Here is a 112,422-nt window from a genome sequence, read left to right as displayed (position 1 = left end):
GCAGGACCCGGCCCGTGCGCTGCTCCAGCGCCTTGACGCGCTGGCTGACGGCGGAGGGGGTCACGTGCAGGGCGGCGGCCGCGGCGTCGAAGGTGCCCTCGTCGACCACCGCGAGCAGGGTCCGGACCTGGTCCAGGGGAAGCTCATCCATAAGTACGGCTAAGGGTACGTAAGAATCTTTAGCTGTACTCATCCGTACGGCGTCCCTACGGTCGAGGTCATGACCAGCAGCCTCCTCGCCGCCGTACTCGCCGGTTTCGGAACCGGACTCTCCCTCATCGTCGCCATCGGCGCCCAGAACGCGTTCGTCCTGCGCCAGGGCGCGCGGCGGCACGCCGTCCTCGCGGTCGTCGCGATCTGCGCCGTGTCGGACGCGGTGCTCATCGGGCTCGGCGTGGCGGGGGTCGGCGCGGTGGTCACGGCGTGGCCGGCGGCGCTCACCGCGGTGGGCCTGCTGGGCGGGGCCTTCCTGCTCGGGTACGGATTCCTCGCGGCCCGCCGCGTCCTGCGCCCCGACCCGGCCGCGGCCCTGACGGCCGACGGCCCCCAGGCCGCCTCGGCCCGGCGGGCGGTCCTGACCTGCCTGGCGATGACCTGGCTGAACCCGCACGTCTACCTGGACACCGTGCTGCTGCTCGGCTCCCTCGCCTCCGACCGCGGTGACCTGCGCTGGGCCTTCGGTGCGGGCGCCGCCCTGGCCAGCCTGACCTGGTTCTTCGCGCTGGGCTTCGGCGCCCGACTGCTGAGCGGCCTGCTCTCCCGGCCGAAGGCCTGGCGCGTCCTGGACGGACTGGTCGCGGCGACGATGCTGGCGATGGGTGGGATGCTGGTCGCCGGGGCGTAGGCGTCACCGCCACGCGCGAGGGCCCGCACGGCCGAGGCCGTGCGGGCCCTTTCCCGGTACCCCTGGTGGCTCGGTCAGCCGGCCGACTCGCCCGCGTGGGGGCTGAGGACGTCCGTGCCGACCAGGACGAAGAGGAGGATGCCGAGGGCGATCCGGTAGATCACGAAGGGCATGAAGGACTTCGTCGTGATGAACTTCATGAACCAGGCGATCACCGCGTAGCCGACGCCGAAGGCGATCACGGTGGCGAAGATCGTCGGGCCCCAGGAGACGTGCCCCTCGCCCGCGTCCTTCAGCTCGAAGACGCCGGAGGCGAGCACCGCGGGGATGGCGAGCAGGAACGAGTAGCGGGCCGCCGCCTCGCGGGTGTAGCCCATGAACAGGCCGCCGGAGATGGTGGCGCCGGAGCGCGAGACGCCCGGGATCAGGGCCATCGCCTGGCAGAAGCCGTAGATCAGGCCGTCGCGTACGCCGAGCTCCTTGAGCGACTTGCGCTCGCGGATCGCCCGGTGCCGGCCGCCGATCTCGTCGCGGGCCGCGAGCCGGTCGGCGACGCCGAGCACGATGCCCATCACGATGAGCGTGGTGGCGATCAGGCGCAGATCGCGGAAGGGGCCCTCGATCTGGTCCTTGAACGTGACGCCGAGGACGCCGATCGGCAGCGAGCCGACGATGACGAGCCAGCCCATCTGGGCGTCGTGGTCCGAGCGCATCGCCTTGTCGAAGAGCGAGCGGAACCAGGCGGTGACGATCCGCGCGATGTCCTTGCGGAAGTAGATGAGGACGGCGGTCTCGGTGCCGATCTGGGTGATGGCCGTGAACGCGGCACCCGGGTCCTCCCAGCCCGCGAACGCGGCGGTGAGCCGCAGATGCGCGCTGGAGGAGATGGGAAGGAACTCCGTCAGCCCCTGGACGAGTCCGAGGATGAATGATTCGAACCAACTCATGGGGCCAGGGCCGTCCCGTATGTACGTGTGCGGTCAGAAGGTCGGTGCGCAGCGTACCGTCCCAAGATGACGGGCCCGTCCGCAGGGCGTCGTGGGGCCGGGCTCCGTCCTCGGCCCGCCGGACTCCGGCGGTCGTGGCGCCGGGCTCAGCCGTCCGTGGGGCCCGTGGTGGTCCAGCCGGGCGCCTGGACATGGGCCTTCAGGCTCGCCGTGTCCGCCTCGTCGCCGCAGCTCGCGCAGATCACGCGCGGGCTGAGCGCCTCCCCGCAGCTGTGCTCCAGGACCGTCGGGTGCAGCTGCGTGTTGAGGTGGCGGTCCCCCCAGGCCATCAGGGTCACCAGGACCGGCTGCAGTTCCTCGCCGGCGGGGGTCGCCCGGTACTCGTAGCGCTTGGGGCGCTCGCTGTACGGGACCTTCTCCAGGATCCCCGCCTCGACGAGCCGCTTGAGGCGGGCGGTGAGGATGTCGCGCGGTGCGCCCGTGTTGCGGGCGATCCGGTCGAAGCGGCGGACGCCGAGGGAGACCTCGCGCAGCACGAGGAGGGCGTACTTCTCGCCGACGAGCGCGAGGGTGTCGGCGATGGAGCAGGGGCGGGGGGCGGCCTTCATGCGCCCAAGACTAAGGCAGACGGGCGGGTGAGGGTTTGGAAATCCAACCGACTGGGCTATGTTACTGACGCGTGTTGGTCCAGTTTTCCAACTCACAGTCCTGGAGCCGTGTCATGCGTGACGCCGTCATCGTCGAAGCCGTCCGTACGCCGATAGGGAAGGGCAAGCCCGGCGGAGCCCTCGCCGGCGTCCACCCCGTCGCCCTGCTCTCCCACACCCTGCGGGCCCTCGTCGACCGCGCCGGGATCGACCCCGCCCTCGTCGACGACGTCATCGGCGGCACCGTCGACCAGGTCGGCGAGCAGGCCATGAACACCACCCGCTACGCCTGGCTCGGCGCCGGACTGCCCGAGAGCGTGCCCGCCACCACCGTCGACCGGCAGTGCGGCTCCTCGCAGCAGGCCGTCCACTTCGCCGCCCAGGGCGTGCAGTCCGGTGCCTACGACATCGTCGTGGCCTGCGGGGTCGAGTCCATGAGCCGGGTCCCCATGTGGTCCAACGTGCCGCCCGGCGCCGACCCCTTCGGGCCCGGCGTGGCCGAGCGCTACCCGGAGGGCCTGGTCCCGCAGGGCATCAGCGCCGAGCTCATCGCCGCGAAGTGGTCCATCGGCCGCGCGGCCATGGACGAGTTCGCCGCCGCCTCGCACGCCAAGGCCGCGCGCAGCTGGGCGGCCGGCCTCTTCGACGCCGAGGTCGTCCCGTACGGGGACGTGCGCCGCGACGAGTCCGTGCGGCCCACGACCAATCCCGAGATCCTCGCCGGGCTGCGCCCCTCCTTCCAGGACCCCGGCTTCGCCGAGCGCTTCCCCCAGATCGACTGGTCGGTCACCGCGGGCAACAGCAGCCCCGTCAACGACGGCGCCTCCGCCGTCCTCGTGATGGCCGCGGACACCGCCCACCGCCTCGGCCTGCGCCCGCTCGCCCGGCTCCACTCCTTCGCCGTGACCGGCTCCGACCCGCTCCTGATGCTCACCGGGGTCATCCCCGCCACCGAGAAGGTGCTGCGCCGCGCGGGCCTCGACCTCGCCGACATCGACCTCTTCGAGATCAACGAGGCCTTCGCCAGCGTCGTCCTCGCCTGGCAGCAGGAGACCGGTGCCGACCCGGCCAAGGTCAACGTCCACGGCGGCGCCATCGCCCTCGGCCACCCCCTCGGAGCGAGCGGCACCCGCCTCACCACCACGCTGGTCCACGCGCTGCGCGCGCGGGGCGGGCGCTATGGGCTCCAGGCGATGTGCGAGGCGGGCGGGCTGGCGAACGCGATGATCGTCGAGGCGGTGTGACGGATGGGGGATATCGGATCCCGGTATCGGATCCGGGTATCGGATACCGATGTCGGCCGTCGGCTATTGGATAGTGGCTATCGGATCCAGGATTCTGGATCAGATAGCCACACTCCCTATGCGAACGGCGGAAGCCGGTCCAGCCACGGTGACGGCTCGACGCCGTTCTCGGTCAGCGCCGTGACGCCGCCCGCCAGGCCCACCCCGCCCGGTCCGAAGGCGGAAGGGGCGAAGCCGCGGGTGGTCAGGACGGAGTCGACGGCCGCGGGGCCGGACGCCGGGACGGTGACGCCCAGTTCGAAGAGGACCGAGCCGGTGGTGGAGATGCGGGCCACCGGGGCGGTGGCGTCCTCCCAGGGGGCGCTCACCAGGAGCTCCGCGCGGCCGTCGCCGGTGTGGTCCTGGAGGGAGACGGCGTAGCCGAAGCCCTCGCCCGGCTTGGCGGTGGCCGCGAGGGGGGTGGTGTCCTCGGTGAAGGTGGCGCTCGGCCGTGCGGTGAGGCCGGCCGGGTCGCCGACGAAGAGGGAGACGCTGCCCCTGCCTCCCGCGCCGCGCAGGGCACCGACGGCGAGTTCGTCGCGGCCGTCGCCGTTCACGTCGCCGGCGGCGAGCGAGCCGCCGAAGTAGGTGCCCGCGGCGGACGAGGGGCTGGGGAGGGCGACGACCGGGGCGGCGCCGACGCCGGTGGAGCCACCGGGCGCCACGACGACGGCGCCGGAGCCGGGCGCCGCGCCACGCCGCTGGTCGGCGAAGAGAGCGAGGTCCGCGTAGGCGGAGCCGTGGAAGCGGCCGGCGACCAGCGCGCGGATGTGGCCGGAGGTTCCGGTGTCCCCGACGTTCACCACCGCCGGGGAGCCGGCGTCGAGCCCGCCCGCCGCGCCGGTCAGGACGACGGCGGCGCCCCAGGCCGCGTCGACCCCGCCGATGTACTCGCCGGAGGCCAGCACGGCCAGGTCGTCCTGGCCGTCGCCCCTGAGGTCGGCCGCGGCGAGCGAGGCGCCGAAGTGGTCGAAGGGCTCCGCCGCCCCGGCCACCGAGCCGTCGAAGGACTGGGCCCCGGTGGCCGTGAGGCCCGTGGGGCCGCCGTACAGGACGGTCACCCGGCCCGCCTCGAAGGCCGTGCCGACGGCCTCGCCGGGGGCGCCGATCGCCAGGTCCGCGTAGGCGTCGGCGTTGAAGTAGCCGGTGATCAGGCTGCTGCCGAAACGGTCCTCAGGCTCGTTGTCGCCGGGCACGCCCGCGGCGTTCTGGTCGATCCATGTGAGCCCGCCCGCACCGGCGCCCAGGTAGGGGGCCGCGCTCTGCCCGTACTGGACGGTCACGGCCCCGGCGTCGGCGACGGTGCCGATCGCCTCGTGCGGGTTGCCGAAGGCCACGTCGGCCTTGCCGTCGTTGTCGAAGTCGCCCGTCGCGACCGTCTGGCCGAAGGTGTCGCCGAGCTCGGAGGCACCGGGCACGCTCGCCGGACTGTCCTGGTTGACCAGGGACCCCGCGGGCCGCGCGCCGCTCGTGCCGCCGGGCAGGACGTAGACCGAGCCGCCCAGGTCGGACGCGCCCACGGCGGTGTCCTGCCAGCGGGTGAGGCGGGCCGAGGAGGCCACGACGACGTCGGCGGTGCCGTCGCCGTTCAGGTCCGCGGCACGGGTCCGCTGGGTGACCGCGGCGCCGGCGGATCCGGGCATCACCGCCGCGGTCACCGCCACCGTCAGCAGCAGCGCCATCGTCCACCGGTCCCGGCGGCCGGCTCCCGACTGTCCCGCCATGCTTCCCCCTTCGATCGCCCGTTCGCGGGCACTCTATACTCCGGGTGATCATCGGGGGACGGAGGGGAATCGTGATACGTCGGGGACTCGGCTCCGCGCTGGCCGTGGTGGCCGTCGCGGGACTCGTGTACGCGGGAGCCGCCGTGCGGGACTCCGCCGGACAGGACGGCCCCCGCGAGCAGGGCACGGGCGCCACCACCAGCAGCGTGAAGGTGCTCACCTGGAACGTCTGCGGAGAGAGCGGGAGCTGCCGGGCGCAGAACCAGCCGGACCTGCAGGCGACCAACATCGCGAACCTCGCGGTCGGCAAGAACGCCGACGCCGTCTTCCTCCAGGAGGTCTGCGGCGACGACGTCAAGAACGACAAGAACCACGACGGCGGCAAGACGGCCGAGAAGAGCCTGGTGACCCTGCTGGGCGAGAAGCTGCCCGGCTGGACCATCGCGTTCCTGCCGTACACCCGCCCCGCCGAGAGCCGATTCGGCAGCACGGTCCAGGCCGCCCCGAGCGCCACCGCCGCGTACCCGCCCCGCTACCCGGCTCCGCAGGCCACCTCCGACTTCCGCTGCCGCGGGCCGCAGCTGATCGGCGTGCAGGGCATCGCCGTCGCGGTGAAGGGCACCTTCGGCCAGCGGGAGGAGTTCGAACTCCACTCGCCGAAGGCCGGCCTCTTCCTCAAGGCGCTCTGCGTGCGCCGCACCAGCGGGACCCCGGTGCGGCTCTGCACCAGTCACCTCACCCCCAAGGGCGAGGACCACGACGCCCGCGCGGGCTTCTCGTACCGCGCCGAGCAGGTGCAGCGGCTCGGCGAGATCGTCGGCGACGGACACGACACCGTCTTCGGCGGCGACTTCAACTCGCGGCCCCCGGACGACCCGAAGAGCTCCGAGGACAGCGGCGTCCTGGCCCCGCTGTACGCCAGGTACCGCGAGTGCGAGCAGGGCACCGGCGGCACCGCGCGCAAGGGCTCGGGCACCATGTGGGACGACACCGACACGGACCTGCGCACCGACCGCAAGTACGACTACCTCTTCACCCAGAGCTCCTTCGGCTCCTGCGAGGTCCTCGCCGACCCGGCGCTCTCGACCGTGTCGGACCACCTGCCCGTGGTCGGCACGGCGACCGTCACCACCGGCTGATCAGACCGACATCAGACCGACGCCGGCTCGCGCTCCGCCTCCGCCACGCCCTCCGCGGGCCCGCGGAGGCGGTGTCGTTTGCGCCAGCCGACCACCGCGGCCGCGGCCAGCGACAGCACGATGAAGCCCATGGACATCAGGAAGGCGGGCGAGGTCGGCGAGGTGGCCTCGCTGCCCGCGACCACATAGGCCGCCGTGTTGGGCACGGAGCCGAGCGCGGTCGCCAGCAGGAAGGGCACGTACTTCATGCGGGAGACCGCGGCGCCGTAGTTGGCCACCACGAACGGCATCCCCGGGAAGAGCCGGATCGCCAGCATCGAACGGAAGCCGTGCCGGCTCAACTGCCCGTCCGCCGCCCGCAGCCAGCGGCCCCGCAGATAGGGGCGCAGCGCCTCCTGCCCCAGCGTCCGGCCCAGCGCGAAGGAGATGCCGGCACCCAGGACCGTGCCGCCGAGGGCCGCGGCGAAGCCGAACTGGGTGCCGAACATGGCACCGGCCGCGAGGTTCAGCAGGGGCCGCGGGACGAGGGCCGCCGTGCACACCCCGTACGCCAGGCCGAAGACCAGCACCGCGCCCGCGCCGCTCAGCTGGGCCGGCCAGCCCGCCGACAGCAGCCGCTGCGGCTCGAAGAGCAGCACCGAGGACCCCGCGGCCAGCAGGATCACGGCGAGATACGTCAGCCGGGCCTTGGGCGAGAGCAGCGCCCTGGAGCGGCGGACGGACACGGGCTCGAACATCCGGGGAGACTAACCGAAACCGGGATGTGATCGCCGTAACGAGCGTCATGCCCGGTCGCCCCGCGCCGTGGCCCCGGCAGCTGTCAGAGGCCGCCCTTACAGTGAGGCGATGACCCCCGCCGCGGCTCCCGCCGTCCCCGAGAGCGCCCTCGCCGACACCCTGCTGGCCCGGCTCACGGAGGTCTATCCCGCGGCCGGCGACCCCTTCCGGGCCCAGGAGATGATCGCGTACATGAAGGGCGTCGCTCCCTTCCTCGGGCTGCGCACCCCCGAGCGCCGCGCCCTGTCCCGTACGGTCCTGGCCGGCACGCCCGCCCCCGCCGAGGCCGACTGCGCCGCCGTCGCGCTGCGCTGCTTCGCGCTGCCCGAGCGCGAGTACCACTACTTCGCCGTCGACTATCTGCGCCGCCACGCGGAGCGCTGCTCCTCCGCCTTCCTGCCGGTCGCCCGCACCCTCGTCACCACCGTCTCCTGGTGGGACACCGTCGACCACCTCGCCGCCCATGTCGTCGGCCCGCTCGTCGCCGCCGATCCCGCGCTCGCCGCCCGCATGGACGAGTGGATCGCCGACGAGGACCTGTGGGTCGCGCGCACCGCGCTCCTGCACCAGCTGCGCTTCAAGGAGGCCACCGACACCGAGCGCCTCTTCTCCTACTGCCTGCTCCGCTCCGGCCACCCCGACTTCTTCATCCGCAAGGCGATCGGCTGGAGCCTGCGCGAATACGCCAAGACCGACCCCGCCGAGGTGCGCGCCTTCGTGGCGCGGCACGCCTCCCGGCTCTCCCCGCTCTCCGTGCGCGAGGCCCTCAAGAACCTCTGAGCGCGCGGAAATCCGGTCGACTCGGACGCCCCGGGCGGCCATGATCGTGGGCATGTCCCGGTACGCCTTCCTCGCAGCGCCGTCCGCAGTCGCGGACGCGCCGAAGGCTGCCGTCCTCGTCTCCGCAGGCGTCCCGGCCTGCGCGCTCGGCGGCGACCGAAGCTGACCCTCCCCGGACCGACCGGCGGACCCCAGAGGGGGAGGGTCGGTCCGGCCCCGGGGTCCCCACCCACGCTTCGAGCACCGAAACGAGCGATTCAGCCATGCCCAAGCAGGCGTACGCGCGCACCAAGCCCCACCTCAACATCGGCACCATGGGCCACGTCGACCACGGCAAGACCACCCTGACCGCCGCCCTCACCAAGGTCCTCAGCGAGCGCGGCACCGGCGGTGCCACCGCCTACGTCCCGCTCGACCGGATCGACCGCGCCCCCGAAGAGGCGCGCCGCGGCATCACCATCAACGTCGCGCACGTGGAGTACGAGACCGAGACCCGCCACTACGCCCACGTCGACATGCCCGGGCACGCCGACTACATCAAGAACATGGTCACGGGCGCGGCCCAGCTCGACGGGGCGATCCTCGTCGTCTCCGCGCGCGACGGGATCATGCCGCAGACCGCCGAGCACGTGCTGCTCGCCCGGCAGGTCGGCGTCGACCACATCGTCGTCGCGCTCAACAAGGCCGACGGCGCGGACGACGAGCTCACCGACCTGGTCGAGCTCGAGGTGCGGGAGCTGCTGACCGCGCACGGCTACGGCGGCGACACCGTGCCCGTCGTCCGCGTCTCCGGACTGCGGGCCCTGGAGGGGGACCCGCGCTGGACGGCGTCGATCGAGGCGTTGCTGGACGCCGTGGACACCTATGTGCCGGTGCCGGTGCGCTACGTGGAGGCGCCGTTTCTGATGCCCGTCGAGAACGTGCTCACCATCACCGGCCGCGGCACCGTCGTCACCGGGGCCGTCGAGCGCGGCACCGTGCGGGTCGGCGACCGCGTCGAGGTCCCCGGCACGGGCACCGAGACCGTGGTGACCGGGGTCGAGACCTTCGGAAAGCCGATGGAGTCGGCCCAGGCCGGCGACAACGTGGCGCTGCTGCTGCGCGGTGTGCCGCGGGGCGAGGTGCGACGCGGGCACGTGGTGGCGGCGCCCGGGAGTCTGGTGCCCCGCCGCCGCTTCACGGCGCGCGTGTACGTGCTCTCCGCCCGCGAGGGCGGCCGCACCACGCCCGTCGCGACCGGCTACCGGCCGCAGTTCCACCTCCGCACGGCCGATGTCGTCGGCGCGGTCGACCTCGGCGAGCAGGGCGTGGCCCGACCGGGCGAGACGGTCACGATGAGCGTCGAGCTCGGCCGCGAGGTGCCCCTGGAGCCGGGCCTCGGCTTCGCGATCCGCGAGGGCGGGCGGACGGTCGGCGCCGGGACGGTGACGGAGGTCCTCTGAGCGTCCCCGCCAGAAGCGGCCCCCCGCCGGCCGGCTCGGGCCGCCCCCGCCGGCCGGCTCAGCCGCCCCCCCCGCCGGCCGGCCCCCGGGGGGCCCGTGGCGTCCGTGCCGCGGGCCCACGCCGCCCACGCCGCCCGAGCCGCCCGCGCTCCCCGAGCCGCCCACGCTGCCCAACCGCCCACACCGCCCGAGCCGCCCGCCCGCCGCGCCCCCCGGCCGTCCGGGCACAATGAGGGCGTGAACGAGCAGATTCCCGTCATCCGGGACGTCGACTGGGGTACCGCGCGGCTCATGCCCGACGTGGACACCGAGCGGGGGTGGCTGCTCACCGTCGACGGGGCGCCGCAGTCGTATGTGGACCTCGACGACCCGGCGCACCTGGAGTTCGAGTACGCCCAGCGGCTCGCCCATGTCCTCGACCACGCCGCCGAGGAGGGTGCGCCGCTCGACGTGCTGCACCTGGGCGGCGGGGCCCTGACGCTGCCGCGGTACGTCGCCGCCACCCGGCCCGGGTCCCGGCAGGACGTCGTCGAGGCGGACCGGGGGCTGCTGGCGCTGGTCGGCGAGCATCTGCCGCTGCCCGAGGGCTCGGGGATCGCCGTGCACGGGGCGGACGCCCGGGAGTGGCTGGAGGCGGCGCCGGACGACTCGGCGGATGTGCTGGTCGCCGACGTGTTCGGCGGTTCGCGGGTGCCGGCCCACCTGACCTCGGTCGAGTACGCCCGGCAGGCCCGCCGGGTGCTGCGGCCCGGCGGGACCTACGCGGCCAACCTGGCGGACGGGGCCCCGTTCGCCTTCCTCCGCTCCCAACTGGCCACCTTCGCCGCCGTCTTCCCCGAGCTCGCGCTGATCGCCGAGCCCGCGGTGCTGCGCGGGCGCCGGTTCGGCAACGCGGTGCTCGTCGCCTCCGACCGGCCGGTGGACACCGCGCGCCTCGCGCGGCGGACGGCCGCCGACGCCTTCCCGGCGCGCGTGGAGTGGGGCGAGCCGCTGGCGCGCCTCACCGGTGACGCGCGGCCGGTCCGCGACGCGGAGGCCGTGCCGTCACCCGTGCCCCCGGAGGGAGCCTTCGGCATCGGCTGAGGGCGCTCCCGCCGCGGGCGCCGAGCCCGAGACCTGCTTCGTACGGCGGGTCAGCCGGCGCACGTCGGGCACGAGCAGGACGAGGGCCGTCACCACCACGATCAGCGTCGCGGAGCCCCACAGCGCGTTGCTCCGCCCGAAGGCGCTCTCCGCCGGTCCGGCCAGTGCGGTGGAGAGCGGCAGCATGGCCGTCGAGCCGAACCAGTCGTAGGCGGAGACCCGGGAGAGCTTCTCCTCCGGGATCTCCTGGTGCAGCGCCGTCATCCAGGAGACGCCGAACACCTCGATCGCCACACCGCTGACGAACATCGCGGCCGAGAGCCCGACCACGTCCAGCGGGACGGCGAGCGCCGCCGAGGGCAGCGCGATGGGGAAGACGCACAGGGTGCCCACGAGCAGCATCCGGCGCGGCTTCCAGCGGACCATCAGCAGGGCGCCGGCCAGCGTGCCCACGCCGAACAGGGCGAGCGCGAGTCCCCAGGGCCGGGCGCCGCCGAGCTGGTCCCGGGCGACCAGCGGGCCGTACACGGACTCGGCGGCGCCCACCAGCGCCACCACGACGGAGAACTGGGCGACGATCGCCCAGAGCCAGGGGCGGCTCGCGAACTCGTCCCAGCCCTCGCGCAGATCGGCGAGCAGTCCGCCGCCCGCCGTCCGCTCAGGGATGTGCCGGACGTCGAGGAAGGCGCGCAGCGCGCCCGCGAGGGCGAAGGCGGCCGCGTCGACGGCGAGCACCCATCCCGGGCCCACGGCGGCGATCAGCGCGCCGCCGAGCGCCGCCCCGCCGATGCCGGCGCCGTGCATCGCCATCCGGAAGAGGGCGAAGGCGCGGCTGACCTGCTCGCCGCTGACGCTGGACATCAGCATGCCCTCGGCGGCCGGGTTGAAGAAGGCCTGTCCGGTGCCGCACAGGGCGGTCAGCAGCATCATGTGCCACAGCCGGGCCTCGCCGGTGAGGACGAGCACGGCGAAGACCGCCTGCGAGACGCAGTTGAGGGCGTTGGCGGCGACCATCACCCGGTGGCGGGGGACCCGGTCGGCGACGGCGCCGCCGATGAGCAGGAAGAGGACCAGGGGGAGGGTGCGGGCCATCGCCACCAGGCCGACGTCGCCGCCGTCGCCGCCGGACTGGATGACGGCGAACGCCGCCGCGATCAGGGCGCCGTGGGTGCCCAGGTTGGTGATGATCGCGGCGGCGGTCAGCAGCAGGTAGTTCCGCCCGGCCCAGCCGGGTATCCGTACGTGGTTCAGGACGACTCCGGGGGCTCAGGGGCGAGCCGTACGGTGGAGAGGATCTGCTGCACGGTGGCGTTCGGCAGCTCCTGCTTCACGCCGGCGGCGGCGTACAGCACGAACGAGGAGAAGTCGCCCTTGGCGTTCTTGAAGGAGAACGCGAGGGACTTGCCGTCCGACTCGCACTTGTTGCGCTTCTTGATGCCCGGCGCGGTGGCGGTGGCCATGCTGCCCTTGAGGCCGGACTTGGTGGTGTAGGGCACGGCCTTGGTGATCTTGATGGTGCCCTTGGGCATGTGCTGGGCGTATCCGGCCCACACCCAGTTGCCGGCCTCGTTGTAGGCGGCCTCGTCGGTGTTCTTCGCGCCCTGGCCGCCCTTGGTGCCGGCGGTGCTCAGGCCCCAGGTCTCCTGGCTGCCGTTCTTGTCGGTGTCGTAGGCGCACCAGTTGCTCTTGAAGTGCGCGGGCGAGGACATGGTGACGACGGGGGAGCCGTCGCCCTTCTTCTCGTCCTCGAAGAACGTGATCATGCCGACCTTCGACACCTCCCACTCGGGCGGTACGTCGAACAGCGTGCCGTACTTGGGGTTGTAGACGACCTTCCAGCCGGGGATCACGGGCTGGTGGTCGGCGCCGCCCCTGGGGTTGTCGAGCGGCGGGGCCGAGGTGGGCGCCGGCGCCGAGCTCGCCGACTGGCTCGGCTTCGGGTCGTCGGCCTGGTCGTTCTTGTCGTCGTCCTTGCCGAGCACGAGGTAGCCGGCCACTCCGGCCGCGGCGAGCACGGCGACGGCGGCGACGATCGCCACGAGGGTGGTCTGCTTCTTCTTGCCGCCGTCCCCGCCGCCCGGCTGCACCGGTCCCGGCACCTGGTACTGCGGCACGGTCGGCTGCTGGTACGGGTTGGCGCCCGGCTGCCCGTACGGCTGCTGCTGTCCGTAGCCGGGCTGGCCGGGCTGCTGCTGGTACGGGTTGGGCTGCTGCTGGTACCCCGGCTGCGCATAGGGGTTCGGCTGTCCGTAGCCGGGCTGGCCCGGCTGCGCGTACGGGTTCTGACTCTGGTCCTGCGGGTTCTGCTCGCCCCCGGGCGGCTGCTGTCCTGGCCACATGGCGAGTAACGATAGAGGGGAGGTGCCCGACCGGCTACGCCCGCCCCCGTGCGGGGATGGCGAAGACTGCTACTCGTGGGTAACATCACGGGTCATGAGCGCAGACCAGATGACCGTCGGCGAGATGCTCGCCGCCACGGTGCCCATGGCCAGGACCCTCAACCTGGAGTTCCTGGAGACCACCGCCGAGCGCGCCGTCGTGCGCCTGCCGGACCAGGCCGACTACCACAACCACGTGGGCGGCCCGCACGCCGGCGCCATGTTCACCCTGGCCGAGTCCGCCAGCGGTGCCATCGTCCTCGCCGCCTTCGGCGACCAGCTCGGCCGCGCCGTGCCGCTCGCCGTCAAGGCCGAGATCGGCTACAAGAAGCTCGCCATGGGCGTCGTCACCGCCACCGCCACCCTCGGCCGCCCCGCCGCCGAGGTCGTCGCCGAACTCGACGCCGGAGAGCGCCCCGAGTTCCCCGTGCGCATCGACATCACCCGCGAGGACGGCGCCGTCACCGGCGAGATGACCGTGGTCTGGACGCTCCGCCCCAACTCCTGACCGACGCCGGGGGCTGCCCGTACGGGCGGTCCCCGGCACGGCGGCACCGAAACGGACGAACCGTCACGCATAGTGCGGTAAGCGCATGATCGCAGGAATCGTGCCGGTCCGAAGGAGCGCCGCCGTGCCCCACGCCGCCAGCCAGGAACAGGACGAGTCCGCCACGGCCCCGGCGCCCCGCCCCACCCGGCGGCGGCTCCTCCTCACCCTCGCCGGAGCCGCGACGCTCTCCGCCGTCACCGCCGTCACCGCCGGCGGCGGCCGCGCCGTCGCCGCACCGGCCCCGCCGGGCGGCCGCACCGCACGCCCGGCCGCCGCGCGGCTGAGCGAGCGCGTCAGCGCGCTCCTGGCCCAGCTCACCCTCGACGAGAAGACCGCGCTGCTGCACGGCGCCACCGACCCCGCCGGACTCGGCCAGGCCGGATACGTGCCCGGCATCCCCCGGCTCGGCATCCCCGCGCTGCGGCTCGCCGACGGACCCGCGGGCGTCCGGGTCGTCCGCCGGGCCACCGCGCTGCCCGCCCCCGTGATGCTCGCCGCCGCCTTCGACCCCGCGCTCGCCCGCGCCTACGGACGGGTCATCGGCCACGAGGGCCGCGCACTCGGCCAGGACGTGCTGCTCTCGCCGATGGTCAACCTCATCCGCACCCCCTACGCGGGCCGCAACTTCGAGACCTTCTCCGAGGACCCCCTGCTCTCCGCCGACCTCGTCGCCGAGGAGATCCGCGGCATCCAGGGCGAGGGACTCGTCGCCACCGTCAAGCACCTCGCCCTCAACAACCAGGAACACGACCGGATGTCCGTCGACGTCCGGGCCGGCGAACAGACCCTCCACGAGACCGAACTCCGCGGCTTCGAGGCCGCCGTCGCCGCCGGAGCCGGCGCCGTCATGGCCGCGTACAACAAGGTCGACGGCGTGCACGCCACCGAGAACAGCGCCCTGCTCACCGACGTCCTGCGCGGACTCTGGGGCTTCGACGGCTGGGTCATGAGCGACTGGGGGGCCGTCCACTCGACCGACGCCGCCCTGACCGCGGGCTGCGACATGGAGATGCCCGGCGGCACCTACTTCGGGGCCGCCCTGCGCCGGGCCGTGACCGAGGGACGGGTTCCGCGGGACGCCGTCGACACCGCCGTCGGCCGCCTGCTGTCCGTACGCGAACGGTTCGGCCTGCTCGACGAGGCCACCACCCGCCCCGCGCGCGACGCGGCGGCCGGGGCCCGCCTCGCGCTCCGCGTCGCGACCGCCGGGGCCACCCTGCTCCGCAACACCGCGCGGACCCTGCCCCTCACCGGCAGGGCCGCCCGCTCGATCGCCGTCATCGGCCCCTCCGGAGCCGTCCCCTTCGTCAGCGGCGGCGGCAGCGCCCATGTCGTCCCCGACACCGCCACCAGCCCGCTCGACGCCCTGCGCACCCGCGCCGGAGCCCGCGCCACCGTCACGTACGCCCTCGGCGAGGACCCCTACGGCAAGCCGCTTCCCGCCACCCGGCCCGCGCGGGACCTCGACGCCGTCGGCGTCGCCGCCCACGAGACCTGGAGCCACCGGGGCACCCTCACCACCACCGCGGACGACGACTGGAGCTTCTTCGTCCACTACAGCGGCACGCGCCCCCACATCACCCTCGACGGCGACGACCTCTTCCCGGTGAGGCCCGGCGTCGCCGGGTACTTCACCGGCGGACTCGGCGGACGCGCCGCCGACGGCCTGAGCGTGCGCCGCGCCGACCGCCGGCTCGCCGCGGGCACCCACACCCTCACCGTCACCGCCCGCGGCGGCGCCCAGGGCCAGCTCTTCCGGCTGCGCGCGGCGAACGGCGCCACCCGGGCCGCCGACCTCGCCGAGGCGGTCACGGCCGCCCGGGCCGCGCACAGCGCCGTGCTCTTCGCCTACGAGGACGCCACCGAGGGCCGCGACCGCACGAGCCTCGCCCTGCCCGGCCGCCAGGAAGCCCTCATCGAGGCGGTGACGGCGGCCAACCCGCGCACCACCGTGGTCCTCAACACCTCCTCCGCCGTCACCATGCCCTGGCTGGCGAAGACGGCGGCCGTGCTGCAGATGTACTACCCGGGCCAGGAGGGCGCCGCCGCCACCGCGGCCGTGCTCTTCGGCGACGCCGACCCCGGCGGCCGGCTCACCCAGACCTTCCCCGCCACCGAGGACCGCCACCCCACCGCCGGCGACCCCCGCCGCTACCCGGGGAAGGACGGCGTCGAGGAGTACGGCGAGGGCATCCACGTCGGCCACCGCTGGTACGACGCCCACGACGAGACCCCGCTCTTCCCCTTCGGCCACGGACTCTCGTACACCACCTTCGTCTACGCCGCCCCGTGGATCACGCGCGCCGACGACGGCCTCGACATCGCCTTCACCGTGGTCAACACCGGCACCCGCACCGGCATCGAGGTCGCCCAGGTCTACGCCGGCCCCTCACCCGACCTCGCCGCCCTCGGCATCGACCAGCCGCGCCGCATCCTCGCCGGCTACCGGCGGCTCCGGCTCGCGCCCGGCGAACAGCGCCGGGTCACCGTCCGGGTCACCGCCCGCACCCTCTCCTCCTGGGACCCCGCCCGGCACCGCTGGGTCCTCGGCACCGGCCGCCGCAGACTGTGGGTCGGCTCCTCCTCCCGGGCGCTCCACCTGACGGCCGAGACCCGGGTCGGTGCGCCGTGACCGGGTAGGCTGCCGGGGTTCGGTCGCCGATACGGGAGAGGAACCCGCGTGCACGTCCAGGAGTGGCTGGAGACGATCCCCGCGGTCGCCGTCTACGCGCTGGTCGCGGTGGTGATCGGAGTCGAGAGCCTCGGCATCCCGCTGCCCGGCGAGATCGTCCTCGTCAGCTCGGCGCTGCTCGCCTCGCAGCACGGCGAGATCAACCCGTACGTCCTCGGCGCCTGTGCCAGCGCCGGCGCCGTCATCGGCGACTCGATCGGCTACGCGATCGGCCGCAAGGGCGGCCGGCCGCTGCTCACCAAGCTCGGCACCAAGTTCCCCAAGCACTTCAGCGAGGCCAACATCGCCCTAGCGGAGCGCTCCTTCGAGAAGTGGGGCATGTGGGCGGTCTTCTTCGGCCGCTTCGTCGCCCTGCTGCGCATCTTCGCCGGACCGCTCGCGGGCGTGCTGCGCATGCCGTACTGGAAGTTCCTCCTCGCCAACGTCTTCGGCGGCATCCTCTGGGCCGGCGGCACCACCGCCGTCATCTACTCCGTGGGCATCGTCGCCGAGGCCTGGCTCAAGCGCTTCTCCTGGCTCGGCCTGGTCCTCGCGGTCCTCATCGGCATCGCCTCGATGCTGATCATCAAGAACCGGGCCAAGAAGGCCGCCGCCGAGGCCACGGCCCGGGCCGAGGCGGCCACCGCCGCCGCGGAGTAGCAGGCACCACCAGCGGGGCTGAAAGGAGACGTCGTGCTCGACGGACTCGGCCGGTACGACGGCGCGCACGGCGACCACTGCCGGTCGCACCTGTGCTGCCGCTGCCAGCAGCGCTCCTGGTCGACGCGGATCGGCGAGGAGCGCCTGTGCGGACTGTGCGCCGCCTGCTGCGTGGAGTGCGGGCGGGCGCCCGCGCCGCACCTCGACGGCCTCGACAACGGGGTCTGCGCGGACTGCCGGGGCCTGTGCGGCCGGTGCGGCAGCCCCGTCCCGGCGGGCGGCAGCTGCCGCTGCCGGACCTGGAAGCGGGGCCCCGGAAACGACCCCATCGGCTTCGTCATGCAGGGCTTCCCCCAGCCGCTGCTCCAGGCCCTCGGCCACCGGCTGCCGCGCAACCTGCCCGACATCCTCGCGGACGAACTCGCCCACCGGACCCCCGCCCAGCTCCTCGACCGGATCGAGCGCCGCTGGCACACCCGCTGGTCGAACTCCATCCACGAGCGCGACGAGGACAACCGGCGCCGCTGGGCCCCGCAGGAGATCGCCGAGTTCCTCGTCGGCCGCGGCCCCTGCCGGAACCCGTCCTGCGAGGACGGGCGCCTGATCCAGGACGGCGGGCCCTGCCCGTACTGCCGGCAGCCCGAGCACCGCTTCGTGCCCGGCACCGCGGAGACCGTCGCCACCAGCGAGCACGCGCGCAGGACCGCCGCCGAGATCCGCCAGGCGCTCGTCGCGGGCCGCGGCGAGCGGAAGAAGAAGCCGGGGCGCGGGGGCCCTCGGGCCTGACCGCGTCGCTCAGTCCCCGAAGGCCTCGGCGTGGCCCTTGGCCAGGTGCAGGTACATCTCGGCGTTGAGCCGGATGCCCGCCTGCTCCTCCTCGGTCAGCGGACGCCGCACCTTGGCCGGGACGCCCGCGACCAGCGAGCCCGGCGGCACCTCCATCCCCTGCGGGACGAGCGCCTGCGCCGCGACGAGCGAACCGGCCCCGATCCTGGCGCCGTTGAGGATCGTGGCGCCCATGCCGACCAGCACGTCGTCCTCGATGACACAGCCGTGCACGGTCGCGTTGTGCCCGACCGTCACCCGCGCGCCGATCGACACCGGATAGCCCGGGTCGACATGGACCGTGCAGTTGTCCTGCACGTTCGCGTCCTCGCCGATCTCGATGGGCCCGCAGTCCGCCCGCAGCACCGCGTGGTACCAGATGCTGGCGCGCGGCCCGAGGGTGACCTCGCCGAGCACCACCGAGGTGGGCGCCGTGAACGCCGTCGGGTCCACCTTCGGTTCCTTGCCGCCGACGGCCCTGATCAACGCCTCTGTCATCGCTGCTCCCTGTGACTGGATGGGTGGTCGCGCCCAGGGCCGAAGCGTAGCCGCGGCCCATGACGGACATCACAGCGCACCGCACTGATCAGGTACGACGCCGCCGACTACGGTGTCCGGGTGCCCCGGAACCGAAACACGTTCTCCTCGTTCGGCGCCTGGCGGCGCCGCGTCGTCGCCCGCGCCCTGCAGGGCGGCTGGCGGCGGATCCAGCAGGCGGGCGCCGTCACCGCCGAGCACCCGGGACGGCTGCGCTTCCGCCGGATCGGCGAGGGCACCCGGCTCGCGTTCCCGCAGGGCACCGTCTTCGGCGAGCGCTGGATCGAGATCGGCGCCTGCTGCATCATCGCCGAGCAGGTCACGCTGACCGCCGGCATGCTGCCCGACCTGGACCTCGGCGAGGACACCGTGCTGACCCTCGGCGACGGCGTCGTCCTCGGCCGCGGCAGCCATGTGATCGCCGACGCGCCGATCACCATCGGCTCCGACACCTACTGCGGGCCGTACGTCTACATCACCTCGACCAACCACAGTTACGACGACCCGGACGTGCCGATCGGGCGCCAGTGGCCCCGTTCCGAGCCGGTCGTCATAGGCCCCGGCTGCTGGCTGGGCACGGGCGCGGTGATCCTGCCCGGCGCCCGGATCGGCCGCAACGTCGTGGTGGCCGCCGGGGCGGTCGTACGGGGCGAGGTGCCGGACCACGCGGTGGTGGCGGGCGCGCCGGCGAAGGTCGTCCGCTCCTACGACCCGGAGAAGGGCTGGCAGCCGCCGCTGCGCACGCCGGCCCCGCGGGCGATCCCGGCGGGCATGACGGCGGATCAGCTGGCGGCCCTGGCGGCGCTGGACCCGGACGAGCTCGACGACCTGGCGAACCTGGACAGCTGAGGGCGGGCCGGCTTCCCGGGAGGAGGCCTGGAACGCCAGGGCAGGCAGGCGGGCGGGCGCCAGGCCGTGTCGGACAGGGCCTAGCCGGTTGCCAGCAGCACCGTGCCGACCAGCGCGAGTCCCGCGCCCGCGGCCTGCACCGCCCGCAGGCGCTCCTTGAGCACCCCGCGGGCCGCGAGCGCCGTCACCACCGGGTAGAGGCTCGCGAGGACCGCGGCGACCGTCACCGGACCGCGCTGCGCGGCCAGCGCGTAGGTGCCGTTGGCGGCGACGTCGGCGAGGCCCACGAAGGCCAGTGCCGGGAGCGCCGCGGCGATCGCGCGGAGGCCGCCGCCGCCCTCGGGCAGGGCGCGCCCGCCGCGCCGGACCGAGAGCCACAGGGCGCCGCCGCCGACGGCCACGTTGGTGACGCGCTGGACCAACAGGGCGAGGAACAGGCCGGTCAGGGTGGTGGACGCCTCGGAGATCAGGGCCATCACCGCGCCGAAGCCGAAGGCCGCGACGAGGGTGAGGAGGACCGCCTGTCGCTGCACCGGGGCCCCGCGCAGTTCGGGGCCGCCCGCGAGGACCACGCCGAGGATCGCCACCGCGATGCCGGCGAACTGCAGCAGCCCGGGCCGGTCTCCGACGAGCAGGCCGACGGAGACGGGGACGACGACGCCGAGGGAGCCCAGCGGGGAGACCACGCCCATCGGGCCGAGGGCGAGCGCCTTGTAGAAGGCGAGCATGGCCGCGGGTCCGACCGCGCCGGCCGCGACCGCGTACCAGAGCCGGGGTCCGGCCTCGTGCCACGCGCCGGTCGCGAGGACGACGGCGCCGAGGACCCCGACGGCGAGGGTCTGCGAGACCACCACGACGGTCAGCGCGGGGAAGCGCCGGGTGAGCAGCCCGCCGCCGAAGTCGGCGAAGCCCCAGAGCAGGCTGGTGGCCAGGGCGAACAGGGCCGTCAGGGCGGTCATGGAGGCGTCCTCGCAGTACAGTGCAGTGAACAAACGGGTGCACCACACGGTAGTGCAGCGCATTGAACTCTGTCATACAAAATATTGGACGGAATGTGTCGGACCTCGACCAGCTCACGCAGTCGCTCGCCCGGAACCTGAAGCGCTGGCGCAACGAGCGCGGCTTCACCCTGGACGCGCTCGCCGCACGGGCGGGGGTCAGCCGGGGCATGATCATCCAGATCGAACAGGCCCGCACCAACCCCAGCGTCGGCACCACCGTGAAGCTGGCCGACGCCCTCGGGGTCTCCATCACGACCCTCCTCGACCACGAGCAGGGCCCCCACGTGCGCCTGGTCCCGCCCGAGCAGGCCGTCCGCATGTGGTCCACCTCCACCGGCAGCCACACCACGCTCCTGGTCGGCACCGAGGCCCGCGGCCCGCTGGAGCTGTGGTCCTGGACCCTGATGCCGGGCGACGGCACCGCCTCCGACCCGCACCCCGACGGCACCACGGAGCTCCTCCACGTCACGGCGGGCACGCTCACCCTCGTCGTCGGCAACGAGGAGCACACCGTGCCCGCCGGCACCTCCGTCGTCTTCGAGAGCAACGTGCCGCACGCCTACCGCAACGAGGGCGAGGAGCAGCTGGAGATGACGATGGCGGTGTCCATCCCGCCCGTACGGTGAGACGAACAGCCGCTCACCGGGACCGACTTGTTAGCGTGACGGGATGCGCGCACCCCTCGGAGACTTCGACGACGCCCGGCCCGCCCCCGACTGCCTCGACCTGCTGACCGCACCGGTCGCCGCCGCCGTGCGCGCCTGGCAGGGCGCCGTGCCCGCGGCCGAGATCCTCTACGTCGACACCGACCCGGCCATCGCCGACACCGCCGTCTTCGTGGAGCACCACGGAGCCGAGCTGCTCGACGCGTCCGCCAACTGCGTGATCGTCGCCGGCAAGCGCGGCGACACGACGACCACGGCCGCGTGCGTGGTGCGCTCCGCGACCCGGGTCGACGTCAACGGCACCGTCCGCAAGCAGCTCGGCTCCCGCAAGGTGCGCTTCGCGCCGATGGACAGCGCGACCGGCGAGACGGGCATGGAGTACGGCGGGATCACCCCCATCGGCCTGCCCGCCGACTGGCCGGTCCTGGTCGACGCCACCGTCGTGGACCTTCCCTGGGTGCTCGTCGGCAGCGGACGGCGCCGCGGCAAGCTGATCGTCCCGGGCAAGGCCTTCGCCGAGCTCCCCGGCGCGGTCGTCCTGGAGGGGCTCGGCGTCGAAGCCGGCTGAGGCTCAGCCGAGCCGCGGGATCTCGATGGCGGGGCACCGGTCCATGACCATCTCCAGGCCCGCCTCACGGGTCCGGGCGTACGCCTCCACATCGGTCACACCGAGCTGGAACCACACCGCCTTGGCGCCGATCGCCACCGCCTGGTCGGCGACGGCGCCCGCGAGCTCGCTGTTCACGAAGACGTCGACCACGTCCACCGGGAAGGGGATGTCCGCCAGCGACGCGTAGCCCTGCTCGCCGTGGACCGTCTCCGCCTTCGGGTGGACCGGCACGATCCGCTTGCCGAAGCGCTGGAGCACGGCCGCCACCCCGTAGGCGGCCCGCCGCTCGTTGTCGGACAGGCCGACGACCGCCCAGGTGTCGCCGCTCTCGGTGAGGATCCTGCGGATGGTCTCCGGGCTGCCGTACATGCTGCGCCTCCTCGTGCTCCGGGTCTTCCGGAGCTTCCTGGTCTTCCCACAGCCTGCAACCCGAGCGCGCGCGACGGTGTTCCCGCGCGGCGCTTAGGCTGGCGGGATGCAGGAGCAGTACCGCACGCTCGCCGGCGAGGGCGTCCACGAGTCCGAGATCAACCGATCGCGCTTCATCTGTGCGCTCGCGCCCGTCGCCACCGAGGAGGAGGCGCAGGAGTTCGTCGCGCGCGTCCGCCGCGAGCACCCCACCGCCACCCACAACTGCTTCGCGTACGTCGTCGGCGCCGACGCCTCCGTGCAGAAGGCCTCCGACGACGGCGAACCCGGCGGCACCGCGGGCGTGCCCATGCTCCAGATGCTGCTGCGGCGTGAGATGCGTTACGTCGCCGCCGTCGTCACCCGCTACTACGGCGGCGTGAAGCTCGGCGCGGGCGGCCTCATCCGCGCGTACGGCGGGGTGGTCGGCGAGGCGCTCGACGCCCTCGGCACCGTCACCCGGCACCGCTACCGGCTCGCCACCGTCACCGTCGACCACCAGCGCGCGGGCAAGCTCCAGAACGACCTGCGGGCCACCGGGCGGTCCGTCCGCGAGGTCCGCTACGGGGCCGCCGTCACGATCGAGATCGGACTGCCCGACGCCGATGTGAGCCGGTTCACGGCCTGGCTCGCCGATGTGACCGCGGGCACCGCCGCCTTCGAACTCGGCGGAGAGGCGTACGGAGATGCGTGACGCCGTCCGCGACCCGGGCTCCGTTGTCGTACCCCACCGATACGCTCAGGGATCATGAGGCTTCTGCACACGTCGGACTGGCACCTGGGGCGGTCGTTCCACCGGGTCGCCCTGCTCGACGCCCAGGCCGCGTTCCTCGACCACCTGGTGGCGACGGTGCGCGAGCGCGCCGTGGACGCCGTCCTGGTCGCGGGTGACGTCTACGACCGGGCCGTGCCCCCGCTCGCGGCGGTCGAGCTCTTCGACACCGCCCTGCACCGGCTCGCCGACGCCGGCGTGCCAACGGTCATGATCTCCGGCAACCACGACTCGGCCCGCCGCCTCGGCGTCGGCGCCGGACTCATCGAGCGCGCCGGGATCCACCTGCGCACCGACCCGGCCGGTGCCGGCACCCCCGTCGTCCTCGCCGACGCCCACGGCGACGTCGCCCTCTACGGCCTGCCCTACCTCGAACCCGCCCTCGTCCGCGAGCGGTTCGGCGCCGAGAAGGCCGGCCACGAGGCCGTGCTCAGCGCCGCCATGGACCGGGTCCGCGCCGACCTCGCGGCCCGCCCCGACGGCACCCGCTCCGTCGTCCTCGCCCACGCCTTCGTCGCCGGCGGCGAAGCCAGCGACAGCGAGCGCGACATCACCGTCGGCGGAGTCAGCGCCGTCCCCGCCGCGGTCTTCGACGGCGTCGACTACGTGGCCCTCGGGCACCTCCACGGCAGCCAGACCCTCACCCCCCGGATCCGCTACTCGGGCTCCCCGCTCGCCTACTCCTTCTCCGAGGCCGGCCACCGCAAGACCATGTGGCTGATCGACCTCGGTGCCGACGGCGCCGTCGAGAGCGCCGAGCGCGTCGACTGCCCCGTGCCGCGGCCGCTCGCCCGGATCCGGGGCCGCCTCGACGACCTGCTCGCCGACCCCGCCCTCGCCCGCCACGAGGACGCCTGGGTCGAGGCCACCCTCACCGACCCGGTGCGCCCCGCCGAGCCCATGGCCAGGCTCTCCGAGCGCTTCCCGGGCATCCTCAACCTGGTCTTCGACCCCGAGCGCACCGAGGACGACCCGGCCGTCTCCTACGCCCTGCGGCTGCGCGGCCGCGACGACCGGCAGATCGCGGAGGACTTCGTGGCCCACGTACGCGGCGGCGCCGGCCCCGACGGCGCCGAACGGGCCGTGCTGTACGGGGCCTTCGACGACGTCCGGGTGGACGCGGCCGAGCGCGAGGTGACCGGCCGGTGAGACTGCACCGCCTGACGATCAGCGCCTTCGGGCCCTTCGGCACCACCCAGGACATCGACTTCGACGCCCTGTCGTCGGCCGGGCTCTTCCTGCTCCACGGCCCCACCGGCGCCGGCAAGACCTCCGTCCTCGACGCCGTCTGCTTCGCCCTGTACGGCTCCGTCCCCGGCGCCCGCCAGGCCCCCGGCACCAGCCTGCGCAGCGACCACGCCCCCGTCGGCACCTCCACCGAGGTCACCCTCGAACTCACCGTGGGGGAACGGCGCCTGGAGATCACGCGCAGGCCGGCCCAGCAGCGCCCCAAGAAGCGCGGCGGCGGCTTCACCACCGAGAAGGCCCAGAGCCTGCTGCGCCAGTACGACCCGGAGACCGGCGCCTGGCAGGGCCTCAGCCGCTCCCACCAGGAGATCGGCGAGGAGATCACCCAGCTCCTCGGCATGAGCCGCGAACAGTTCTGCCAGGTCGTGCTGCTGCCCCAGGGGGATTTCGCGCGCTTCCTGCGCTCCGACGCCGAGGCCCGCGGCCGGCTCCTCGGCCGCCTCTTCGACACCCGTCGCTTCGCGGCCGTCGAGGACCGGCTCGCCGAGCTCCGCAGGACCGCCGAGCACCAGGTCCGCGACGGCGACGAACGCCTGCTCGCCCTCGCCCACCGGATGGCACAGGCCGCCGGGGGCGGAGCCGGGGCCGTCGCCGTCGAGGAGCGCCCCGGCGAGCCCGGCCTCGCCGAGGCCGTTCGGACCCGTGCCGCCCTCGCCCGCAGCGAGGCCCGCGAAAGCCTCGACATCGCGCGGCTGCGCCTCGACACCGCCGAGCAGCGGCAGGCCGCCGCCCGCGCGGCGCTCGACGCCGCCCGCGAGCTCGCCGAGCGCCAGGCCCGGCACGCCGAGGCCGTGCGCCGCCGCGAGGAGCTGGCCGCCCGCCGCCCGCAGCGCGACCAGTGGCAGGACGCCCTGGCCCGCTCCCTCAAGGCCGACCGGGTCGCCCCCGCGCTCGACCTGCGCGCGGACGCCGAGCGCGCCCACCGCACCGCGAGCGCCGCCCGCGACCGCGCCCGGTCCGTCCTGCCGCCCGAGCTCGCCGACGCCGGTGCCGAGCAGCTCTCCGCTCTGGAGGGACGGCTCCGCGAGGAGCTCGGCGGCCTGGAGTCCGCCCGCCGGGCCGAGCTCCGCAGCGCCGAGATCGCCGCCGAGCGTGCCGCGCTCGACCGGCAGGCCCGTGCCGACGAGGAGTTCCTCCAGGACGCCGCCGCCTGGCTGGCCGCCTGGGAGCCGCACCGCGCGGCGCTCCAGCGGCGGGTGGAGGAGGCCCAGGAGGCCACCGCCCGCGCCGAGCACCTCGCGGGCCGCCTTGAGCCCGCCCGCCGCCGGCTGGCCGCCGCCCGGCGCCGCGACGAGCTGAGCCGCGAGCTCGACGCCGCCCGTGACCGGCTCGCCGCGGCCCGGGAGCTGCGCAACGAGGCCCACGAGAGCTGGCTCGACCTCAAGTCCCGCCGTCTGCGCGGCATCGCGGCCGAACTCGCCGCCGCCCTCGAACCGGGCGAGCCGTGCCAGGTGTGCGGCTCGGCCGCCCACCCGGCCCCCGCGCGGACCACCGCCGACCACGTGGACCGTGCCGCCGAGGACGCCGCCTACGCCGCGTACACCCGCGCCGACGAGGCCCGCACCACCGCCGAGACCACCGTCGCGGCCACCGCCGAGGCCCGGGAGGCCGCGGCCCGCGAGGCGCTCGGCGGCGGCACGGCCGAAGACGGTCCGCGCGCCCCCACCCCCGAGTCGTCGGCCGGGACCCCGCTCGACCCCGGGGCCGGGCCCTCCGTCGCCGAACTCGCCCAGCAGGTCGAGGCCTTGACCCGCGACCACGCGGAGGCGCACGCGCTCGCCGCGCAGACGCACGCCGCACGGGAGGCGCTGGCCCGGGCCGAGCGGGAGTACGAGGAGCGGACCGCCGCCCAGCGGGAGGCCGAGCGGCGGGTCGCCGGACGTACCTCGCGACGGGAGGCGCTCGAACAGCAGCAGGCCGACCTCGAGGCCGAACTCGACCGCGGCAGGGGCGAGTCCGGCAGCGTCGCCGCGTATGCCACGCTGCTGGAACGCCGTATCGCCCTGCTGACCGAGGCCACCGCGGCGGTCCGGGCCGCCGAGCAGAGCGCGCGCGGGCTGAAGGAGGCCGACGACCGGCTGGCCGACGCCGCCTTCCGGGCCGGCTTCGCCACCCCCACCGAGGCCGCCGCCGCGCTGCTCGACGAGACCGCCCGCCGCGGCCTCCAGCAGCGCGTGGACGCCTGGAACGACGAGGCGGCCGCCGTCGCCGACCGGCTCGCCGAGCCCGCCACCGCGGCCGCGGCCGCATGCCCGCCCGCCGACCTGGGGGCCGCCGAGGCCGCCCACACGGCCGCCGAACGCGCCCTGCGCGAGGCCACCGCGGCCCTCGCCGCCGTACGCGAACGCGGCACCGAGCTGGCCCTGCTCTCGCGGCAGGCCGACGCCGAGTCCCGCCGGCTCGGCCCGCTGCGCGAGGAGTACGAGCGGGTGGCCGGGCTCGCGGCCCTCACCGCGGGCACCTCCGCCGACAACGAGCGCAAGATGCGCCTGGAGTCGTACGTGCTGGCCGCCCGTCTCGAACAGGTCGCCGCGGCCGCCACCGCCCGGCTCCAGCGGATGTCCTCCGGCCGCTACACCCTCGTCCACTCCGACGCCCGCAGCGGCGCCCGGCGGGCCGGTCTCGGCCTGCACGTCGTCGACGCCTGGACGGGCAACGAGCGCGACACGGCGACCCTCTCCGGCGGCGAGACCTTCTTCGCCTCCCTCGCCCTCGCGCTCGGCCTCGCCGACGTCGTCACCGACGAGTCCGGCGGGATGCGGCTCGACACCCTCTTCATCGACGAGGGCTTCGGCAGCCTCGACGACCAGACCCTCGACGAGGTCCTGGACGTCCTGGACTCGCTGCGCGAGCGGGACCGCAGCGTCGGCATCGTCAGCCACGTCGGGGACCTGCGCCGCCGGATCCCGGCCCAGCTGGAGGTCGTCAAGGACCGGAACGGCTCCGCGGTGCGGCTCCGCGCCGGCGGGGACGCGCTCAGCGGCTGATCGAGCGCCGGGGGAGCGGCGAGGAGTAGACCACGCTGGTGGTGACCGAGCCCAGCGAGCCGATCTTCCCGGAGATCTCCTCCAGGTGCTTCATGGACCGGGCGGCGACCTTCAGGAAGAAGCAGTCGTCGCCGGTGACGTGGTGGGCCTCCAGCACCTCCGGGGTGGCGGCGACGAGGTCGTGGAACGGCTTGTAGTTGCCGTTGGGGTAGCGCAGCCGTACGAAGGCGAGGATCGGGAGACCGAGCCGCTCCTGGTCGACGACCGCGGTGTACCCCGCGATCACCCCGGCCTCCTCCAGGCGCCGGACGCGCTCGGTCACCGCCGAGGCGGACATGGACACGGCCCGGGCGAGCTCGGCGAAGCTGGCCCGGCCCTGTTCCTGCAGGGCCTCGAGAATCCGCCAGTCCGTGGCGTCCGGGGTGTATCCGCTGGTCATGGGCGTGACCTTGCAGGGAAATCCCCGGGAGCGCAAGCGCGTCCCGGGGACTTCTCATGCTGCGGACCGCCGGACCGGCGCGGCATCGGAGTCAGAGCCGCGAGAGCTCGTCCACCAGGTCGTCCAGACCGAGCGGTCCCTGCGAGAGGGCGGCCATGTGCCAGGCCTTGGCGTCGAAGGCGTCGCCGTGCGCCGCCTGCGCGTTGGCCCGGCCGAGGAGCCAGGCACGCTCGCCCAGCTTGTAGCCGATGGCCTGCCCCGGCATCGACAGATAGCGGGTCATCTCGCTCTCCACGAAGGCCGGCGGGCGGCTGCTGTGCTGCTGGAAGAACTCCTGAGCCAGCGCGGGCGTCCAGCGCTCGCCCGGGTGGAACGGCGAGTCCGCCGGGATCTCGAGACCCAGGTGCATGCCGATGTCGACGATCACCCGACAGGCCCGCATCATCTGGCCGTCGAGATAGCCGAGCCGGCGCTCCGCGTCGCCGAGGAAGCCGAGCTCGTCCATCAGACGCTCGGCGTACAGCGCCCAGCCCTCGGTGTTGGCGCTGACCTTGCCGATGGTGGCCTGGTAGCGGGAGAGCCGGTCGGCCACGTGCGCCCACTGCGCGATCTGCAGGTGGTGGCCGGGAACGCCCTCGTGGTACCAGGTCGACACCAGGTCGTACACGGGGAACCGGGTCTGCCCGTCGACCGGCAGCCAGGTGCGGCCGGGGCGCGTGAAGTCCTCGGACGGACCGGTGTAGTACGGCGCGGCGGCGCCACCGGGCGGGGCGATCCGGGACTCCACCCGGCGTACCCGCTCGGCGAGTTCGAAGTGGGTGCCGTCCAGGGACTTGATCGCCTCGTCCATCAGCTGCTGCAGCCAGGCCTGCACCTCGTCGACGCCCTCGATGTGGGTGCCGTGCTCGTCGAGGTGGGCGAGTGCCTCCCAGGGGCCCGCGCCCGGCAGGATGCGCTCGGCCTCGACGCGCATCTCGCCGAGCAGCCGGTGGTACTCGGACCAGCCGTACGCGTAGGCCTGGTCCAGGTCCAGGTCGGTGCCGTTGAAGTAGCGCGACCAGCGGCGGTAGCGCTCGCGGCCCACCGTGTCGGGCGCGTCGGCGACGGCCGGGGCGTACACGTCGCGCATCCAGTCCCGCAGCTCGGCCACGGCCAGGTCCGCTCCCGCGCCCGCCGCCGTCAGCTCCGTGCGCAGCTCCTCGGTGACCGACTCGCCGGCGGCCGAGGCGAACTCCTCGAACCAGCCGCGGCCGCCGTCCCGGCCGCTGCCGCCCGCCCACTCGGTGAGCTGGCCGACGAAGGTGGCGGTGGCGCGTGGACCGCCGAGCATCCCCCGTTCCAGGCCGAGGGCGAGCGAGGCGCGGTAGCCCGCCAGGGCCTCGGGGACCGCGCGCAGCCGCTGCGCGACCGCGGCCCAGTCCTCCTCGGTCTCGGTGGGCAGCATGGTGAAGGAGATGCGCACGCTGTGCGCGGGCGAGCGCAGGTTGCTCACGGCGCACAGGCCCTCGTCCGCCTCGTGCACGATCAGCTGCGCGTTCAGCCGCTCCCGCAGCAGCCGGGCGCAGCGGCGCTCGGCCTCGTCCTCGGCGCCCGGCTGCCGCTCGGCCTCGTCGAGCAGGGCGAGCGTGCGACGGGCGAGGTCGGCCGTGGCCTCCTGGCCGGCGGGGGAGAAGTCGGGGAGGCGCCCCGAACTCTCCTTGACTCCCAGGTAGGTACCGGTGATCGGGTCGAGTTCGATGAGTGCGTCGACGTATTCGTCGGCGACCTGGCGGGGAAGCACGATGCTGGAAGTCTCTGGCATGAGGCTCATCCTCGCCCGTGCACGCTCTCCGCGTCACCCTCAACCGATCTCAGTCGGCTGACAAATGAGCGCCCGGCACATGCGGCAGGAGTGGGCCGCACTCCCACTGCTGGAAGATCAGCCGGGTCTCCACCCGGGCCACCTCGCGCCGCGAGGTGAACTCGTCCAGGACGAGTCGCTGCAGGTCGGCGGGGTCGGCGACGGCCACGTGCACCAAGTAGTCGTCGGGGCCGGTGAGATGGAACAGGGCTCGTGACTCCGGAAGTTCCCGGATGCGTTCGACGAACGGACCGATGAGTTCACGCCGGTGCGGGCGGACCTGGACGAGGAGCAGGGCTTCGAGCCCCCGGCCGAGTTTGGCCGGATTCAGCTGTAGGCGGTGTCCGAGGATCACGCCGGTGCGGCGGAGCCGGGCCACCCGGTCGAGACACGTGGAGGGCGCGACACCGACCTCGGCGGCGAGCTCGCGATAGGTGGTCCGGGCGTCGTTCTGCAGCAGGCGAAGTATGTGCAGATCGACCGCGTCCAGTACGACGGAATCGGCCATTGGCCGAACGTAGCACGGCGATTTCCCGCTACTTGCCGGTATCCGTTCACAGTGCCGGCCATGGACACCCCCATGGAACCCCTGGGAACGGCCGACTCCGCCGTTCCGGCCCACCCCACGCGGGCGCTGGCCACCGAAGCCGTACACGCCGGCCGCGACGACCTCGCCGGGCTCGGTCTGCACGCCGCGCCGATCGACCTGTCCACCACCTATCCCTCCTGGGACACCCGGGGGGAGGCGGCCCGCATCGACGCGTTCGCCGCCACCGGCGCCCAGCCGGACGGCCCGCCGGTGTACGCCCGCCTCGACAACCCGACGACCGCGCGCTTCGAGACCGCGCTGGCCCGCCTGGAGGGCACCGACTCCGCGGTCGCCTTCGCCAGCGGCATGGCCGCGCTCAGCGCCGTCCTGCTGAGCCGGGCCGGCCAGGGTCTGCGGCACGTCGTGGCCGTCCGGCCGCTCTACGGCTGCAGCGACCACCTGCTGAACGCCGGACTGCTCGGCACCGAGGTGACCTGGACCGACCCGGCCGGCGTCGCCGACGCCATCCGGCCCGACACCGGTCTGGTGATGGTCGAGTCGCCGGCCAACCCGACCCTGGCCGAGGCGGACATCCGGGCGCTCGCCCACTCCTGCGGGTCGGTGCCGCTGCTCGTCGACAACACCTTCGCCACCCCGGTGCTGCAGCGGCCCGCCGAGCTGGGCGCGCGGATCGTGCTGCACAGCGCCACCAAGTACCTCGGCGGCCACGGTGACGTGATGGGCGGGGTCGTCGCCTGCGACGAGGAGTTCGCCCGCGGGCTCCGGCAGGTGCGGTTCGCGACCGGTGGGGTGCTCCACCCGCTCGCCGGCTATCTGCTGCTGCGCGGTCTGTCCACGCTGCCGGTGCGGGTGAGGGCCGCGTCCTCGACGGCGGCGGAGCTGGTCCGCCGGCTCGCCACCGACCCGCGGATCGCGCGGGTGCACTATCCGCGGATCGGCGGGGCGATGGTCGCCTTCGAGGTGTACGGGGATCCGCACGACGTGATCGCCTCGGTGCGGCTGATCACGCCGGCGGTGAGCCTCGGCAGCGTCGACACCCTGATCCAGCACCCGGCCTCGATCAGCCACCGCATCGTGGACGCGTCCGACCGGCGCTCCGGAGGGATCGGCGACCGGCTGCTGCGGATGTCCGTCGGCCTGGAGGACGTCGAGGACCTGTGGCGGGATCTGACCCAGGCGCTCAGCGCTCGGTCTGCCACTGGGCGGGACGCTGTGCCGCTTCCCGCCGGTCCGCGGGCCGTCCGCTGAGCCGCGCGGTGATGACGAGGGTGCCCTCCTCGATCTGGTAGTCCAGCGGCAGGTTCAGCCCGCGCATCGCGGCGACCATCCCGGTGTTGGAGGACTGGGTCACCGCGTAGACGCTGTCGCAGCCGGCCTCCTCGGCCATGGCCACCAGGCGCCCGAGGAGTTCGGCGCCGATGCCGCGGCGCTGCCAGTCGTCCTCGACCATGAGGGCGACCTCGGTCTCGTCGCCGTCCCAGAGCAGATGGCCGAGGGCGACGACCCGCCCGGAGGCCGTCTGCACCGCGAGGGTGCGGCCGAAGCGCGGGCTGAGCAGGTGGTCGAGGTAGCGCTCGGCGTCGCCGACGGGGCCGTGGTAGCGCAGGCCCAGCGTCCGGGCGGAGCAGCGGTCGTGCATGGCGCGCGCGGCGGCGAGGTCGCGCTGGTCGGCGCGGCGGACGGTGATCTCGTTGCCCTCGGGCAGGGTGAGCACGTCCTGGCTGCGCGGGATGCGCGGGCCGAGCCGGGCGTCGAGCTCGACGAGCGCCCGGGCGCGGGCGAACTCGGTCGGGGTGAAGGGCAGATAGGGCCGCTCGATGACGAGGGAGCCGCCGTTCGGGTCGCGCAGCCGCATGGTCGTCTCCTCCAGCACGCCCTCCACGGGGGCGGGTTCGCCGTTGGGGCGGCCGGTGAGGGAGACGGCGGGCACGGAGTGGATGGTGCACCGGCCGAGCAGCTGGCGCAGGGCGAGCGGGAGTTCGGCCGCGTCGAGCGCGGTGCGGGTGGCCAGGCCGAGCACCCGGGTCGGGGTGTCGACCAGGTCGTGGGCGTCGGCCCGCTCGGTCCAGGTGTCGCTGCCGCCGGCCGCGGCGACGGCCCGGGTGAGCACGCTCGTCTGGAGGCCGGAGGGCGCCCGGAGCAGGAACTCGTCGACGGTCCCGTCGGCGAGCGGATGGGTCTGCAGGGTCAGGATGTCGACCCCGTGGCGAGCCAGCACCGTGCACAGCGCGGCGAGGCTGCCCGGGGTGTCCCGGACCGTGGTGCGCATCCGCCACAGCACCGTACCGGCGGCGTCCCCCACGGGGGTGGGGCCGCCCTCGGCGGTGACGGCCGGCGGCAGCGGGTGCTCCCCGCTGCCGCCGGGATCGTCGGCGGGCGGCGCATGGCTGTGCCGGCGTGCCCACCAGGTGTGGAAGGCGGCGGTGGCGACCAGCGCGATCGCCGAGAACACCAGCAGGTAGGGTCCGTCGGGACCCTTGGCGATGGTCTTGGCGATCGAGTCGGCCACCACCACGGCGGTGAACATCGCGGCCAGCTCGATCACGTCGTGCCGCCAGCGGTGGGTGTGGCGGCCGTTCTTCCCGGGAGTCATAGCACTCATGACTTCACTGTGACCCAGCGGTGTTGCGTGATCACGAACGATTTGTGACCGACGGGTTAAGCGCCGGTCTGGCCTCCTTATGGCCTATTTAGACCGATTGTGACTGGGCTTGATCGGTGCCCTGTCGCAGGGCGCTCGCCAGCCGCCTGGCCTGCACCACCGCCTGCGAGGACCCCGGCCGCGCCGCCGCCTCCGCGAGCCCCGGCACGGCACGGCCGGCCCCGCACCGCTCGACGCACTCCGCGGCCACCGCGAGCAGTTCGCCGACCCCGCGCGGCGGCTTCGGCGCGGCCAGCAGGCCGGGCAGCAGCTCCGCGAGCACCGCCCACACCGTCCCGTACGCCCCGGTCGCCGCCGCCGTACGGGTCGCGTCCGCGAGCCGGTTCGGCTTCACCGTCCCCTCGGCCAGCAGGGTCCCGAGCTGCGTGCCCAGCAGCGCGGGGTCGAGCTCGCCGCGGGCCGCGAGCACCAGAAGCGCGTCGACCGCGGTCAGCCGGTCCTCGGCGTGGCGGCTGCCCAGGCCCACCGCGAGCGCGGCGTGGACGCCGGGACCGACCGGCCCGTCGCCCTCGGCCAGCGCGGTCAGCCCCCAGGCCGTGCCCCGCCCGTTCCAGTCCGCCCCGCCGGCCACGACGGGCAGCAGCCAGACCGCCAGCACCTCCCGGTCGTCGGGGAGCACCGCCGGCCAATGCCGCTGCTGGTCGCTCCAGTGCCGGCACCGGCGCACGGACTCGGTCAGCTCGCCGCCCAGCCACCGGAACGCGGGCGGGAACTCCTCCCGTATCGCCCGCCGCTCCTTGACCGCCGCCACCAGCCGGTCGGCCATCCACCATCGGCCGGACCGGATGTCGGGCCCCCTGGTCAGGAAGCGCACCCCGGGCGTGAGCGAGACGTCCGCCGTCAGCCACTCCGCGAGCCGCTCGCCCGCCCGGGTGCCGAGCGCCGAGGCCCGCGCGGCGGCCCGCGCCGCCGCCGGGTCGGCCTTCCGCACCCGCAGCAGTGCCTGCGCGAGGTCGACCGGCGCGGGAGCGACTCCCGCGTCCCGGTACTCCCGCAGCCGCTCGGCGAGGACCACCGGATCGATCGCACCCGTGTGCTCGGTCGGCGTCGCGAGCAGGAACGGCACCGGCGCCTCCGTGACGATCAGCCAGGCCGCCTCCCACAACCGGGCGTCCACGACCCCGCTCGGCCCCTGGTGGCCGCACGAGGTCACCCCGCGCCGGCGCCCGTCGTCGATCCGCGCGACCGGCACGGCTCCGATCAGGGCGGCGAGCGCCACCACGAGCCCGCGCGGACCGTACGAGAAGTAGTCGGCGCCGTTGGCCCAGTACGCGGCGGCGAAGGCCTCCCGCACCGCCGCCGTCAGCGCCGCCCGGTCCCGGTGCGCATGCCGTACGAGCCCGTCCAGGGCCCGCTCGAACTCCTCCGGCTCCCCGGGGCGCCGCATATGGGCGACCAGCTCCTCGACCAGCTCGGCCACCGTGCCGGCCGCGGGCGCCACCGGCCGCGGCCCGGGCACCGGCGGCAGCACCTCCTCGTACGGCGCCGCTTCGGCGACCGCCTCCGTGCCGAACAGCTCGGCCGCCGCCGCCCGGTGCACCGGGCTGAGCAGCGCGGCCGCGCCGGCCAGCTCCTCGCGCACCCGCTCGTCCACGGCGGCCAGATGGCGGCCCACCAGCTTCAGAGCGCGCTCCTGGATCGCCGTGTCCTCGTGCCCGAAGGCGTCCGTCAGCACCGGAAGCAGCTCGGCCGCCGCCCCCGGCTCCCGGCGCAGCACCTTGGTCAGCAGCGTCAACTGGGCCCGCACCAGCTTCTTCTCGCTGCGGAACAGCGCCGAACCCGACATCTCCGCCAACTCCCGTACCGGTAGCGACCCGTCCAGGGCGAGATCCGTGAGGACCTCCTGGGCGAGGGACGCCACCGGCGAAGGGGCGTCGGCCACCATGCCCAGCCAGTCCGGGATCCGGGACCGCCGCTCCTCGGCCGTGGTGCCGAGCAGCTGGAGCAGGCCGAGCGGCAGCCGCAGATCGCGCGGCCGGCCGCCCCGCAGCAGCCGGGCCACACAGGCGTCGACCAGCGCGGCCCGGTCGAGCAGCCCCTCCTCGGTGAGGGCCGCGAGCGCGGTGGGCCACTGACCAGGGCCGGCGGCGGAATTCCAGGTCAGCGCCTCCGGGGCCTCGGCCAGGTCGAGGAGCCGGGGCGCCAGGACCGGTGTCTGCGGGTCGCTCCGCAGATTGCCGGCGAGGTTCCGTCCGCTCATCTGTCTGGTCCAGCCCCGGACATAGGCGTCCGTGGCGGGTGCCGGGCAGTCGGCGAGCCGCACGAGCCCGTGCACCAGGGCGTACTCGTCCTCCGCGACGACGGGGCGCTCGGCGAGCCGCCGCGCCACCTCCGTGAGCCACGCCTGATCGCGGTCCGCGAGCACCCCGAGCACGGGACTGGCCGCGTCACCCCACTCCTGGAGGTCGCGCCCGCCGATCCACTCCGCCGCGGCGGCCGCGCCCGCGATGCAGCCGGCGCCCGCGAGCCGCAGCGCACACTGCACCTTCCGCTGCTCCCTGCCCCGCTGCCAGTCCCAGCCGCGGACCTCCTTGCGCAGCCGCTTGAGCTCCGGCACCGCCGCCTTGCGCCCGGCCGGACCGAGCGGCCTCAGCAGACCGGGCACATCGAGGTGCCGTCCCTGGCGCACCGCGCACAGCAACTGCTCGACCTCCGCGGCGAACTCCACGGCGACCTCCGCGGCGGAGCCCCCACCGACCTCCGCACCGGTGTCCGCAGCGGTCCCGGCGCCGGTCCCGGCGCCGGTCCCCGTGCCGGTCCTTGCGCTGGTCCCTGTGCCGGTGCCCGTGCCAGTGCCCGTGCCGGTGCCCGTGCCGGTCCTTGCGCTGGTCCCCGTGCCGGTGCCCGTGCTGGTCCCCGCACCGGTCCCCGTCCCCGCATCCGTAGCGGTCCCCGTGCCCGTCACCGCGACGGTCCCGTTGCCGACCGCCCTGCCGATCCCCACGACGATCTCCGTCATCGTGCACCTCCCATGGCGGAAACCGCCGCGTCGTCCCCCGTGCCGGTCGTCCCGGCAACCGCGCCCCGCCGCGCCATCCGCACCGCCAGCGCGTGCTTGCACGGTCCCCGCCGCCCGCGGTACTCCGCCCACCACGCGCACGTGCAGCTCAGCCGCCCGCCGGCCGACTCCCGTACCTGGTAACGCCGGTCCGCCGAGGCCACCGAGGCCAGCTCGCCCGCCAGGGCGACCGCGCCCTCCGCGAGCAGGGCGCGGGCCGCGACCAGCCGCGGGTTGTGCCGTTCGGCGCGGTCCGCGTCGTACGGCAGCTCCCGGTGGAAGTAGGCCGCGTCGGCCACGTCGTACCCCACCCGCCCCGCCGTGCCCAGCCGGGTCAGCGCGGCCCGCACCCGGTCCACGGAGAGCCCCGACTGCTCGGCCAGGTCCGCCGGGTCGATCCGCGGCTCCCAGGCGAGCAGCACCGAGACCAGCTCCGCGTCCCCGGCCGCCTCCTCGGTGGCCAGTGCCTCCAGGACACCGCCCTCGCCGGAGAAGCCGCGCGCCGGGTCCGGGGAGAGCGTCAGGGTGAGCCGCATCCCGGGCAGCTCCACCTCCCAGGCGCTCGGCGCGGGCCGGCCGTCCGGCACCGGCCCGTACACCCGCAGCGCCGTCGCGTGCCGCAGCATCCGCTCCAGGGCGACGAGCCGCTCGGGCCCCGCCAGGCAGACCGCGCCGGGCACCGGCCGGGTCGTCGGCCGCAGCGTCCGTCCGGACTGCACGACCCACAGCGGGCCGCGGCCCCGGCCCTGGGAGCGCGGCAGCGAGCGCAGGAAGCGCACCGCCTCCGCCCCCGACAGCTCCGCACGCAGGTCGAAGCCGGCCGAGGCGACCTGCGCCTCGGCGAAGCCCCGCAACCAGCGGTCCGGCAGCGGCACCCGCTTCTCCACCACGGGGCCGTCGAGCGTGGTCACCGCCAACTCCTCCGGTCCGACCCGCAGATGCAGCGGATCGTCGCCGGTCAACCGGGAAAGGGCCTCGCGCAGCGGGTTGTTCACGTCCACGTTCGTCGTGCCGTGTCCGGTCTCGGCCCCGTCCAGGCCGGCGCTCAGCACGTCGAGGCGCGCGTACACCCCTCCGCAGCCCGAGAAGGACTCGAAGCGCAGCCGGTCCCCGTTGCCCGTCACCACCGGGTCGAGCGAACCCGGCCTCATCCGCTGGTGGTAGCGGGCCGCGGCCACGTCGGCCACCGCGAGCAGGCCGCGCGCGGCGATCTGCGGCGAGCTGAGGAAGCCCGCGAAGAACCGGGGGCGGGCCTCCGCGCCGCGCGGCGTGAGGCCCCCGGCCGTCTCCAGACCGAGCAGCCGGCCGGAGTCCCCGGACTCCAGTGCGGAAGGGCGTGCGTAGGCGAGCGCCTGTACGGATCGCGTCATGGAAACGACGGTAGGACCCGCCACTGACAATCGGCCGAGACCGCCCCTGACCAGCGAATTCGCAGGCGGCGTAGGTGAGCTGGACGTCGCGTGCGTCGCCGGCGCCGGTCTCGTCTACTGACCGACGCGGCCCGGCTGGAGCACCTGGGTGAACAGCACCGTGCCGCCCTCGGCGCGCAGCCGGACCGTCAGTTCCCCGCTGTCGCCGTCGATGTCCACCTCGCCGAAGTACTGCGGGCTCTCCATCGGGGAGACATTGGCCCGCTCCGGTGCCCGCACGAACACCCGCTCGGGGCCGAAGGTGGCGTCCAGCCGGTTGGCCGGGAAACCGCCCGCGGCCAGCGGCCCGGACACGAACTCCCAGAAGGGCGCGAAGTCCTGGAAGGCGGCGCGCTCCGGCGCGTAGTGCTGCGCGGAGGTGTAGTGCACGTCCGCCGTGAGCCACAGCGTGCCGGTGATCCGCCGGTGCTTGACGAACCGCAGCAGCTCGGCGATCTGCAGCTCCCGACCGAGCGGCGCGCCCGGGTCGCCCTGCGCGACCGCCTCGAAGTCGGTGGCGCCGTCGGTGACGACGAGCCCCAGCGGCATGTCGGCGGCCAGCACCTTCCACACCGCGCGCGAGCGGCTCAGCTCCCGCTTCAGCCACTCCAGCTGCTCCGCGCCCAGGATGCCGGTGGTGTCGTCGGCCTGCCGGCCCGGGGAGTTGGCGTTGCGGTACGAGCGCATGTCGAGGACGAACACGTCGAGCAGCGGGCCGTAGCGCACCACCCGGTGCATCCGGCGACCGGTGCCGCGTGCGTGCGGCGTGGAGACGGGGAAGTACTCGCCGAAGGCGCGCGAGGCGCGGGCCGCGAGCACGTCGACGTCCTTCTCCGTGTAGCGCGGGTCGTCCAGGATCTGGCCCGGGTACCAGTTGTTGCGGACCTCGTGGTCGTCCCACTGGACGATCGACGGCACCTGGGCGTTGAACGCGCGCACGTTGTGGTCGAGGAGGTTGTAGCGGAAGTTGCCGCGGTACTCGTCCAGCGTCTCGGCGACCTTGGACTTCTCGGGCGTGGTGACGTTCCGCCAGATCCGCCCGTCGGGGAGCGTGACGCTGGGCTGGATGACCCCGTCCGCGTAGATGGTGTCGCCGCTGCAGAGGAAGAAGTCCGGGTCGAGCCGGCGCATCTCCTCGTACGCGCGGAAGCCGCCGATGTCCGGGTTGATGCCCCAGCCCTGCCCGGCGATGTCTCCCGACCACAGGAACCGCACCCCGTCCCGGCGCCGTTCGGGCGCCGTGCGGAAGGTGCCGGTGACCGGCTCGCCCGTGCGGCGCGGGTCGTCCGGGTCCGCGAGGGTGACCCGGTAGTGGATCTGCTCGCCCGCCGGCAGGCCGCGCAGCGCGGTGGTGCCGGTGAAGTCCGTCTCGGGTCCCAGGAGCGGCCCGTAGTGGTGCCGGACGCGGCGGAACGATTCGCCCGCCGAGGTCTCGACGATCATGCGGGCCGGCCGGTCCGACCTCACCCACACCAGGCCGGTGTGCGCGGTCACATCGCCGACCTGCACCCCCCACGCCGCCGACGGGCGCCCGGCGAGCGCGAGCGCCGGACTCGCGAACGCGCCGCCCCCGGCGGCGAGCGCGGCGGCCGATGCGGCGAGCGAGCCGCGCAGGACCGTACGGCGAGCGGGGTCGGGCGCGGGTGCGGGCGTGCGGTGGGACATCGGAGCGCCTCCGGGGCTGGGCGGGATGGGCCGCCCCCATGCCTAGCGCCCGGGGGAGTCGGGGAACCGAACCCCGCGTGAACAGTGTCGAGGGGAAGCGGCTTGGTCACTCACCCCCGGCCCCCTCCGCCAACAGCCGGATGCCCAAAGCGATTTCGCCCGGCGTCAGATGGGCGTATCCGAGGACCAGCCGCACCGTCCCGTCCTCCGGGCGGGCCGTGCCGTACTCCTCCAGGGGACGCACCGACACGCCCGCCGCGCGGGCCCGGGCCAGGAACGAGGGTGTCGGGCCGTGGGTCCGTGGCACGTGGGCGATGGCGTGGAGGCCCGCCGCGATCCCCGTCACCCGGGTGCCCGGGAAGTGCCGGTCGAGGGCCGCCACCAGGGCGTCCCTGCGCTCCCGGTAGGCGCGCTGGCAGCGGCGCAGCTGGCGGTCGTAGCCGCCGTCGGTCACGAAGCGGGTCAGGACCGCCTGGTCGAGGGCCGGGTTGCCGAGGTCCATGGTGCGCTTGCGTTCCACCAGCTCGTCGAGCAGTGCCTCGGGCACCAGCATCCAGCCGAGGCGCAGCCCGGGCGCGAGCGACTTGCTGACCGAGCCCGCGTACGCGACCCGCTCCGGATCGAGCCCCTGGAGCGCCCCCACCGGGGCCCGGTCGTAACGGAAGTCGCCGTCGTAGTCGTCCTCCAGGACGAAGCCGTCCACCGAGCGTGCCCAGTCGAGGAGTCCGGCCCGCCGCCGCGCGGAGTAGGAGATCCCGGACGGGAACTGGTGCGAGGGCGTCACCACCACCGCCCGCACCCCGGTCGCGGCCAGCCGCTCCGGCTCCAGGCCCTCCCCGTCGACCGGCAGCCATCTCGTCTCCACGCCCGTCGCGGCGAACAGACGGGCGTGCTCCGGGCTCCCCGGGTCCTCCACCCCCACCGCGCGGATTCCGCGGGCCCGCAGCACGAAGCCCATCAGCGTGGCCGCCTGGGCCACCCCCGAGCAGACCACCAGCCGCTCGGGGTCGGCCACCACCCCGCGCCTGCGCGCGAGGAGCGAGGCCAGCGCCTCGCGCAGCTCCGGCAGCCCGCGCGGATCGGGGTAGCCGAGCCGCCGGTGGGCGAGCTCGGACAGCACCGACCGCTGGGCGGCGCCCCACGCGGACCGCGGGAAGAGCGACAGGTCGGGCGTGCCCGGGCGGAAGTCCACCCGTACCCCCGGCGCGCGCGGCGCCAGGTCCCGTACGCCCGGCGCGGCCGCGCGCGCAGCTCCGCCCACCCAGGTGCCCGAGCCGCGGTCGCTGCGCAGATAGCCCTCGGCCGTGAGCTGCTCGTACACCTCGGTCACCAGGCCCCGCGAGACGCCGAGGTCGGCGGCGAGCGCGCGGCTCGACGGCAGCCGGGTCCCGGCGGCGAGCCGGCCCGTGCGCACGGCTTCCCGCAGCGCTTCCTGGAGCGCCCGACCGCGTCCCCGCGCGGGGACGCCCGCCGCGGGGAGGAGCACCTCCCAGGCGGGCTGCGGGCCGTCCCCGCCCACAGCCTCCACCGCGACCCCGCCCACAGCCTCCGCCGCGACCCCGCCCGCAGCCTCTGCCGCGACTCCTGCCGCAGCCTCTGCGGCAGCCCCTGCAGAAGCCGCTGGCGAATCCGCCGCCGCGGCCCCGACGGCTCCCGAAGTGGTCCCCGATGACGTCATGGAAGTGGACCTTAATGTGGAGAGCGCGGCTTCCTAGCGTCGGGACCATGAACGCGAACTCCCTGCGCGGCGTGCTCCTGGTGACCGTCGCCTACGCCCTCGTCGGCGCCTCCTTCACCGCCAACAGCCTGCTCGGTGCCTACCCGTACGCGGGCGGGCAGGCGTTGCGCTACGGCGCCGCCTGTCTGCTCCTGCTGCCCCTCGTCGGCCGCGGCGCGCCCGCCAGGCTGCGCGCCCTGACCGGCCGCCACTGGCTGCGCCTGGCCCTGGTCTCCGCCGTCGGCATGGTCGGCTTCAACCTCGCGGTCCTGGCGGCCGAGCGCACCGCGGAGCCCGCCGTCCCCGGCGTCCTGGTGGGCTGCGCGCCGGTCGTGGTCGCCGTCCTGGTGCCGTTGACGGAGGGCCGCAGGCCCTCGCGTGCGGTGCTGTACGGCGCCCTGCTCGTCGCCGCCGGCGCGTTCACCGTCCAGGGCTGGGGCCGCACCGACCTCGCGGGCCTCGGCTGGTCCGTGGCGGCCCTCGCGGGCGAGGTCGGCTTCACGGTCCTCGCCGTGCCGGTGCTGCGCCCGCTCGGCCCGAAGCTCCTGACGGCGGTGGTGTGCGGGGTGGCCGCGGTGGAGTCCGCGCTGATCGGGCTCCTCGTCGACGGGACCGCCGCCCTGCGGGTGCCCACCGCGGTGGAGACGGGTGCCCTGGTGTGGCAGGCGGCCCTGGCGACCGTCATCGGCTTCGTCCTCTTCTACATGGGCGTCCAGCGCATCGGCATGGAGAGGGCCACTCTCTACACGGGGGCCATCCCGGTCGCCGCCGCCCTGACCGCCGCCGCGGTCGCGCACGGCTCCTTCGGTCCCCCGCAGGCCGCCGGAAGCCTCCTCGTGGGGGCCGGGGCGGCCCTGGGCACGGGCCTGTTCTCCCGAGCGGCGTCAGCGGCGTCGGCGACGTCAGGCGGTGGCGCGGCTGCCGTCCAGGATGACCCGGGAGACCAGGGCCGGGTCGTCGTTCATGGGGACATGACCGCAGCCCGGCAGCCGCACCAGGCGGGCGCCGGGGAGGGCCCGCTTGGCGCGGACGCCCTGGCGGCGCAGGAGGAGCCGGTCGCGGGTGCCCCAGGCGACGGTGACGGGCACGGCGGGCACGTCGTCGGTGAAGAGCACGTTCCGGCCGGCCGCAAGGGTCTGGTGGAAGCCGGTGGCCGTCCGCAGGGCGAGCGTCTCGGCGACGGCGGCCTCGGGTGAACGGCGTCCGGGGCGGGCGTAGATGGTGCTGGTGAGCGCGGTCCGGCCGGCCGCGCTGCGGGAGAGGCGCTCGATCAGCGGGACGGGCATCGCGAGCGCGGCGCCCCGCATCGCCCTCAGCGTCGTGAACGCGTAACGGCGTTCGGCCTCGGACCAGAACCCGGCGGGGGAGAGCGCCGTGACCGAGCGCACCAGCTTCTCGCGGCCGAGCTCCAGGGCGAGCAGCCCGCCCAGCGAGTTGCCCGCCACGTGCGGCCGCTCGACGCCGAGCGCCGCGCAGAACGCGCCGAGCACCGGCACCACGGTGCCGAGCTCGTATCCGTACCCCTCGGGCAGGGCGGGGGAGGTGCCGAAGCCCGGCAGGTCGACGGCGATGACGTCCCGCTCCGTCGCGAGCACGTCGAGCACCGGCTCCCAGGCCTGCCAGTGGTGACCGATGCCGTGGAGCAGCAGCAGGGGTTCGCCCCGCCCCCTGCGCTCGTACGCGATCGTCACCGTGCGCCGTCCGCCCGGGGACTCCACGGGGAACGAGATCTCTGCGGGCATGGCTGCTCCTGACGTGGGGTCGGAGGACGGGACCGGCCGGTGGGCACGCCCCCAGGGCGTCCTAGACATCCTGTCAGCAACAATTACCCGTGAGTAGAGGCGAGTTCAACCCCGGGATCCGAAACTGGACAGCGGCCGGGGCGTGAGCTGGGATGGGGGCGTGCCGACAGAGACCCTCACCGACCCGACCGATCTGTTCGAGGAGCACCGCTCCCTGCTCACCGGCGTCGCCTACCGCATGCTCGGTCGCGCCGCCGACGCCGAGGACGTGGTGCAGGAAGCCTGGCTGCGCTGGTCCGCCGAGGACCGCTCCGAGGTCCGCGAACCCCGCGCCTACCTGGTGCGGATCACCACCAACCTCGCCATCGACCGGCTCCGCCAGGTCCAGTCCCGGCGGGAGTCCTACGTCGGTCCCTGGCTGCCCGAGCCGATCGTCACCGACTTCGGTCCCGCCGTGCCCGACACCGCCGAACGCGCGCTGCTCGCCGACTCCGTCTCGCTGGCGCTGCTCGTCGTCCTGGAGTCCCTCTCCCCGCTCGAACGCGCCGTGTTCGTGCTGCGCGAGGCCTTCGGCTTCCCCTTCGCCGAGATCGCCACCACCCTCGGCCGCAGCGAGGCCGCCGTCCGCCAGCTCGCCGGCCGCGCCCGGCGGCACGTCGACGAGGGCAGGCCGCGCTACGACGTCGATCCGGCCCAACGGCGCGATCTCACCCAGCGGTTCCTCACCGCCGCCGCCGAAGGCGACCTCGAAGGCCTGCTCGCCCTGCTCGCCCCCGACGTCCGGCTCGTCGGCGACAGCGGCGGGAAGTCCAAGGCCCCGCTGCGGATCATGGAGACCGCCGACAAGATCGGACGCTTCCTCGTCGCCATCTCCCAGGGGGCGCAGGACGCCTTCGGCTTCCGGCTCGCGGAGGTCAACGGCGGCCCGGCGCTGGTCGTCCTCGTCGAGGACAAGGTCGACGCCGTCTTCCAGGTCGACATCCGCGACGGACGGATCGCCTGCGTCTACATCCTGCGCAACCCCGACAAGCTCGGCGGCCTCGTCCTCGACTGACCCGCCGCCGAGCGCCGCCCGCGACGCACGCCCCGCCCCGGACCCGGACACCCGGGCCGCGGCGGGGCGTTTTGCTGCGCGGGGCTCTCCAGGACGCGAACGTCCTGTGAACGATCTAGGTCAGAGGGTCACATTCGGGGGCACCCGACGGAGGATTGGTCTTGACCAAGGGTGTGGAGCGCCTTATGGTCGCAGAGTTAGTGCAGGAACCTTTAATAAACAAGGGCGCGGAAAACCGCCGCGGGACACGGCGAATGTGCGGAGGATCAGGGTGGGGACCACGCAGCTGGAATCAGTGCCGGAGCCGAAGTACTGGCACCTCAAGACCGTGATCGGCGAAGCGCTCGACTCGGACTTCGCGGTCGGGGAGATCCTGCCCAACGAGCGTGAACTGGCCGCCCGTTTCGGCGTCGCGCGCGCCACGCTCCGCCAGGCCCTGGAGCAGCTGGAGCTGGAGGGCCGGCTGCAGCGCCGCCGCGGCGTCGGCACCACCGTCGCCCCGCCGCGCGTCGGCGTGGACGTCTCCACCACCCAGCACACCTGGCCCGGCGTCGGCGAGGACACCTGGCAGTCCGTGGACTCCGCGGCCGGCACGGCCCCCGCCGCCGTCGCCCGCCTCCTGGAGATCGCCCCCGACGAGAGCGTGCACATCGTGCGCCGCCTGCGCGTCACCGAGGGCCAGCCCGTCGCGGCCGAGCTGCTCTACGTGCCCTCCGGCTCGGTCCCCGGCCTCGGATCCGTCGACGCCCCCGGCGGCGTCGACCGTGCCCGCTCCGTCCTGCGCGAGCTCCAGCACCTGGCCCTCGACGGCCAGGACCGCTCCGTCGAGCTCGGCTCCGCCCGCGCCGACGACGCCCGGGAACTGGACCGCCTGCCCGGCGCGCCCGTCCTCGTCGTCACCACCCGCTATCTGTCGGACGGCGGCACCGCCGCCGTCTCCGTCGCCACCTACCGCGCCGACACCTGCAAGCTCACCTTCGGCGACTCGGGCGACCTGGTCATGGCCTCCTGACCACACCCACCGCACCGCACCGCACACGACACGCATCGGGCCCGTCTCCGGCCGCCGTGGCAACGGCTCCCGGACACGGGCCTCCATGCGTCAGGGCCCCTCCGACCATGCGCGTCTGAGACCACGCGCGTCTGAGCAGGATGAATCGGACCGAATCAGGCCTGAACAGGTCGAAGCGGGCAGGGTCGCGCAGGGCCAGGGCGGATCGGGCCGGATCAGGCCGGATCAGGCCGGATCGGGCTGGATCAGGCCGGACCAGGCCTGATCAGTTCGAACGGAGAGTCAGGAACGGCGCGCCGACACCGTGCCGTCCACCGCGAACAGCTGCTCCTCGACGTGGTCGAGCGCGAGCCGCAGCGCCCCCGTGCCCACCGCGGCCTCGCCCAGCATCGACAGCTCCACCCGCGGCGGCCGCAGACAGAAGCGCGCCAGCTCGTCGCGCAGGGGCTGCAGCACCCCGTCGAGACCGGCCGCCCAGCCGCCGATCACCACCAGCTCCGGGTCGAGCGCGAGCACCAGCGCCGCCACGTCGTGCACCAGGCGCTGGATGAACCGCTCCACGGCCGCCTGGGCCCGCCCGTCGCCCTGCTTGGCCAGCGCGAAAACCTCCGCCACCGCCTGCTCGTCCAGCGGGTGCAGCGGCTCGTCCGTGGTCGACAGCAGGTGCTCCGGAGTGACCCCGCGGCCCAGCAGGTGCAGCGCCCCGATCTCGCCGGCCGCCCCGCCGTAGCCCCGGTGCAGCCGGCCGCCGATCAGCGAGCCGGCACCCGGGCTCAGCCCGGCGAGCACGAAGACGATGTCGTCCGAGTCGGTCGCGGCGCCCTTCCAGTGCTCGGCGACCGCCGCGGCGTTCGCGTCGTTCTCCACGATGACCGGGCAGCGGAACGAGCGCCGCAGCCGCTCGCCGAGGGCCAGGCCGGTCCAGCCGGGCAGCGCCGTGCCGAGCCGTACGGTGCCGTCGGCCTCCACGATCCCCGGCGTACCCACGCCGACCGCCCGCAGGTTGGCACGGGGCACCCCGGTCCTGCGCAGCACGTCGGCCACCACGGTCCGCACCCGGTCGAGGCGTTCGTCCTCGGGGGCCGTCTCCGCCACCTCGCGGGAACCGGCGCCGATGATCCGTCCGTCCAGGCCGGAGATCAGCGCGGCCACGCGGTGCGGGCCGATCTCGACGCCGAGCAGATGGCCCGCCTCCGCCCGGAAGCGGAACCTCCGGGCCGGTCGTCCCTGCCGTCGGGCCTCGCCCTCCTCGGGCGCCGCCTCGACCACCAGACCGCCCTCGATGAGCCCTTCGGTCACTCCCTCGACCGTGGGCCTGGACAGGCCCGTGACCCGGGTCAGATCCGTGAGCGTGAGCGCGTCGGAGCCCCGCAGCGCATGGAGTACCACCGCGGAGTTGATCCGCCGCAGCAGCGACGGATCCCCGCCGGTCAGCCGCCCCACCGTGTGTCCTCCCAGCTCGTGCGCATCTTTGCCCGGATGTTACTCAATGCGCGCAGGCGCGGCGAGCGCCGCCCGGGGCCGCTGCCGCCTGACGGATCACCAGCTGTCGGTGCCGGCCGCTTTACTGGACCCATGAGCCTGGACCGGCACCTCGCCGCCCTCGACCTGCTGCGCGCCCGCCCCTTCGGCGACCGCGCCCACCACCTGGCCGAGTTAGCCGTCGAAACGGCCCCCGGGAGCCCCGCGGACGCGGAGCAGGCGGAGGCGGAGCGGACGGCGCTCGCCGGGCTGCTCGCCGCCCGCTGGGGACCGCCCGACCACGTCGGCCTCGGCTCGCTGCTCCTGCGCGCGGAGCGCGGCGAGCGGATACCGCAGCCGTGGGACCTGCTGAGCGAGACCGTGCCCGAGGTCGAGCTCTGGCGGGTCGAGGGGCGCTGGCTCGCCCTCGGCCTGCCGGCCGGCGACGAGACGTACCGCCTGCTCGTCTGCGTCACCACGATCGACCCGCCCTGACCCCGCCGTGACCGCGGACGTGGCACCCGCCCGTGGCAGCAGACGTGGCGCTGCGCGCCGACACCCGCCGTGGCACCCGGCCGTGACCGCCTACCCGGTGCTGCGCGCCGACACCCGCCGTGGCACCCGCCCGTGGCAGCAGACCCGGTGCTCCGCGTCGCCACCCGCCGTGGCACCCGGCCGTGACCGTGGACCCGGCGCTGCGCGCCGACACCTGCCGTGATGCCCGTCAGTGGACGCCGACCCGGTGCTCCGCGTCGCCACCCGCCGTGGCACCCGGCCGTGACCGCCGACCCGGCGCTGCGCGCCGACACCCGCCGTGGCGCCCGGCCGTGACCGTGGACCCGGCGCTGCGCGCCGACACCTGCCGTGATGCCCGGCCGTGACCGCCGACCCGGCGCTGCGCGCGACACCCGCCGTGGCGCCCCCCATGACCCCCAACCTGGCGCTCCCCCCGACATCCGCCCGCCCCCCCCGTGACCGCCGACCCGGCGCCCCTCCGTACCCCCGCAGTGCGCTTGCGCCGCCTCCCCTAGACCGTGCTCCGCCGGTCCGGTAGTCCCGCCGCCTCGCGTAGCCGGGCGAACTCCTCCGCCATCGACTGTGCCGTCCAGTGCGCGTTCAGGCCGCTCGGATTGGGCAGCGCCCAGATCCGGGTCGTGCCGATGGTCCGCTCCTGCGGGCCGATCGCCGCCTTCTTCTCGCCGAAGGCCGTGCGGTACGCGGTGACCCCGACGACCGCGAGCCAGCGCGGCGCTAGTTGCTCCACCTTCTCGGTGAGGATCCGGCCGCCCTCCCGGTACTCCTCCGCGCTCAGCTCGTCCGCCCGCGCGGTCGGCCGGGCCACCACGTTGGTGATGCCGAGACCGTAGGCGAGGAGCTCGTCCTGCTCGGACGGCGCGAGCTGCCGCGGGGTGAAGCCGGACAGGTGCAGCACCGGCCAGAAGCGGTTGCCCGGGCGGGCGAAGTGATGGCCCGTCGCCGCCGTCATCAGACCCGGATTGATCCCGCACAGGAGGACCGAAAGGCCGCCCGCGGCCACGTCGGGGACGACGCGGTCGCGGGCGGCCTGAAGCTCCTCGGCGGAGAACCGGGCGGTACGGGTCAGAGGATCGACCCGGGGGTGTAGCCGGCGGCCTCCGGGTACTGCTTGGCGATCTCCTCGATCCGGGAGACCACGGCGGCGACCTGGTCGGCGGCGGCACCGGTGAAGGACAGCTTGTCTGCCATCAGGGCGTCGAGCTGAGCCCGGTCCAGCGGGATCCGCTCGTCGGCGGCCAGCTTGTCGAGCAGCTCGTTGCGCTCGGCGCCCTGCTCGCGCATGGCGAGGGCGGACGCGACGGCGTGCTCCTTGATGGCCTCGTGGGCGACCTCGCGGCCCACGCCGGCGCGGACGGCGCCCATGAGGACCTTGGTGGTCGCCAGGAACGGCAGGTAGCGGTCCAGCTCACGGGCGACGACGGCCGGGAAGGCGCCGAACTCGTCGAGCACGGTGAGGAAGGTCTCCAGGAGCCCGTCGAAGGCGAAGAACGCGTCCGGCAGGGCCACCCGGCGCACCACCGAGCACGAGACGTCGCCCTCGTTCCACTGGTCGCCCGCCAGCTCGCCGGTCATCGACGCGTAGCCGCGCAGGATGACCATCAGGCCGTTGACGCGCTCGCAGGAGCGGGTGTTCATCTTGTGCGGCATGGCCGAGGAGCCGACCTGGCCGGGCTTGAAGCCCTCGGTGACCAGCTCGTGGCCCGCCATCAGACGGATCGTCTTGGCGACGGAGGAGGGGGCGGCGGCCAGCTGCACCAGGGCGCTGACCACGTCGTAGTCGAGCGAGCGCGGGTAGACCTGGCCGACCGAGGTGAAGGCGTGGGCGAAGCCGAGGTGGCCGGCGATCCGCTGCTCGAGCTCGGCCAGCTTCGAGGCGTCGCCGCCGAGCAGGTCGAGCATGTCCTGGGCGGTGCCGACCGGGCCCTTGATGCCGCGCAGCGGGTAGCGGCCGAGGAGGTCCTCCAGGCGCGCGTAGGCGACGAGCAGCTCGTCGGCGGCGGTGGCGAAGCGCTTGCCGAGGGTGGTTGCCTGGGCGGCGACGTTGTGCGAGCGGCCCGCCATGACCAGCTCCGCGTACTCGGCGGAGAGCTTGCCGAGCCGGGCCAGGACGGCGACGGTGCGGTCCCGCATCAGCTCCAGGGAGAGCCGGATCTGCAGCTGCTCCACGTTCTCGGTGAGGTCGCGCGAGGTCATGCCCTTGTGCACGTGCTCGTGGCCGGCGAGGGCGTTGAACTCCTCGATCCGGGCCTTCACGTCATGCCGGGTGACCTTCTCGCGCTCGGCGATCGAGCCGAGGTCGACCTCGTCGAGCACACGCTCGTAGTCGGCGAGGGCGGCGTCCGGAACCTCGATCCCGAGGTCCTTCTGCGCACGCAGCACGGCGAGCCACAGCTGGCGCTCCAGCTTCACCTTCTGCTCGGGGGACCAGAGGACGGCGAGCTCCGCGGAGGCGTAGCGGCCGGCCAGGACGTTGGGGATGCGGGGCTTCGCAGTCACAGCTGTCACGTGTCCTGATTCTACTGGCGGTTTGTGCAGGCCAGCGCCATGGGCCGGGCTGGAGCTTGCTACGAGACGGACGTCACGTCAGCCGTCGGCGGAGCCTCGTACGGCAGCAGCTCGGGCCGCTTGGGGTCGAGGCCGTCGCCCGAGGAGCGGCCGGTGAGCCGGCGGCCGATCCAGGGCACCAGGTGCTCCCTGGCGAAGCGGGCGTCGGCGATCCGGCGGGCGGCCCAGCCCGGCGCGACGGTGGGCGGCAGAGGGGCGCGCCAGTCGTCCTCGGGCGCGAGGCCCAGCGACTGCCAGACCGCCTCGGCCACCCGTCGGTGGCCCTCGGCGGTGAGGTGGAGCCGGTCCACGTCCCACAGGCGGGGATCGCCCAGCGCCGGAGCGCCGTAGAGGTCGACCACCAGGGCGCCGTGCCGGGCGGCGAGCTCGTCCACGTACGCGAAGAGCTCCTCCATGCGCGGCCGGAAACGCTCCATGACAGGCCCGTTGCGGCCCGGGCTGCGCATCAGGACCAGCTGCCCGCAGGACGGGGCGAGCCGCTCCACGGCCTCGCCGAGCAGCCCGCGCACCCGGCCCATGTCGCACTTGGGCCGCAGGGTGTCGTTGAGCCCGCCGACCAGGGTGACGACGTCCGCCTTCATCGCGGCCGCCGCGTCGACCTGCTCCTCGACGATCTGGCCGATCAGCTTGCCGCGCACGGCCAGGTTGGCGTAGCGGAAGCCGGGCGTCCGGGCGGCGAGCCGGCCGGCGAGGACGTCGGCCCAGCCCCGGTAGGAACCGTCCGGGTTCCGGTCCGACATACCCTCGGTGAAGCTGTCGCCCACGGCGACAAGACTGGTGTACGTGGCATTGATCTCCATGGCCCAGCGATCGTACCGCGCGGTATGGCCGCGGAGGCCCGGAGGAGCTGGAGGGGAAACCCATGAGTGAGGCGCTGCTGAGCGCGCTGGCCGAGGCCGTGGCGGAACTGGCCGTGGCGAACGGGCCCGGCCCGGACGGGAAGGGGCTGCAGAGCGCCGCGCACCTCCTGGACGGACTGCCGGCCGCCGACCGGCGGACCCTGCACCGGCTGTTCCGCGACACCGCCCTGCGCCAGACGTCCGAGGCCCGCCGCGAGGAGCTGCTGAAGGTCCCGGCGGCCCTCGGCCTGACGGGGGACGTCCACGCCGCCCGCTGCGATCTGATCGCCTCGTACGTGGAGAGCTTCGTCACGCTGGTGCGCGGCGCCGACCCCGCCACGCCCGTGCCGAGCTGCCCCGGCTGGACCCTCGCCGACCTCGTGCGGCACCACGGCACCACCCACCGGTGGGCCGAGCACCTGGTGCGCACCCGGGCGACCGCCCGCGTGTGGTCGAGGGACGTGCCGCTCGACCTTCCCCAGGACGCCGACGCCTGGCCCGACTGGCTCGCCGCCGGTGCGCGGGCGAGCCTGCGGGCGCTGCGCGAGGCCGATCCGGACACCCCCGTGTGGTCCCACGGCGGCGACCCCCATGTGCGGTTCTTCCCGCGCCGGCTGCTCTTCGAGGCGGTCGTCCACCTCGCCGACGCCGAGCTGGCGCTCGGCCGGGAGCCCGCGCCCGTCGACCCGGGGACGGCGGCCGACGGGATCGAGGAGTTCCTGGAGAACCTGCCGTACTTCTCCTGGGTCGCCGAGCCCGTCGCCCAGCTCGGCCGGGACGGCGCGCGGCTGCGGCTGACCGCGACCGACACCGGCGCCGCCTGGACGGTCACCCTCGGCGGCGGTGGCTTCGGCTGGCAGCGCAGGGCCGAGGGCGAGGCCACGGCGAGCGTCGAGGGCACCGCCGCCGATCTGCTGCTGCTCGTCTACGGGCGGTACGAGGCCGCCGACGCCCGCTTCACCCGCTCCGGCGACCTCGCGGTCCTCGACGCCTGGCGCACGGCCACCGCGCTGTAGGCGGCCCGGGACGGGCGAGGCCCGGGACAGGCGAAGGGCCCGGGACGGGCGAAGGGCCCGGGACGGCACTCGTCCCGGGCCCTTCGCCTACGGCGTCGCTACGGGGCCGAGGGGCGTCCCACCAGCTCGCGCAGCACGTCCTCCATCGTCACCAGACCGGCCGGCTTGCCGGCCTCGTCGACGACCGCCGCCAGATGGGTCCGGCTGCGGCGCATCGCCGTCAGGACGTCGTCCAGCGGCGTCTCGGCCCGCACCCGGGCGATCGGCCGCAGCGCCGAGACCGGGAACGGCAGGTCGCGCGGGGTGATGTCCAGGGCGTCCTTCACGTGCAGATAGCCCAGGATCCGGCGGGTGGAGTCGACCACCGGGAAGCGGGAGAAACCGGAGCGCGCCGAGAGCGCCTCCAGCTCCTCGGGGGTCGTGCCGATCTGCGCGTACACGACCTTGTCCACCGGCATCACCACGTCCCGCACCGGGCGGCGGCCCAGTTCGAGCGCGTCGTGCAGCCGCTCGGCGGCGCGGTCGTCGAGCAGACCGGCGTCACCGGCGTCGGTGACCATCCGGGCCAGCTCGTCGTCCGAGAAGGTGGCCGCGACCTCGTCCTTCGCCTCCACCCGCAGCAGCTTCAGGATGCCGTTGGCGAAGGCGTTGATCGCGAAGATCACCGGGCGCAGCGCCCGGGCCAGCGCCACCAGCGGCGGGCCGAGGAGCAGCGCGGTGCGGGTCGGCTCGGCGAGGGCGATGTTCTTGGGGACCATCTCGCCGAGCAGCATGTGCAGATACGTGGCGACGGTGAGCGCGATCACGAAGGAGATCGGGTGCACCAGGCCGTGCGGCACGCCGACGGCGTCGAAGACGGGCTCCAGGAGGTGCGCGATGGCCGGCTCGGCCACGATGCCCAGCACCAGGGTGCACAGCGTGATGCCGAGCTGGGCCGCCGCGAGCATCGCCGAGACGTGCTCGAGACCCCAGACGACGCTGCGGGCCCGGCGGTCGCCGGACTCCGCGAGCGGCTCGATCTGACTGCGGCGCACGGAGATCAGGGCGAACTCCGCGCCGACGAAGAAGGCGTTGACGACCAGGGTCGCGAAGCCGATCAGCAGCTGGACCGCGGTCATCGGCCGGCCTCCTCGTGCGTGTCCTCACCGGCGGCGGGGAGCGGGGCATGCATCAGCACGCGTGCCGCGCGCCGTCCGGAGGCGTCCACCACGTCGAGCCGCCAGCCGGCGAGCTCGACGGTGTCGCCGACGGCCGGGATCCGGCCGAGCTCGGTGGCCAGGACACCGGCGAGGGTCTCGTACGGCCCCTCCGGCGCCTTCAGGCCGATGGCCTCCAACTGGTCGGTGCGGGCCGCGCCGTCCGCGGACCACAGCGCACGGCCGTCCGCGTCCTCGCCCGCCCGGGCCAGGTCCGGCGTCTCGTGCGGGTCGTGCTCGTCCCGCACCTCGCCGACGACCTCCTCGACGATGTCCTCCAGGGTCGCGACGCCGGCCGTGCCGCCGTACTCGTCGATGACGACGGCCATGGTCTGCTTGCCGGAGAGCCGGTCGAGCAGCCGGTCCACGGTCAGGCTCTCGGGGACCAGCAGCGGCTCGCGCAGCATGTCGCCGATGCGGCGGCGCGGGCGCTCCTCGGCCGGTATCGCGAGCACGTCCTTGATGTGGGCGATGCCGACGACCGAGTCGAGGTTGCCCCGGTAGACGGGGAAGCGGCTGAGGCCGGTGGCGCGGGTCGCGTTGGCCACGTCCTCGGCCGTCGCCTGCACCTCGAGGGCGGTGACCTGGACGCGCGGGGTCATCACGTTCTCCGCGGTCAGCTCGGCCAGGTTGAGGGTGCGGACGAAGAGCTCGGCGGTGTCCGCCTCCAGGGCACCCTCCTTGGCGGAGTGGCGCGCCAGGGCCACCAGCTCCTGCGGGGAGCGGGCCGAGGCCAGCTCCTCGGTGGGCTCCATGCCGAGCCGGCGCAGGATGCGGTTGGCGGTGTTGTTGAGGTGGCTGATCAGCGGCTTGAACGCGGCGGTGAAGATCCGCTGCGGCGTGGCGACCGCCTTGGCGACCGCGAGCGGCGAGGAGATCGCCCAGTTCTTGGGGACCAGCTCGCCGACGACCATCAGGACGACGGTCGACAGCGCGGTGCCGACGACCAGGGCCACCGAGGAGGCGACCGCGGGGGAGAGGCCGAGCGCTTCCGCCGGGCCGGTGAGCAGCGCGGCGATGGACGGCTCGGCGAGCATGCCGACGATCAGGTTGGTCACGGTGATGCCGAGCTGGGCGCCGGAGAGCTGGAAGGTCAGCGACTTGACGGCCTTGAGGGCGCCGACGGCGCCGCGCTCGCCGCGCTCGACGGCGGCTTCCAGCTCGCCGCGCTCGACGGTGGTCAGCGAGAACTCGGCCGCGACGAAGGCGCCACAGGCCAGCGAGAGCAGCAGCGCCACGAAGAGCAGCAGTACCTCGGTCATCGGTTCACCTCCGTCCCTCGACGAGTCCCATGATCAGTCAGGGGAGGGAGGACCGCGCGGTGTCGGCGGGGGGAACGGGTACTGGGAGGCTCGCCCATGGGCGGACGCTCACACCTTTCGAGTCGATGATCTGTACGGACACCCATAGTAAAGGATGAGCAAAGCCGTTGATGATCAGCGGGCGTCCGCGACCGGAAGCGGCTTCACCCAACGGGTCCACTGCTCCTCCGGGCCGTACGCGGCCGCCCGCCACGCGGCCTGCCCCAGCTCGTTGCGGTCGAGCACCATCGCGTCCGCGCGCCGCCCGCCGAGCCGTACGAAACGTTCCTCCGCGGCGGCGAGCAGGGCGCCGCCGATGCCCTGGCGCCGATGGGCCGGATGCACGGCGAGCCGGTAGAGATGACACCGCCAGCCGTCGAAGCCGGCGATCACCGTTCCCGCGAGCTCCCCGTCCCGCTCCGCGAGCAGCAGCGCCCCGGGGTCGCGCTCGACGAGCCGCGCCACCCCGGCGCGGTCGTCGCTGATGCTGGTGCCCTCCGCGGCGAGCTTCCAGAAGGCGAGCACGGCGTCGAGGTCGGCCGCCACCGCGGCCCGTATCCGAAGATCGTCCATGCCCGCATCCCACCACCGCCCCTACCCGTCCGTCGAACGTGTTTCACGGGTCAGGACGGGGTGGACCCCCGCAGCTCCGCGATCACCGGCCCGAAGGCCTCCATCGCGTGCTCGAGCACCGTCAGATACGAGAAGCCGAAGCGCTCCCGCAGGCCGATCAGACGGTCGGCGATCTCGCGGACCGTGCCGATCGCGAGGATCGGCAGGTCGAGGACCTGCGCCTCGGTGAGGTACGGCGCCACCGGAAGGAACTCGGCGGCCGCGGCCGGGCGGTCCTCGGTGACGATCACCCGCTGGATCAACAGGTTGAGCTCCGCGGGCGTCTCCCGGCCCGCCTCCCGCTCGAACCCCCGGTACGCCGCCACCCGCTCGGCCAGCTGCTCGGCGGTCAGCACCGTCACCGCCTCGCCGGTGAACCGGCCGCCGCTGAAGGCCGTGACGTCGGCGTGCCGGGCGGCGAGCCGCAGCACCCGCTTGCCGTTCCCGCCGATGAGCAGCGGGGTCCGCGGGGTGTTCTCGTCGCCCTTCAGCGCCCCGGTCAACTCCTCGACGGTCCGGGCGAGATGGTCGACCCGGCCGCCCGGCGGCAGGAACGGGATGCCGGCCTGCTCGTGCTCGGCCCGCACATAGCCCGTGCCCAGGCCGAGTTCGAGCCGCCCGCCGGTCAGCGCCGCCGTCGTCGCCACCTCGCGGGCCAGCAACGCCGGGTTCCAGAAACCCGCGTTGAGGACGAAGGTGCCGAGCCGGGGCCGGGTCGTGGCCTCGGCCGCCGCCACCAGGGAGGGGAACGGGGCGGGCATCCCGAGGTGGTCCGCGACGAGGATCAGGTCGTACCCCAGCTCCTCGGCACGGCGGCAGCGCGCCCGCCACTCGGGACCCGTTCCCGCGGTGAGCATGTTGACGGCGAAGCGGAACGGGAACACCACGGTGGCACCTCCGGGTCGACGTGCCATCAGCCTGCCACGTCCCCGCGCTCCCGCGCGGGGGCGCACCGGTGCACCGGCGCGCCGCGACGGCCTCCGGCGAGGCCGTTCAAGGCGTCACGAAGCAGAACTCGTTGCCCTCCGGGTCGTGCATCACCTGGAACGTGCCCTGCTCGTCCGTCACCGGACCGCCCGAACGGCGCGCGCCCAGCGCCCGCACCTCCTCGGCCGCCGCCACCGGGTCGGCCACCTCCACGTCCAGATGGACCCGGTTCTTCACCACCTTGCCCTCCGGGACCTTCTGGAAGGCGATCCGGACGAAACGAGGTGGTTCGACGTACGACCAGTCGGGGCTGCGGTGGACCGGGACGCCGCCGAGCAGCGCCGCCCAGAAGCGGGCGAGGGCGGCGGGGTCGGCGCAGTCGAAGACGATCTCCTGAACTCGGGCACGCATGTGCTCAGCGTACGGAGAACTCCGCCGCGTCCCACGTACCGCCCAGCGCGGGAGCCAGCCAGCCGGCCGCCGCGGCGCGGAACTCCTCGCCGTCGAGCGCACCCGCGCCCGCCGGTACGGCGCCGAGGAGCGGTGCGCCGGCGGCCTCCGGGAGGTCCTCCAGATTGCACCGGGCCGCCAGGTCCGGCTCCTCGGGCCAGCTGCCGACCACCACGCCCAACTGCTCGATCCCGCGGGCGCGGAGGGCCTCCGCCGTCAGCGTGACGGAGTTGAGGGTGCCGAGCCCCGCGGGGGCGACGACGAGTACGGGGGCGTCGAGGAGGCGGGCCGCGTCGGCGAGGGTTCCGCCGTCGTCGTCGAAGCGTACGAGGAGGCCGCCGGCGCCCTCCACCAGGACCAGGTCGTGCTCCTCCGCCAGCTTGCGGGCCGCCTCGGCGACCGCTGCGGGGCCGACCGGGGCCATGCCGGCGCGGCGGGCCGCGGTCGCCGGCGCCAACGGCTCCGGGAACCGGGCGAGCTCCGCCGTCGCGGCGACGCCGGCGAGGCGCGCCACCTCGTCCACGTCGCCGGGCTCGCCCGGCGCGACGCCCGTCTGGGCGGGCTTCAGGACGGCCACGGAGCGGCCGGCGGCCGTTGCCGTGGCGGCGAGGGCGGCGGTGACGATGGTCTTGCCGATCTCGGTGCCGGTGCCGGAGACGACGATGACGGTCATAGGGGGTTTCCTTTCCAACTGCTGCTCATGGACACGACGCGCCGCCTCCGCCCACCCCCGTGTGGGCAATCGTCCCGCAGGGCGGGACGGGTGGGCACACGGGACGGCGCCCTTAGCGGCGCCTCCGCTCCCAGTGCCTTGGCCCGCACCACGACCGCACCGCACCTAGGGGTGCGGGTCAGGGCGCGGAAGCCTAGGCCCGGCAAAGGGCGCCGCCCGTTGTGCCCACCCGTTCCGCCCCAGCGGAACGAATGCCCACAACGGGGGGCGGCCCACAACTCGCGGACGCGAGGCCTGCGGCGGGCCGGGGGCCGATGCAGGGCCCGGGTGGCCGGGCCCCGCCCCGGAGGGTCAGCCCTCGTGGGCTGCTGCTCTTACCGCTTCCGTGATGCGGGTCACGTCCTCGTCCCCCGTCACGAACGGCGGCATCGTATAGATCAGGTCCCGGAACGGCCGCAGCCACACCCCCGCCCGGACCGCCGCCCGAGTCGCCGCCGTCATGTCGACCTCGTGGTCGAGCTGGACGACTCCGATCGCGCCGAGGACCCGGACGTCGCGGACGCCCGGCAGGCCGGCGGCGGGCGCGAGGCCCTCGCGGAGGCCGGCCTCGATGCGCTTGACCTCGGTCCGCCAGTCCTGTGAGAGGAGCAGGTCGATCGAGGCGAGGGCGACCGCCGAGGCCAGCGGGTTGCCCATGAAGGTGGGGCCGTGGGCCAGCACGGGGACCTCGCCGCGCGAGATGCCCTCGGCGACGCGGCCCGTGCACAGCGTCGCGGCCATCGACAGATAGCCGCCGGTCAGCGCCTTGCCCACGCACATCACGTCCGGCGAGACCCCGGCGTGGTCGGCGGCGAACAGCGCACCCGTCCGCCCGAACCCGGTCGCGATCTCGTCGAAGACCAGCAGGACGTCGTGCTCGTCGCACGCCTCCCGCAGGACGCGCAGGTAGTCGGAGGAGTGGAAGCGCATGCCGCCCGCCCCCTGCACCACCGGCTCCACGATCACGGCGGCCAGTTCGTCCGCGTGCCGCCCGATCGCCTCGCGCAGCAGATCCGCGTACGACTCCTCGTACACGACGGGAGGCGCGTCGACGAAGACCTGCCGCTGCAGGACGCCGGACCACAGCTCGTGCATCCCGCCCTCGGGGTCGCACACCGACATCGGCTGCCAGGTGTCGCCGTGGTAGCCGCCCCGCCAGGTGAGCAGCCGCCGCTTGCCGGGGCGGCCGACCGAACGCCAGTACTGGAGGCACATCTTGGCGGCGACCTCGACCGCAACCGAACCGGAGTCGCTGAGGAAGACGTGCCGCAGCGGCTCGGGCGTGATCTCGACCAGGCGGGCGGCGAGCCGCACGGCCGGCTCGTGGGTGAGCCCGCCGAACATCACATGGCTCATCCGGTCGAGCTGACCGCGCACCGCCTCGTTGAGAACGGGGTGGTTGTAGCCGTGGATCGCCGACCACCACGAGGACATGCCGTCGATCAACTCGGCCTGTCCCTCGGCCGGTTCGGCGAGCCGGAGCCGTACCCCGGACGCGGACGCGACGACCAGCGGCTCCGCACGGCCCGGCATGGGGCCGTACGGGTGCCAGACGTGCGCCCGGTCCAGGGCCAGCAGTTCCTCGTTACGCATTCGGGGCGAGGTCCGTGCCGGCGCCCCGGCGGCGCACCGCCACCAGGTCCGTGCGGGCGGCGTCGGCGGCCGGAGCGGGAGCGGGAGCCGTGGCCCCGCACGGACCGCAGCCGCCGCCCGCCTCGCCCGCCTCGGCGTGCGAGCCGCAGCCCGCGGCGGCGGATCCGCAGCCGCCGCCCGCCGCCGCGGCAGCGTCCGCGCGGTGGGCCGGCAGCGTCGTCGTGCCCGCGCCCTCCACCTCGAAGCCGGCGTCCGCGATCATGTCCAGGTCGGCCTGGCCGGCCTGGCCCTCGCTGGTCAGGTAGTCGCCGAGGAAGATGGAGTTGGCGATGTTGAGCGCCAGCGGCTGCATCGACCGCAGGTGGACCTCGCGGCCGCCGGCGATCCGCACCTCGACGTCCGGGCAGACGAACCGGACCATCGCGAGGATCCGCAGGCAGCGCTGCGGGGTGAGGTTCCACTCCTTGGCGAGCGGGGTGCCCTCGAAGGGGATCAGGAAGTTGACCGGCACCGAGTCGGAGTCCAGCTCGCGCAGCGCGAAGACGACGTCGACCAGGTCCTCGTCGGTCTCGCCCATGCCCGCGATCAGGCCCGAGCAGGCGGACAGGCCCGCCGCGTGCGCCTTCTGCACGGTGTCCACGCGGTCCGCGTAGGTGTGGGTCTTGGTGATGTCCGCGTACGTGGCCTCGGACGTGTTCAGGTTGTGGTTGTACGCGTCGGCGCCGGCCTCCCGCAGCCGCTCCGCCTGGCCGTCCGAGAGCAGACCGAGGCAGGCGCAGACCTCCACGCCCTCGTTCGCCTCCTTGATGGCCTCGATCGTCTTGCCGACCCGCTCCACGTCACGGTCCGTCGGACCGCGGCCGCTCGCCACCAGGCAGACCCGCTTCGCACCGCCGGCGACCCCGGCCGCCGCCGCGGCGGAGGCCTCGTCCGGCTTCAGCCACGAGTACTTGAGGATCCCCGCCGTGGAGCCGAGGCGCTGGGAACAGTACGAGCAGTCCTCCGGACACAGGCCGGACTTCAGGTTGACCAGGTAGTTGAGCTTCACCCGGCGCCCGAACCACTGCCGGCGCACCTTGCCGGCCGCAGCCACCACATCGAGCAGGTCGTCGTCGGAGGTCGCCAGTACGGCGAGCGCTTCTTCACGGGTCGGCGACTCGCGCCGCAGCCCCTTCTCCACCAGCGTGTTCAGCAGGTCCATAAGCGCTGATCCTGGCCTACCGCACACCCCGCGGCCAAGGAGGATCTGAACAAACGGCGCCGTTTGAGGTGTGTGTATGGCCACACCCTGACCTCGGCCCGCGCCGGTTAGGGTCTGTGCGCTGCCTACAAAAGGATCCGCCATGCCCTCGTACCCCGATGCCCCGCAGGACCCGAGGGAGGGGCGGGACCCGCGTGCGGCCGCCTTCGACTGGACCGACGCCGCGGCACGGCAGCGCGCGGAGGCGGGACTGGTGCGGACCCTGCGCCCCCGGGCGGCCGAGTCCGAGCTGCTCGACCTGGCCGGCAACGACTACCTGGGCCTGACCCGCCGGCCGGAGATCACCGAGGCGGCGGCCGAGGCGGCCCGCCGCTGGGGCGCCGGCTCGACCGGCTCGCGGCTCGTGACCGGCTCCACCCGGCTGCACGCCCGCCTGGAACGCGAACTCGCCGAGTTCACCGGCTTCGAGGCGGCTCTCGTCTTCTCCTCCGGCTACACCGCCAACCTGGCCGCGCTCACCGCGCTGAGCGCCCGTGACGGGCTGATCGTGTCGGACGCCGGCAACCACGCCTCGATCGTGGACGGCTGCCGCCTCGCGCGCGCCGAGACGGCCGTGGTCCCGCACGCCGACCCCGAGGCCGTCGCCAAGACCCTCGGTGCCCACCCGGGGCGCCGGGCCCTCGTGGTCAGCGACTCGGTCTTCTCCGTGGACGGCGACCGGGCGCCGCTCGCCGGGCTCGCCGCCGCGTGCCGGGCGCACGGTGCGGGCCTGGTCGTCGACGACGCGCACGGCTTCGGCGTGCTGGGGGAGGGCGGGCGCGGCGCGCTGAAGGAGGCGGGCCTCGCGGGCGACCCGGACGTGGTCGCCACCCTCACCCTCTCCAAGTCCCTCGGCAGCCAGGGCGGCGCCGTCCTCGGCCCGGCCCGGGTCATCGAGCACCTGGTCAACGCGGCCCGCACCTTCATCTTCGACACGGGGCTCGCTCCGGCGGCCGCGGCCGGCGCCCTCGCCAGCCTGCGGCTGATCGCGGCCGAGCCGGGTCTCGCCGCCCGGGCCCGGGAGGTGGCGGCGAGCCTGCACCGGCGGCTGACGGAGGCGGGTCTGACCGCCGCGCATCCCGACGCGGCCGTGGTCTCGGTCCGCGCGCCGGGCCCGCAGGAGGCGCTGCAGTGGGCGGCGGACTGCCGCGAGCGGGGTCTGGGCGTCGGCTGCTTCCGGCCGCCGTCGGTCCCGGACGGCATCTCCCGGCTGCGTCTGACGGCCCGCGCGGACCTCGACGACGCGGAGATCGAGCAGGCCGTCGAGACGATCGTACGGACGGCGCCCGCCGGGGCCTGACCGCCGGGGCACGCACGCTTGTCCGGTCGCCCGTCGGGGCGTTCACTGCTTCGGGCGACAGATATGCGCATATCTTGGTGGATCGCCGCCCAGGGCGGCACGATCGGTGGCACCCTGACGCGAAGCGCAATCCGGGGCCGGGCCCCGGTGGGAAAGGACAGCGTCGCCATGGCAGATCACCAGGAAGCAACGGTCACGCTGCCGAGCGACCCGGCCTCGGTGGCCGCCGCCCGCAGATACGTCGCGGACGTCCTCGAATCCTGGGGGCTCGACGACGCGGGGGACACCGCGGACACGGTGCGGCTCATCGTCTCGGAACTGGCGACCAACGCCGTCCAGCACACGTTCGGCCAGTCGCCGACCTTCACGGTCGACCTCCGGCTGGAACGCGACGAGCAGTTGCGCATCGGGGTGACCGACAGCCATCCGCGCTGGCCGCGACGGCTTCCCGCCGCGGTGCAGCAGGACAACGGGCGCGGCATGGTGATCATCCGCTATCTGGCGGCGGAGGCGGGCGGGCGGCTCTCGGTGACGCCCACCGACGAGGGCGGCAAGACGGTGTGGATCAGGCTGCCCTGGCCGGCGGCGCACGCGGCGTAGGGGTCGGGCGGGAGGAGGGGCCGGCGGCGCCACCGGGCGCTCCTCCCGCGCCGTCGTTCGGGGCCGGCGCGTCAGCGCACCCGGCCGTAGTAGACCTTCGAGCTCCAGATCCGGTCGAGCTTCACCCACGATCCGGTCTTCGGCGAGTGCCAGATCTTGTTGTTACCCGCGTAGATCCCGACGTGGTAGATCCTTCCGCCGGAGTGGAAGAACACCAGGTCCCCCTTCTGCCGGCTGGCCCCCGAGATGTGCCGGGTCTTGTTGTACTGCTGCTGCGCGGTGCGGGGCAGCGTCTTGCCCGCCTTCTTGTACGAGTAGAGCGTCAGGCCCGAGCAGTCGAAACGGTTCGGTCCTGAGGCGCCGTACCGGTAAGGCGATCCCTGCTTCGAGGCGGCGACGTTCAAGGCCTTGTTGGCGTATGAGGTCGCGGCCTGGGCCTCCGGCGCCACTCCTGGGGCGAGCAGCGTGCCGCCGACGGCGGCGAGGGTGAGAGCCGAGACGGCTCCGGCCCGGGACAGCAGGGACGGGACATGAATCTGCGCAGTCATGCGCAACCCTTCGTCAGCCCGCCTGTGAAGGATGACCTGTCGGGTTCGGGCGAGACGAAGTTGCCCGGCCGCTGACGCGGCTTCACCCCAAGGAACGTCCCCACTGCGAGAACGTCCCGTACTGCTCGGGTCCTCCACTCCTGCCGATCCACTCCTGTCGACCAGTCGTCCGGGACGGCGGCAGGACTCGGCGTCCGCCCGGACCGCCCCGCCGTGGGTGGCGGGGGCTTGTCGTCGTCGAGGATCTTGACCCACGTCCGGGCCGAAAACCGAGCTGAAACGGCGATATGTGAGGCTCCTCACGACTGATCCATACGGGTGGACAGTCAGGTTTATCGATCTTCCGAGGTTTGGGCTACGAGCCCCGCACCTGGGATGGAACGCCCGATTCCGCCAGATGCGTACTCCTGTTGCGCAACTCGTCTGAGCTCTATGTCGATTCGTCGACTACGCCGAACGGGGGAGTGAATCTGCGGTCCGGGTGCCCCGGGTGGACCTGGACACGACACGCCTCGGTGTCAACTCGCGGACTTCCGAGGGATGGTGACGCGGCCTGATCGTCGCTCTCCGTCCAACACCCGTAACGCGTGCGCCAATGTGTCCGCGTGGACCTCGCTCTCGCCGCGCATATGCATGAGTGTCAGCGCGTCACGGAGGGCCGTCGCCCGTCCCACCAGCGCCTGAGCGGCCCGGAGTGCCCCATAGGTATGCGAGGTCCTGGATGGATTGATTCGCCCCAGGAGGTCGACGACTTCGAGGTAGGTGTCGATGAACTCGCCCTCGGCGCGGGTCAGCGCGGGCAGCGGCGGAAGCTCCGGGACCACGGGGGATCACCTCTCCCCGGCGCCGAGGGAGTGGCCGCGGCTCTGAACCACGTGGTCCACCAGGCCGTACGCCAGCGCGGCCGGCGCGTCGAGCACGGTGGTCCGGTCGATGTCGGACTCCGTCCGTCCCCGGCTCTGGCCGGTGTGCTCGGCGAGCAGTCCGACGATCAGCTCGCGCTGGCGCAGCAATTCCCGCGCGTGGATGTCCAGATCGCTGGGCTGGCCTCGCAACGGTTCGTCCATGGCGGGCTGCTGGAGGACGATCCGGGCCCCCGGCAGCGCCAGGCGCCGCCCGGGCGCGCCGGCCGCGAGCAGAACGGCCGCGGGGCCGACGGCCTGGCCGAGGCAGGTGGTCTCCACCTCGCAGGAGAGCGTGCGCATCGTGTCGTATACGGCGGTCATCGCGCTGACCGAGCCGCCGGGGGAGTTGATGTAGAGGGAGACCGGCTGCTCGGGGGCGTCGTACTCGAGGTGCAGGAACTGGGCGATGGCGTCGTTGGCCGCGGTCTCGTCCACCGGGGTGCCGAGGAAGACGATCCGGCCTTCCAGCAGCTTGGAGTAGGGGTCGAGCGTGCGGCTGCCGTAGCCGGTGCGCTCGGTGAACTCGGGAAGGACGTGGCGGGCCTCGGGCATGGCGTACTCCTCTGTCTGTAAAAAATGTACAGGACGTACAGGTCGTAAGATGAGGAGCATGGCCTACGAGATTCCGGTGACGCAAGCGCGCGCAGAGCTCGCCGATCTGATCAACCGTGTCGTCTACGGCAATGAGCGCGTGGTCGTCACCCGCCACGGCAAACCGCTCGTCGCCCTGGTCTCCGCCGCTGACCTGGAGCTTCTCGAGTCGGCCGAGCATCCGGTCGAGGAGCAGGCGGTCAGCTCGGTGGCCGTCGTGCATCCGATGGCGTCCGCTCCGGGTGAACAGCACCGCTTCGGCATCGCGGCGCACCACCGCGACCCGGGTACGCCGTCGGGCTGATCTCCACGTGGACGCAAAGTCGGAGTTAACGAGCAGGAAAAACTTCCGCCCTAACGTGCAATGTCTGGCGCAGCGGTGCATCCCAGCAGGTCAACAGAGTGTTGAAGGCCGCTAGGGTCCGCTGCGTCCGGGAGCCATACCCGGTGGACGACAGCGAGGTGGAAGCGTGCAACTCAGCCCTCACGAGCAGGAAAGACTGCTCATCCATGTAGCGGCGGACGTGGCGGAGAAGCGCCGGGCGCGAGGCGTGCTGCTCAACCACCCCGAGGCCGTCGCACTGATCACCTCCCACGTCCTGGAGGGCGCCCGCGACGGGCGCACCGTCGCCGAGCTCATGGCCTCCGGGCGCAAGGTGCTCACCCGGGACGAGGTGATGGACGGCATCCCCGAGATGATCCACGACGTCCAGGTCGAGGCCACCTTCCCCGACGGCACCAAGCTCGTCACCGTCCACGAACCGATCATCTGAGGGGGCGGCGACCGATGATCCCCGGAGAGATCCTGTACGCGGACGCTCCCGTGGCCCTCAACGAGGGCCGCCCCGTCCGCCGGCTCACCGTCCTCAACGCCGCCGACCGGCCCGTCCAGGTCGGCTCCCACTACCACTTCGCCGAGGCCAATCCCGGGCTCGACTTCGACCGCGCCGAGGCCCGCGGGCTGCGCCTGAACATCGCCGCGGGCACCGCCGTGCGCTTCGAGCCCGGCATAGCCGTCGAGGTCGAGCTCGTGCCGATCGCCGGCCGCCGGATCGTGCCGGGGCTGCGCGGCGAGACCGCGGGCCCCCTCGACCGCACCGAGCCGACCGGAGAAGACCGTGCCTGAGCTGCAACGCGACGTCTACGCCGACCTGTTCGGCCCCACCACCGGCGACCGCATCCGGCTCGCCGACACCGACCTGCTCGTCGAGATCGAGGAGGACCGCTGCGGCGGTCCCGGCCGCGCCGGCGAGGAGGCCGTGTTCGGTGGCGGCAAGGTCATCCGGGAGTCCATGGGCCAGTCCCGCACCACCCGCGCCGAAGGCGCCCCCGACACCGTGATCACCGGTGCCGTGGTCATCGACCACTGGGGGATCGTCAAGGCCGACATCGGCATCCGGGACGGCCGGATCACCGCCCTCGGCAAGGCCGGCAACCCCGACACCATGGACGGGGTCCATCCCGACCTCGTCATCGGCCCCGAGACCGAGGTGATCGTCGGCAACGGGCGGATCGTCACCGCGGGAGCCGTCGACACCCATGTCCACTTCATCTCGCCGACCGTCGTCGAACAGGCCCTCGCCACCGGGGTGACCACCCTCGTCGGCGGAGGGACGGGACCGGCCGAGGGCACCAAGGCCACCACGATCACCCCCGGCCCCTGGCACATGGCCCGGATGTTCGAGGCCCTGGACACCTTCCCCGTCAACATCGGTCTGCTCGGCAAGGGCAACACCACGTCCCGGGAGGCCATGCACTCCCAACTGCGCGGCGGTGCGCTCGGATTCAAGATCCACGAGGACTGGGGGGCGACCCCGGCCGTCATCGACGCCTGTCTGAGCGTCTGCGAGGAGACCGGCGCCCAGCTGGCCATCCACACCGACACCCTCAACGAGGCCGGCTTCGTCGGCGACACCCTCGCCGCCATCGGTGGCCGCACCATCCACGCGTACCACACCGAGGGCGCGGGCGGCGGGCACGCGCCCGACATCATCACCGTGGTCTCCGAGCCGCACGTACTGCCCAGCTCGACCAACCCGACCCGGCCGCACACCGTCAACACCATCGAGGAACACCTCGACATGCTGATGGTCTGCCACCACCTCAACCCGGCCGTCCCCGAGGACCTCGCCTTCGCCGAGTCCCGCATCCGGCCCTCGACCATCGCCGCCGAGGACGTCCTGCACGACCTCGGGGCCATCTCGATCATCTCCTCCGACTCCCAGGCCATGGGGCGCATCGGCGAGGTGATCATGCGGACCTGGCAGACCGCCCATGTGATGAAGAAGCGGCGCGGCGCGCTCCCCGGCGACGGCGCCGCCGACAACCACCGGGCCCGGCGCTATGTCGCCAAGTACACGATCAACCCGGCCGTCGCCCAGGGCATGGGCCACCTCGTCGGCTCGGTCGAACCCGGCAAGCTGGCCGACCTGGTGCTGTGGGAGCCCGCCTTCTTCGGGGTCAAGCCGCTCGTCGTCGTCAAGGGCGGCCAGATCGCCTACGCGCAGATGGGCGACGCCAACGCCTCCATCCCCACGCCCCAACCGGTGCTGCCCCGGCCGATGTTCGGCGCGCTGGGGCGGGCGGCCGCGGCCGGCTCGGTCAACTTCGTCGCCGAGGCGGCGATCGAGGACGACCTGCCGCGGAGGCTGGGCCTGCACAAGGAGTTCACCGCGATCGGCTCCACCCGCCGGGTGACCAAGGCCGACATGCGGGAGAACGACGCCCTGCCCCGGGTCGAGGTCGACGCCGACACCTTCTCGGTGACCATCGACGGCGAACCGGTCGAACCGGCACCCGCCGCCGAACTGCCCATGGCCCAGCGCTACTTCCTCTTCTGACGGACCCCGGACCACCATGAGATCCGCACTCCTCGTGCTCGCCGACGGGCGCTTCCCCGCCGGCGGGCACGCCCACTCGGGCGGCGCCGAGGCGGCCGTCAAGGCCGGCCGCCTCAAGGACGCCGCCGACCTGGAGGCGTTCTGCCGCGGCAGGCTGCACACCACCGGGCTCACCTCGGCGGCGCTCGCCGCCTCGGCGGCGCTCGGTGCCGACCCCTACGAGCTCGACGCCGCCGCCGACGCCCGCACCCCCTCGCCCGCCCTGCGCGCCACCGCACGCAGACTCGGCCGGCAGATGATGCGGGCGGCCCGCGCCGCCTGGCCGAGCCCCGAACTCGACCGGCTGGCCGCCGCGTTCCCGCGCGGCGCCCACCAGCCGGTCGTGCTCGGGACCGCGGCCCGGGTGGCCGGGCTCGACCCCGAGGACGCCGCGCACTGCGTGGGGTACGAGACGGTGAGCGGCCCGGCCACCGCCGCCGTGCGCCTGCTCGGCCTCGACCCCTTCCAGGCCACCGCGGTCCTCGCCCGGCTCGCGCCCGACCTGGACCGGATCGCCGCGCGCGCCGCCTCGGCGGCCCGCGAGAGCGACGTCCACGCGCTGCCCGCCGCCTCGGCCCCGCTGCTCGACCTCACCGCCGAACACCACGCGAGCTGGCCGGTCCGCCTGTTCGCCTCCTGACCCGCCCCACCGGGCCGCCGCCCCGACGCGCCGAGCGACCGTCGACCCGGCCCGACGACCCCCATCCGAGACCTGGAGCTGGAGCCCACCCATGCACCTCGACCACGGCAACGACCACATCCACGCCGTCTCCGCCGACGCCCACCGTCCCGACGGCGCCCGCCGCGCCCTGCGCATCGGTCTCGGCGGGCCCGTCGGGTCCGGGAAGACCGCCACCGTCGCCGCCCTCTGCCGCGAGCTGCGCGACCGCTTCTCCCTCGCCGTCGTCACCAACGACATCTACACCCGCGAGGACGCCGAGTTCCTGCTCCGCGAGGCCGTGCTGCCGCCCGAGCGCATCCAGGCCGTCGAGACCGGCGCCTGTCCGCACACGGCGATCCGCGACGACATCTCCGCCAACCTCGAAGCCGTCGAGGAGCTCGAGGACTCCGTGGGCCCGCTCGACCTCGTCCTCGTCGAGTCCGGCGGCGACAACCTCACCGCCACCTTCTCCAAGGGCCTGGTCGACGCCCAGATCTTCGTCATCGACGTCGCCGGCGGCGACGACATCCCGCGCAAGGGCGGCCCCGGCGTCACCACCGCCGACCTCCTCGTCGTCAACAAGACCGACCTCGCCCCGTACGTCGGCTCCGACCTGGAGCGGATGGCCCGCGACGCCGCCGCGCAACGCGGCGAGCTGCCGGTCGCCTTCACCTCGCTGCGCTCCGAGGCGGGCGTCGGCCCGGTCGCCGACTGGGTCCGGGCCCGTCTCGCCGCGTGGGCCGCATGAGCCTGCGCGCCACCGCCCGGATCGTCGCCGCGCCCGACGGCTCGCTGCCCGTCCTGCGGAGCGACGGGCCGCTCGCCCTGCGCCGCACCCGCGCCCCCGGCCCGTACACCCGGGTCACCGTCGTCGGCGCCATGAGCGCCCCGCTCGGCGGTGACCGGCTCGCCCTGACGGCCGAGGTACGGGACGGGGCGCGGCTCCTGGTGGACTCCGCCGCCGCGACCGTCGCCCTGCCGGGCCCCGTCGGCGGCCCCGCCACCTACGACATCGCGCTCACCGTCGGCGCGGGCGCGGAGCTGCGCTGGCTGCCCGAGCAGCTGGTCTCGGCGGCGGGCTCGGAGCTGGCCATGCGGACCACGGTCGACCTCGCCGCCGACGCACGGCTCGTGCTCCGGGAGGAACAGATCCTCGGCCGGCACGGCGAGCGGCCCGGCACCCTCGCCACCCGGCTGACCGTGCGGATCGCCGGCCGTCCGCTGTTCGACCAGGAGCTGGGATACGGTCCCGGAGCGTCCGACGGTTGGGACGGACCCGCCGTCCTGGGCGGTCACCGGGCCACCGGGCAACTCCTCGTGGTGGACCCGCACTTCACGACAGAAGGGGGCGAAGCGGGCAAACCGCCGGAGCCGCGACTGCTCGGCGACCACGCCGTGCTCGTCCCCCTCGCCGGCCCCGCCGCCCTGGTCAGCGCGGTCGCGCCGGACGCCCTCGCCCTCCGACGGGCCCTGGACGAGGGGCTGGAGCTGCTCGCCCCGAAGTGAGTTCCGCTCAGCGGTACACCGCTCTCCGGTTATTGGTTCGGCAAAGAAACACGTGTACGCCCTTTTACCGGAGGCCCCAAGGACGAAAGGATCCCCCGGACAGCCCACTGCGGCGCTGCCACGGGGGTGGCGCCCAATGAGGGGGAGGAACCACTTGAGACGTACAGCAGTGCTCGGCTCCGCCGGCACTCTGATAGCGGGCACGCTCATGGCGACCGCGCTCGCCGCGCCGACGGCCGGTGCCGTCACCGGCCACGACCGCGACGACGAGGCGCGCGGTGCGACCATCGCCGCCGCCGAGGCCGCCAAGGCCGGCATCGACTGGCAGGACTGCCCCGCCGACTGGGGCTTCGCCAAGCCCATCCAGTGCGGCTGGGTGACCGTTCCGGTCGACTACGCCAAGCCCCACGGCAAGAAGATCAAGCTCGCCGTCGACCGTGCCGTGTCCACCGGCACCGCCGCCGAGCGCCAGGGCGCCCTGCTCTACAACCCCGGCGGCCCCGGCGGCTCCGGCCTGCGCTTCCCGCGCCGGGTCACCACCAAGAACCCGCTCTGGGTGAACACCTCGAAGGCGTACGACTTCGTGGGCTTCGACCCGCGCGGTGTCGGCCACTCGGCGCCCATCTCCTGCGTCGACCCGACCGAGTTCGTCAAGGGCCCCAAGCTCGACCCGGTCCCGGACACCGAGGCGGACAAGCTCGCCCAGCGCAAGCTGGCCGCGGAGTACGCCAAGGGCTGCGCCGAGAAGAGCGGCGACATGCTGCCCTACATGACGACGCGCAACACCGCCCGTGACCTCGACGTCATCCGGGCCGCGCTCGGCGAGAAGAAGCTCAACTTCATCGGCGTCTCGTACGGCACCTACCTGGGCGCCGTCTACGGCACGCTGTACCCGGACCACGTGCGTCGCATGATCGTCGACTCCGTGGTCAACCCGGCGAAGAGCAACATCTGGTACCAGGCCAACCTGGAGCAGGACATCGCCTTCGAGGGCCGTCTGAAGGACTGGATGACCTGGGTCGCCCAGCACGACGACGCCTACCACCTCGGCAAGACGCTCGAGGAGGTGCAGCAGCAGTGGGTGAAGCTGCGCGCCGCCGCCAAGCAGAACCCCCTCGGCGGCAAGGTCGGTCCGGCGGAGCTCATCAGCTTCTTCCAGAGCGCGCCGTACTACGACTCCTCGTGGGTCCCGGTCGCCGAGGCCTGGAGCGCCTACGCCGCGGGTGACCCGCAGCCGCTGATCGACGGCGCTGCGGCGGACCTCACGGACACCGCCGGCAACATCGCGTCGGAGAACGGCAACGCCGTCTACACCGCCGTCGAGTGCGCCGACTCCGCGTGGCCGACGAACTGGAACAAGTGGGACCGGGACAACTCCCGCCTCCACGAGAAGTACCCGTTCATGACCTGGGCGAACGCCTGGATGAACCTGCCGTGCGCCACCTGGTCCGCGCCGCAGCAGAAGCCGACCCAGGTCAAGACCGGCAAGGGCCTGCCGCCCGTGCTCATCGTCCAGTCCGAGCGTGACGCGGCCACGCCGTACGCCGGCGCGGTCGAGCTGCACAAGCGCTTCAAGAACTCGCGTCTCATCACCGAGAAGAACGCGGGCTCGCACGGCGTCACCGGTCTGGTGAACCCCTGCATCAACCCCCGGGTCGAGACGTACCTGCTCACCGGCAAGGTGGACAGCCAGGACGTGACGTGCGAGCCGCACGCCACGCCCCAGCCGTAACACCCGCAGCACAGGAGAGGGGCGGTCGCCGTACGGCGGCCGCCCCTCCGCGTGTCAGCGCCCGGCCAGCCAGGCGTCCTCCGCCGCGTAGTCGAAGAAGTCCACGCCGTACTTCGCCAGACCCGGGAAGGCCTCGCGCCAGTCCCGCCCCGCCACCGCCGCGGTCAGGAAGTCGATCGTCCCCGGCAGCGACTCCGCGTAGCCCACCACCGGCCGGTAGCCCAGCTCCCGCTCCGCCGCCGCCATGTCGCAGACCACCGGATGGGGCGCCGTCCACGGGGTGAGGCCGACCCCGTCCTTCCCCGGGGCCCCCTCGAACACGACCGTCTCGCTGCGCACGCCCATCGCCGCGTCGACCGCCGCACCGATCTCGGCGACCGTCGGCGCCTCGGGGTCGGCGGCGTTGAGCACCCGGGTCCCCGGCCGCGCGGCGGCGAGCCGGACCAGCTCCGCCAGGTTGGCGGAGTGCACCGGGTGGAAGACCGACCGCCCGCCCTCCGCCAGGATCCGCACCGGGCGCCCGTCCAGGGCCCGCTTCACGAACCACAGTTCGCGCGGCCCCGGGCTGTACGGGCCGTGCACGGCCGCCGCCCGCAGCACGGTCGTCGGCAGCGCCTCGCCCGCCGCGAGCAGCTCCCGCTCCAGGGCCACCTTCCGGGTGCTGTACGAAGCGTCGCCCGGCGCGACCGTTCCCAGGGTCTCCGGGATCGGCACCGGGTAGCGCGGGAAGCCGTCCGGCTCGTCCTGCGTGTCGAAGTTGCGGCCCTGAGCGTCCTGGTAGACCGAGACGCTGGAGATCACCACCGCCGAGCCGATCCGCTCCGCGAGCCCGGTCAGCTGCCGCCCCTGCCCGGCGTCGTACGCCACCACGTCCACCAGGACGTCGGTGCCCGCGCCGAGCGCCGCCGCCAGCGCCCCCTCCTCCGTGCGGTCCACCGCCACCGACCGGACCTCCGCCGGCCAGCCCTCGTCCCGGCCGCCCCGGCGCGAGGCGGCGGTCACCTCCCATCCGTCCGCGACGAGCGCCCGCACGGCCGCCCGTCCGATCTGTCCCGTCGCTCCCAGCACGAACGCGTTTCCCTTGGTCATGCGGGGGACGCTACGGGCCGGGGTCCGGGCCGCCCAGGCACTTTCGCCGTGCGCGGATCCGCCCTCAGCGTTCCGCCCGCGGGAACTTCCGGGGCTCCCGCCCCGCGTCGTCCGCCGCCTTCACCTTCGCCGCGTACTCGTCGACGTACTCCTGCCCGGACAGCGCGAGGATCTCGTACATGATCTCGTCCGTGACCGCCCGGACCACCGCCCGCTCGCCCTCCATCCCCGCGAAGCGGGAGAAGTCCATCGGCTCCCCGAAGCGGATGGTGACCCGCCGGATCCTCGGCAGCACCCGCCCGGGCGGCTGGATCTCGAAGGTCCCGAGCATCGCGCAGGGCACCACCTTCACCCCGGCGGTGAGCGCCATCACCGCGACCCCCACCTTGCCCTTGTAGAGCCGCCCGTCGGGCGAGCGGGTCCCCTCGGGATAGATGCCGAGCAGCTCGCCGCGGCCGAGCACCCCGAGCCCCTCGCGGATCGCGGCCCGGCCCGCCTCCTTGCCCGAGCGGTCCACCGGGATCTGCCCCGCGCTGCGGAAGAACGCCGCCGTCAGGCGTCCCTTCAGTCCGGGGCCCGTGAAGTACTCCTGCTTCGCGAGGAACGTGATCCTGCGGTCCAGCACCACCGGCATCAGGAAGTGGTCCGAGAAGGACAGGTGGTTGCCGGCGACGATCGCCGCGCCTTCCTCCGGGACGTGCTCCAGACCCTCCACACGCGGCCGGAACAGCAACTTCAGAAGCGGACCGAGCAGCACGTGCTTGAGGACGTAGTAGAACACCGACAACCCCCGTTCGTCGTCCGACCAACCCTTTGTAACCAAGGCCGCCGCCGTGGTCCACTGGTGGGGAGGGACCGATGACAGGCGCGCGCGGGCACCGGCGTCCCGGCGCAGCCGCCACCACCGCCCTGCTGTGCGCCGTGGCGGCCGCCGGTCTGTACGGCTGCTCCGGCCCGGGCCCGTCGGAGCCGACGCCGCACCCGACGCCCACACCCGCGCCCGCCACCCCGCGCCCCGGTGGCCTCTCCCCGTTCACCGGACTGCCCGCGCGCTCCGCCCCGGTCCTGGCCGTCAAGATCGACAACGTGCCGCCGGCCCGTCCGCACACCGGCCTCGCCGCCGCCGACCTGGTCTACGTCGAGCAGGTCGAGTCCGGCCAGACCCGGCTCATGGGCGTCTACTCCTCGCACCTCCCCGAGCGGATCGGCCCGGTCCGCAGCGCCCGCGAGTCCGACCTCGCCCTGCTGCGCCAGTTCGGCCGCCCCGTCCTCGCCTACTCCGGCGCCCAGAGCGCCCTGACCCCGCTGCTGAAGGCCGCCCCGCTGTACCGGGTGAACGAGGCAGGCGCCCCCGGGGCCTTCCTCCGCGACTCCGCGCGGGCCGCCCCGCACAACCTCTACCTGCGGCCCGCCCGGGCGCTCGCCACCGCGCCGGGCGCCGGCCACGCCAAGGACATCGGCTTCCGCTTCGGCCCCGCCCCGGCCGACGGCACCCCGGTCGACAGCCGCACCGTGCGCTTCCCCGCCGCCCGCTACACCTTCACCTGGGCGCCCGCCGAGCGGGGCTGGCGGGTCGCCATGGACGGCCGCCCGGACGGGCCGCTCAAGCCGGCCACGGTCGTCGTCCAGCACGTCACGGTGCGCGCCTCGCGCTTCCACGACTTCCTGGGCGCCGTCTCCCCGTACACCGTCACCACCGGCGGCGGCACCGCCCAGGTGCTCCGCGACGGCCGGGCGTACGAGGCCCGCTGGAGCCGCCCGGACCCGAACGCCGGCACGGTCTTCACCACCCCGGCCGGCGCCCCGCTGGCCTTCGCGCCGGGACAGGTGTGGGTGCTGCTCACCGGCGCGCGGTGAGGCGGGCCGTCCACCGGCGCCGGGTGCGGGTCAGGGCTGGGGCTTCGGCCGCGGGCGTGGGCGGCGGACCTGTGGCTCGCCGCTGTCGGCGGCGGCCATCCCGATCGTGGCCACGCCGAGGATCACCCAGCCGAACCAGAGCCAGCCGCTGCTGCCGAGCGCCACCGTGTAGGCCGTGGTGAGCACCAGGGCCGCGGCGGTGACCGCCGCCATCGTCTTCGTGGAACCGGACATCATCGCTCCGCCCTCCTCGAAGCCATCGTGACCCCGGAGGAGGGGCGTGCGCCACCCCCGTGCGCGCTCCCCGCGCTACTGTGCGCGGCCCTGGAGCGAGGCGAGGTACGCGTTGTACGCCTCCAGCTCCTTGTCGCCGTCCCGGTCCGCCGCCCGGTCCTTGCGGACCGCCTGCCGCTGCTCGGAGTGGTACCACTGGTAGACCAGCGCGATCAGCACCAGCACGGACGGGATCTCGCTGAACGCCCAGGCGATGCCGCCCGCCGCGTTCTGGTCCGAGAGCGCGTCGATCCCGAGGGAGGCCGGCGGGTTCTTGTACACCTCGACCAGCGGCTCGGTCGCCATCATCATCGCGATGCCGAAGAAGGCGTGGAACGGCATCCCCGCGAACAGCTCCAGCATGCGCATCACATAACCGGGCCGGTGCGGTCCCGGGTCGACGCCCATGATCGGCCAGAAGAAGACCAGGCCCACCATGAGGAAGTGGACCATCATCCCGATGTGGCCGGCCTTGGAGCCCATCAGGGTGTCGAACAGCGGCGTGAAGTAGAGCGCGTACAGGCTCGCGATGAACATCGAGATCGTGAAGGCCGGGTGCGTGACGATCCGCATGTACCGGCTGTGCAGCAGCTTCAGCAGCAGCTCGCGCGGGCCGGTGTTGCCCCGGCCGGCCACCGGCAGCGCGCGCAGTGCCAGCGTGACCGGCGCGCCGAGCAGCAGCAGGATCGGCGAGAGCATGGAGATCACCATGTGCTGCACCATGTGCACGCTGAACATGACCATGCCGTAGTCGTTGAGCCTGGTGCACATCACCAGCGCGATGGTCAGCACGCCCACGACCCAGAGCACCGTCCGGCTCACCGGCCACGCGTCCCCGCGCCGCCGCAGCCGTGCCACGCCCCAGCCGTACAGGCCGAGGGCGGCGAGACAGCCGGTCAGGAAGAACAGGTCGGGGGAGAACTCCAGGGCCCGCCCCAGCGTGAACGGCGGCAGATCCATGGTCATGCCGTGCCCGCTGTGATCCATTTGTCTACTCCTGGAGCCCGATTCGCGCTTGTTGTCCGCACCAGACTAGAACCGCCCCCGGCCGCGACTGCGACCGGGGGCGGTTCGGGGCGTGGCAGCGCGCCTCAGAGCACGCACTCGGCCTCGGCGTAGCGGTCCGCCGGGACCGTCTTCAGGGTCTCCACGGCCCGCGCCAGCGGCACCAGCTCGATGTCGGTGCCGCGCAGCGCCGTCAGCATGCCGAACTGGCCGCGGTGCGCCGCCTCCACCGCGTGCCAGCCGAAGCGGGTCGCGAGGACGCGGTCGTACGCGGTCGGGGTGCCGCCGCGCTGGACGTGGCCGAGGATGACCGGCCGGGCCTCCTTGCCCAGGCGCCGCTCCAGCTCCGCGGAGAGCTGGTTGGCCACGCCGGTGAAGCGCTCGTGGCCGTAGATGTCCTTGCCCGCGGTGGTGAACTCCATCGAGCCGCCCTCGCGGGGCTTCGCGCCCTCGGCGACCACGACGATCGCGAAGCGCTTGCCGTCCTCGAAGCGGGCGCCGACCCGGGCGGTCAGCTCGTCGATGTCGAAGGGGCGCTCGGGCACGACGATCGCGTGCGCGCCTGCCGCCATGCCGGAGTGCAGGGCGATCCAGCCGGTGTGGCGGCCCATGACCTCGACGATCAGCACCCGCTGGTGGGACTCGGCGGTGGTCTTCAGCCGGTCGAGGGCCTCGGTGGCCACGGTGACGGCGGTGTCGAAGCCGAAGGTGACATCGGTCGAGGCGATGTCGTTGTCGATGGTCTTCGGGACGCCCACGATCGGCAGGCCGGCCTCGGAGAGCAGGTTCGCCGCCTTGAGGGTGCCCTCGCCGCCGATCGGGATGATCGCGTCGAGGCCGAGGTCGGCGACATGGCCCTTGGCGCGCTCGACGCCGTCGACCAGATGTGCGGGCTGGACCCGCGAGGAACCGAGCACGGTGCCGCCGCGGGCGAGGATGCCCGCCACCGAGTCGAGGTCCAGCTTGCGGTAGTCGCACTCCAGGAGGCCCTTCCACCCGTCGTGGAAGCCGATGACCTCGTCACCGTGGTCGACGACGGCGCGGTGCACGACGGACCGGATGACGGCGTTCAGACCGGGGCAGTCTCCGCCGGAGGTGAGCACACCAATGCGCATAGCCCAAAAACCTTTGCAACGTGGGCCGACTCCCGGACCACGTCGTCCGGCTGGATCCCCGCCACCCTATCGGTGCAGGGTGGCGGGGCCGAACCGGATGTCCGCAGATTGGACACCGTATTTACTGACGAATCCAATGTGCGTAAGGGCGCTCAGACGTGCGGTTCGACGGTCCGTCAGGCCGGCTGGGTGGCCGAGGCGATGCGCTCGGCGCGCAGCGCCTCGTACCAGCGGTCGTCCGTCGGCGGCAGCGCGTTGACGTCCAGCGCCAGCTTCAGGAGCAGATCCGCCACCTGCGGGTTCCGCGCCATCACGGGACCGTGCATGTAGGTGCCGAAGACGGTGTCGTTGTACGCGCCCTCGGTGCCGTCGCCGGTGCCGTTGCCGTTGCCGAAGACGGTCCGGGCGAACGGGCGGGCGGTCGGGCCGAGGTGGGTGACGCCCTGGTGGTTCTCGAACCCGGTGAGCTGGGGCAGGCCCAGCTGCGGGTCGATGTCGGCGAGCACGTCGCCGACGCAGCGGGCGCCCTCGCCGCGGACCGTGGTCACGTCGAGCAGGCCGAGGCCGGCCTGGCGCTCGCCGACGTCGTTGACGAACTCGTGGCCCAGGATCTGGTAACCGGCGCACACCGAGAAGATGATCGCGCCGTTGGCCGCCGCCCGGCTCAGGCCGCCGTCGCGGACCAGCCGCTCGGCCGCGAGCCGCTGGGGCCGGTCCTCGCCGCCGCCGATGAGGTAGATGTCGCCGGAGGTCGGTACGGGCTGGTCGCTGCGCACGTCGACGCGCTCGACGCTGAGTCCGCGCTGGCGGGCGCGGCGCTCGACGACGAGGACGTTGCCCTGGTCGCCGTAGGTGCTGAGCAGGTCCGGGTAGACCCAGACCAGACGCAGGCTGCTGTCAGTCATGCTGCAAGTCCTTCTGCGGGGTCGTGTCGGGTCAGTTGCCGACGCGGCGGCGGACGTCCTGGAACGCGGTGTAGTTGGCGATCAGCTCGATCTGGCCGGGCGGGGCCACCGTGACGGCCTCGTCGAGCGTCTCGCACACGCGGAAGTCCACGCCCGCGACCTCCAGGCGGACCGCGAGGTCCAGCTTGCGGTCGCCGATGACCATGATCGGGTGCCCGGCGAGCCGGCCGTAGTCCACGTCCCAGAGCCAGGAGGTGTCCGTGCCGTCGGCGCCGCGCGCGTTGACGGAGAGGATCACCGGGGCCGGCGGCTGGTCGATGAGGGAAAACGTTTCGAGCCAGCCGGCCGGGTTCTTGGCCAGCAGCAGCCGGATGTCCCGGCCCTGGAAGCTGATCACGTCATAGCGGCCGGCGACGGCCTGCACCTGGTACATGCGCTCCAGGGCGACCTGCGGCGGCACCCCGAAGACCGCGGCGACCGCGGCGGAGGTGGCGGCGTTGGCCTTGTTGGCGCGGCCGGGCAGCTGGAGGTGGATCGGCCAGGCCGAGCCGTGCGGGTCGAGCACGTGGTCGCCGCTGAGCGCCCAGCTCGGCGCCGGGCGGCGGAAGCCGCACTCGCCGCAGAACCAGTCGTCGCCGGGGCGCTGCATCACACCGCCGCAGGCGGGGCAGGACCAGGCGTCGTCCTTCCACTCCTGGCCGGCGGCCACCCACACCACGTTGGGGGAGGAGGAGGCGGCCCAGACGATCAGCGGGTCGTCGGCGTTGGCGATGACGACGGCCTTGGTGCCGTTGAGGCCCTCGCGCCACTTCTCGGCCAGCATGCGGGTCTCCGCGGCGCGGTCGAGCTGGTCGCGGGAGAGGTTGAGCAGGGCGATCGCCTTCGGGGTGGTGTCCCGGGCGACGCCCGCCAGGTACTTCTCGTCGACCTCGATGACGCCGTACTTGGCGTCCGAGCCGCCGGCCAGGGCCGAGGTGATGCCCGCGGGCATGTTGGCGCCCAGGGCGTTCGAGACGACCGGGCCGCTGGCGCGCAGCGCCTCGGCGATCAGTCGCGTCGTGGTGGTCTTTCCGTTGGTCGCCGACACGAGGACGACGTCCAGGTGCTGCGCGAGCCGCCCCAGCAGATCGGGGTCGAGCTTGAGCGCGACCCGGCCGCCGATCACCGATCCGCTGCCGCGTCCCGCTGCCCGCGACACCGCCGCGGCGGCCTTGCCCGCCGTCACGGCGAGCTTCGCGCGCGGCGACAGCGGCTCCGAGTTGCTGCCTGACATCGTCCTTGTTCCTCCTTGCGTCGGTCCGGGCTCAGCCTATCGAGATCCGGCCAGCAGCCCGAACCGCGGCACCGTGGCGCGGGGTGGCTGCCCCCTGAACGTACCCTTGCGCCCATGCGAAACCGGTTGATCCCCGGCAGTTCCGGCCACGTCCGAGCGATGACCCTGCTCGGCGACCCGGTGCTGCACACGCCCTGCGAACCCGTCACCGACTTCGGGCCCGAGCTCGCCCGGCTGGTCGAGGACATGTTCGCCACCATGTACGCGGCGAACGGCGTGGGCCTCGCCGCCAACCAGGTCGGCGTGGGGCTGCGGGTCTTCGTGTACGACTGCCCCGACGACGAGGACGTCCGGCATCTGGGCCATGTGGTCAACCCGCGACTGGTCGAGGCAGACGGCGACGTGGTGCGCGGACCCGAGGGCTGTCTGTCGCTGCCGGGCCTGGAGGCCCCGACGCCCCGCTTCGACCGCGCGGTGGTCGAGGGCGTCCGGCTGGACGGCACTCCGGTCCGCGTCGAGGGCACGGGCTTCTTCGCCCGCTGCCTCCAGCACGAGGCCGACCACCTGGAGGGCGGCGTGTACGCGGACCATGTGACGGGCTGGTCCCGGCGCAGGCTGCTGCGGGCGATCCGGAAGGAGCCGTGGGGGAGCGGGGCGGCCGCTCTGTAGCCGTTCGCCGGGGTCCGGGTCAGAACCCGGGCCCGTCCGCACGGTCACCGGCCTCCGCCAGCCGGCCCCACAGCAGGTCCGCCAGGCTCCGCACCAACTCCTCGCGGGAACAGGGGCGTTCGCCCAGCCACCAGTCTCCGGCGGCGTGCATCATGCCGACGATCCCGTGGCCCCAGATGCGGGCCTGGGCGTCGCTCCCGGGGCCGAGGTCGACGCGCTCGGCGATGACCTGGCCGAGCTCCTCGCCCATGCGGCGCAGCAGCGGCGCCGAGTGGCGGCCCACGTCGAAGCCCTGCTCGGACTGGTGGGACTCCTCGGCGGGGTGCATGAGGAAGCGGTAGACCTGGGGCATCGCCTCGATGGAGGCGAGATAGGTGTCCAGGGTGGACTCGACCCTGCGGCGGCGGTCGGCGGGCGCGTCGAGCGCGGCCCGGAGTGCCGAGAGCAGGGCGTCGGTGTGCCGGGTGGCGAGGGCCCGGTAGAGGCCGCCCTTGTCGCCGAAGTGGCGGTAGAGGATCGGCTTGGTGATCCCGGCCTCGGCGGCGATCGCGTTCATGGAGGCCTTGGGGCCGTCCCTGAGCACCACGCGGTCCGCCGCCTCCAGCAGTTCGCGGCGCCTTTGGTCGGCCGGCTTCTGCTGGTCGGTGGTGCTCCGGTGTGTGGTGTCCATGAGTGCGTCTCCCCGCCCGTACGAATTCCTGAGGCTGTCGCAACGTAACACCCGGACGGCACTCGGTGCCGATCGGGCCGAACCGCTTCGTTGCTGGTTGACAGCCCCTACCCACCGGTAACAGACTGGTGTTACCGCAAGTAACATACCGCTGGGAGGGACCATGGCCGAGTTCACGCTCGAACTCAACGACGACCAGAAGCAGGTGCGCGACTGGCTGCACGGCTTCGCCGCCGACGTGATGCGCCCCGCGGCCGCCGAGTGGGACGAGCGTGAGGAGACTCCCTGGCCGATCATCCAGGAAGCGGCCAAGCTCGGCATCTATTCCCTCGACTTCTATGCCCAGCAGTTCTTCGACCCCACCGGTCTCGGCATCCCGATGGCCATGGAGGAGCTCTTCTGGGGCGACGCCGGCATCGCGCTCTCCATCGTCGGCACCGGTCTGGCCGCCGTCGGCGTGCTCGCCAACGGCACCGAGGAGCAGATCGGCACCTGGGTCCCGCAGATGTACGGCGACGCCGCCGACGTGAAGGTCGCCGCCTTCTGCTCCTCCGAGCCCGACGCGGGCTCCGACGTGGCGTCCATGCGGACCCGCGCGGTCTACGACGAGGCCAAGGACGAGTGGGTGATCAACGGCACCAAGACCTGGGCGACCAACGGCGGCATCGCCAACGTCCACGTCGTCGTCGCCGTCGTCGACCCGGAGCTCGGCTCCAAGGGCCACGCCTCGTTCATCATCCCGCCGAACACCCCCGGCCTCTCCCAGGGCCAGAAGTTCCAGAAGCACGGCATCCGCGCCTCGCACACCGCCGAGGTCGTCCTGGAGAACGTCCGGGTCCCCGGCCACTGCCTCCTCGGCGGCAAGGAGAAGCTCGACGAGCGCCTCGCCCGGGCCCACGAGAAGGCGAAGGCGGGCGACGGCCAGGGGAGGGTGAAGAACGCCGCCATGGCGACCTTCGAGGCCTCGCGCCCGGCCGTCGGCGCCATGGCCGTCGGCACCGCCCGCGCCGCCTACGAGGTCGCCCTGGACTACGCGAAGACCCGCGAGCAGTTCGGCCGCCCGATCATCGACAACCAGGGCGTCGCCTTCCAGCTCGCCGACATGCGCACCCAGATCGACGCGGCCCGGCTGCTCGTCTGGCGCGCCTCCTGGATGGCGACCGCGGGCAAGCCCTTCACCTCCGCCGAGGGCTCGATGTCCAAGCTCTACGCGAGCGAGGTCGCCAAGAAGGTCACCGCCCAGGCCATCCAGATCCTCGGCGGCAACGGCTACACCCGCGAGTACCCGGTCGAGCGCATGCACCGCGACGCCGCGATTTACACGATCTTCGAGGGCACGAGCGAGATCCAGCGCCTGGTCATCGCCCGCACCCTCTCGGGGATGCCGATCCGCTGACCCCGCGCCGGGCCGGGAGGGGGCGCGTCACACGACGCAGAACTCGTTCCCCTCCGGGTCCCGGAGGACCACCGCGTAGTAGTCCATGCCCTCCGGCTCGTCCATCGTGTACAGCACCGAGGCGCCGAGGGCGGTCAGGCGGGCCACCTCGGTGTCGACGCGGGTGCGGCGCAGGGCGAGGGGGACGGTGCGGCCGCCGCCGACCTTCAGGTCGAGGTGGAGGCGGTTCTTGACGGTCTTGGGCTCGGGGACCGCCTGGAACCAGACGCGGGGGCCGGTGCCCTTCGGGTCCACGATCGACTCGGGCAGCTCGCCCGCGCCGTTCGCCAGCTCCTCCTCGGGGACGCCGATCGCCCTCCAGTACGCCTGCCAGCTGGCGTGCCCCTCCGGCGGCGGCTCCGGCACATAGCGCAGCGCCTCCGCCCAGAAGGCGACCAGGCGCCGGGGGTCGGCGCAGTCGATCGTGAGCTGCAGGGTCATCTCGGGTGCGTCCATGGCGGAAGCGTCCCAGACGGCACTGACAGCGGTCCCCGCCCGTCCTCGGCCGGCGGCCGCGTCGCCACCAGCACGGTGGCGTACAGCTCCTCGTCCTCCAGGATCCGGGCCGTCAGGCCGTGCGCCGTGACCGCCGCCACCGCAGGGCGGGTCTGGCGCTCGCTGGTCTCCACCAGCAGGTGCCCGCCAGGGGACAGCCACTCGGCCGCCTCCGCCGCGACCCGGCGCAGCACGTCCAGGCCGTCGGCGCCGCCGTCCAGGGCCACCAGCGGCTCGTGGTCGCGCGCCTCGGGCGGCAGCAGGGCCACGTCCTCGCTCGGCACGTACGGCACGTTGGCGACGAGGACCTCGATCCGGCCGCGCAGCCCCTCGGGCAGCGGCGCGAAGAGGTCGCCCTCGTACACCGTGCCGCCGCGCGGCTCCACGTTCCGCCGGGCGCAGCGCACGGCCGCCGGCTCGATGTCCGACGCGTACACCCGCGCACCCGGCACGGAGGCGAGGAGCACCGCCCCGGCCGCCCCCGAGCCACAGCACAGGTCGACGCAGACGGCGCCGGGCCGGGCCAGCGACACCGCCCGCCCGACCAGGAACTCCGTGCGCCGGCGCGGCACGAACACCCCCGGATCGACCTCGATCCGCAGCCCCCCGAACTCGGCCCAGCCCACCACGTGCTCCAGCGGCAGGCCCCCGGCCCGCCGCTCGACCATCGCGTCGAGCTCGGCCGGACCGGCCGCCGCCGCGGTCAGCAGCTCCGCCTCCTCCTCGGCGAAGACACAGCCCGCGGCCCGCAGCCGCTCCACCACGCCCGCGTCAGGCAAGCTGGGCCTCGATCGCGGTGACGACCTCCGGGGCCTCCGGCTCGGTGCGCGGGCGGAAGCGGGTGACCGTGCCGTCGCGGCCGATCAGGAACTTCTCGAAGTTCCACTGCACGTCCCCGGCCTCGCCCTCGGCGTCCGCGACCTGGGTCAGCTCCGCGTACAGCGGGTGCCGCCCGGCGCCGTTGACGTCCGTCTTCTCCAGGAGCGGGAAGGTCACACCGTACGTCGCGGAGCAGAAGGTCCCGATCTCCTCGGCGCTGCCCGGCTCCTGGCCCGCGAACTGGTTGCACGGCACGCCGACCACGGTGAAGCCGCGGTCCCCGTACTCCTTCTGCAGCCGCTCCAGGCCCGCGTACTGCGGGGTGAGGCCGCACCGGGAGGCCACGTTGACCACCAGGACGGCCCGGTCGCGGAAGTCGGCCAGGGAGAACGGGTCCCCGTTGAGGGTCTTCAGCGGGATCTCGTACAGGCTCATGAACAGCTCCTCGGGCTCAATGAGGTTTGATCTCAACATGGGAGACGAACCACTGGCAATCGCGATCGATTCCACCCCGGAGCCGGCGCCGGGCCGGGTGTGGTGCCGCCTGTGCGGGCGCCCGCTGACCGGCGCCGAGTCCCGTCGCACCGGCCTCGGCCCGGCCTGCGACGCCAAGCTGCACCCGCCGGGCCCGGACATCCGCACCCGCCGTCACGAGGTCGAACAGGACACCCTGCCCGGAATCCACGGGCCGTTCGGTGCGGAAACACCGGGCGGCCCGGACGGACCGGACGGCCCGGCGTAGGGGGTGGGCCCAGGCGGTACCCGGTCACGGTGGGTGTAGACGGCATCCAGCCATTCCCCGCTCGCGGTGCGAACGAGCCGCACATGCCGCTCACGAACCCGGGAGACCCTGAAACCCGGGCGAAGTGAGGAGATGAATTCCCGCCGTTCCGGCCATTTTCCACAGCCTCCGGAGACGGTTGTTTTCCGCCATTTCCGATGCGTCCGGAGAGGTCGAATCCCCCACAGTTGACATAGCAGCAGCGGGTGGTTGTCGCATTCGGCCCACGGCGTGCAAGGCTGGGCGGCCGGATTTCGCGCGGGTGCCTGCGTCCGGGAATTCACGTCCGGCCGGCGGTGCCCCGCGGCCACCGCCGAATACCGCCCCGGAGGGACGTACCGATGAGAGCCGAATCCCCGCCGGAGCCGTCGACGTCCGACCGGTCCGCCCCGCCCGGCCCCACCGCCCGGACCGCCCGGCCCGCGCCGAGGGCGGGCGGGCCCCGCCAGCTGCTCGCGGCCTCCGCCGGGAACCTGGCCGAGTGGTACGACTGGCTCGCGTACGCCTATCTCTCGGTCTACTTCGCCGACCGGATCTTCCCGCCGGGCGGCGGCCAGGCCGTCCTCGCGCTCAACACCTTCGCGGTCTTCGCGGTGGGCTTCGCGGCCCGCCCCGTCGGCGGACTGCTGATCGGCCACCTCGCCGACCGGCGCGGCCGCCGCACCGCCATGGCGACGACGATCACGCTGATGGGCGTGGGCCAGCTGGCGATGGCCGCACTGCCCACGTACCAGCAGATCGGGGTGGCGTCCCCGGTGCTGCTCGTCGTCATCAGGCTCGCCCAAGGGCTCTCCGTGGGCGGCGAGTCGACGGTCTCCGCGGTCTTCGCGGTCGAGTCCGCCCCGGCCGGCCGCCGCGGCCTCTACTCCAGCGTCGCCTACGTCAGCGGGAACCTCGGCCAGCTCCTCGCCTCCGGTGTCGCCGCCCTCCTCGCCTGGCAGCTCACGACGGCGCAGATGCACGCCTGGGGCTGGCGCGTCGCCTTCGGCCTCGGGGCCCTGGCCTGCGTGGCAGGGCTCTGGATCCGCCGCGGGACCGAGGAGACGTACCGGACCGCGGCGCTGCCGAGCGCCCGGCCGCGCCCCTTCGACTTCCTGCGCGGCAACCCCCGCGAGGCGGCCCTCGTCGTCGGGATGACGATCGGGGCCACGGTCGTCTTCTACACCTGGACGACCTTCCTGCCCACCTACGCGCGCCTCGTCGTCGGCCTCGCCCCCGGCACGGCGCTCACCGCGAGCACCGTCTCGCTCGCCTTCTTCATCGTCCTCCAGCCGCTCGCCGGACTGCTGTCCGACCGGGTGGGCCGCAAGCCGCTGCTGATCGCGTTCGGCATCGGCTTCACCGTGCTGACCGTTCCGCTGCTCGGACTGCTGCGGAACTCCTTCTGGAGCCTGCTGCTGATCTCGTGCGCGGGCATGGTGCTGCTCACCGGCTACACCGCCGTGAGCGGCGCGGTCATGGCGGAGCTGTTCCCCGCCTCGGTCCGCACGACGGGCGTCGGCGTGCCGTACGCGCTCACCGTCGCCGCCTTCGGCGGCACCGCCCCCTACCTGGCGACGGCCCTGATCGACCGGGGCCATGCCGGCTGGTTCGGATGGTACGTCTCCGGCCTCGTCCTCCTTTCGACCCTCGTCTACGTCGGAATGCGCGAGACGAAGGGCGTCGCCCTAAGATGAGCGCGGTTTCGGATGTGTGAATGTTCCAGGCCGGTTGTTCCGTCGCTCTGCTGTGGTGTGCTTGAAATGGATGTTTAGGATCCATGCGATGCCCATGACTCGCGGGGGAGGAAAAGCAGTGAACAGAATGACCATGGTTATCGGGGCCACGACGGGGGCCGCGCAGCGGAGAGCGCAGCAGGGCGCCGGGCGTTCGCCGTTGCTCAAGGTGGCGAGGCTCTCGGAACAGGAACTGATCGAGGCCGAGGCGTGTAATCCCTTCGACAGCGCCGCCGGGCACCAGCGGCTCTTCCGCGAGGACGCCGCCGTGCTCGACTCGCGGAGGTACGAGTTACGCCTCACGCCCTTGTCCAATCCGGCGGGGAACGACAGCCCCGCGAACTCCCCGTGGATCGCGGCCCGCGTGCTCCTCGCCGGCGGGCACCCGATCGCCCTCGCCGGACTGCGCAGCGTGCTCGACTCGGCGCAGGGGGAGGGGCTCCGGGTCGTCGGCGCGGTGCGGGACCAGTGGCAGGCACTGCGCGAGATGCCCCGCTACCGGCCCGACGTGGTGCTGCTCGGGGCGTCCGAATCCCTGCACAAGGACCTGGCCACGGTCCGCTCCCTGCGCCGCTCCAAGGGGGTCGCCGAGGCGCGGATCGTCCTGCTGCGGAAGCCCGAGAGCGCCTCCCAGGTCACGCGGATGCTCAGGGCCGGGGTGAGCGGGGCCTTCCCGCTCGACCAGGACCCGAGCTGTGTGGTCCGGGCGATCTCGGTCGTCGCCGCCGGCGGTTCGATCTTCCTGCCGGCGCCGCTGGAGGACGACGGGTTCGCGGACGGCCCGCACCCGGCCGAGGACCCGAACGAACTCCCGGTGGACGAGGCCGAACTGACGGACCGTGAGCGTGCCGTCCTCGCCCAGCTGGCCCGCGGACTGTCCAACGCGGAGATCGGGCGGGAGCTCTCGCTGTCGGTCGCGACCGTCAAGAAGTACATGACCGGAGCCATGCGCAAGATCCGCCAGCCGGACCGGTTGAAGGCCGCGCTCTACGCCCTGCGGCAGGGACTCGCCTAGGGACGGCGGCGAGGACGGTCAGGGAGCGGCGCTCGGAGGGCGGGGTCCGGAAGGGGGCCCCGCCCTCGCGCACAGCACGGCGCACGGCCACCGGCCCACCACCCGTGTCCCGTGGCCCGGGATGCTCCCGGAGCACGCGCGGTCGACGAAAGGACCAGCGCGCCGGGACCGTTCGGCGACGGCCCGGGCCAGGGCCCGAGGCGGACGCTCCCGAACAGGCCGCGGCCGTCCCCGGCCCGCGCGGGCCCGCCCCGTACCCCCACCGCACGGGCCCCCGGACCCACCCTCTCCCCGCCTCGCCGGCACCCCTCCCGGGCGCCCCGACGGCTCTCCCGTGGCTCGCCGGCGGCTCTCCCGGGCTCCTCCCCGCGCTCCCAAGGTTCCCCCGATGCGGGCCGAAGGGAGCTTCTGACCGGATGGCCTTCTTCCTAGCGTGGTCGGTGGCCGGGCGCCCGATGCCCGGTCACCGTTTCGCAGAGGAGAAGTTGATGAGTGCAGCGGCCAACGGGGGCATAGCCGTGGGGCCGGCCCCCGGCCTCGCGGCACCCCGGTCCGTCGACACCGACAGCGAGACCCGGGCGAGCGTGTTCGCCGCCATGCCGGACTCGGAGCGCGCGGCCCTGTGGCGGCAGCGCCTGCACGAGGCCGAGGCCGGACTGACCCGGTTCCTGGTGGGGCTCGGCCTCACCGCCGACCTGGAGGGCTGGTTCGGACTCCAGTCGGAGATGTTCGCCGACCTGCCCACCGGATCCACCGGCTCCGCGGCGGACTGGCAGCGGATCTTCTTCCGCGGCCAGGCCCTCATGGAGCGCTTCCTCGTCGCCCGGTACGGCGAGGACATCCTCGCCGAGTGGGCCGCGGCCAACGCCGAGGTCCACCGCTGGGTCGAACCCGACCGCGGCGGCGGCGCCGCCGACCCCATCCGCCGCATCGCCCGCCAGGCCGAACTGTACGGCTCCGCCTACGAGGTGAGCGCCGACCGGGAGACCGGCCCCGCCACCACCGCCTCCGTCGACATCACGCACTGCGCGATCTGGGACTACCGGGAGAAGGCCAGGAGCGGCGACGGGGTCCGCCTCACGCTCGCCTCGCCCTGCACGTACTGCACCCGGGCCATGTCGGCCAACGTCCGCGCCAAGGGCTACCAGGTCTCCTACCGACTCAGCGAGGACCGCGGAGGACACGGCTGCCGCTGGGAGGCCACCGCCCCCGGCACCACCCCCGCCCCCGCCGTCGCCCCGACCACCGCCCGGGAGGCGTGATGTGCGGCATCACCGGCTGGCTCGACTGGCAGCGCGACCTGCGCGCCGAGCTGCCGACCGTGCAGGCCATGACCGACACCCTGGTCTGCCGGGGCCCCGACGCCGGCGGCACCTGGCTCTCCCCGCACGCGGCCCTCGGCCACCGCCGGCTCTCCGTCCTCGACCTCGCCGGCGGCGTCCAGCCGCTGACCGACACCGCCGACGCACGGGCGCCGCACGCCGTGCTCTCGTACAACGGCGAGCTGTACAACTACCGCGAGCTGCGCGCCGAACTCCAGTCCCTCGGGCACCGCTTCCGCACCGAGTCCGACACCGAGGTCGTCCTGCACGCCCACACCCAGTGGGGAGCCGAGGCACCCCGGCGGCTCAACGGCATCTACGCGTACGCCATCTGGGACACCCGGACCGAGGAACTCACCCTCGTCCGCGACCACCTGGGCATCAAACCGCTCTACTACCACGCCTACGCCACGGGTCTGATCTTCGGCTCCGAACCCAAGGCCGTCCTCGCCAACCCGGGCTTCCGGGCCGAACTCGACAGCGAGGGCATCGCGGAGCTCTTCGCCCTGCCCGCGGCGCCCACCGCCGGCCACGGCCTGTTCCGCGGCCTGCGGGAGGTACCCCCCGGGCACCTCCTCCGGGTCACCCGCGGCGCCACCCGCGAAGTGCGCTACTGGCAGCTGACCTCCGCCCCGCACGAGGACGACACCGCCACCACCACCGCCCGCATCCGCGAGCTGCTCACCGACACCGTCGAACGCCAGCTGATCAGCGACGTGCCGCTGTGCACCCTGCTCTCCGGCGGCATCGACTCCAGTGCCATCACCGCGCTCGCCGCCCTCGCCCGCGGCCGGGCCGGCCACGACAAGGTCGACACCTTCTCCGTCGACTTCCCCGGCAGCGAGGGCGCGCTGCGCCCCGACCGCTGGCGCACCACCCACGACGCCCCCTACGTCCAGGCGGTCGTCGACCACCTCGGCACCCGGCACTCCCGGGTCGTCATCCCCGACGACGACCTGCTCGACGCGCGGGACGCCGTGCTCCGCGCCCGGGACAGGCCGGGCTGGGGCGAGATGGACGCCTCGCTCTACCTGCTCTTCCGCGAGGTCAGGCGGCAGTCCACGGTCGCCCTGTCCGGCGAGGCGGCCGACGAGGTCTTCGGCGGCTACCCGTACTTCCACACCCCCGACGCCCTCGCCGCCGACACCTTCCCCTGGCTGCACGGCCGCGAGACCCCCGCCGTACTGCTGCGCCCGGAGGTGAAGGCCGCCGTGCGGCCCGAGGAGTACACCGCCCAGCAGTACCGCGACTCGCTCGCCCGGACCCCCGAACTCCCCGGCGAACAGGGCGCCGAACGGCGCCTGCGGCAGGTCGGACACCTCGCGCTGACCCGCTGGCTGCCCCCGCTGCTCGACCGCGTCGACCGGGTCAGCATGGCCGTCGGCCTCGAGGTCCGGGTGCCGTTCTGCGACCACCGCCTGGTGGAGTACGCGTGGAACATCCCCTGGCGGCTGAAGTCGCTCGGCGGCTCGCCCAAGGGAGTGCTCCGCGAGTCCGTACGGGACCTGCTGCCGCCGCAGGTGGTCGACCGGCCCAAGAGCGGCTATCCGTCCACCCCGGCCGTGCGCTACACCGAGGTGCTCACCGCGCGCATGCGGGACCTGCTCGACGACCCCGCGGCCCCCGTGTTCGACCTCGTCGACCGCGCCCTCGTGCGGGAGGCCCTGCGCGAAGGACGGCCGCTGCCCAGCCCGCGCACCGCCCCCAACCCGGTCGGCGGCCTGGACCACCTGCTCCAGGTCGACGAGTGGCTCCGCGCCTACAAGGTGGCCCTGCGATGAGCGCACCCGCCCACCCCGACGCCGTCCACCCCGACGCCGTACGGCTGGCCGCCCGCACCTGCGCGAGCGGCGTCGCCGTCCTCACCACCCGCCACGGCGACGAGGTCTTCGCCAAGACCGTGTCGTCCTTCGTCACCCTGTCCATGGACCCGCCGCTGATCAGCGTGGCCGTCACCCGGCACAGCCCGCTGGTGCGGGCCGTCGCCGACTCCGGCCGGCTCGCGATCAGCGTGCTCCGGGTCGGACAGGAGCACCTCTCCCAGCGGTTCGCCACCCCCGGTGCCGGCCGCGCCACCGGCTCCTTCGACGACGTGCCCACCCGCACGGAGACCACCGGAGCCCCGGTCGTCGAGGACTGCCTCACCTGGTTCGACTGCCGCCTGCACAGCGTCCTCCCCGGAGGCGACCACAGCATCCTCATCGGCCTTCCCCTCGCCGCCGCCGCCGCACCGACGGGCCTGCCGCTCCTCTACCACGAGGGCGGCTACCACTCCCCGACCCGTCTCGCACCCCCCTCGCCCGCGCGCCCGGACCGGGCGCCCACCGCACCTGGAGTCCGTACATGAGCGAACCCACCACGACGACCGGCACGACGGGCCCCCTGGGCATCCGGACCGGCGACGCCTACCGGGCCAGCCTCGACGACGGCAGGGAGCTCTACCTGGACGGAAAGCGGGTCACCGACCCCGCCTCCCACCCCGCGTTCAAGCCCTCGGTCGACGAACTCGCCCGGCTCTTCGACCTCCAGCACGACCCCGAGCACGCCCCCGTCATGACCTGGAAGGACCCGCAGAGCGGCCTCACGCTCGGCCGCGCCTACCAGCCCACCCGCACCCTGGAGGACCTGCGCGCCCAGCGCGCCAGCGCGGAGCTCTGGCTGAGCGAAAGCCTCGGCCAGCACGGGCGCTCACCCGCCTTCATGTCGTCCATCGCGCTCGGCCTGTACGACTTCCGGCACCAGCTGGAGTCCAACCAGGCCGGCTTCGGCGCCAACGCCGAGGCCTGGTACCGGCACTGCGCCACCAACGACCTCGTCCTCACCCACGCCCTCGGCGACCCGCAGATCGACCGGTCGGCGGACCCCGTGGACGACCCCGACCTCGCCCTGCGCGTGATCGAGGAGAACGACAAGGGCATCGTGGTGCGCGGCGCCAAGCAGCTCACCACCCTGGCGCCCACCGCGCACGAGGTGCTCGTCTACCTCTCCGCCTCCTTCACCCAGCGCAGCGCCGAACAGTTCGTCGTCTGGTGCGCGCTGCCGCTGAACACCCCCGGCCTGATCACCCTGTGCCGGGAGCCCTTCGGGGCCGAACCGTTCGGCCACGAGCACCCGCTCGCCCGGCGCTTCGACGAGCAGGACGCCATGCTCTTCTTCGACGACGTGCTGGTGCCCTGGGACCGGGTGTTCCTGCTGCGCGACGGAGCCCTGGCCCGCACCGGACTCGGCCGGATCAACGCGTGGAGCGCGTACATCGGCCACATCCGCTACCGCGAGCGGCTGCGCACCCTGCTCGCCACGGCCACCATGGTCGCCGAGAGCATCGGCGTCGACGGCTTCCGCAACGTGCAGGAGGAGCTCGGCAAGCTCGCCGGCTACGTGGAGCTGACCGAGTACTTCATCGACGCCGCCGAGGCACGCGCCCACACCACCGACAGCGGACTCCTCGCCCCCGGCGACACCGCCGCCGCCCGCGTCTGGTCCGCCGAGGTCGCCGCGAGCGCCGTCGCGGCCGTCCGCAACATCGGCTCGGCCGGCGTCCTCATGCAACCCACCCCCAACGACCTCGAACACCCCCGGCTGCGCCCGCACCTCGACCGCTACATGCGCGGCAGGAACATCCCCGCGGACAAGAAGTCCCGCCTCTTCCGGCTCGCCTGGGACCTCACCGGCGACAGCTTCGGACAGCGCCAGGACCTCTACGAGTACGTGCACCGCGGCGACCTCGCCCGCAACCGCATCAACCTCTACCTGCGGCACGACCAGAGCGAGACCCGCGGCCGCCTCGAACGGCTGATCTCGGCCCCCGAGACCCCCGGCACCCCCGCCGACACCCAGACCCAGGAAGGCGCCCGCCCGTGACCCACTCCGCCGTCGAGATACAGGCCAGCACCCTCGCCGGATACTCCGACGCGAGCCGGCTCCGCCAGGCCAACGACCAGGACTGGGTGCTCGCCGAGGCACCCGCCGCCCCCCGCGTCCACGCCGACCTCGGCAGCGGCATCGGCCAGCTGCTGCAGGCAAGCCTGGAGCGCTTCCCGTCCCTGGAGACGGCCATCGGCCTTGAGCAGTCCGCGTTCCGGCTGTCCGAGGCGGCCAGCCGGCTCCAGCCCTACGGCGACCGGGTCCTGCTGCGCCAGGCCGACCTCATGTCCCCCGAGCCGCTGGAGCTCAGGCCCGACCTGATCACCATGACCTCGGTGCTCCACTGGCTCTACCCGGTCGAGTTCCGGCTCTTCGACTGGGTCGGCCAGACCATGGCCCGTGGCGGCACCTTCCTGCTCACCACCTACCACCCCGAGCGCGACGAGCACGGCCTCGGCGGCGAGGACGACATCGTCCGCGCCGCGCTCGCCGCGCTGGGCCGCGACCGGGCGCTCGTGCCCGGTTTCCTCGCCGCCGGCGACGTCCTGCCCATCGCCACCCGCACCCGGGACACCGAGGGCCTGCGCGACCTCCTCGAACGCGATCTGCGGATCGTGTCCACGGCGGAGCGGGACGCCGTCGTCCAGGTCGGCAGCGCGGCCGAGTACGAGCACTTCCACGCCGCCACCTTCGGCGACTACTACAGCCGGCTCGTCGAGCCCCCGCTGCGGCAGGCCTTCTTCCAGGCCGTCGGCGAGGCCGCCTGGCGCCGCCAGCAGGAGCGCGGACACGTCAGCCACATGCCCGTACGGCTGTGGAAGCTGACGACACGCGACTGATCCGGCACCCTCCGCACGGCCCGCCGGGACGCCCCACCACGGGCGACCCGGCGGGCCGCACCCGTGCGAACTATCATGTCCGGGTCCAGCCCGGGCACGTGTGAAGGAGTCACTCCATGTCAACTCCCGCAGCCGGCCGAGAGCTCGGTGCGTTCTTACGGGCCCACCGCGCCCTGCTGAAACCCGAGGACGTGGGCCTGCCCGCGACCTCCCGCCGCCGCACCCCCGGCCTGCGCCGCGAGGAGGTCGCCTCGCTGTCCGGCGTGAGCATCGCCTGGTACACCTGGCTGGAACAGGGGCGGGTCACCGCCTCGCGCCAGGTCCTCGAGTCCGTCGCACGGGTGCTGCGGCTCGACGAGGCGGAGCTGCGGCACGTCCTGCGCCTCGGCGGCTACTACGAGCCCGAGACCGCCCGCCCCCAGGAGCACTGGGGCGACTCCCTGCAGCCCGTGCTCGACTCCTGGCCCACCAGCCCGGCCGTCCTCGTCGACCGCAACTTCGACATCGTCGCCTGGAACGAGGCCTGGACCGCGGTCTGGGGCGAACCCACGGCGGTCGCGGCCGACCGGCGCAACCTGATGTGGCTCGTCGCGGCCGACCAGCGGCTGCGCGCCGTGCTCCGGGACAGCGACTGGGAGCCCCTCGCCATGAGCGTCTTCCAGCACTTCCGCGCCCAGGCCGGGGCCGGCCCCGCCGACGAGCGGGTCGACGAGCTGTACCGCCGGCTCGCCGCCGACGTGCCCGAGCTGAGCCACTGGTGGGGCTGCCACTCGGTGGGCGGGCTCACCACCCGCGTCGTCACCGCCACACCCGCGGGCGGCGACCCCATCCGGATGTCGCTGTCCTCGCTGCGTCCGGTCGACGCCCCCGCCTCGCTGATCCTGCTCTTCACGCCGAAGAGCCGACAGGACGGCGCGGCGGTCGCCGATCTCGTCGACCGTCCGCTGCGTCCTGTCGGCTCCGCGCGGAAAGCGGGCTGAAGGCGCGACCGCGGGGGATGACCGCCGCGCCTTCAGCCCGGTCACAAGGGGGCGCCGGCGGTGGGACACCGCACGCGCCCGCGCCGGATCAGGCGCTCTCCGGCGCGCCCACCGCGCCGGCCCGCGCCGCGCCCCGGCGCAGCTGCGCGCTGACCATCAGGCCACCGAGCGCCGCGACCACCGCGAGCGCCACACCGATCACGGCCGTGCCCAGCGTCAGGTCGGCGAACAGGCCCACCGCCCAGGCGCCGATGCCCGTGCCGGCGTACATGGTGGAGGTGAGCCACGCGCTGGACGTCGCCCGCAGCTCGGGGGCGGCCGTGCCGGCGAGCGTCTGCTGGTCGGTGACGAAGCCACCGCTGGCCACGAACCAGACGACCACGCCGAGCAGCGCCAGGACGAGACCCGGGCCCCACACCGTCAGCGCGATGCCCACGGCGAGCAGCACGCCCCACACGGCCAGCATGGGCTGGTCCGTACGGCCCTGGGCCCGGGCCTTGTCGCCGAGCCGGCCGCCCAGGGTCGAGCCGACGATGCTGCCGGCACCGACGAGGACGCCGATCAGACCGAGCACCGTCACGGACAGGTCGAAGCGCTCGGCGAGGACCACGCCCATGAAGGTGTAGGCGCCCAGGTTCGCCGCGTTGAAGGCGGTGTTGACCAGCAGCGAGCGGCGCAGCGCACCGTGGCCCCAGGCCGCGAACACCGCACGGGCGCCCATGCCGTCGGCCGGCGGGGCCGCCGCGGCGGCCGGGATCTGCGCGAGCAGCATCGGGACCACGACCAGCGTGCCGACGGCCATCGCCCAGAACGCCGCCCGCCAGCCGGCCGCGCCCGCCAGGAAGCTGCCCAGCGGCACGCCGAGCACCTGGCCGCAGGAGAAGAACGCCATGCCGAGGCCCAGGGCCCGGCCGCGCACCGTGTCCGCGGTGGTCTCCGCGATGTGCGCCCAGATCGCCGGACCGGCCGCGGCGGCCGCGAGACCGGCCAGCGCACGCGACACCACGAGCAGGGTCAGACCGTCCGAGAGCGCGGCGGCCACGTTGGAGAGCAGGAAGAGGACCGAACCGACCAGCAGGGTGCGGCGGCGGCCGACCCGGTCGCTCACCAGGCCGAGGAACGGCGCGCAGACCGCGTACACGAGCACGTACGCCGTGACGCTGTACGCGGCCGAAGACTCCGCGATCCGCAGGTCGGTGGCGATCGTGGGGAGCAGCGGCGACACCAGGAAGGTCTCGGTGCCGAAGAGGAACAGCAGGACGAACACGGAGGCGTAGGGCCCCCACCGGAAGCGCGCCGGGGCTGCGGTCGGGGCTGCGGGCGAGGTGGGAGGACTGTCCATGACGACGGGTTGCCTTTCGAGCGTGGTTCACGAATTCCGGGGACGTCGGTGCCGGCTCACTCACCCTGGCCCGCCCGCCCCAGGCCAACCAGCCAGGCGTTGGTCCTGTTAGTACGAGTCACCGCATGAACGCCTGGCTGGTTGCCGGGCGGGCCGCCGCGGACGCTGGAGTCGACCAGCCGCTCCCGCAGTCCAGTCCCCGGGAGACGCACCACCTCCTGAAAGGACCCGCCAGACGTGCCCACCAGCGACCGCCCTCCGCACGCGCAGCCCAAGTGGGGCGTCACCCTGCCGCTCCCCGGCATCACCATCGGCCACCACAAGCACATCGTCGAGCGGCTGCCCGACGTCGGGTACTCCGACGTGTGGACGGCCGAGGGCGGCGGCACCGACGCCTTCACCCCGCTCGCGGCGACCGCGGCCTGGTCCCCGACGCTGCGCCTCGGCACCGGCATCATCCCCGTCTTCACCCGGGGCCCGGCCCTGATCGCCCAGACCGCGGCCACCCTGGCGCAGATGGCCCCCGGCCGCCTCCTCCTGGGCCTCGGCTCCTCGGTCCCCGCCCACGTCAGCGACATCAACGGCATCCCGTTCGAGGAGCCGTTCAAGCGCACCCGCGACGTGCTGCGGTTCGTCACCCGGGCGCTGCGCGGCGAGTACGTCGCCGACGAGTTCGACACGTTCAGCATCACCGGCTACCGGCTGCCGCACCCGCCGACCGAGCCGGTCAAGGTCATCCTGGGGGCGCTGCGCCCCAACATGCTCAAGCTCGGCTTCAGCGAGGGCGACGGAGCCATCACCAACCTCCTCTTCCCGGAGAACGTCCCCACGATCCTGGAGGCCGTGGGGCCGCAACCGCTGGGCAAGGAGCTGGTGGTGAAGCTCTTCGTCTGTCCGACCGAGGACAAGGCGTACGCGCGGGCCAACGCCCGCCCCTTCCTCGCCTGGATCCTCAACCGCGAGCCCTACCGCAAGTTCCACGAGTGGCTCGGCCACGGGGAACTGCTGCGCGAGTGCCACGAGTTCTGGGCGGCGGGCGACCCGGCGGGCGCCCAGAAGGCGCTCCCCGACGAGGTGGTCGACGGGCTGTTCATCAGCGGCACGCCCGAGGAGTGCCGCGAACAGATCATGCGCTACCACGTGCCCGGGGTGACGAGCATCCAGCTGTTCGTCTCGCTGCCCCCCGACGCGTTCTACAGCCAGGAGACCGTGCTCGACGTCCTCAGGCGGCTGGGGCCGGCCGCCGGCTGACCCCCACCGACCCCCACCCGAGCCCGGTCCGGGCCACCGACGGAAGGTAGACATGGACGGAGACACAGCACGCGACTGGCGGGCGCTGCCCGCGGCGCAGCAGCCGGAGTGGCCGGACCCCGGCGCCCTGGACGAGACCCGGGCCTTCCTGCGCTCCTGCCCGCCGCTGGTCTACGCGGCGGAGTGCGACCGGCTGACCGATCGGCTCGCCGCGGTGGCCAGGGGGGAGGCCTTCCTCCTCCAGGCCGGCGACTGCGCCGAGACCTTCGACGGCGTGGGCGTCGACCAGATCGACAACAAGCTCAGGACGATCCTCCAGATGGCGGCGGTGCTCACCTACGCCGCCTCCGTACCGGTCGTCAAACTCGGCCGGATGGCGGGCCAGTACGCCAAGCCCCGCTCCAGCTCCGTCGAGACGCGCGACGGCGTCGCCCTGCCCTCGTACCGCGGCGACGCCGTCAACGGCCTCGCGTTCACCGAGGCGTCCCGGCAGCCCGACCCGCGGCGGCTGCGGCGGATGTACCACGCGTCGGCCGCCACGCTGAACCTGGTCAGGGCCTTCACCACCGGGGGATACGCCGACCTGCGCCGGGTGCACGCCTGGAACCGGGACTTCGTGGCCGACTCCCCGGCCGGCGAGCGCTACGAGCGACTGGCCGGCGAGATCGACTCGGCCCTGGCCTTCATGCGCTCCTGCGGCACGCTGCCGAGCGAACTGGAGACCGTCGAGTTCTACGCCAGTCACGAGGCGCTGCTCCTCGACTACGAGGACGCGCTGACCCGCGAGGACTCCCGGACGGGCCGGCTGTACGACGTGTCGGGCCACATGGTGTGGATCGGCGAGCGCACCCGGCAACTCGACGGCGCCCACGTGGCGTTCGCCGCCGCCATCAGCAACCCCATCGGCGTCAAGCTGGGGCCGACCTCGACCGCCGACGACGTGCTCGCGCTGATCGACCGGCTGGACCCCGAACGGCGCCCGGGACGGCTCACCTTCATCACCCGCATGGGCGCGGACCGGATCACGGACGTCCTGCCGGGACTCGTGGAGAAGGTCACGGCCTCCGGAGCCCAGCCGGTGTGGACGTGCGACCCGATGCACGGCAACACCTACGAGTCGGCGAGCGGCTACAAGACCCGCCAGTTCAGCCGGATCCTGGACGAGATCAAGGGCTTCTTCGAGGTCCACCACCAGCTGGGCACCCACCCGGGCGGCATCCACGTGGAGCTGACCGGCGACGACGTCACCGAGTGCGTCGGCGGCGCGGACGCCATAGGCGACGAGGACCTCCGCACCCGCTACGAGACCGCCTGCGACCCGCGGCTCAACCGCAGCCAGTCGCTCGAACTCGCCTTCCTCATCGCCGAGATGTACGCGGCCCGGCGCAGCGACACGCGCGGTTTCGACCGCCTGGCCGGGGAGCGCCGTTGAGCAGGCTGCGTTGGCTGACGGCGGGGGAGTCGCATGGACCCGCGCTGGTTGCCACTCTCGAAGGACTTCCCGCCGGTGTTCCGGTGACCACGGAGCTGGTGGCGGATCATCTCGCGCGGCGGCGCCTCGGCTACGGGCGCGGCGCGCGCATGAAGTTCGAGCAGGACGAGGTCACGTTCCTCGGCGGCGTCCGCCACGGCCTCTCCCTCGGCTCGCCCGTCGCCGTCATGGTCGGCAACACGGAGTGGCCGAAGTGGGAGAAGGTGATGTCGGCGGATCCGGTCGACCCGTCGGAGTTGAAGGAGACGGGTCGTAACGCGCCCCTGACCCGGCCGCGTCCGGGGCACGCGGACCTGGCCGGCATGCAGAAGTACGGCTTCGACGAGGCCCGGCCGATCCTGGAGCGCGCCAGCGCCCGGGAGACCGCGGCGCGTGTCGCGCTCGGTGCCGTCGCCCGGTCCTTCCTGAAGGAGGCGGCGGGCATCGAGATCGTGTCGCATGTGGTGGAGCTGGCGTCGGCGAAGGCGCCGTACGGCGTCTACCCGACTCCCGCCGATGTGGAGAGGCTCGACGCCGACCCGGTGCGTTGCCTGGATGCGGACGCGTCGAAGGCGATGGTCGCGGAGATCGACCAGGCGCACAAGGACGGCGACACCCTGGGTGGCGTCGTGGAGGTCCTCGCCTACGGGGTGCCGGTCGGTCTCGGTTCGCACGTGCACTGGGACCGGCGTCTGGACGCGCGGCTCGCCGCGGCGCTGATGGGTATCCAGGCCATCAAGGGCGTCGAGGTCGGCGACGGCTTCGACCTGGCCCGGGTTCCCGGCTCGCAGGCGCATGACGAGATCGTCAAGGGTGCCGACGGCATCACTCGGGCCACCGGCCGTGCGGGGGGTACGGAGGGTGGTCTGAGTACGGGGGAGCTGTTGCGGGTGCGGGCGGCGATGAAGCCGATCGCGACCGTTCCGCGGGCGTTGGCGACGGTGGACGTGGCGACCGGGGAGGTCGCGGCGGCGCATCACCAGCGTTCCGATGTCTGCGCGGTGCCGGCGGCCGGGATCGTGGCCGAGGCGATGGTCGCGCTGGTCCTGGCGGACGCGGTGCTGGAGAAGTTCGGGGGCGACAGCGTTCCCGAGACCCGCCGCAACGTGCAGTCCTACCTCACGCATCAGGAGTTCCCGTGCGGATAGCGGTCTCGGGTTCCATCGCCACCGACCACCTGATGGCCTTCCCCGGCTCCTTCACGGAGCAGCTGATCGCGGAGAGCCTGGACCGGGTCTCGCTCTCCTTCCTGGTCGACGAGCTGGAGATCCGGCACGGGGGAGTCGCCGCGAACATCGCGTACGGACTCGGCGGTCTCGGACTCGCCCCGGTCCTCGTCGGCGCGGCGGGCGGCGACTTCGGCGCGTACGAGGTGCGCCTGAAGGAGGCCGGCGTCGACACCGACTCCGTGCTCCGCTCGGCCGACCTCCAGACCGCCCGCTTCGTCTGCCTGACCGACCGCGCGCAGAACCAGATCGCCTCCTTCTACGCGGGAGCGATGGCGCAGGCGCCCGGCATCGACCTCCGGCCGATCGTCGACCGCGTCGGGGACATCGGCATCGTGGTGGTCTCGCCGAACGACCCCGCGGCCATGCTGCGCCACACGGCTCAGGCCAGGGCGCTCGGCATCCCCGTCGCCGCCGATCCCTCCCAGCAACTCGCCCGGATCGACAGGGACCAGGCCAGGGAGCTCGTGACCGGCGCGCGGTGGCTCTTCTCCAACGAGTACGAGGCGTCCCTGCTGCGGGAGCGCACCGGCTGGCGGCAGGGCGAGATCCTGTCCCGGGTGGGGGTGTGGCTCACCACCCTCGGTGCCGAGGGCGTGCGCATCGAGCGCGCCGGCGAGCCGCACCGCACCGTCCCCGCCGTGGCGCCGGGCGGGCCCGTGGAGCCGACCGGAGCGGGCGACGCCTTCCGGGCCGGCTTCCTGGCGGCGGCCGGCTGGGGCGAGGACGTCGAATCCGCGGCCCGACTCGGCTGCGCCGTCGCGTCCTTCGCCCTCGAAGGGCGGGGCGCCCAGGGCTACACCCTCTCCCCGGACGCCCTGACCGAGCGCCTCACCGGCACGTACGGCAGCGCGCGGACCGACGCGCTGACCCGCCGCCTGCGGGCGGCGGAAGCGGGACGCCGACGCGCTCAGAGCTTGCGGAACAGGCCTTCCTGGACCACCGACACCAGCAGCCGGCCCTCGCGGTCGTAGATCCGGCCGCGGGCGAGACCCCGGCCGCCGTGCGCGATCGGTGACTCCTGGTCGTACAGGAACCACTCGTCGGCGCGGAACGGGCGGTGGAACCACATCGCGTGGTCCAGGGAGGCCATGTCGAAGCCGCGCGGCCCCCACAACGGCTCGATCGGGATGCGGACCGCGTCGAGCAGCGTCATGTCCGAGGCGTAGGTCAGGGCGCAGGTGTGCACCAGCGGGTCGTCGCCCAGCGGACCGACGGCCCGCATCCACACCGCGCTGCGCGGGTCGGCGCCCTCGACCTCCTCCTGCGTCCAGCGCAGCCGGTCCACGTAGCGGATGTCGAAGGGCTGGCGGCGGGCCATCCGCTCCAGCGCCTCCGGCAGCGTCCCGAGGTGGTCGCGGATCTCGTCGGCGAGGTTCGGCAGGCTCTCCGGGTCGGCGAGGTGCCGCGGCGGCAGCTGGTGCTCGAAGGCCGAGTCCTCCGGCCGGTGGAAGGAGGCCGTCAGATTGAAGATCGTCCGCCCCTCCTGGATCGCGGTGACCCGCCGGGTGGTGAAGGAACGCCCGTCGCGCACCCGCTCCACCTGGTAGACGATCGGCACACCGGGCCGGCCCGGCCGCAGGAAGTAGGCGTGCAGCGAGTGCACCGGCCGGTCGCCGTCCGTGGTGCGCCCGGCCGCCACCAGGGCCTGGCCGGCGACCTGCCCGCCGAAGACCCGTTGCAGCGACTCCTGCGGGCTCCGGCCGCGGAAGATGTCGACCTCGATCCGCTCCAGGTCGAGCAGATCGACGAGCCTCTCGGCGGGATTGGTCACGTCAGCCCTCTCCTCTACAGCTGTCCGACGGACGTCACGCGGACGACCGCCCGGCCCTCCTCGTCGGAGGCGGCCAGGTCCACCTCCGCGCTGATGCCCCAGTCATGGTCGCCGTTCGGGTCGGCGAAGGTCTGCCGGACGCGCCAGAGGCCGTGCGCCGGGTCCTCCTCGATGGAGAGCAGCTTCGGACCGCGCGCGTCCGGACCGGTGCCGAGGTCCTCGTACTCGTCCCAGTACCCGTCCATCGCCTCGCCCCAGGCGTCGGCGTCCCAGCCGGACTCCGCGTCCAGCTCGCCCAGCGCGTCCACGTTGTCCAGGGCGGCGAGCTCCACCCGGCGGAACATCGCGTTGCGCACCAGGACCCGGAAGGCGCGGGCGTTCGCCGTGACCGGCTTGACCTGGTCCGCCTTCTCCTGGGCCTGCTCGGCCGTCTCGACCTCCGGGTTGGCCAGCTGCTCCCACTCGTCGAGCAGCGAGGAGTCCACCTGGCGCACCATCTCGCCGAGCCACTCGATGAGGTCCTGCAGGTCCTCGGTCTTCAGGTCGTCCGGGATCGTGTGGTCCAGCGCCTTGTACGCGCTCGCGAGGTAGCGCAGCACGATGCCCTCGGTCCGCGCCAGCTCGTACCAGGAGGTGAACTCCGTGAAGGACAGCGCCCGTTCGTACATGTCGCGGATGACGGACTTCGGCGAGACCGGGTGGTCGCCGACCCACGGGTGCGACTTCCGGTAGACGTTGTACGCGTGCCAGAGCAGCTCCTCCAGCGGCTTCGGGTACGAGATGTCCTGGAGCCGCTCCATGCGCTCCTCGTACTCGACGCCGTCCGCCTTCATCTGCCCGACCGCCTCGCCGCGCGCCTTGTTCTGCATGGCGGCGAGGATCTGACGCGGGTCGTCGAGGGTCGACTCGACCACCGAGACCATGTCCAGGGCGTACGAGGGGGACTCCGGGTCCAGCAGGTCGAACGCCGCGAGCGCGAAGGTCGACAGCGGCTGGTTGAGCGCGAAGTCCTGCTGGAGGTCGACCGTGAGCCGGATGGTGCGGCCCTCGGCGTCCGGGGTGTCGAGCTGCTCCACGACGCCGCCGTCGAGCAGCGAGCGGTAGATCGCGATGGCCCGGCGGATGTGCCGGAGCTGGTTCCTGCGCGGCTCGTGGTTGTCCTCCAGGAGCTTGCGCATCGCCTCGAACGCGTTGCCCGGGCGGGCGATCACGGACAGCAGCATGATGTTCGTGACCTTGAAGCGCGAGGTCAGCGGCTCCGGCTCGGAGTCGATGAGCTTCTCGAAGGTCGTCTCGCTCCAGGCGACGAAGCCCTCGGGCGCCTTCTTGCGGACCACCTTGCGGCGCTTCTTCGGGTCGTCGCCCGCCTTGGCGAGCGCCTTCTCGTTCTCGATGACGTGCTCGGGGGCCTGCGCGACCACGAAGCCGGCGGTGTCGAAGCCCGCCCGCCCGGCCCGGCCGGCGATCTGGTGGAACTCCCGGGCGCGCAGCGTCCGCACCCGGTTGCCGTCGTACTTCGTCAGTGCCGTGAACAGCACCGTGCGGATGGGCACGTTGACGCCCACGCCGAGGGTGTCCGTGCCGCAGATCACCTTCAGCAGACCGGCCTGGGCCAGCTTCTCCACCAGGCGCCGGTACTTCGGCAGCATGCCCGCGTGGTGCACGCCGATGCCGTGCCGCACGTAGCGCGAGAGGTTCTGGCCGAACTTGGTGGTGAAGCGGAAGTTGCCGATCAGCTCGGCGATCTTGTCCTTCTCCTCGCGCGAGCACATGTTGATGCTCATCAGCGACTGCGCCCGCTCCACCGCCTGCGCCTGGGTGAAGTGCACGATGTAGACCGGCGCCTGCTTGGTCTCCAGGAGCTCGGTGAGGGTGTCGGTGATCGGCGTCAGCCGGTACTCGTACGACAGCGGCACCGGCCGGGTCGCCGAGCGGACCACCGAGGTCGGACGTCCGGTCCGCCGGGTCAGGTCCTTCTCGAACATCGACACGTCGCCGAGGGTGGCCGACATCAGGATGAACTGGGCCTGCGGCAGTTCGAGCAGCGGGATCTGCCAGGCCCAGCCGCGGTCCTGCTCCGCGTAGAAGTGGAACTCGTCCATGACGACCTGGCCGATGTCGGCGTCCTTGCCGTCCCGCAGCGCGATCGAGGCGAGCACCTCGGCCGTGCAGCAGATGACGGGGGCGTCGGCGTTCACGGAGGCGTCGCCGGTGAGCATGCCGACGTTCTCGGTGCCGAAGATCTTGCACAGGTCGAAGAACTTCTCCGACACCAGCGCCTTGATCGGCGCCGTGTAGAAGGTCACCTGGTCATTGGCGAGCGCCGTGAAGTGCGCCCCCGCCGCGACCAGCGACTTTCCCGAGCCGGTCGGGGTGGAAAGGATCACGTTCGCCCCGGAGACCACCTCGATCAGCGCCTCCTCCTGGGCCGGGTAGAGCGTGATGCCCCGGTCCTCCGCCCATGAGGAGAAGGCCTCGAAAAGGGCATCGGGGTCGGCGGTCGGCGGCAGCTGATCGATAAGGGTCACGCCCCCATCTTGCCTGGATTCCGTTCGGATGAGGGAACCGGCCACCGGGAGGAAGATCACGGACGATAGGCTGGCCCGTCGACCGGTCGCGCGACCGGTCGTCCGACCGGGCGTCAACTGGGCGCCGGCGTACGAGGAACGGGGCGGGTACGACCATGATGGGACCGGCGCACTCGCTGTCCGGAGCTGCGGCCTGGCTGGGTGTCGGAGCGGCCGCGGCGGCACTCGACCACCCGATGCCCTGGCCGGTTCTGGTCGTCGGCGCACTCATCTGCGCGGGCGCGGCCCTGGCGCCCGACCTCGACCACAAGTCGGCGACCATCTCCCGCGCCTTCGGCCCCCTCTCGCGGGGCCTGTGCGAGGTCGTCGACAAGCTCTCGTACGCGGTCTACAAGGCCACCCGCTCCCCCTCCGACCCGCGCAGGTCCGGCGGCCACCGCACGCTCACCCACACCTGGCTGTGGGCGGTCCTGATCGGCGCCGGCTGCTCCGTGGCCGCGGTCACCGGCGGCCGCTGGGCGGTCCTCGCGATCCTCTTCGTGCACCTGGTCCTGGCGGTCGAGGGCCTGCTGTGGCGGGCCGCCCGGATGTCCAGCGACGTCCTGGTGTGGCTGCTCGGCGCCACCAGCGCCTGGATCCTCGCCGGCGTCCTCGACCAGCCCGGCAACGGCGCGGGCTGGCTCTTCACCGAGCCCGGGCAGGAGTACCTGTGGCTCGGCCTGCCGATCGTCCTCGGCGCCCTCGTGCACGACATCGGCGACGCCCTGACCGTCTCCGGCTGCCCGATCCTGTGGCCGATCCCGGTCGGCCGCAAGCGCTGGTACCCGCTCGGCCCGCCGAAGGCCCTGCGCTTCCGGGCGGGCAGCTGGGTGGAGCTCAAGGTCCTGATGCCGGTCTTCATGCTGCTCGGCGGGGTGGGCGGGGCCTCGGCGCTCGGCTTCCTGTAGCCCGCGCGCCGTCCGCCTGCGGGAGAGGGGCCGCCCCGGTCGCACCGGGCGGCCCCTCCCCCGTGGGCGCTACCCGTGCCAGGACCGCCACAGTGCCGCGTACGCGCCGTCCGCCGCGACCAGCTCCTCGTGGCTGCCGAGCTCGCTGATCCGGCCGCCCTCGACCACCGCGATCAGGTCGGCGTCGTGCGCCGTGTGCAGCCGGTGGGCGATGGCGACCACCGTGCGGCCCTCCAGGACCTGGGCGAGCGAGCGCTCCAGATGGCGGGCCGCGCGCGGGTCGAGCAGCGAGGTCGCCTCGTCCAGGACCAGCGTGTGCGGGTCGGCCAGGACCAGCCGGGCGAGGGCGAGCTGCTGGGCCTGGGCCGGGGTGAGGGCCAGGCCGCCCGAACCGACCTCGGTGTCGAGGCCCGACGCGAGCGCCCGCGCCCAGCCCTCGGCGGCGACCGCGCCGAGCGCCGCCCACAGCTCGGCGTCCTCGGCCCCCGGCCGTGCGAGCAGCAGATTGTCCCGGAGCGAGCCGACGAAGACGTGGTGCTCCTGGTTGACCAGGGCCACGTGCTCGCGGACCCGCTCGGCGGGCATCCGGGCCAGCTCGGCGGAGCCGAGGGTGACCGAGCCGGACCGGGGGGCGTAGATGCCCGCGAGCAGCCGGCCCAGGGTCGACTTGCCCGCTCCCGAGGGCCCGACCAGGGCGAGCCGGGTGCCCGGGGCCACGTCCATCGACACCCGGTGCAGCACGTCCACGCCCTCCCGGTAGCCGAAGCGCACGTCGTCCGCGCGGACCTCCCGCCCCTCGGGGCGCACCGCCCGGTCACCCGCCTCCGGCTCGATCTCCCGGACGCCCACGAGCCGGGCCAGCGACACCTGGGCGACCTGGAGCTCGTCGTACCAGCGCAGGACGATCCCGATCGGGTCGACCAGCATCTGGGCGAGCAGCGCCCCCGTGGTGAGCTGCCCCACGTCCATCCAGCCCTGGAAGACGAACACCCCGCCGACGAGCACCACGGAGGTGATCACCAGGGTGTGGGTGAGGTCGATGACCGGGAAGAGCACCGAGCGCAGGTAGAGCGTGTACCGCTCCCAGGCCGTCCACTCCGCGATCCGCCGCTCGGACAGCTCGATCCGGCGCCGGCCGAGGCGGTGCGCCTCGACCGTGCGCCCCGCGTCCACGCTCTCCGCGAGGGCACCGGCCACCGCGGCGTACCCGGCGGCCTCCGAGCGGTACGCGGAGGGGGCCCGCCGGAAGTACCACCGGCAGCCCACGACGAGCAGCGGCGCGGCGATCAGCAGCGCCAGCGCCAGCGGCGGCGCGGTGACCGCGAGGCCGCCGATCAGCAGCCCCGCCCACACCACGCCGATGACGAGCTGCGGCACGGCCTGCCGCATCGCCTCGCCGAGCCGGTCGACGTCGGTGGTGATCCGGGACAGCAGATCGCCCGTCCCGGCCCGCTCCAGCACGCCCGGCGGCAGGGCGACCGAGCGGACCAGGAAGTCCTCCCGCAGATCGGCCAGCATCTCCTCGCCGAGCATCGCCCCGCGCAGCCGCACCAGGCGGGTGAACACCGTCTGGACCAGCAGCGCGACGGCGAACAGCACCGCCGTCCGCTCCAGATGCAGCTCACGGGCGCCGTCGGTGAGGCGCTCGACGACCGAGCCGAGCAGCGCCGGACCGGCCATCGAGGCGAGCACCGCGCCCGCGTTGACACCGACGAGCAGCACGAACGCCCGGCGGTGGCGGCGCAGCAGCTCCCGGACGTACGTCCGGACCGTCGCCGCGCCGCCCACCGGCAGCGTCGTCGCCTCCCGGGGTGCCGCCGGGTCGTACTCCGGTGGCGCCAGGCCGATCATGCCGACTCTCCTTCCAGCTCTTCGAGCTGCCGCAGCTCGGTGTCGAGGGTGCGTTCCGCGTCGGTCTCGCGGGTGACGACGGCCCGGTAGCGGGACTCGCCGGCGAGCAGTGCCCGGTGCGTACCGGCCGCGACCGCCGTGCCCTCGTGGACCAGGACGACCCGGTCGGCGACGTCGAGCAGCAGCGGCGAGGAGGCGAGCACCACCGTGGTGCGGCCCGCGCGCAGGCGCTTGATCCCGGCCGCCACCCGGGACTCGGTGTGCGAGTCCACCGCCGAGGTCGGCTCGTCGAGGACCAGCACCTCCGGGTCCGTGACCAGGGAGCGGGCCAGGGCGAGCCGCTGGCGCTGGCCGCCGGAGAGCGACCTGCCGCGCTCGGTGATCCGGGTGCGCATGGGATCGCCGCCGGTGTCGACGGAGGCCTGGGCGAGGGCGTCCAGGACGTCCCCGCACTGGGCCGCCTCCAGGGCGGCTTCGGCCGCGACCGCCCCGGAGGACGGCACGTCGAGCAGCTCCCGCAGGGTGCCGGAGAGCAGCACCGGGTCCTTGTCCTGGACGAGGACGGCCGTCCGGGCCGCGTCGAGCGGCAGCCCGTCGAGGGGCGCCCCGCCGAGCAGCACCGAGACGTGGCCGTCGCCGGGGTCCGCGGGGTGGCCGCCGAGCCGGTCCGCGAGCCGGCCGGCCGCGTCGGGGTCGCCGCACACCACCGCGGTGAGGCGGCCGGCGGGGGCGAGGACGCCGGTGACCGGGTCGTAGAGGTCTCGGAGACCGCCCGCCGTGGACCCGCCCGCGGGAGGGCCGCCCACCTCGGACCCGCCCGCGCGGGGGCCGTCCGTCCGGGAGCCGTCCGCGCGGGGGCCCTCCTCCTCGGACCCGCCCGCGCGGGGTTCGTCTGTCCGGGAGCCGTCCGCGCGGGGTTCGTCCGTCCGGGAGCCGTCGGCGCGGGGGCCGTCCGCGCGGGGGCCGTCCGCGCGGGGGTCGTCCACCCGGGAGCCGTCCGCCCGAGGGCCGCCCGCGCGGGGGTCGTCCACCCGGGCCCCTTCCTTCCGCGGGTCGTCCTCCGCAGTGGGCTCCGTCGTCGTGCGGGTCAGCGCGAGTACCCGGGCGGCCCGGCTCGCCGAAGGCCGGGAGAAGGAGTACGCCATGGCGATCTCCTCGAAATTGCGCAGCGCGTGGTGCGTGAGCGCCACCGCGCCGTAGACGGTGACCAGTTCGCCGACGGAGATCCGCCCGTCGAGCGCGAGCCGCGCGCCGTGGACCACCACCGTGAGCAGCAGCAGGCCGGGCAGCAGCACCTGGACCGCCGCGATCAGCGCCCACATCCGGGCGCTGCGGACGGCGGCCCTGCGCACCTCCTGGGAGGCGGCCCGGTAGCGGCGGAGGAACAGCTCCTCGCCGCCGATGCCGCGCAGCACCCGCAGCCCCGCGACGGTGTCGGAGGCCAGCTCGGTGGCCCGGCCGGCCTTCTCGCGCTGCACGTCCGCCCGGCGGGTGGCGCGGGGGAGCAGCGGCAGCGCGGCGAGCGCGAGGACGGGGACGCCGAGGGCGACCACGAGCCCGAGGTCCGGCTGGTAGAGCACGAGGCCGACGCAGACGACGAGCAGCGTGACGGCGGCGGCCGCGAACCGGGAGGCGGCCTCCACGAACCAGCCGATCTTCTCCACGTCACCGGTCGACACGGCCACGACCTCGCCCGCCGCGACCCGCCGGGTCAGCAGCGAGCCGAGCTCGGCGGTCTTGCGCGAGAGCAGCTGCTGGACGCGGGCGGCGGCGGTGATCCAGTTGGTGACGGCCGCCCGGTGGACCATCGTGTCGCCGACCGCGATGGCCACGCCGAGGACGGCGAGCAGCAGCAACCCCAGCGCGAGCCGGCCGCCGTCGTGGTCCACCACCGCCTGTACGGCGAGTCCCACGCCGAGCGGCAGCCCGGCGATGCCCAGTTGGAACAACAGCCCCCAGAGCAGGCACTTCAGCTGCCCGCCGAGCTGTCGGCGGCCGAGCCAGAGGAGGAACCCGGTGCCCGAGCGGACGTCCGGGACCCCTGGGTCGGCGTACGGTAGATCGCGAATCTGCATGACTTCCCACGTACCTTCGACCGGCGTCCGGTACCGGTTCCCGAATGTCCCGAACCGATCCAGGCTCGCTCCGCCGGACATCCGTCGGCAATCGATTTTCTGGCAACCGGGCACAGTTCCGGCCAAGCCGGACCCATGCCCTCTGGACCGGATCCGGAGGCGCACGCTTCACTCACGACCCATGAGACAACGGAAGATCATGAGCATGATCGGCGGCCTCACCCTCGCCGCCGGCCTGCTGCTCGCCGCACCGGCGGCGCACGCGGACGAGGCCCCGACCCCGCCGGCCGAGTTCACCACCGACTGGCACGACCCGCTCACCGCGGCCCCGCCGGTCGACACCCCCGGCACCCGCAGCTGCGAGGTCACCCTCGCCGCGGCCCAGTTCCGCGACTTCACGCCGTACCGGGGGAGTTACACCCCGCCGAAGGAGTGCGGCACCCGCTGGAACAAGGTCGTGCTCCGCCTCGAAGGCAAGGTGAAGGGCCGTCAGTACGACCGGCTCGGCCACCTCTCCGTCGGCGGCGTCGAGATCCTCCGCACCTCCACCCCCGAGCCCTCGCCCGACGGCATCGCCTGGACGGTCGAGAAGGACGTCACCCGCTACCGCGACACCCTCACCCGCCCCCAGCCCGTCGAGATGCTCATCGGCAACGTCGTCGACGACACCTACACCGGTGTCATCGACGTCCGGGTCACGCTCACCTTCCACACCGCCCAGGGCAAGGTGAAGCCCGCCACCGGCACCCCCGACCGGGTCCTGCCGCTCACCGGTGCCACGCTCACCACCCCGCGCAACACCGAGCGGATCCTCGCCGAGGTGTACGCCACCGGCTCGGGCGGTGGCTGCGAGGAGTTCTGGTACCTCACCGTCCCCGACGCCGCGCCCTACTCCTGCAAGGCCGCCGACGGGCCGTACCGCGAGGTCCGGATCTCCGTCGACGGGCGGCTCGCGGGCATCGCGGCGCCCTTCCCGCACGTCTGGACCGGCGGCTGGTCCAACCCCTTCCTCTGGTACGTGACCCCCGCCCCGCGCGCCTTCGACGTACAGCCGGTCGTCTACGACCTCACCCCGTTCGCGGCCGTCCTCAACGACGGCCGGGCCCACCGCGTCGAGGTCGCCGTGGCCGGCGTCCCGGCCGGTCAGTCGGGCTGGAGCGTCCCCGCCAACGTGCTCCTGTGGCAGGACGAGGGCAGCACCGTCGTCACCGGCGCCCTCGACCGGCACGAGGCGGGCACCCCGCGCAACTCCGCCGTCCACACGCCCGGTTCGCCGGACCGCCTGGAGACCACGGGCGGGCACACGCTCACCGTCGCGGGCCATCTGAACACCTCGCACGGCCGCGTCGCCACCACCGTCACCCGCACCGTCGACCACCGCTCCACGCACAGCTGGGGCGCCGACGAGAACCCGGACGCGCTCACCGCGTACTGGACCGACGACGAGACGGTGACCGTCGGCCGGACCACGACCCGCACCTCCCGCAGGTACACCATGGACGGCGAGATCACGGTGGGAGCCGACAACCGGCTGCGGACCGTCCTCACCGTCGGCGACCGGGCCTCCGTCGGCATCGTCCGCGACGGCCGGCGGCTGTCGTGGACCCGGCTCGACGACACCTACACGGGCGACGCCTCCTTCACCCTCGGCGTCCCGCGCGAGCAGCGCCACGCGGTCGGCACCAGCTCCGAGCGCTACCGCCGGTACGGCTCCCAGGGCTGCTACGACCGCTCCCTGAAGACCGTCCAGGGGACCCTCGTGGAGGACCTGCGGCGCTGCTGAGCGGATGCGGTCCGAGCCGTGAGCGGTGATGCTGGACAGGAGCACAGCCCGCCAAGGAGGCTCGGATGAGCGTGATGGACAAGCTCAAGCAGATGCTGAAGGGTCACGAGGACAAGGCCGGCCAGGGCATCGACAAGGCCGGGGACTTCGTCGACGACAAGACCCAGGGCAAGTACAGCGGCCAGGTCGACACCGCCCAGGACAAGCTGAAGCAACAACTGGGCTCGGACCGGCCTCCGCAGGACAACCCTCCGCAGTAGCCCCCGACGCGGAACCGACGCGGAATCCTCGCCGCAGGGACGGGTACCCCCGCCCCTGCGGCGCCCGACGTCCCGCGTCAGGGCCGGGTCGCGCGCTCCAGTTCCAGGAGGACGGAGTAGTACGTGCGGCCCGTGGCGCGGTCCATGCCGACCTCGCACATCCGGTTCGCCGACAGATGGGCGTCGAACGGCCGGGCCCTCACCTCCGCGGCCTCCTTCGCCGTCGCCGAGGCCGTGAGCTCCGGGTGCAGCATGCCCCGGTCGCCCGCGAAGGCGCAGCAGCCGGCGTCCACCGGGACGACCACCTCCTCGGCGCAGGCCCCGGCGAGCGCCGTGAGCCGGTCCTCGTCGCCCAAGTGGCGCATGGAGCACGTGGGATGCACCACCGCGGAGCCGACCCGGTGGCGAACGTCGAGCCTCGGCAGCAGCTCGTCGGCCGCCCACACCAGCGAGTCGACCACGGTCAGCTCGGCGTGCAACTCCCGGTTGTCGTCGGTGAGATACGGCACCACCTCGTGGGCGAGCCCGAGCGTGCAGGACGAGGCGTCGACCACGAGCGGGAGACGGCCGCCGGCCGTCCAGCCCCAGGCCGCCTCCACGATCCGGTTGGCCATCACCTCGTTGCCCCGCTCGTACCCCTTGGAGTGCCAGATCGTGGCGCAGCAGGTGCCCGTGACGTCGTCGGGGATCCACACCGGCCGCCCGGCCCGCGCCGACAGGGCCACGACCGCCTCGGGCAGCGAAGGGCCCTCGTACCCCTCCGGATTGCCGAAGATCCGGTTCACGCACGCCGGGTAGTAGACGGCGACCGCGGCCGGCCGGTGGGTGCGGGGGAGCCGGCGGGGCCCCGCGCCGGGGATCTCGGGCAGCCACTCCGGTACGAGGTCGGGGCGCACCGCCTTGCGCGCGAGGCCCGTCACCGTCCCGAGGAGCCGGTCGCCGATCCGCTCGGCGGCGCCGACGGCGAGCCGCGCCGAGGCCTCCACGGCCCGGAAGTTGCCGGCGGCGAGCGCGGCGACCCGCTCCTCTCGCGGGGAGTGCCGGTCGTGCCGGAACTCCTTCATCAGCGCCCCGGTGTCGATGCCGACGGGGCAGGCCAGCTTGCAGGTGGAGTCCCCGGCACAGGTGTCGACGGCGTCGTAACCGTACGACTCCAGGAGGTGGGTCTCCACGGGGGAGCCGTCGGCCTGCCGCATCATCTCCCGCCGCAGCACGATCCGCTGGCGGGGCGTGGTCGTCAGGTCCTGGCTGGGGCACGTGGGCTCGCAGAAGCCGCACTCGATGCAGGGGTCGGCGATCGGCTCCACCGTCGGGATGGTCTTGAGGCCGCGCAGATGGGCCTGCGGGTCGCGGTCGAGGACGACGCGCGGGGCGAGGACCCCGTCGGGGTCGATGAGCTCCTTGGTGCGCCACATCAGCTCCGTCGCCTTCGGCCCCCACTCCAGCTCCAGGAAGGGCGCGATGTTGCGGCCGGTGGCGTGCTCGGCCTTCAGCGAGCCGTCGAAGCGCTCGACGGTCAGCTTGCAGAAGTCGTCCATGAAGCCCGCGTACCGCTCCACGTCGGCGGGGTCACCGGCGTCGAAGGCGAGCAGGAAGTGCAGGTTGCCGTGGGCGGCGTGGCCGGCGACGGCGGCGTCGAAGCCGTGCCGCGCCTGGAGGTCGAGGAGCTCGGCGCACGCCTCGGCGAGCCGGCCGGGCGGCACCGCGAAGTCCTCGGTGATCAGGGTCGTGCCCGAGGGGCGTGAGCCGCCGACCGCGGTCACGAAGGCCTTGCGGGCCTTCCAGTAGCCGGCGATCGTGCCGGCGTCGCGGGTGAAGGCGTTGGTCACGGAGGCGACCGGGGCGACCAGGTCGAGCCCCGCCATGACCCGGGCCGCGGCCTCCTCGTAGGCCCGCTGCCCGGCCTCGTCGGGGGCGCGGAACTCCACCAGGAGCGCGGCCGTCTCCTTGGGCAGCTCCGCCCAGTCGGCGGGCACTCCGGGCACGCTCACCGAGGCCCGCAGGGTGTTGCCGTCCATCAGCTCGACGGCGAGCGCCCCCGCGTCGTTGAAGCCGGGCACGGCGGCCGCGGCGGCCGGCAGCGAGGGGAAGAAGAGCAGCGCCGAGCTGACCTTCCGGTCCAGCGGGAGGGTGTCGAAGACGACCTCGGAGATGAAGCCGAGGGTGCCTTCGGAGCCCACCATCAGCCCGCGCAGGATCCCGACCGGGGTGTCCGCGTCCAGGAAGGCGTCGAGCCGGTAGCCGTTGGTGTTCTTGATCGTGTACTTGGCGCGGATCCGGGCGGTGAGCTCCGGGTCCGCCTCGATCTCCGCCTTCAGGGCGAGCAGTCCCGCGCACAGCCGCGGCTCGGCTCGGGCGAGCTCCTCGTCCGCGGCCGGGTCGGCGGTGTCGACGACGGTGCCGCTCGGCAGGACGAAGGTGAGCGAGGCCACCGTGCGGTACGAGTTGCGGGTCGTCCCCGCGGTCATGCCCGAGGCGTTGTTGGCGACCACGCCGCCGATCGTGCAGGCGATCGCGCTCGCCGGGTCCGGGCCGAGCACCCGGCCGTGCGGCGCCAGGGCCGCGTTGGCCCGGACGACCGTCGTCCCGGGCCTGATCCGGGCCCGGGCGCCGCCGTCCAGGACCTCGACGCCCGCCCAGTGGCGGCGCACGTCGACCAGGATGTCCTCGCCCTGCGCCTGCCCGTTGAGGCTCGTCCCGGCCGCCCGGAACACCACCTCGCGGCCCTTGCCGTGCGCGTACGAGAGGACCGCGGAGACGTCGTCGATGTCCTCGGCCACCACCACGGCCTGCGGCACGAACCGGTAGGGGCTGGCGTCGGAGGCGTACCGCACCAGGTCGGAGATCTTGGACAGGACCTTGCCGGGACCGAGGAGGGCGGTCAGCTCCTCCCGCAGGTGCTTCGGGGTGCCACGGGACTGGAGGTCCGGCACCCGGTCGGGCGCCGCCCGCCGTTTCACCCCTGCTCGCAGGGCCTGCGGGTTCGGCTCCAGTACGGGCATGGCCACGGCTCCCCTCCGGCGCGACCGTGCCGTGGTCTCAGCAGGCGCGCCCCGGATCGCGGTCGACCAGGGCGGACAGCAGACCTCCGAGCACCTCGCGCTGTTCGACGGTCAGTGGGGCCAGCATCTCCTCTGCGGCCGCACGGCGCGCGCTGCGGAGCTCCCTCAGCGTGTCGCGACCGGCGTCGGTGAGCTCGATCCGCACCACCCGGCGGTTGCTCGGGTCGGGCACCCGGCGCACCCGGCCGGCCGCCTCCAGGCCGTCGACGAGACTGGTGACGGCCCGCGGCACCACCTCGAGCCGAGCCGCGAGGTCCGCCATGCGGGGCGGCTCCTCGTAGTGCGCGACCGTCCGCAGCAGCCGGAACTGCGCGGGGGTGATGCCGACCGGCTCCATGTACCCCTTGTGGGCGCGCTGCAGCCGGCGGGTCAGGCGCAGCAGCTGCTCGGCGAGGAGGCCGTCGGGGTCGGGGGCGCGATCAGGAGTGCTCGTCCTCATGCGGGAATACTATCAGGACCTTGTTCATTGTGAGGGTAGGTAACAATGAGCTATGCTCCGATGTATTCGGCTGCACCTGTCATCGCATCCTCGTAGGAGGCCCATGCATCCGCACGACGAGTCCACCTGGACGCCCCCCGCCCGCGTACCCGGCCGCCCCGAGGAGCCCGCGCAGCTGCGGCGCATCCTGCGGCTCTTCCGCCCCTACCGGGGCCGCCTCGCCGTCGTCGGCCTGCTGGTCGGCGCGTCGTCCCTCGTCTCCATCGCCTCGCCGTTCCTCCTGAAGGAGATCCTGGACACCGCGATCCCCCAGGGGCGCACCGGGCTGCTCAGCCTGCTCGCCCTCGGCATGATCGTCACCGCCGTGACCTCCGGGGTCTTCGGCGTGCTCCAGACCCTGATATCCACCACCGTCGGCCAGCGCGTCATGCACGACCTGCGCACCGCGGTCTACGCCCGGCTCCAGCGGATGCCGCTCGCGTTCTTCACGCGCACCCGCACAGGCGAGGTGCAGTCCCGGATCGCCAACGACATCGGCGGCATGCAGGCGACGGTCACCTCGACCGCGACCTCCCTCGTCTCCAACCTGACCGCCGTCGTCGCCACCGTCGTCGCGATGCTCGCGCTCGACTGGCGGCTCACCCTCGTCTCGCTGCTCCTGCTGCCGGTCTTCGTCTGGGTCAGCCGCAGGGTCGGGCGCGAGCGCAAGCGGATCACCACCCAGCGGCAGAAGCAGATGGCCGCCATGGCGGCGACCGTCACGGAGTCCCTCTCCGTCAGCGGCATCCTGCTCGGCCGCACCATGGGCCGCGCCGACTCCCTCACCCAGTCCTTCGCCGAGGAGTCCGAGCGCCTCGTCGACCTCGAAGTGCGCTCCTCCATGGCCGGACGCTGGCGCATGTCCACCATCGGCATCGTGATGGCCGCCATGCCCGCGCTGATCTACTGGGCCGCGGGGCTCGCCCTCCAGGCCGGCGGACCCGCCGTCTCGCTCGGCACGCTCGTCGCCTTCGTCTCGCTCCAGCAGGGCCTCTTCCGGCCCGCCGTGAGCCTGCTGTCGACCGGCGTGCAGATCCAGACCTCGCTCGCCCTCTTCCAGCGCATCTTCGAATACCTCGACCTGCCCGTCGAGATCACCGAGCCCGCCGAGCCCGTCCGCCCCGCGAAGATCGCCGGCGAGGTGGCCTTCGAGAAGGTCGGCTTCCG

At 73.7% G+C, this 112,422-nt stretch carries 103 protein-coding genes, 1 pseudogene and 1 riboswitch (2 of these 105 cut by a window edge); of the genes and pseudogenes, 52 read left to right on the top strand and 52 right to left on the bottom strand.

Going from position 1 to position 112,422, the window contains the following annotated elements; translation table 11 throughout:
• On the bottom strand, positions 1–151 hold the 5' end (the start) of the coding sequence (locus ACH414_RS19305) for a LysR family transcriptional regulator ArgP (RefSeq protein WP_382533446.1). The gene continues 776 nt to the left of window position 1, outside the view; the window shows 151 of its 927 coding nt (coding positions 1–151); it begins with the start codon at positions 149–151; the stop codon falls past the left edge of the window.
• Between the two features lie 69 nt (positions 152–220).
• Here ACH414_RS19305 and ACH414_RS19300 point away from each other — a divergent pair, with 69 nt between their 5' ends.
• On the top strand, positions 221–844 hold the full coding sequence (locus ACH414_RS19300) for a LysE/ArgO family amino acid transporter (protein WP_398942594.1): 624 nt from the start codon (positions 221–223) through the stop codon (positions 842–844).
• 74 nt (positions 845–918) lie between these two features.
• On the opposite strand, the gene ACH414_RS19295 is transcribed toward ACH414_RS19300, so the two are convergent.
• A complete protein-coding gene (locus ACH414_RS19295; protein ID WP_382533450.1) occupies positions 919–1,791 on the bottom strand; it encodes an undecaprenyl-diphosphate phosphatase in 873 nt (290 codons plus the stop codon).
• A gap of 146 nt (positions 1,792–1,937) precedes the next feature.
• Positions 1,938–2,399: a winged helix-turn-helix transcriptional regulator gene (locus tag ACH414_RS19290; RefSeq protein WP_382533451.1), complete on the bottom strand. Its 462-nt coding sequence runs from the start codon at positions 2,397–2,399 to the stop codon at positions 1,938–1,940.
• Between the two features lie 113 nt (positions 2,400–2,512).
• Here ACH414_RS19290 and ACH414_RS19285 point away from each other — a divergent pair, with 113 nt between their 5' ends.
• Complete coding sequence (locus ACH414_RS19285; protein ID WP_398942591.1) at positions 2,513–3,682, top strand: thiolase family protein; 1,170 nt, start codon at positions 2,513–2,515, stop codon at positions 3,680–3,682.
• Positions 3,683–3,798: 116 nt separating this feature from the next.
• Here the strand turns inward: ACH414_RS19285 and ACH414_RS19280 are convergent, their stop codons facing one another.
• Positions 3,799–5,445, bottom strand: a complete 1,647-nt coding sequence (locus ACH414_RS19280; RefSeq protein WP_386568455.1) for a hypothetical protein — start codon at positions 5,443–5,445, stop codon at positions 3,799–3,801.
• Between the two features lie 71 nt (positions 5,446–5,516).
• Between ACH414_RS19280 and ACH414_RS19275 the strand changes: the two genes are divergently transcribed.
• Positions 5,517–6,584, top strand: coding sequence for an endonuclease/exonuclease/phosphatase family protein (locus ACH414_RS19275; RefSeq protein WP_398942590.1), 1,068 nt, complete (start codon positions 5,517–5,519; stop codon positions 6,582–6,584).
• 11 nt (positions 6,585–6,595) lie between these two features.
• Here ACH414_RS19275 and ACH414_RS19270 read toward each other — a convergent pair whose 3' ends face one another.
• A complete protein-coding gene (locus ACH414_RS19270; protein ID WP_398942588.1) occupies positions 6,596–7,321 on the bottom strand; it encodes a TVP38/TMEM64 family protein in 726 nt (241 codons plus the stop codon).
• 109 nt (positions 7,322–7,430) lie between these two features.
• Here ACH414_RS19270 and ACH414_RS19265 point away from each other — a divergent pair, with 109 nt between their 5' ends.
• From ACH414_RS19265 to ACH414_RS19255, 3 genes are all read left to right on the top strand, one after another.
• Entirely contained in the window at positions 7,431–8,141 is a 711-nt protein-coding gene (locus ACH414_RS19265) for a DNA alkylation repair protein (RefSeq protein ID WP_391770338.1), read from the top strand.
• Positions 8,142–8,404: 263 nt separating this feature from the next.
• The gene (tuf, locus tag ACH414_RS19260) at positions 8,405–9,583 is read left to right on the top strand and encodes an elongation factor Tu (protein ID WP_382533461.1); all 1,179 of its coding nucleotides are present in this window, start codon (positions 8,405–8,407) and stop codon (positions 9,581–9,583) included.
• Between the two features lie 237 nt (positions 9,584–9,820).
• A complete protein-coding gene (locus ACH414_RS19255) occupies positions 9,821–10,666 on the top strand; it encodes a spermidine synthase (protein WP_382533463.1) in 846 nt (281 codons plus the stop codon).
• Here ACH414_RS19255 and ACH414_RS19250 read toward each other — a convergent pair.
• A complete protein-coding gene (locus ACH414_RS19250; protein WP_382534213.1) occupies positions 10,628–11,917 on the bottom strand; it encodes an MFS transporter in 1,290 nt (429 codons plus the stop codon). The genes ACH414_RS19255 and ACH414_RS19250 overlap by 39 nt on opposite strands.
• Positions 11,914–13,005, bottom strand: coding sequence for a hypothetical protein (locus ACH414_RS19245; RefSeq protein ID WP_382533465.1), 1,092 nt, complete (start codon positions 13,003–13,005; stop codon positions 11,914–11,916). Before ACH414_RS19245 ends, ACH414_RS19250 begins: the two co-directional genes overlap by 4 nt.
• Before the next feature lie 109 nt (positions 13,006–13,114).
• Here ACH414_RS19245 and ACH414_RS19240 point away from each other — a divergent pair, with 109 nt between their 5' ends.
• The 4 genes from ACH414_RS19240 to ACH414_RS19225 all read left to right on the top strand — a co-directional run bounded on the left by ACH414_RS19240 (position 13,115) and on the right by ACH414_RS19225 (position 17,711).
• Positions 13,115–13,552, top strand: coding sequence for a DUF4442 domain-containing protein (locus ACH414_RS19240; RefSeq protein ID WP_382534215.1), 438 nt, complete (start codon positions 13,115–13,117; stop codon positions 13,550–13,552).
• A gap of 124 nt (positions 13,553–13,676) precedes the next feature.
• Positions 13,677–16,226, top strand: coding sequence for a glycoside hydrolase family 3 C-terminal domain-containing protein (locus tag ACH414_RS19235; protein WP_398942584.1), 2,550 nt, complete (start codon positions 13,677–13,679; stop codon positions 16,224–16,226).
• Between the two features lie 48 nt (positions 16,227–16,274).
• A complete protein-coding gene (locus tag ACH414_RS19230; RefSeq protein ID WP_382533468.1) occupies positions 16,275–16,925 on the top strand; it encodes a DedA family protein in 651 nt (216 codons plus the stop codon).
• Between the two features lie 33 nt (positions 16,926–16,958).
• Positions 16,959–17,711 (top strand): hypothetical protein, encoded by a 753-nt coding sequence (locus tag ACH414_RS19225; protein WP_382533470.1) that lies wholly within the window; start codon positions 16,959–16,961, stop codon positions 17,709–17,711.
• A 9-nt stretch (positions 17,712–17,720) separates the two neighbouring features.
• On the opposite strand, the gene ACH414_RS19220 is transcribed toward ACH414_RS19225, so the two are convergent.
• Entirely contained in the window at positions 17,721–18,248 is a 528-nt protein-coding gene (locus ACH414_RS19220) for a gamma carbonic anhydrase family protein (RefSeq protein ID WP_382533472.1), read from the bottom strand.
• A 120-nt stretch (positions 18,249–18,368) separates the two neighbouring features.
• On the opposite strand from ACH414_RS19220, the gene ACH414_RS19215 reads away from it, so the two are divergent.
• The gene (locus ACH414_RS19215) at positions 18,369–19,136 is read left to right on the top strand and encodes an acyltransferase (protein WP_382533473.1); all 768 of its coding nucleotides are present in this window, start codon (positions 18,369–18,371) and stop codon (positions 19,134–19,136) included.
• Between the two features lie 80 nt (positions 19,137–19,216).
• Here the strand turns inward: ACH414_RS19215 and ACH414_RS19210 are convergent, their stop codons facing one another.
• Positions 19,217–20,086 (bottom strand): EamA family transporter, encoded by an 870-nt coding sequence (locus ACH414_RS19210; RefSeq protein ID WP_398942634.1) that lies wholly within the window; start codon positions 20,084–20,086, stop codon positions 19,217–19,219.
• A gap of 104 nt (positions 20,087–20,190) precedes the next feature.
• Between ACH414_RS19210 and ACH414_RS19205 the strand changes: the two genes are divergently transcribed.
• Positions 20,191–20,763, top strand: a complete 573-nt coding sequence (locus ACH414_RS19205; protein ID WP_382533475.1) for a helix-turn-helix domain-containing protein — start codon at positions 20,191–20,193, stop codon at positions 20,761–20,763.
• Positions 20,764–20,806: 43 nt separating this feature from the next.
• Positions 20,807–21,370: a YbaK/EbsC family protein gene (locus ACH414_RS19200; RefSeq protein WP_386568470.1), complete on the top strand. Its 564-nt coding sequence runs from the start codon at positions 20,807–20,809 to the stop codon at positions 21,368–21,370.
• A 3-nt stretch (positions 21,371–21,373) separates the two neighbouring features.
• Here the strand turns inward: ACH414_RS19200 and ACH414_RS19195 are convergent, their stop codons facing one another.
• Positions 21,374–21,781, bottom strand: a complete 408-nt coding sequence (locus ACH414_RS19195; protein ID WP_382533479.1) for a CoA-binding protein — start codon at positions 21,779–21,781, stop codon at positions 21,374–21,376.
• 106 nt (positions 21,782–21,887) lie between these two features.
• Between ACH414_RS19195 and ACH414_RS19190 the strand changes: the two genes are divergently transcribed.
• From ACH414_RS19190 to ACH414_RS19180, 3 genes are read left to right on the top strand one after another with little or no spacing between them, the layout of a single operon-like run.
• Complete coding sequence (locus ACH414_RS19190; protein WP_386568474.1) at positions 21,888–22,514, top strand: YigZ family protein; 627 nt, start codon at positions 21,888–21,890, stop codon at positions 22,512–22,514.
• 54 nt (positions 22,515–22,568) lie between these two features.
• Positions 22,569–23,741, top strand: a complete 1,173-nt coding sequence (locus ACH414_RS19185) for an exonuclease SbcCD subunit D (protein ID WP_398942580.1) — start codon at positions 22,569–22,571, stop codon at positions 23,739–23,741.
• A complete protein-coding gene (locus ACH414_RS19180) occupies positions 23,738–26,827 on the top strand; it encodes an AAA family ATPase (RefSeq protein ID WP_398942578.1) in 3,090 nt (1,029 codons plus the stop codon). Before ACH414_RS19185 ends, ACH414_RS19180 begins: the two co-directional genes overlap by 4 nt.
• On the opposite strand, the gene ACH414_RS19175 is transcribed toward ACH414_RS19180, so the two are convergent.
• The 3 genes from ACH414_RS19175 to ACH414_RS19165 form a co-directional block, all read right to left on the bottom strand.
• Complete coding sequence (locus tag ACH414_RS19175; RefSeq protein ID WP_382533487.1) at positions 26,817–27,266, bottom strand: Lrp/AsnC family transcriptional regulator; 450 nt, start codon at positions 27,264–27,266, stop codon at positions 26,817–26,819. The two genes, ACH414_RS19180 and ACH414_RS19175, sit on opposite strands and share 11 nt — an antisense overlap.
• 91 nt (positions 27,267–27,357) lie before the next feature.
• Positions 27,358–29,067: a DUF885 domain-containing protein gene (locus tag ACH414_RS19170; RefSeq protein ID WP_398942576.1), complete on the bottom strand. Its 1,710-nt coding sequence runs from the start codon at positions 29,065–29,067 to the stop codon at positions 27,358–27,360.
• A 49-nt stretch (positions 29,068–29,116) separates the two neighbouring features.
• Positions 29,117–29,614 carry an Lrp/AsnC family transcriptional regulator gene (locus tag ACH414_RS19165; protein ID WP_382533491.1) on the bottom strand — a complete coding sequence of 166 codons (498 nt, stop codon included), beginning with the start codon at positions 29,612–29,614 and terminating at the stop codon, positions 29,117–29,119.
• A gap of 60 nt (positions 29,615–29,674) precedes the next feature.
• Here ACH414_RS19165 and ACH414_RS19160 point away from each other — a divergent pair, with 60 nt between their 5' ends.
• Positions 29,675–30,904: a trans-sulfuration enzyme family protein gene (locus ACH414_RS19160; protein WP_382533493.1), complete on the top strand. Its 1,230-nt coding sequence runs from the start codon at positions 29,675–29,677 to the stop codon at positions 30,902–30,904.
• On the opposite strand, the gene ACH414_RS19155 is transcribed toward ACH414_RS19160, so the two are convergent.
• From ACH414_RS19155 to ACH414_RS19135, 5 genes are all read right to left on the bottom strand, one after another.
• Positions 30,837–32,249: a GNAT family N-acetyltransferase gene (locus tag ACH414_RS19155; protein ID WP_382534218.1), complete on the bottom strand. Its 1,413-nt coding sequence runs from the start codon at positions 32,247–32,249 to the stop codon at positions 30,837–30,839. The two genes, ACH414_RS19160 and ACH414_RS19155, sit on opposite strands and share 68 nt — an antisense overlap.
• A 97-nt stretch (positions 32,250–32,346) precedes the next feature.
• On the bottom strand, positions 32,347–35,277 hold the full coding sequence (locus tag ACH414_RS19150) for a DUF6493 family protein (RefSeq protein WP_398942574.1): 2,931 nt from the start codon (positions 35,275–35,277) through the stop codon (positions 32,347–32,349).
• Positions 35,274–36,686, bottom strand: a complete 1,413-nt coding sequence (locus ACH414_RS19145; RefSeq protein ID WP_398942572.1) for an SWIM zinc finger family protein — start codon at positions 36,684–36,686, stop codon at positions 35,274–35,276. Before ACH414_RS19145 ends, ACH414_RS19150 begins: the two co-directional genes overlap by 4 nt.
• Positions 36,687–36,800: 114 nt before the next feature.
• Complete coding sequence (locus ACH414_RS19140) at positions 36,801–38,390, bottom strand: alkaline phosphatase D family protein (protein WP_398942570.1); 1,590 nt, start codon at positions 38,388–38,390, stop codon at positions 36,801–36,803.
• A gap of 106 nt (positions 38,391–38,496) precedes the next feature.
• Positions 38,497–39,918, bottom strand: coding sequence for a PLP-dependent aminotransferase family protein (locus tag ACH414_RS19135; protein WP_398942568.1), 1,422 nt, complete (start codon positions 39,916–39,918; stop codon positions 38,497–38,499).
• A 140-nt stretch (positions 39,919–40,058) separates the two neighbouring features.
• On the opposite strand from ACH414_RS19135, the pseudogene ACH414_RS19130 reads away from it, so the two are divergent.
• Positions 40,059–40,904: pseudogene (locus tag ACH414_RS19130) on the top strand (DMT family transporter); the annotation flags it as partial.
• A gap of 105 nt (positions 40,905–41,009) precedes the next feature.
• Here ACH414_RS19130 and ACH414_RS19125 read toward each other — a convergent pair.
• Positions 41,010–41,849, bottom strand: coding sequence for an alpha/beta fold hydrolase (locus ACH414_RS19125; protein ID WP_398942566.1), 840 nt, complete (start codon positions 41,847–41,849; stop codon positions 41,010–41,012).
• A gap of 238 nt (positions 41,850–42,087) precedes the next feature.
• Between ACH414_RS19125 and sigJ the strand changes: the two genes are divergently transcribed.
• Positions 42,088–42,903 (top strand): RNA polymerase sigma factor SigJ, encoded by an 816-nt coding sequence (gene sigJ, locus ACH414_RS19120; protein WP_382534221.1) that lies wholly within the window; start codon positions 42,088–42,090, stop codon positions 42,901–42,903.
• A 271-nt stretch (positions 42,904–43,174) separates the two neighbouring features.
• Entirely contained in the window at positions 43,175–43,915 is a 741-nt protein-coding gene (locus ACH414_RS19115) for a GntR family transcriptional regulator (RefSeq protein WP_382533502.1), read from the top strand.
• 282 nt (positions 43,916–44,197) lie between these two features.
• Here ACH414_RS19115 and ACH414_RS19110 read toward each other — a convergent pair whose 3' ends face one another.
• Positions 44,198–45,358: an ROK family transcriptional regulator gene (locus ACH414_RS19110; RefSeq protein WP_382533504.1), complete on the bottom strand. Its 1,161-nt coding sequence runs from the start codon at positions 45,356–45,358 to the stop codon at positions 44,198–44,200.
• 132 nt (positions 45,359–45,490) lie between these two features.
• Between ACH414_RS19110 and ACH414_RS19105 the strand changes: the two genes are divergently transcribed.
• Positions 45,491–45,871 (top strand): hypothetical protein, encoded by a 381-nt coding sequence (locus ACH414_RS19105; RefSeq protein WP_386568495.1) that lies wholly within the window; start codon positions 45,491–45,493, stop codon positions 45,869–45,871.
• A gap of 532 nt (positions 45,872–46,403) precedes the next feature.
• Here ACH414_RS19105 and mug read toward each other — a convergent pair.
• Genes mug through ACH414_RS19090 form a run of 3 tightly spaced genes read right to left on the bottom strand, consistent with a single transcriptional unit; the run spans position 46,404 to position 49,278 of the window.
• Positions 46,404–46,979: a G/U mismatch-specific DNA glycosylase gene (gene mug, locus ACH414_RS19100; RefSeq protein ID WP_386568549.1), complete on the bottom strand. Its 576-nt coding sequence runs from the start codon at positions 46,977–46,979 to the stop codon at positions 46,404–46,406.
• A complete protein-coding gene (purB, locus tag ACH414_RS19095; protein WP_386568498.1) occupies positions 46,976–48,418 on the bottom strand; it encodes an adenylosuccinate lyase in 1,443 nt (480 codons plus the stop codon). Before purB ends, mug begins: the two co-directional genes overlap by 4 nt.
• Positions 48,419–48,477: 59 nt before the next feature.
• Positions 48,478–49,278 (bottom strand): SGNH/GDSL hydrolase family protein, encoded by an 801-nt coding sequence (locus ACH414_RS19090; RefSeq protein WP_398942563.1) that lies wholly within the window; start codon positions 49,276–49,278, stop codon positions 48,478–48,480.
• A gap of 62 nt (positions 49,279–49,340) precedes the next feature.
• On the opposite strand from ACH414_RS19090, the gene ACH414_RS19085 reads away from it, so the two are divergent.
• A complete protein-coding gene (locus tag ACH414_RS19085; RefSeq protein WP_398942561.1) occupies positions 49,341–50,333 on the top strand; it encodes a maleylpyruvate isomerase family mycothiol-dependent enzyme in 993 nt (330 codons plus the stop codon).
• A gap of 98 nt (positions 50,334–50,431) precedes the next feature.
• Here ACH414_RS19085 and ACH414_RS19080 read toward each other — a convergent pair whose 3' ends face one another.
• The 8 genes from ACH414_RS19080 to bioB form a co-directional block, all read right to left on the bottom strand.
• Positions 50,432–51,451 carry a hemolysin family protein gene (locus tag ACH414_RS19080; protein WP_382533513.1) on the bottom strand — a complete coding sequence of 340 codons (1,020 nt, stop codon included), beginning with the start codon at positions 51,449–51,451 and terminating at the stop codon, positions 50,432–50,434.
• Complete coding sequence (locus tag ACH414_RS19075) at positions 51,448–52,791, bottom strand: hemolysin family protein (RefSeq protein WP_398942559.1); 1,344 nt, start codon at positions 52,789–52,791, stop codon at positions 51,448–51,450. The genes ACH414_RS19080 and ACH414_RS19075 overlap by 4 nt, the downstream gene beginning before the upstream one ends.
• Before the next feature lie 174 nt (positions 52,792–52,965).
• Complete coding sequence (locus ACH414_RS19070) at positions 52,966–53,403, bottom strand: GNAT family N-acetyltransferase (protein WP_386568509.1); 438 nt, start codon at positions 53,401–53,403, stop codon at positions 52,966–52,968.
• A 50-nt stretch (positions 53,404–53,453) separates the two neighbouring features.
• Positions 53,454–54,356 carry a TIGR03621 family F420-dependent LLM class oxidoreductase gene (locus tag ACH414_RS19065; protein WP_398942556.1) on the bottom strand — a complete coding sequence of 301 codons (903 nt, stop codon included), beginning with the start codon at positions 54,354–54,356 and terminating at the stop codon, positions 53,454–53,456.
• A gap of 79 nt (positions 54,357–54,435) precedes the next feature.
• A complete protein-coding gene (locus ACH414_RS19060; protein WP_382533521.1) occupies positions 54,436–54,780 on the bottom strand; it encodes a VOC family protein in 345 nt (114 codons plus the stop codon).
• A gap of 4 nt (positions 54,781–54,784) precedes the next feature.
• Positions 54,785–55,492: a dethiobiotin synthase gene (gene bioD / locus ACH414_RS19055; RefSeq protein WP_386568515.1), complete on the bottom strand. Its 708-nt coding sequence runs from the start codon at positions 55,490–55,492 to the stop codon at positions 54,785–54,787.
• A gap of 351 nt (positions 55,493–55,843) precedes the next feature.
• A complete protein-coding gene (locus ACH414_RS19050) occupies positions 55,844–57,124 on the bottom strand; it encodes an adenosylmethionine--8-amino-7-oxononanoate transaminase (protein ID WP_382533524.1) in 1,281 nt (426 codons plus the stop codon).
• A complete protein-coding gene (gene bioB / locus ACH414_RS19045; RefSeq protein ID WP_386568517.1) occupies positions 57,117–58,325 on the bottom strand; it encodes a biotin synthase BioB in 1,209 nt (402 codons plus the stop codon). Before bioB ends, ACH414_RS19050 begins: the two co-directional genes overlap by 8 nt.
• Positions 58,326–58,467: 142 nt before the next feature.
• Here bioB and ACH414_RS19040 point away from each other — a divergent pair, with 142 nt between their 5' ends.
• Together ACH414_RS19040 and ACH414_RS19035 are read left to right on the top strand one after the other, a co-directional pair.
• Positions 58,468–59,664, top strand: a complete 1,197-nt coding sequence (locus tag ACH414_RS19040) for an 8-amino-7-oxononanoate synthase (RefSeq protein WP_386568520.1) — start codon at positions 58,468–58,470, stop codon at positions 59,662–59,664.
• 168 nt (positions 59,665–59,832) lie between these two features.
• Complete coding sequence (locus ACH414_RS19035) at positions 59,833–60,264, top strand: ATP-binding protein (RefSeq protein WP_382533530.1); 432 nt, start codon at positions 59,833–59,835, stop codon at positions 60,262–60,264.
• Positions 60,265–60,335: 71 nt separating this feature from the next.
• On the opposite strand, the gene ACH414_RS19030 is transcribed toward ACH414_RS19035, so the two are convergent.
• The 3 genes from ACH414_RS19030 to ACH414_RS19020 all read right to left on the bottom strand — a co-directional run bounded on the left by ACH414_RS19030 (position 60,336) and on the right by ACH414_RS19020 (position 62,269).
• Positions 60,336–60,812: a C40 family peptidase gene (locus ACH414_RS19030; protein WP_382533531.1), complete on the bottom strand. Its 477-nt coding sequence runs from the start codon at positions 60,810–60,812 to the stop codon at positions 60,336–60,338.
• A 3-nt stretch (positions 60,813–60,815) separates the two neighbouring features.
• A riboswitch (cyclic di-AMP (ydaO/yuaA leader) is annotated at positions 60,816–61,015 on the bottom strand.
• A 315-nt stretch (positions 61,016–61,330) separates the two neighbouring features.
• On the bottom strand, positions 61,331–61,636 hold the full coding sequence (locus tag ACH414_RS19025) for a hypothetical protein (RefSeq protein WP_391770354.1): 306 nt from the start codon (positions 61,634–61,636) through the stop codon (positions 61,331–61,333).
• Between the two features lie 6 nt (positions 61,637–61,642).
• On the bottom strand, positions 61,643–62,269 hold the full coding sequence (locus ACH414_RS19020) for an ATP-dependent Clp protease proteolytic subunit (RefSeq protein WP_382533535.1): 627 nt from the start codon (positions 62,267–62,269) through the stop codon (positions 61,643–61,645).
• 58 nt (positions 62,270–62,327) lie between these two features.
• Between ACH414_RS19020 and ACH414_RS19015 the strand changes: the two genes are divergently transcribed.
• The 8 genes from ACH414_RS19015 (at position 62,328) to ACH414_RS18980 (ending at position 69,086) form a co-directional block, all read left to right on the top strand.
• Positions 62,328–62,612 (top strand): type II toxin-antitoxin system Phd/YefM family antitoxin, encoded by a 285-nt coding sequence (locus ACH414_RS19015; protein WP_382533536.1) that lies wholly within the window; start codon positions 62,328–62,330, stop codon positions 62,610–62,612.
• Positions 62,613–62,778: 166 nt separating this feature from the next.
• A complete protein-coding gene (locus ACH414_RS19010; RefSeq protein ID WP_382533538.1) occupies positions 62,779–63,081 on the top strand; it encodes an urease subunit gamma in 303 nt (100 codons plus the stop codon).
• Positions 63,082–63,095: 14 nt separating this feature from the next.
• Positions 63,096–63,434: an urease subunit beta gene (locus tag ACH414_RS19005; RefSeq protein WP_382533540.1), complete on the top strand. Its 339-nt coding sequence runs from the start codon at positions 63,096–63,098 to the stop codon at positions 63,432–63,434.
• Positions 63,427–65,148, top strand: a complete 1,722-nt coding sequence (locus ACH414_RS19000) for an urease subunit alpha (RefSeq protein ID WP_398942552.1) — start codon at positions 63,427–63,429, stop codon at positions 65,146–65,148. Before ACH414_RS19005 ends, ACH414_RS19000 begins: the two co-directional genes overlap by 8 nt.
• A 16-nt stretch (positions 65,149–65,164) precedes the next feature.
• A complete protein-coding gene (locus ACH414_RS18995) occupies positions 65,165–65,827 on the top strand; it encodes an urease accessory protein UreF (RefSeq protein ID WP_382533544.1) in 663 nt (220 codons plus the stop codon).
• A gap of 91 nt (positions 65,828–65,918) precedes the next feature.
• Entirely contained in the window at positions 65,919–66,596 is a 678-nt protein-coding gene (gene ureG / locus ACH414_RS18990) for an urease accessory protein UreG (protein WP_382533546.1), read from the top strand.
• Complete coding sequence (locus ACH414_RS18985) at positions 66,593–67,354, top strand: urease accessory protein UreD (protein ID WP_382533548.1); 762 nt, start codon at positions 66,593–66,595, stop codon at positions 67,352–67,354. The genes ureG and ACH414_RS18985 overlap by 4 nt, the downstream gene beginning before the upstream one ends.
• A gap of 154 nt (positions 67,355–67,508) precedes the next feature.
• The gene (locus ACH414_RS18980) at positions 67,509–69,086 is read left to right on the top strand and encodes an alpha/beta hydrolase (protein ID WP_382533550.1); all 1,578 of its coding nucleotides are present in this window, start codon (positions 67,509–67,511) and stop codon (positions 69,084–69,086) included.
• 54 nt (positions 69,087–69,140) lie between these two features.
• Here the strand turns inward: ACH414_RS18980 and ACH414_RS18975 are convergent, their stop codons facing one another.
• Positions 69,141–70,175, bottom strand: coding sequence for an NAD-dependent epimerase/dehydratase family protein (locus ACH414_RS18975; RefSeq protein ID WP_391770357.1), 1,035 nt, complete (start codon positions 70,173–70,175; stop codon positions 69,141–69,143).
• A gap of 64 nt (positions 70,176–70,239) precedes the next feature.
• Positions 70,240–70,956 carry a lysophospholipid acyltransferase family protein gene (locus ACH414_RS18970; protein WP_382533554.1) on the bottom strand — a complete coding sequence of 239 codons (717 nt, stop codon included), beginning with the start codon at positions 70,954–70,956 and terminating at the stop codon, positions 70,240–70,242.
• A 77-nt stretch (positions 70,957–71,033) separates the two neighbouring features.
• Here ACH414_RS18970 and ACH414_RS18965 point away from each other — a divergent pair, with 77 nt between their 5' ends.
• Positions 71,034–72,032 (top strand): DUF3048 domain-containing protein, encoded by a 999-nt coding sequence (locus ACH414_RS18965; RefSeq protein ID WP_386570433.1) that lies wholly within the window; start codon positions 71,034–71,036, stop codon positions 72,030–72,032.
• 30 nt (positions 72,033–72,062) lie between these two features.
• On the opposite strand, the gene ACH414_RS18960 is transcribed toward ACH414_RS18965, so the two are convergent.
• The 5 genes from ACH414_RS18960 to ACH414_RS18940 all read right to left on the bottom strand — a co-directional run bounded on the left by ACH414_RS18960 (position 72,063) and on the right by ACH414_RS18940 (position 76,603).
• Complete coding sequence (locus ACH414_RS18960; RefSeq protein ID WP_382534251.1) at positions 72,063–72,269, bottom strand: hypothetical protein; 207 nt, start codon at positions 72,267–72,269, stop codon at positions 72,063–72,065.
• Between the two features lie 72 nt (positions 72,270–72,341).
• Positions 72,342–73,292 carry a cytochrome c oxidase assembly protein gene (locus ACH414_RS18955; RefSeq protein WP_382533557.1) on the bottom strand — a complete coding sequence of 317 codons (951 nt, stop codon included), beginning with the start codon at positions 73,290–73,292 and terminating at the stop codon, positions 72,342–72,344.
• 104 nt (positions 73,293–73,396) lie between these two features.
• Positions 73,397–74,425, bottom strand: coding sequence for a 6-phosphofructokinase (locus ACH414_RS18950; protein ID WP_386570431.1), 1,029 nt, complete (start codon positions 74,423–74,425; stop codon positions 73,397–73,399).
• 176 nt (positions 74,426–74,601) lie between these two features.
• The gene (locus ACH414_RS18945; protein WP_382533561.1) at positions 74,602–75,330 is read right to left on the bottom strand and encodes a type 1 glutamine amidotransferase; all 729 of its coding nucleotides are present in this window, start codon (positions 75,328–75,330) and stop codon (positions 74,602–74,604) included.
• 31 nt (positions 75,331–75,361) lie between these two features.
• Positions 75,362–76,603 carry a MurT ligase domain-containing protein gene (locus tag ACH414_RS18940; RefSeq protein ID WP_382533563.1) on the bottom strand — a complete coding sequence of 414 codons (1,242 nt, stop codon included), beginning with the start codon at positions 76,601–76,603 and terminating at the stop codon, positions 75,362–75,364.
• A 114-nt stretch (positions 76,604–76,717) separates the two neighbouring features.
• Between ACH414_RS18940 and def the strand changes: the two genes are divergently transcribed.
• On the top strand, positions 76,718–77,272 hold the full coding sequence (gene def, locus ACH414_RS18935; RefSeq protein WP_386570430.1) for a peptide deformylase: 555 nt from the start codon (positions 76,718–76,720) through the stop codon (positions 77,270–77,272).
• A 19-nt stretch (positions 77,273–77,291) separates the two neighbouring features.
• Here the strand turns inward: def and ACH414_RS18930 are convergent, their stop codons facing one another.
• The gene (locus ACH414_RS18930; protein ID WP_382533566.1) at positions 77,292–77,942 is read right to left on the bottom strand and encodes a TetR family transcriptional regulator; all 651 of its coding nucleotides are present in this window, start codon (positions 77,940–77,942) and stop codon (positions 77,292–77,294) included.
• Positions 77,943–78,105: 163 nt separating this feature from the next.
• Here ACH414_RS18930 and ACH414_RS18925 point away from each other — a divergent pair, with 163 nt between their 5' ends.
• Positions 78,106–79,338 (top strand): acyl-CoA dehydrogenase family protein, encoded by a 1,233-nt coding sequence (locus ACH414_RS18925; protein WP_382533568.1) that lies wholly within the window; start codon positions 78,106–78,108, stop codon positions 79,336–79,338.
• A 27-nt stretch (positions 79,339–79,365) separates the two neighbouring features.
• On the opposite strand, the gene ACH414_RS18920 is transcribed toward ACH414_RS18925, so the two are convergent.
• From ACH414_RS18920 to ACH414_RS18910, 3 genes are read right to left on the bottom strand one after another with little or no spacing between them, the layout of a single operon-like run.
• Positions 79,366–79,833 carry a VOC family protein gene (locus ACH414_RS18920; RefSeq protein WP_382533570.1) on the bottom strand — a complete coding sequence of 156 codons (468 nt, stop codon included), beginning with the start codon at positions 79,831–79,833 and terminating at the stop codon, positions 79,366–79,368.
• On the bottom strand, positions 79,815–80,651 hold the full coding sequence (locus ACH414_RS18915; RefSeq protein ID WP_398942546.1) for a putative protein N(5)-glutamine methyltransferase: 837 nt from the start codon (positions 80,649–80,651) through the stop codon (positions 79,815–79,817). The genes ACH414_RS18920 and ACH414_RS18915 overlap by 19 nt, the downstream gene beginning before the upstream one ends.
• Positions 80,644–81,126 (bottom strand): glutathione peroxidase, encoded by a 483-nt coding sequence (locus tag ACH414_RS18910; protein WP_382533573.1) that lies wholly within the window; start codon positions 81,124–81,126, stop codon positions 80,644–80,646. The genes ACH414_RS18915 and ACH414_RS18910 overlap by 8 nt, the downstream gene beginning before the upstream one ends.
• Positions 81,127–81,163: 37 nt before the next feature.
• Here ACH414_RS18910 and ACH414_RS18905 point away from each other — a divergent pair, with 37 nt between their 5' ends.
• The 9 genes from ACH414_RS18905 to ACH414_RS18865 all read left to right on the top strand — a co-directional run bounded on the left by ACH414_RS18905 (position 81,164) and on the right by ACH414_RS18865 (position 91,207).
• On the top strand, positions 81,164–81,433 hold the full coding sequence (locus tag ACH414_RS18905) for a DUF6011 domain-containing protein (protein WP_398942544.1): 270 nt from the start codon (positions 81,164–81,166) through the stop codon (positions 81,431–81,433).
• 380 nt (positions 81,434–81,813) lie between these two features.
• Complete coding sequence (locus tag ACH414_RS18900) at positions 81,814–83,148, top strand: MFS transporter (RefSeq protein ID WP_382533577.1); 1,335 nt, start codon at positions 81,814–81,816, stop codon at positions 83,146–83,148.
• A 127-nt stretch (positions 83,149–83,275) separates the two neighbouring features.
• The gene (locus ACH414_RS18895) at positions 83,276–84,202 is read left to right on the top strand and encodes a LuxR C-terminal-related transcriptional regulator (RefSeq protein ID WP_382533579.1); all 927 of its coding nucleotides are present in this window, start codon (positions 83,276–83,278) and stop codon (positions 84,200–84,202) included.
• 488 nt (positions 84,203–84,690) lie between these two features.
• Positions 84,691–85,464 (top strand): hypothetical protein, encoded by a 774-nt coding sequence (locus ACH414_RS18890; RefSeq protein WP_398942541.1) that lies wholly within the window; start codon positions 84,691–84,693, stop codon positions 85,462–85,464.
• Entirely contained in the window at positions 85,464–87,305 is a 1,842-nt protein-coding gene (gene asnB, locus ACH414_RS18885; protein ID WP_386570416.1) for an asparagine synthase (glutamine-hydrolyzing), read from the top strand. The genes ACH414_RS18890 and asnB overlap by 1 nt, the downstream gene beginning before the upstream one ends.
• Positions 87,302–87,871, top strand: coding sequence for a flavin reductase family protein (locus ACH414_RS18880; RefSeq protein ID WP_391770364.1), 570 nt, complete (start codon positions 87,302–87,304; stop codon positions 87,869–87,871). The genes asnB and ACH414_RS18880 overlap by 4 nt, the downstream gene beginning before the upstream one ends.
• A complete protein-coding gene (locus tag ACH414_RS18875) occupies positions 87,868–89,385 on the top strand; it encodes a 4-hydroxyphenylacetate 3-hydroxylase family protein (protein WP_382533586.1) in 1,518 nt (505 codons plus the stop codon). The genes ACH414_RS18880 and ACH414_RS18875 overlap by 4 nt, the downstream gene beginning before the upstream one ends.
• Complete coding sequence (locus tag ACH414_RS18870; RefSeq protein WP_398942539.1) at positions 89,382–90,227, top strand: hypothetical protein; 846 nt, start codon at positions 89,382–89,384, stop codon at positions 90,225–90,227. The genes ACH414_RS18875 and ACH414_RS18870 overlap by 4 nt, the downstream gene beginning before the upstream one ends.
• 116 nt (positions 90,228–90,343) lie before the next feature.
• Complete coding sequence (locus ACH414_RS18865; RefSeq protein ID WP_382533589.1) at positions 90,344–91,207, top strand: helix-turn-helix transcriptional regulator; 864 nt, start codon at positions 90,344–90,346, stop codon at positions 91,205–91,207.
• Positions 91,208–91,295: 88 nt separating this feature from the next.
• On the opposite strand, the gene ACH414_RS18860 is transcribed toward ACH414_RS18865, so the two are convergent.
• Positions 91,296–92,549, bottom strand: a complete 1,254-nt coding sequence (locus ACH414_RS18860) for an MFS transporter (protein WP_382533591.1) — start codon at positions 92,547–92,549, stop codon at positions 91,296–91,298.
• Positions 92,550–92,786: 237 nt separating this feature from the next.
• Between ACH414_RS18860 and ACH414_RS18855 the strand changes: the two genes are divergently transcribed.
• The 4 genes from ACH414_RS18855 to ACH414_RS18840 are packed head-to-tail and all read left to right on the top strand — an operon-like array spanning position 92,787 to position 97,471.
• Complete coding sequence (locus ACH414_RS18855; RefSeq protein ID WP_382533593.1) at positions 92,787–93,800, top strand: LLM class F420-dependent oxidoreductase; 1,014 nt, start codon at positions 92,787–92,789, stop codon at positions 93,798–93,800.
• Positions 93,801–93,852: 52 nt separating this feature from the next.
• Entirely contained in the window at positions 93,853–95,232 is a 1,380-nt protein-coding gene (locus ACH414_RS18850) for a class II 3-deoxy-7-phosphoheptulonate synthase (RefSeq protein ID WP_382533595.1), read from the top strand.
• The gene (gene aroC / locus ACH414_RS18845) at positions 95,229–96,419 is read left to right on the top strand and encodes a chorismate synthase (protein ID WP_382533597.1); all 1,191 of its coding nucleotides are present in this window, start codon (positions 95,229–95,231) and stop codon (positions 96,417–96,419) included. Before ACH414_RS18850 ends, aroC begins: the two co-directional genes overlap by 4 nt.
• Positions 96,410–97,471, top strand: coding sequence for a carbohydrate kinase family protein (locus ACH414_RS18840; RefSeq protein WP_398942535.1), 1,062 nt, complete (start codon positions 96,410–96,412; stop codon positions 97,469–97,471). Before aroC ends, ACH414_RS18840 begins: the two co-directional genes overlap by 10 nt.
• Here the strand turns inward: ACH414_RS18840 and ACH414_RS18835 are convergent.
• Both ACH414_RS18835 and ACH414_RS18830 read right to left on the bottom strand, forming a co-directional pair.
• On the bottom strand, positions 97,408–98,271 hold the full coding sequence (locus tag ACH414_RS18835) for an acyl-CoA thioesterase (protein ID WP_382533600.1): 864 nt from the start codon (positions 98,269–98,271) through the stop codon (positions 97,408–97,410). The genes ACH414_RS18840 and ACH414_RS18835 overlap by 64 nt on opposite strands.
• Positions 98,272–98,285: 14 nt before the next feature.
• Positions 98,286–100,859, bottom strand: coding sequence for a DEAD/DEAH box helicase (locus ACH414_RS18830; protein ID WP_382533601.1), 2,574 nt, complete (start codon positions 100,857–100,859; stop codon positions 98,286–98,288).
• 95 nt (positions 100,860–100,954) lie between these two features.
• Here ACH414_RS18830 and ACH414_RS18825 point away from each other — a divergent pair, with 95 nt between their 5' ends.
• Positions 100,955–101,746 carry a metal-dependent hydrolase gene (locus ACH414_RS18825; RefSeq protein ID WP_382533603.1) on the top strand — a complete coding sequence of 264 codons (792 nt, stop codon included), beginning with the start codon at positions 100,955–100,957 and terminating at the stop codon, positions 101,744–101,746.
• Positions 101,747–101,815: 69 nt separating this feature from the next.
• Here ACH414_RS18825 and ACH414_RS18820 read toward each other — a convergent pair whose 3' ends face one another.
• Both ACH414_RS18820 and ACH414_RS18815 read right to left on the bottom strand, forming a co-directional pair.
• Entirely contained in the window at positions 101,816–103,597 is a 1,782-nt protein-coding gene (locus ACH414_RS18820; protein ID WP_398942532.1) for an ABC transporter ATP-binding protein, read from the bottom strand.
• A complete protein-coding gene (locus ACH414_RS18815) occupies positions 103,594–105,672 on the bottom strand; it encodes an ABC transporter transmembrane domain-containing protein (protein ID WP_398942530.1) in 2,079 nt (692 codons plus the stop codon). Before ACH414_RS18815 ends, ACH414_RS18820 begins: the two co-directional genes overlap by 4 nt.
• 181 nt (positions 105,673–105,853) lie before the next feature.
• Between ACH414_RS18815 and ACH414_RS18810 the strand changes: the two genes are divergently transcribed.
• On the top strand, positions 105,854–107,455 hold the full coding sequence (locus ACH414_RS18810; RefSeq protein WP_398942528.1) for a peptide-N4-asparagine amidase: 1,602 nt from the start codon (positions 105,854–105,856) through the stop codon (positions 107,453–107,455).
• Between the two features lie 65 nt (positions 107,456–107,520).
• Positions 107,521–107,715, top strand: a complete 195-nt coding sequence (locus tag ACH414_RS18805; protein WP_382533611.1) for an antitoxin — start codon at positions 107,521–107,523, stop codon at positions 107,713–107,715.
• Between the two features lie 77 nt (positions 107,716–107,792).
• On the opposite strand, the gene ACH414_RS18800 is transcribed toward ACH414_RS18805, so the two are convergent.
• Both ACH414_RS18800 and ACH414_RS18795 read right to left on the bottom strand, forming a co-directional pair.
• Positions 107,793–110,717: an FAD-binding and (Fe-S)-binding domain-containing protein gene (locus ACH414_RS18800; RefSeq protein ID WP_382533613.1), complete on the bottom strand. Its 2,925-nt coding sequence runs from the start codon at positions 110,715–110,717 to the stop codon at positions 107,793–107,795.
• A 37-nt stretch (positions 110,718–110,754) separates the two neighbouring features.
• A complete protein-coding gene (locus ACH414_RS18795; RefSeq protein WP_382533614.1) occupies positions 110,755–111,216 on the bottom strand; it encodes a MarR family winged helix-turn-helix transcriptional regulator in 462 nt (153 codons plus the stop codon).
• A gap of 103 nt (positions 111,217–111,319) precedes the next feature.
• On the opposite strand from ACH414_RS18795, the gene ACH414_RS18790 reads away from it, so the two are divergent.
• Positions 111,320–112,422, top strand: partial view of an ABC transporter ATP-binding protein gene (locus tag ACH414_RS18790; protein WP_382533616.1) — the 5' portion only. 733 nt of this gene lie beyond the right edge of the window; 1,103 of the gene's 1,836 nt are visible here — the first part of the coding sequence; it begins with the start codon at positions 111,320–111,322; its stop codon lies off the right edge, out of view.

The organism is Streptomyces sp. NPDC020422, from assembly GCF_044386705.1.
GTDB lineage: Bacteria > Actinomycetota > Actinomycetes > Streptomycetales > Streptomycetaceae > Streptomyces.
The sequence above is the reverse complement of the archived record's forward strand: the minus strand, read 5'-3'. Positions and strand labels throughout refer to the sequence as shown.

Bases quoted from the DNA above. Each gene is read 5' to 3' on its own strand.
- ACH414_RS19300 (WP_398942594.1), top strand. From the start codon at position 221: ATGACCAGCAGCCTCCTCGCCGCCGTACTCGCCGGTTTCGGAACCGGA.
- ACH414_RS19295 (WP_382533450.1), bottom strand. From the start codon at position 1,791: ATGAGTTGGTTCGAATCATTCATCCTCGGACTCGTCCAGGGGCTGACG.
- ACH414_RS19290 (WP_382533451.1), bottom strand. From the start codon at position 2,399: ATGAAGGCCGCCCCCCGCCCCTGCTCCATCGCCGACACCCTCGCGCTC.
- ACH414_RS19285 (WP_398942591.1), top strand. From the start codon at position 2,513: ATGCGTGACGCCGTCATCGTCGAAGCCGTCCGTACGCCGATAGGGAAG.
- ACH414_RS19280 (WP_386568455.1), bottom strand. From the start codon at position 5,445: ATGGCGGGACAGTCGGGAGCCGGCCGCCGGGACCGGTGGACGATGGCG.
- ACH414_RS19270 (WP_398942588.1), bottom strand. From the start codon at position 7,321: ATGTTCGAGCCCGTGTCCGTCCGCCGCTCCAGGGCGCTGCTCTCGCCC.
- ACH414_RS19265 (WP_391770338.1), top strand. From the start codon at position 7,431: ATGACCCCCGCCGCGGCTCCCGCCGTCCCCGAGAGCGCCCTCGCCGAC.
- tuf (WP_382533461.1), top strand. From the start codon at position 8,405: ATGCCCAAGCAGGCGTACGCGCGCACCAAGCCCCACCTCAACATCGGC.
- ACH414_RS19245 (WP_382533465.1), bottom strand. From the start codon at position 13,005: ATGTGGCCAGGACAGCAGCCGCCCGGGGGCGAGCAGAACCCGCAGGAC.
- ACH414_RS19240 (WP_382534215.1), top strand. From the start codon at position 13,115: ATGACCGTCGGCGAGATGCTCGCCGCCACGGTGCCCATGGCCAGGACC.
- ACH414_RS19220 (WP_382533472.1), bottom strand. From the start codon at position 18,248: ATGACAGAGGCGTTGATCAGGGCCGTCGGCGGCAAGGAACCGAAGGTG.
- ACH414_RS19200 (WP_386568470.1), top strand. From the start codon at position 20,807: ATGCGCGCACCCCTCGGAGACTTCGACGACGCCCGGCCCGCCCCCGAC.
- ACH414_RS19195 (WP_382533479.1), bottom strand. From the start codon at position 21,781: ATGTACGGCAGCCCGGAGACCATCCGCAGGATCCTCACCGAGAGCGGC.
- ACH414_RS19190 (WP_386568474.1), top strand. From the start codon at position 21,888: ATGCAGGAGCAGTACCGCACGCTCGCCGGCGAGGGCGTCCACGAGTCC.
- ACH414_RS19185 (WP_398942580.1), top strand. From the start codon at position 22,569: ATGAGGCTTCTGCACACGTCGGACTGGCACCTGGGGCGGTCGTTCCAC.
- ACH414_RS19175 (WP_382533487.1), bottom strand. From the start codon at position 27,266: ATGACCAGCGGATACACCCCGGACGCCACGGACTGGCGGATTCTCGAG.
- ACH414_RS19170 (WP_398942576.1), bottom strand. From the start codon at position 29,067: ATGCCAGAGACTTCCAGCATCGTGCTTCCCCGCCAGGTCGCCGACGAA.
- ACH414_RS19165 (WP_382533491.1), bottom strand. From the start codon at position 29,614: ATGGCCGATTCCGTCGTACTGGACGCGGTCGATCTGCACATACTTCGC.
- ACH414_RS19160 (WP_382533493.1), top strand. From the start codon at position 29,675: ATGGACACCCCCATGGAACCCCTGGGAACGGCCGACTCCGCCGTTCCG.
- ACH414_RS19155 (WP_382534218.1), bottom strand. From the start codon at position 32,249: ATGACTCCCGGGAAGAACGGCCGCCACACCCACCGCTGGCGGCACGAC.
- ACH414_RS19150 (WP_398942574.1), bottom strand. From the start codon at position 35,277: ATGACGGAGATCGTCGTGGGGATCGGCAGGGCGGTCGGCAACGGGACC.
- ACH414_RS19145 (WP_398942572.1), bottom strand. From the start codon at position 36,686: ATGACGCGATCCGTACAGGCGCTCGCCTACGCACGCCCTTCCGCACTG.
- ACH414_RS19140 (WP_398942570.1), bottom strand. From the start codon at position 38,390: ATGTCCCACCGCACGCCCGCACCCGCGCCCGACCCCGCTCGCCGTACG.
- ACH414_RS19125 (WP_398942566.1), bottom strand. From the start codon at position 41,849: ATGCCCGCAGAGATCTCGTTCCCCGTGGAGTCCCCGGGCGGACGGCGC.
- sigJ (WP_382534221.1), top strand. From the start codon at position 42,088: ATGCTCGGTCGCGCCGCCGACGCCGAGGACGTGGTGCAGGAAGCCTGG.
- ACH414_RS19105 (WP_386568495.1), top strand. From the start codon at position 45,491: ATGAGCCTGGACCGGCACCTCGCCGCCCTCGACCTGCTGCGCGCCCGC.
- ACH414_RS19090 (WP_398942563.1), bottom strand. From the start codon at position 49,278: ATGGAGATCAATGCCACGTACACCAGTCTTGTCGCCGTGGGCGACAGC.
- ACH414_RS19085 (WP_398942561.1), top strand. From the start codon at position 49,341: ATGAGTGAGGCGCTGCTGAGCGCGCTGGCCGAGGCCGTGGCGGAACTG.
- ACH414_RS19080 (WP_382533513.1), bottom strand. From the start codon at position 51,451: ATGACCGCGGTCCAGCTGCTGATCGGCTTCGCGACCCTGGTCGTCAAC.
- ACH414_RS19075 (WP_398942559.1), bottom strand. From the start codon at position 52,791: ATGACCGAGGTACTGCTGCTCTTCGTGGCGCTGCTGCTCTCGCTGGCC.
- ACH414_RS19070 (WP_386568509.1), bottom strand. From the start codon at position 53,403: ATGGACGATCTTCGGATACGGGCCGCGGTGGCGGCCGACCTCGACGCC.
- ACH414_RS19065 (WP_398942556.1), bottom strand. From the start codon at position 54,356: ATGGCACGTCGACCCGGAGGTGCCACCGTGGTGTTCCCGTTCCGCTTC.
- ACH414_RS19060 (WP_382533521.1), bottom strand. From the start codon at position 54,780: ATGCGTGCCCGAGTTCAGGAGATCGTCTTCGACTGCGCCGACCCCGCC.
- bioD (WP_386568515.1), bottom strand. From the start codon at position 55,492: ATGACCGTCATCGTCGTCTCCGGCACCGGCACCGAGATCGGCAAGACC.
- ACH414_RS19050 (WP_382533524.1), bottom strand. From the start codon at position 57,124: ATGCGTAACGAGGAACTGCTGGCCCTGGACCGGGCGCACGTCTGGCAC.
- bioB (WP_386568517.1), bottom strand. From the start codon at position 58,325: ATGGACCTGCTGAACACGCTGGTGGAGAAGGGGCTGCGGCGCGAGTCG.
- ACH414_RS19040 (WP_386568520.1), top strand. From the start codon at position 58,468: ATGCCCTCGTACCCCGATGCCCCGCAGGACCCGAGGGAGGGGCGGGAC.
- ACH414_RS19035 (WP_382533530.1), top strand. From the start codon at position 59,833: ATGGCAGATCACCAGGAAGCAACGGTCACGCTGCCGAGCGACCCGGCC.
- ACH414_RS19030 (WP_382533531.1), bottom strand. From the start codon at position 60,812: ATGACTGCGCAGATTCATGTCCCGTCCCTGCTGTCCCGGGCCGGAGCC.
- ACH414_RS19020 (WP_382533535.1), bottom strand. From the start codon at position 62,269: ATGCCCGAGGCCCGCCACGTCCTTCCCGAGTTCACCGAGCGCACCGGC.
- ACH414_RS19015 (WP_382533536.1), top strand. From the start codon at position 62,328: ATGGCCTACGAGATTCCGGTGACGCAAGCGCGCGCAGAGCTCGCCGAT.
- ACH414_RS19005 (WP_382533540.1), top strand. From the start codon at position 63,096: ATGATCCCCGGAGAGATCCTGTACGCGGACGCTCCCGTGGCCCTCAAC.
- ACH414_RS18995 (WP_382533544.1), top strand. From the start codon at position 65,165: ATGAGATCCGCACTCCTCGTGCTCGCCGACGGGCGCTTCCCCGCCGGC.
- ureG (WP_382533546.1), top strand. From the start codon at position 65,919: ATGCACCTCGACCACGGCAACGACCACATCCACGCCGTCTCCGCCGAC.
- ACH414_RS18985 (WP_382533548.1), top strand. From the start codon at position 66,593: ATGAGCCTGCGCGCCACCGCCCGGATCGTCGCCGCGCCCGACGGCTCG.
- ACH414_RS18975 (WP_391770357.1), bottom strand. From the start codon at position 70,175: ATGACCAAGGGAAACGCGTTCGTGCTGGGAGCGACGGGACAGATCGGA.
- ACH414_RS18965 (WP_386570433.1), top strand. From the start codon at position 71,034: ATGACAGGCGCGCGCGGGCACCGGCGTCCCGGCGCAGCCGCCACCACC.
- ACH414_RS18960 (WP_382534251.1), bottom strand. From the start codon at position 72,269: ATGATGTCCGGTTCCACGAAGACGATGGCGGCGGTCACCGCCGCGGCC.
- ACH414_RS18955 (WP_382533557.1), bottom strand. From the start codon at position 73,292: ATGGATCACAGCGGGCACGGCATGACCATGGATCTGCCGCCGTTCACG.
- ACH414_RS18950 (WP_386570431.1), bottom strand. From the start codon at position 74,425: ATGCGCATTGGTGTGCTCACCTCCGGCGGAGACTGCCCCGGTCTGAAC.
- ACH414_RS18945 (WP_382533561.1), bottom strand. From the start codon at position 75,330: ATGACTGACAGCAGCCTGCGTCTGGTCTGGGTCTACCCGGACCTGCTC.
- ACH414_RS18940 (WP_382533563.1), bottom strand. From the start codon at position 76,603: ATGTCAGGCAGCAACTCGGAGCCGCTGTCGCCGCGCGCGAAGCTCGCC.
- def (WP_386570430.1), top strand. From the start codon at position 76,718: ATGCGAAACCGGTTGATCCCCGGCAGTTCCGGCCACGTCCGAGCGATG.
- ACH414_RS18930 (WP_382533566.1), bottom strand. From the start codon at position 77,942: ATGGACACCACACACCGGAGCACCACCGACCAGCAGAAGCCGGCCGAC.
- ACH414_RS18925 (WP_382533568.1), top strand. From the start codon at position 78,106: ATGGCCGAGTTCACGCTCGAACTCAACGACGACCAGAAGCAGGTGCGC.
- ACH414_RS18920 (WP_382533570.1), bottom strand. From the start codon at position 79,833: ATGGACGCACCCGAGATGACCCTGCAGCTCACGATCGACTGCGCCGAC.
- ACH414_RS18910 (WP_382533573.1), bottom strand. From the start codon at position 81,126: ATGAGCCTGTACGAGATCCCGCTGAAGACCCTCAACGGGGACCCGTTC.
- ACH414_RS18905 (WP_398942544.1), top strand. From the start codon at position 81,164: ATGGGAGACGAACCACTGGCAATCGCGATCGATTCCACCCCGGAGCCG.
- ACH414_RS18900 (WP_382533577.1), top strand. From the start codon at position 81,814: ATGAGAGCCGAATCCCCGCCGGAGCCGTCGACGTCCGACCGGTCCGCC.
- ACH414_RS18895 (WP_382533579.1), top strand. From the start codon at position 83,276: ATGACCATGGTTATCGGGGCCACGACGGGGGCCGCGCAGCGGAGAGCG.
- ACH414_RS18890 (WP_398942541.1), top strand. From the start codon at position 84,691: ATGAGTGCAGCGGCCAACGGGGGCATAGCCGTGGGGCCGGCCCCCGGC.
- asnB (WP_386570416.1), top strand. From the start codon at position 85,464: ATGTGCGGCATCACCGGCTGGCTCGACTGGCAGCGCGACCTGCGCGCC.
- ACH414_RS18880 (WP_391770364.1), top strand. From the start codon at position 87,302: ATGAGCGCACCCGCCCACCCCGACGCCGTCCACCCCGACGCCGTACGG.
- ACH414_RS18875 (WP_382533586.1), top strand. From the start codon at position 87,868: ATGAGCGAACCCACCACGACGACCGGCACGACGGGCCCCCTGGGCATC.
- ACH414_RS18865 (WP_382533589.1), top strand. From the start codon at position 90,344: ATGTCAACTCCCGCAGCCGGCCGAGAGCTCGGTGCGTTCTTACGGGCC.
- ACH414_RS18860 (WP_382533591.1), bottom strand. From the start codon at position 92,549: ATGGACAGTCCTCCCACCTCGCCCGCAGCCCCGACCGCAGCCCCGGCG.
- ACH414_RS18850 (WP_382533595.1), top strand. From the start codon at position 93,853: ATGGACGGAGACACAGCACGCGACTGGCGGGCGCTGCCCGCGGCGCAG.
- ACH414_RS18825 (WP_382533603.1), top strand. From the start codon at position 100,955: ATGATGGGACCGGCGCACTCGCTGTCCGGAGCTGCGGCCTGGCTGGGT.
- ACH414_RS18820 (WP_398942532.1), bottom strand. From the start codon at position 103,597: ATGATCGGCCTGGCGCCACCGGAGTACGACCCGGCGGCACCCCGGGAG.
- ACH414_RS18815 (WP_398942530.1), bottom strand. From the start codon at position 105,672: ATGCAGATTCGCGATCTACCGTACGCCGACCCAGGGGTCCCGGACGTC.
- ACH414_RS18810 (WP_398942528.1), top strand. From the start codon at position 105,854: ATGAGACAACGGAAGATCATGAGCATGATCGGCGGCCTCACCCTCGCC.
- ACH414_RS18805 (WP_382533611.1), top strand. From the start codon at position 107,521: ATGAGCGTGATGGACAAGCTCAAGCAGATGCTGAAGGGTCACGAGGAC.
- ACH414_RS18800 (WP_382533613.1), bottom strand. From the start codon at position 110,717: ATGCCCGTACTGGAGCCGAACCCGCAGGCCCTGCGAGCAGGGGTGAAA.
- ACH414_RS18795 (WP_382533614.1), bottom strand. From the start codon at position 111,216: ATGAGGACGAGCACTCCTGATCGCGCCCCCGACCCCGACGGCCTCCTC.